81 protein-coding genes, 3 pseudogenes and 1 riboswitch (1 of these 85 running past the window's edge) are annotated in these 95,694 nt (G+C 71.5%); of the genes and pseudogenes, 49 read left to right on the forward strand and 35 right to left on the reverse strand.

The window, feature by feature from the left end; translation table 11 throughout:
* A protein-coding gene (gene thrS / locus ACWFR4_RS24685; RefSeq protein WP_453654538.1) for a threonine--tRNA ligase crosses the window boundary here: on the reverse strand, positions 1-109 show its start. The gene continues 1,217 nt to the left of window position 1, outside the view; only the first 109 of its 1,326 coding nucleotides appear in the window; it begins with the start codon at positions 107-109; the stop codon falls past the left edge of the window.
* Between the two features lie 196 nt (positions 110-305).
* Positions 306-1,829: an acyl-CoA synthetase gene (locus tag ACWFR4_RS24690; protein ID WP_453654540.1), complete on the reverse strand. Its 1,524-nt coding sequence runs from the start codon at positions 1,827-1,829 to the stop codon at positions 306-308.
* A 140-nt stretch (positions 1,830-1,969) separates the two neighbouring features.
* Between ACWFR4_RS24690 and ACWFR4_RS24695 the strand changes: the two genes are divergently transcribed.
* Complete coding sequence (locus ACWFR4_RS24695; protein WP_453654542.1) at positions 1,970-4,387, forward strand: penicillin acylase family protein; 2,418 nt, start codon at positions 1,970-1,972, stop codon at positions 4,385-4,387.
* Positions 4,388-4,446: 59 nt separating this feature from the next.
* Here ACWFR4_RS24695 and ACWFR4_RS24700 read toward each other — a convergent pair whose 3' ends face one another.
* Complete coding sequence (locus ACWFR4_RS24700; protein WP_453654544.1) at positions 4,447-6,018, reverse strand: acyl-CoA synthetase; 1,572 nt, start codon at positions 6,016-6,018, stop codon at positions 4,447-4,449.
* On the reverse strand, positions 6,015-7,142 hold the full coding sequence (locus ACWFR4_RS24705; protein ID WP_453466207.1) for an NAD(P)H-dependent flavin oxidoreductase: 1,128 nt from the start codon (positions 7,140-7,142) through the stop codon (positions 6,015-6,017). Before ACWFR4_RS24705 ends, ACWFR4_RS24700 begins: the two co-directional genes overlap by 4 nt.
* Before the next feature lie 160 nt (positions 7,143-7,302).
* Between ACWFR4_RS24705 and ACWFR4_RS24710 the strand changes: the two genes are divergently transcribed.
* Positions 7,303-9,123, forward strand: a complete 1,821-nt coding sequence (locus tag ACWFR4_RS24710; protein ID WP_453654546.1) for a serine hydrolase — start codon at positions 7,303-7,305, stop codon at positions 9,121-9,123.
* A 77-nt stretch (positions 9,124-9,200) separates the two neighbouring features.
* On the opposite strand, the gene ACWFR4_RS24715 is transcribed toward ACWFR4_RS24710, so the two are convergent.
* The 4 genes from ACWFR4_RS24715 to ACWFR4_RS24730 form a co-directional block, all read right to left on the reverse strand.
* The gene (locus ACWFR4_RS24715; RefSeq protein WP_453654548.1) at positions 9,201-10,751 is read right to left on the reverse strand and encodes a phytoene desaturase family protein; all 1,551 of its coding nucleotides are present in this window, start codon (positions 10,749-10,751) and stop codon (positions 9,201-9,203) included.
* Positions 10,752-10,874: 123 nt separating this feature from the next.
* A complete protein-coding gene (locus ACWFR4_RS24720; RefSeq protein WP_453654550.1) occupies positions 10,875-13,124 on the reverse strand; it encodes a tetratricopeptide repeat protein in 2,250 nt (749 codons plus the stop codon).
* Positions 13,097-14,074: an oxygenase MpaB family protein gene (locus tag ACWFR4_RS24725; protein ID WP_453654627.1), complete on the reverse strand. Its 978-nt coding sequence runs from the start codon at positions 14,072-14,074 to the stop codon at positions 13,097-13,099. Before ACWFR4_RS24725 ends, ACWFR4_RS24720 begins: the two co-directional genes overlap by 28 nt.
* Positions 14,075-14,157: 83 nt before the next feature.
* Entirely contained in the window at positions 14,158-15,642 is a 1,485-nt protein-coding gene (locus ACWFR4_RS24730) for an MFS transporter (protein WP_453654552.1), read from the reverse strand.
* A 232-nt stretch (positions 15,643-15,874) separates the two neighbouring features.
* Between ACWFR4_RS24730 and mptB the strand changes: the two genes are divergently transcribed.
* Positions 15,875-17,338: a polyprenol phosphomannose-dependent alpha 1,6 mannosyltransferase MptB gene (gene mptB, locus ACWFR4_RS24735; RefSeq protein ID WP_453654554.1), complete on the forward strand. Its 1,464-nt coding sequence runs from the start codon at positions 15,875-15,877 to the stop codon at positions 17,336-17,338.
* A 278-nt stretch (positions 17,339-17,616) separates the two neighbouring features.
* Positions 17,617-18,315 carry an SDR family oxidoreductase gene (locus ACWFR4_RS24740; RefSeq protein WP_453654556.1) on the forward strand — a complete coding sequence of 233 codons (699 nt, stop codon included), beginning with the start codon at positions 17,617-17,619 and terminating at the stop codon, positions 18,313-18,315.
* Between the two features lie 161 nt (positions 18,316-18,476).
* Here the strand turns inward: ACWFR4_RS24740 and ACWFR4_RS24745 are convergent, their stop codons facing one another.
* Positions 18,477-19,667, reverse strand: coding sequence for an acyl-CoA dehydrogenase family protein (locus tag ACWFR4_RS24745; protein WP_453466671.1), 1,191 nt, complete (start codon positions 19,665-19,667; stop codon positions 18,477-18,479).
* 211 nt (positions 19,668-19,878) lie between these two features.
* On the opposite strand from ACWFR4_RS24745, the gene ACWFR4_RS24750 reads away from it, so the two are divergent.
* Positions 19,879-20,769: an N-acetyltransferase family protein gene (locus ACWFR4_RS24750; RefSeq protein ID WP_453654558.1), complete on the forward strand. Its 891-nt coding sequence runs from the start codon at positions 19,879-19,881 to the stop codon at positions 20,767-20,769.
* Between the two features lie 203 nt (positions 20,770-20,972).
* Entirely contained in the window at positions 20,973-22,121 is a 1,149-nt protein-coding gene (locus tag ACWFR4_RS24755; protein WP_453654559.1) for a hypothetical protein, read from the forward strand.
* 87 nt (positions 22,122-22,208) lie between these two features.
* On the opposite strand, the gene ACWFR4_RS24760 is transcribed toward ACWFR4_RS24755, so the two are convergent.
* Complete coding sequence (locus ACWFR4_RS24760) at positions 22,209-22,841, reverse strand: HdeD family acid-resistance protein (protein WP_453466665.1); 633 nt, start codon at positions 22,839-22,841, stop codon at positions 22,209-22,211.
* 137 nt (positions 22,842-22,978) lie between these two features.
* Between ACWFR4_RS24760 and ACWFR4_RS24765 the strand changes: the two genes are divergently transcribed.
* From ACWFR4_RS24765 to ACWFR4_RS24780, 4 genes and pseudogenes are all read left to right on the forward strand, one after another.
* Positions 22,979-23,362 (forward strand): DUF488 domain-containing protein, encoded by a 384-nt coding sequence (locus ACWFR4_RS24765; RefSeq protein ID WP_453654561.1) that lies wholly within the window; start codon positions 22,979-22,981, stop codon positions 23,360-23,362.
* Between the two features lie 227 nt (positions 23,363-23,589).
* Positions 23,590-23,889: pseudogene (locus tag ACWFR4_RS24770) on the forward strand (amino acid:proton antiporter); the annotation flags it as partial.
* A 217-nt stretch (positions 23,890-24,106) separates the two neighbouring features.
* On the forward strand, positions 24,107-25,996 hold the full coding sequence (locus tag ACWFR4_RS24775) for an alkyl/aryl-sulfatase (protein WP_453654563.1): 1,890 nt from the start codon (positions 24,107-24,109) through the stop codon (positions 25,994-25,996).
* 62 nt (positions 25,997-26,058) lie between these two features.
* A complete protein-coding gene (locus tag ACWFR4_RS24780; RefSeq protein WP_453654565.1) occupies positions 26,059-27,381 on the forward strand; it encodes a hypothetical protein in 1,323 nt (440 codons plus the stop codon).
* A gap of 18 nt (positions 27,382-27,399) precedes the next feature.
* Here ACWFR4_RS24780 and ACWFR4_RS24785 read toward each other — a convergent pair whose 3' ends face one another.
* On the reverse strand, positions 27,400-28,011 hold the full coding sequence (locus ACWFR4_RS24785; RefSeq protein WP_453466656.1) for a TetR/AcrR family transcriptional regulator: 612 nt from the start codon (positions 28,009-28,011) through the stop codon (positions 27,400-27,402).
* A 228-nt stretch (positions 28,012-28,239) separates the two neighbouring features.
* Here ACWFR4_RS24785 and ACWFR4_RS24790 point away from each other — a divergent pair, with 228 nt between their 5' ends.
* The 6 genes from ACWFR4_RS24790 to ACWFR4_RS24815 all read left to right on the forward strand — a co-directional run bounded on the left by ACWFR4_RS24790 (position 28,240) and on the right by ACWFR4_RS24815 (position 33,669).
* Positions 28,240-29,166: an acyl-CoA thioesterase gene (locus tag ACWFR4_RS24790; RefSeq protein WP_453466654.1), complete on the forward strand. Its 927-nt coding sequence runs from the start codon at positions 28,240-28,242 to the stop codon at positions 29,164-29,166.
* 43 nt (positions 29,167-29,209) lie between these two features.
* Complete coding sequence (locus ACWFR4_RS24795) at positions 29,210-29,698, forward strand: PaaI family thioesterase (protein WP_453654567.1); 489 nt, start codon at positions 29,210-29,212, stop codon at positions 29,696-29,698.
* Between the two features lie 51 nt (positions 29,699-29,749).
* Positions 29,750-31,432 carry an AMP-binding protein gene (locus ACWFR4_RS24800; RefSeq protein ID WP_453654569.1) on the forward strand — a complete coding sequence of 561 codons (1,683 nt, stop codon included), beginning with the start codon at positions 29,750-29,752 and terminating at the stop codon, positions 31,430-31,432.
* Between the two features lie 290 nt (positions 31,433-31,722).
* Positions 31,723-32,391 carry an SRPBCC family protein gene (locus tag ACWFR4_RS24805; protein ID WP_453654571.1) on the forward strand — a complete coding sequence of 223 codons (669 nt, stop codon included), beginning with the start codon at positions 31,723-31,725 and terminating at the stop codon, positions 32,389-32,391.
* 69 nt (positions 32,392-32,460) lie between these two features.
* On the forward strand, positions 32,461-32,973 hold the full coding sequence (locus ACWFR4_RS24810) for a DinB family protein (protein ID WP_453466647.1): 513 nt from the start codon (positions 32,461-32,463) through the stop codon (positions 32,971-32,973).
* 66 nt (positions 32,974-33,039) lie between these two features.
* Complete coding sequence (locus tag ACWFR4_RS24815; RefSeq protein WP_453654573.1) at positions 33,040-33,669, forward strand: acyl-CoA-like ligand-binding transcription factor; 630 nt, start codon at positions 33,040-33,042, stop codon at positions 33,667-33,669.
* Positions 33,670-33,968: 299 nt separating this feature from the next.
* On the opposite strand, the gene ACWFR4_RS24820 is transcribed toward ACWFR4_RS24815, so the two are convergent.
* Together ACWFR4_RS24820 and ACWFR4_RS24825 are read right to left on the reverse strand one after the other, a co-directional pair.
* Positions 33,969-34,364, reverse strand: coding sequence for an AMP-binding protein (locus ACWFR4_RS24820; protein WP_453466642.1), 396 nt, complete (start codon positions 34,362-34,364; stop codon positions 33,969-33,971).
* Between the two features lie 56 nt (positions 34,365-34,420).
* Positions 34,421-37,654 carry a carboxyl transferase domain-containing protein gene (locus ACWFR4_RS24825; RefSeq protein ID WP_453654575.1) on the reverse strand — a complete coding sequence of 1,078 codons (3,234 nt, stop codon included), beginning with the start codon at positions 37,652-37,654 and terminating at the stop codon, positions 34,421-34,423.
* 180 nt (positions 37,655-37,834) lie between these two features.
* Here ACWFR4_RS24825 and ACWFR4_RS24830 point away from each other — a divergent pair, with 180 nt between their 5' ends.
* From ACWFR4_RS24830 to ACWFR4_RS24845, 4 genes are all read left to right on the forward strand, one after another.
* Positions 37,835-38,485, forward strand: a complete 651-nt coding sequence (locus tag ACWFR4_RS24830; protein WP_453457990.1) for a TetR/AcrR family transcriptional regulator — start codon at positions 37,835-37,837, stop codon at positions 38,483-38,485.
* Positions 38,486-38,591: 106 nt separating this feature from the next.
* Positions 38,592-39,149, forward strand: a complete 558-nt coding sequence (locus tag ACWFR4_RS24835; RefSeq protein WP_453654577.1) for a DUF6069 family protein — start codon at positions 38,592-38,594, stop codon at positions 39,147-39,149.
* Between the two features lie 58 nt (positions 39,150-39,207).
* Entirely contained in the window at positions 39,208-39,792 is a 585-nt protein-coding gene (locus tag ACWFR4_RS24840) for a nucleosidase (RefSeq protein WP_453654579.1), read from the forward strand.
* Positions 39,793-40,010: 218 nt separating this feature from the next.
* Entirely contained in the window at positions 40,011-40,883 is an 873-nt protein-coding gene (locus ACWFR4_RS24845; RefSeq protein WP_453654628.1) for a YihY/virulence factor BrkB family protein, read from the forward strand.
* Here the strand turns inward: ACWFR4_RS24845 and ACWFR4_RS24850 are convergent.
* The 6 genes and pseudogenes from ACWFR4_RS24850 to ACWFR4_RS24875 all read right to left on the reverse strand — a co-directional run.
* Positions 40,852-42,018, reverse strand: a complete 1,167-nt coding sequence (locus ACWFR4_RS24850; RefSeq protein ID WP_453457978.1) for an alpha-hydroxy-acid oxidizing protein — start codon at positions 42,016-42,018, stop codon at positions 40,852-40,854. The two genes, ACWFR4_RS24845 and ACWFR4_RS24850, sit on opposite strands and share 32 nt — an antisense overlap.
* 166 nt (positions 42,019-42,184) lie before the next feature.
* Complete coding sequence (locus ACWFR4_RS24855) at positions 42,185-42,727, reverse strand: TetR/AcrR family transcriptional regulator (RefSeq protein ID WP_453457976.1); 543 nt, start codon at positions 42,725-42,727, stop codon at positions 42,185-42,187.
* A gap of 11 nt (positions 42,728-42,738) precedes the next feature.
* On the reverse strand, positions 42,739-43,323 hold the full coding sequence (locus tag ACWFR4_RS24860) for a sugar O-acetyltransferase (protein WP_453457973.1): 585 nt from the start codon (positions 43,321-43,323) through the stop codon (positions 42,739-42,741).
* 79 nt (positions 43,324-43,402) lie between these two features.
* On the reverse strand, positions 43,403-44,356 hold the full coding sequence (locus tag ACWFR4_RS24865) for a hypothetical protein (RefSeq protein ID WP_453457970.1): 954 nt from the start codon (positions 44,354-44,356) through the stop codon (positions 43,403-43,405).
* Between the two features lie 110 nt (positions 44,357-44,466).
* Positions 44,467-45,075 (reverse strand): dihydrofolate reductase family protein, encoded by a 609-nt coding sequence (locus ACWFR4_RS24870; protein ID WP_453457968.1) that lies wholly within the window; start codon positions 45,073-45,075, stop codon positions 44,467-44,469.
* Positions 45,076-45,299: 224 nt separating this feature from the next.
* Positions 45,300-45,442 (reverse strand): annotated as a pseudogene (locus tag ACWFR4_RS24875) (chitinase); the annotation flags it as partial.
* A gap of 581 nt (positions 45,443-46,023) precedes the next feature.
* Here ACWFR4_RS24875 and ACWFR4_RS24880 point away from each other — a divergent pair.
* Positions 46,024-48,291: a SpoIIE family protein phosphatase gene (locus ACWFR4_RS24880; protein WP_453654581.1), complete on the forward strand. Its 2,268-nt coding sequence runs from the start codon at positions 46,024-46,026 to the stop codon at positions 48,289-48,291.
* A gap of 315 nt (positions 48,292-48,606) precedes the next feature.
* Positions 48,607-50,727: a SpoIIE family protein phosphatase gene (locus ACWFR4_RS24885; RefSeq protein ID WP_453457962.1), complete on the forward strand. Its 2,121-nt coding sequence runs from the start codon at positions 48,607-48,609 to the stop codon at positions 50,725-50,727.
* Positions 50,728-51,391: 664 nt separating this feature from the next.
* On the opposite strand, the gene ACWFR4_RS24890 is transcribed toward ACWFR4_RS24885, so the two are convergent.
* A complete protein-coding gene (locus ACWFR4_RS24890) occupies positions 51,392-51,574 on the reverse strand; it encodes a hypothetical protein (RefSeq protein WP_453457960.1) in 183 nt (60 codons plus the stop codon).
* A 379-nt stretch (positions 51,575-51,953) separates the two neighbouring features.
* Here ACWFR4_RS24890 and ACWFR4_RS24895 point away from each other — a divergent pair, with 379 nt between their 5' ends.
* The 5 genes from ACWFR4_RS24895 (at position 51,954) to dhaM (ending at position 60,043) form a co-directional block, all read left to right on the forward strand.
* Positions 51,954-52,853, forward strand: a complete 900-nt coding sequence (locus tag ACWFR4_RS24895; RefSeq protein ID WP_453654583.1) for an antibiotic ABC transporter ATP-binding protein — start codon at positions 51,954-51,956, stop codon at positions 52,851-52,853.
* On the forward strand, positions 52,850-57,010 hold the full coding sequence (locus ACWFR4_RS24900; protein WP_453654585.1) for a caspase family protein: 4,161 nt from the start codon (positions 52,850-52,852) through the stop codon (positions 57,008-57,010). Before ACWFR4_RS24895 ends, ACWFR4_RS24900 begins: the two co-directional genes overlap by 4 nt.
* 964 nt (positions 57,011-57,974) lie before the next feature.
* Complete coding sequence (gene dhaK, locus ACWFR4_RS24905) at positions 57,975-58,967, forward strand: dihydroxyacetone kinase subunit DhaK (protein ID WP_453654587.1); 993 nt, start codon at positions 57,975-57,977, stop codon at positions 58,965-58,967.
* 37 nt (positions 58,968-59,004) lie between these two features.
* Positions 59,005-59,607: a dihydroxyacetone kinase subunit DhaL gene (gene dhaL / locus ACWFR4_RS24910; RefSeq protein ID WP_453457951.1), complete on the forward strand. Its 603-nt coding sequence runs from the start codon at positions 59,005-59,007 to the stop codon at positions 59,605-59,607.
* Positions 59,600-60,043 (forward strand): dihydroxyacetone kinase phosphoryl donor subunit DhaM, encoded by a 444-nt coding sequence (gene dhaM, locus ACWFR4_RS24915; protein WP_453457948.1) that lies wholly within the window; start codon positions 59,600-59,602, stop codon positions 60,041-60,043. The genes dhaL and dhaM overlap by 8 nt, the downstream gene beginning before the upstream one ends.
* 76 nt (positions 60,044-60,119) lie before the next feature.
* Here dhaM and ACWFR4_RS24920 read toward each other — a convergent pair.
* Positions 60,120-60,356: pseudogene (locus ACWFR4_RS24920) on the reverse strand (glycoside hydrolase family 75 protein); the annotation flags it as partial.
* A gap of 176 nt (positions 60,357-60,532) precedes the next feature.
* Here ACWFR4_RS24920 and ACWFR4_RS24925 point away from each other — a divergent pair.
* Positions 60,533-61,519 (forward strand): fibronectin type III domain-containing protein, encoded by a 987-nt coding sequence (locus tag ACWFR4_RS24925; RefSeq protein ID WP_453654589.1) that lies wholly within the window; start codon positions 60,533-60,535, stop codon positions 61,517-61,519.
* A 149-nt stretch (positions 61,520-61,668) separates the two neighbouring features.
* Positions 61,669-62,772 carry a Gfo/Idh/MocA family protein gene (locus tag ACWFR4_RS24930; RefSeq protein WP_453654591.1) on the forward strand — a complete coding sequence of 368 codons (1,104 nt, stop codon included), beginning with the start codon at positions 61,669-61,671 and terminating at the stop codon, positions 62,770-62,772.
* A 229-nt stretch (positions 62,773-63,001) separates the two neighbouring features.
* On the opposite strand, the gene ACWFR4_RS24935 is transcribed toward ACWFR4_RS24930, so the two are convergent.
* From ACWFR4_RS24935 to ACWFR4_RS24945, 3 genes are all read right to left on the reverse strand, one after another.
* Entirely contained in the window at positions 63,002-63,541 is a 540-nt protein-coding gene (locus tag ACWFR4_RS24935) for a PadR family transcriptional regulator (RefSeq protein ID WP_453654593.1), read from the reverse strand.
* A 61-nt stretch (positions 63,542-63,602) separates the two neighbouring features.
* On the reverse strand, positions 63,603-65,624 hold the full coding sequence (locus ACWFR4_RS24940; RefSeq protein ID WP_453654595.1) for an oxidoreductase: 2,022 nt from the start codon (positions 65,622-65,624) through the stop codon (positions 63,603-63,605).
* Positions 65,625-65,783: 159 nt separating this feature from the next.
* On the reverse strand, positions 65,784-66,050 hold the full coding sequence (locus tag ACWFR4_RS24945) for a hypothetical protein (protein WP_453457934.1): 267 nt from the start codon (positions 66,048-66,050) through the stop codon (positions 65,784-65,786).
* A 67-nt stretch (positions 66,051-66,117) separates the two neighbouring features.
* Here ACWFR4_RS24945 and ACWFR4_RS24950 point away from each other — a divergent pair, with 67 nt between their 5' ends.
* Positions 66,118-66,582, forward strand: a complete 465-nt coding sequence (locus ACWFR4_RS24950; RefSeq protein ID WP_453457932.1) for a MarR family winged helix-turn-helix transcriptional regulator — start codon at positions 66,118-66,120, stop codon at positions 66,580-66,582.
* 22 nt (positions 66,583-66,604) lie between these two features.
* Here ACWFR4_RS24950 and ACWFR4_RS24955 read toward each other — a convergent pair whose 3' ends face one another.
* Positions 66,605-67,324 carry a GNAT family N-acetyltransferase gene (locus tag ACWFR4_RS24955; protein WP_453457929.1) on the reverse strand — a complete coding sequence of 240 codons (720 nt, stop codon included), beginning with the start codon at positions 67,322-67,324 and terminating at the stop codon, positions 66,605-66,607.
* A gap of 193 nt (positions 67,325-67,517) precedes the next feature.
* On the opposite strand from ACWFR4_RS24955, the gene ACWFR4_RS24960 reads away from it, so the two are divergent.
* Positions 67,518-68,150: a peptide deformylase gene (locus ACWFR4_RS24960; RefSeq protein ID WP_453457927.1), complete on the forward strand. Its 633-nt coding sequence runs from the start codon at positions 67,518-67,520 to the stop codon at positions 68,148-68,150.
* A 100-nt stretch (positions 68,151-68,250) separates the two neighbouring features.
* On the opposite strand, the gene ACWFR4_RS24965 is transcribed toward ACWFR4_RS24960, so the two are convergent.
* Entirely contained in the window at positions 68,251-69,042 is a 792-nt protein-coding gene (locus ACWFR4_RS24965; RefSeq protein WP_453654597.1) for a VOC family protein, read from the reverse strand.
* Between the two features lie 209 nt (positions 69,043-69,251).
* On the opposite strand from ACWFR4_RS24965, the gene ACWFR4_RS24970 reads away from it, so the two are divergent.
* Positions 69,252-70,277: an NAD-dependent epimerase/dehydratase family protein gene (locus ACWFR4_RS24970; protein ID WP_453654599.1), complete on the forward strand. Its 1,026-nt coding sequence runs from the start codon at positions 69,252-69,254 to the stop codon at positions 70,275-70,277.
* A gap of 33 nt (positions 70,278-70,310) precedes the next feature.
* Here ACWFR4_RS24970 and ACWFR4_RS24975 read toward each other — a convergent pair whose 3' ends face one another.
* Both ACWFR4_RS24975 and ACWFR4_RS24980 read right to left on the reverse strand, forming a co-directional pair.
* Positions 70,311-71,423: a sensor histidine kinase gene (locus ACWFR4_RS24975; RefSeq protein ID WP_453654601.1), complete on the reverse strand. Its 1,113-nt coding sequence runs from the start codon at positions 71,421-71,423 to the stop codon at positions 70,311-70,313.
* Complete coding sequence (locus ACWFR4_RS24980) at positions 71,416-72,261, reverse strand: response regulator (RefSeq protein ID WP_453654603.1); 846 nt, start codon at positions 72,259-72,261, stop codon at positions 71,416-71,418. Before ACWFR4_RS24980 ends, ACWFR4_RS24975 begins: the two co-directional genes overlap by 8 nt.
* A 123-nt stretch (positions 72,262-72,384) precedes the next feature.
* On the opposite strand from ACWFR4_RS24980, the gene ACWFR4_RS24985 reads away from it, so the two are divergent.
* From ACWFR4_RS24985 to ACWFR4_RS24995, 3 genes are read left to right on the forward strand one after another with little or no spacing between them, the layout of a single operon-like run.
* Positions 72,385-73,119: a glycosyltransferase family 2 protein gene (locus ACWFR4_RS24985; RefSeq protein ID WP_453457913.1), complete on the forward strand. Its 735-nt coding sequence runs from the start codon at positions 72,385-72,387 to the stop codon at positions 73,117-73,119.
* Complete coding sequence (locus ACWFR4_RS24990; protein ID WP_453457910.1) at positions 73,116-73,784, forward strand: TIGR04282 family arsenosugar biosynthesis glycosyltransferase; 669 nt, start codon at positions 73,116-73,118, stop codon at positions 73,782-73,784. The genes ACWFR4_RS24985 and ACWFR4_RS24990 overlap by 4 nt, the downstream gene beginning before the upstream one ends.
* Positions 73,781-74,434, forward strand: coding sequence for a class I SAM-dependent methyltransferase (locus tag ACWFR4_RS24995; RefSeq protein ID WP_453457907.1), 654 nt, complete (start codon positions 73,781-73,783; stop codon positions 74,432-74,434). Before ACWFR4_RS24990 ends, ACWFR4_RS24995 begins: the two co-directional genes overlap by 4 nt.
* Here ACWFR4_RS24995 and ACWFR4_RS25000 read toward each other — a convergent pair.
* Complete coding sequence (locus ACWFR4_RS25000) at positions 74,389-74,928, reverse strand: hypothetical protein (RefSeq protein WP_453654605.1); 540 nt, start codon at positions 74,926-74,928, stop codon at positions 74,389-74,391. The genes ACWFR4_RS24995 and ACWFR4_RS25000 overlap by 46 nt on opposite strands.
* Positions 74,928-76,160 carry a molybdopterin-dependent oxidoreductase gene (locus tag ACWFR4_RS25005; RefSeq protein WP_453457902.1) on the reverse strand — a complete coding sequence of 411 codons (1,233 nt, stop codon included), beginning with the start codon at positions 76,158-76,160 and terminating at the stop codon, positions 74,928-74,930. Before ACWFR4_RS25005 ends, ACWFR4_RS25000 begins: the two co-directional genes overlap by 1 nt.
* Between ACWFR4_RS25005 and ACWFR4_RS25010 the strand changes: the two genes are divergently transcribed.
* A complete protein-coding gene (locus tag ACWFR4_RS25010; RefSeq protein ID WP_453654607.1) occupies positions 76,159-77,673 on the forward strand; it encodes a hypothetical protein in 1,515 nt (504 codons plus the stop codon). The genes ACWFR4_RS25005 and ACWFR4_RS25010 overlap by 2 nt on opposite strands.
* Here ACWFR4_RS25010 and ACWFR4_RS25015 read toward each other — a convergent pair.
* Positions 77,660-79,405 (reverse strand): phosphatidylglycerol lysyltransferase domain-containing protein, encoded by a 1,746-nt coding sequence (locus tag ACWFR4_RS25015; RefSeq protein WP_453654609.1) that lies wholly within the window; start codon positions 79,403-79,405, stop codon positions 77,660-77,662. The two genes, ACWFR4_RS25010 and ACWFR4_RS25015, sit on opposite strands and share 14 nt — an antisense overlap.
* Before the next feature lie 157 nt (positions 79,406-79,562).
* Between ACWFR4_RS25015 and ACWFR4_RS25020 the strand changes: the two genes are divergently transcribed.
* Both ACWFR4_RS25020 and ACWFR4_RS25025 read left to right on the forward strand, forming a co-directional pair.
* On the forward strand, positions 79,563-80,780 hold the full coding sequence (locus ACWFR4_RS25020) for an alpha/beta hydrolase (protein WP_453457896.1): 1,218 nt from the start codon (positions 79,563-79,565) through the stop codon (positions 80,778-80,780).
* Between the two features lie 137 nt (positions 80,781-80,917).
* Positions 80,918-81,403: a DUF4440 domain-containing protein gene (locus ACWFR4_RS25025; RefSeq protein WP_382522015.1), complete on the forward strand. Its 486-nt coding sequence runs from the start codon at positions 80,918-80,920 to the stop codon at positions 81,401-81,403.
* Here the strand turns inward: ACWFR4_RS25025 and ACWFR4_RS25030 are convergent.
* Entirely contained in the window at positions 81,400-82,125 is a 726-nt protein-coding gene (locus ACWFR4_RS25030; RefSeq protein WP_453457894.1) for a class I SAM-dependent methyltransferase, read from the reverse strand. The genes ACWFR4_RS25025 and ACWFR4_RS25030 overlap by 4 nt on opposite strands.
* 413 nt (positions 82,126-82,538) lie before the next feature.
* Here ACWFR4_RS25030 and rho point away from each other — a divergent pair, with 413 nt between their 5' ends.
* The 3 genes from rho (at position 82,539) to ACWFR4_RS25045 (ending at position 84,836) form a co-directional block, all read left to right on the forward strand.
* A complete protein-coding gene (gene rho / locus ACWFR4_RS25035; RefSeq protein WP_453457892.1) occupies positions 82,539-83,699 on the forward strand; it encodes a transcription termination factor Rho in 1,161 nt (386 codons plus the stop codon).
* Positions 83,700-83,759: 60 nt separating this feature from the next.
* Entirely contained in the window at positions 83,760-84,248 is a 489-nt protein-coding gene (locus ACWFR4_RS25040) for a GNAT family N-acetyltransferase (protein ID WP_453457891.1), read from the forward strand.
* A 153-nt stretch (positions 84,249-84,401) separates the two neighbouring features.
* Positions 84,402-84,836 carry an inorganic diphosphatase gene (locus ACWFR4_RS25045; protein WP_453457996.1) on the forward strand — a complete coding sequence of 145 codons (435 nt, stop codon included), beginning with the start codon at positions 84,402-84,404 and terminating at the stop codon, positions 84,834-84,836.
* A gap of 25 nt (positions 84,837-84,861) precedes the next feature.
* On the opposite strand, the gene ACWFR4_RS25050 is transcribed toward ACWFR4_RS25045, so the two are convergent.
* On the reverse strand, positions 84,862-85,224 hold the full coding sequence (locus tag ACWFR4_RS25050) for an ArsR/SmtB family transcription factor (protein ID WP_376542193.1): 363 nt from the start codon (positions 85,222-85,224) through the stop codon (positions 84,862-84,864).
* Between the two features lie 89 nt (positions 85,225-85,313).
* Positions 85,314-85,537, forward strand: a riboswitch (cobalamin riboswitch).
* Positions 85,538-85,566: 29 nt separating this feature from the next.
* Between ACWFR4_RS25050 and ACWFR4_RS25055 the strand changes: the two genes are divergently transcribed.
* From ACWFR4_RS25055 to ACWFR4_RS25090, 8 genes are all read left to right on the forward strand, one after another.
* On the forward strand, positions 85,567-86,661 hold the full coding sequence (locus tag ACWFR4_RS25055) for a HoxN/HupN/NixA family nickel/cobalt transporter (RefSeq protein WP_453654611.1): 1,095 nt from the start codon (positions 85,567-85,569) through the stop codon (positions 86,659-86,661).
* 42 nt (positions 86,662-86,703) lie between these two features.
* Positions 86,704-87,417 carry a YoaK family protein gene (locus ACWFR4_RS25060; RefSeq protein WP_453457888.1) on the forward strand — a complete coding sequence of 238 codons (714 nt, stop codon included), beginning with the start codon at positions 86,704-86,706 and terminating at the stop codon, positions 87,415-87,417.
* A 91-nt stretch (positions 87,418-87,508) separates the two neighbouring features.
* Entirely contained in the window at positions 87,509-88,237 is a 729-nt protein-coding gene (locus ACWFR4_RS25065) for a hypothetical protein (RefSeq protein WP_453654613.1), read from the forward strand.
* A gap of 542 nt (positions 88,238-88,779) precedes the next feature.
* A complete protein-coding gene (locus ACWFR4_RS25070; protein WP_453654615.1) occupies positions 88,780-90,504 on the forward strand; it encodes a sensor histidine kinase in 1,725 nt (574 codons plus the stop codon).
* Between the two features lie 117 nt (positions 90,505-90,621).
* Positions 90,622-91,041: a roadblock/LC7 domain-containing protein gene (locus tag ACWFR4_RS25075; RefSeq protein ID WP_326714400.1), complete on the forward strand. Its 420-nt coding sequence runs from the start codon at positions 90,622-90,624 to the stop codon at positions 91,039-91,041.
* The gene (locus ACWFR4_RS25080) at positions 91,038-91,397 is read left to right on the forward strand and encodes a DUF742 domain-containing protein (RefSeq protein ID WP_376252563.1); all 360 of its coding nucleotides are present in this window, start codon (positions 91,038-91,040) and stop codon (positions 91,395-91,397) included. Before ACWFR4_RS25075 ends, ACWFR4_RS25080 begins: the two co-directional genes overlap by 4 nt.
* On the forward strand, positions 91,378-91,992 hold the full coding sequence (locus ACWFR4_RS25085; RefSeq protein WP_453654617.1) for a GTP-binding protein: 615 nt from the start codon (positions 91,378-91,380) through the stop codon (positions 91,990-91,992). Before ACWFR4_RS25080 ends, ACWFR4_RS25085 begins: the two co-directional genes overlap by 20 nt.
* Entirely contained in the window at positions 91,989-93,233 is a 1,245-nt protein-coding gene (locus tag ACWFR4_RS25090) for a cytochrome P450 (RefSeq protein WP_453654619.1), read from the forward strand. Before ACWFR4_RS25085 ends, ACWFR4_RS25090 begins: the two co-directional genes overlap by 4 nt.
* Positions 93,234-93,291: 58 nt before the next feature.
* On the opposite strand, the gene ACWFR4_RS25095 is transcribed toward ACWFR4_RS25090, so the two are convergent.
* Together ACWFR4_RS25095 and ACWFR4_RS25100 are read right to left on the reverse strand one after the other, a co-directional pair.
* Positions 93,292-94,515 carry a cytochrome P450 gene (locus tag ACWFR4_RS25095; protein WP_453654621.1) on the reverse strand — a complete coding sequence of 408 codons (1,224 nt, stop codon included), beginning with the start codon at positions 94,513-94,515 and terminating at the stop codon, positions 93,292-93,294.
* A gap of 112 nt (positions 94,516-94,627) precedes the next feature.
* Positions 94,628-95,509, reverse strand: coding sequence for an MBL fold metallo-hydrolase (locus ACWFR4_RS25100; RefSeq protein WP_453654623.1), 882 nt, complete (start codon positions 95,507-95,509; stop codon positions 94,628-94,630).
* Positions 95,510-95,694: the final 185 nt, after the last annotated feature.

Consider the following 95,694-nt stretch of genomic DNA (forward strand, 5'->3'; position numbering starts at 1 on the left):
CGTGCTTCGGCCGCTCGTGCTGCGGGTGTTCCTGGTTTTGCTCCTCGTGCTTCCGCTGGTCCTGCTTCCGCTGGTCCTGCTTCCGCTGGTCCTGCTTCTGCTGGTTCATTTCGGGATCCCTCGCGGTCGTCGGGCGAGTGGTCCCATGGCGAAGCCCCGGGGCACTCGCCCCGGGGCTTCGGACAAACACAGCTGTCAGCGCGCCGGGACACTCTCCGGCGTCGTCGTCTTGGCAGCAGCGCGTCGCTTCATGGCCGGACCGTAACAGGGCCCCGACCGCCTCCGCTCGTCATTTTCCGGCGGGCTCAGTGCGCCGTACCGAACCGGTCCCGCAGCTCCCGCTTGAGGATCTTGCCGCTGGCGTTGCGCGGGAGTTCGTCCACGAAGACGACACGCTTGGGCGCCTTGAAGTGGGCGAGCTTCTCGCGCGCGTGGGCGATGAGCTCCGCCTCGGTCACCTCGCCGCCGCCGCGGACCACGACGGCCGTGACGGCCTCGATCCAGCGCTCGTCGGGCAGGCCGATGACGGCGGTCTCGGCCACCTGCGGGTGGGTGTAGAGCGCGTCCTCGACCTGCCGTGAGGCGACGAGCACTCCCCCAGAGTTGATGACGTCCTTCACACGGTCCACAACGGTGAAGTAGCCCTCGCCGTCGCGCACCGCGAGGTCCCCCGAGCGGAACCAGCCGTCACGGAAGGCCGCCTCGGTCTCCTGCGGCTTGTCCCAGTAGCCGTCGCACAACTGCGGTGAGCGGTAGACCACTTCACCGGCGGTTCCGTCGGGCACCTCCTTGCCGTCCTCGTCGACGACCCGTGCCTCGACGAACAGGACGGGCCGCCCGCATGAGTCCATGCGGCCCTCGTGCTCGTCGGGCCCGAGGACGGTGGCGAGCGGTCCGATCTCGCTCTGGCCGAAGCAGTTGTAGAAGGCGAGTCCGGGCAGGTGCGCGCGGAGCCGTTCCAGGACCGGCACCGGCATGATCGACGCGCCGTAGAAGGCCTTGCGCAGGCCGCTCAGGTCCCGGGTCGCGAAATCCGGGTGCTGCGCGAGGCCGATCCAGACGGTGGGCGGCGCGAAGAGGCTGTCGGCGTCACCGGCTTCGACAAGGTCGAAGATCTTCGCGGCGTCCGGCGCGTCGAGGATCGTGTTCTGCGCGCCGACGGCGAGGTACGGCAGCAGGAACACGTGCATCTGCGCCGAGTGGTAGAGCGGCAGGGAGTGGACGGGCCGGTCCGTCTCCGTGAGGCCGAGGGCATGGATCGCGCTGACGTACTCGTGGACGAGCGCCCGGTGCGACATCATCGCACCCTTGGGCAGCGCGGTCGTGCCGGAGGTGTACAGGAGTTGCACCAGGCCGTCGGCGTCGGGCTGCGGTCCGTCGTACGGCTCGGCGGACGGGATCCGGGCGAGCAGGGAGTCGTCCGCGTCGCGCAGTGCCAGGGTGCGCGCACCCGCGGGGAGCCGGTCCGCCAGGTCGGGGTCGGTCAGTACGAGCGCGCAGCCCGACTGGCCGACGATGTAGGAGAGGTCGTCTCCGGTGAGGTTCTGGTTGACCGGCACGTGCACGAGCCCGGCGCGCGAACAGGCCAGGAAGCCGATCAGGTACGCGTCCGAGTTGTGCCCGTACGCGCCGACACGGTCCCCTCGTCCGAGTCCCAGGCCGCGCAGCACGCCGGCCGCCCGCGAGACGGCCGCGTCGAGTTCGGCGTACGTCCATGCGCGCGGGCCGTAGCGGACGGCGACGCGCTCGGGGGCGCGTCGCGCGCTGCGGCGCAGCGTCCCGTCGACCGTGCTGGCGCGTACGTCTCGTTCATCCCGGACACCCGTCATGGCGCGATCCTGTGCCCCGGCCGACGCGAAATCAAGGCCGGTGACGCGCGTCGGGGGAAGGCCACACCGGACGCCGCCCTTCCGGGCATACCGGTTGGTACGCTCAACCGCCCCTTCCCTCACTCCAGTTGGGAGGCACGATGCGCACCCGCCCAAGACGTCTCGCGGTCATCGGTTTCGCCCTGTTGACCGCGTTGAGCACCACGGCCTCACTCCCGTCGTCGGCCGCCGGCGGCCACGGCCGGCCCGAGCGCCACCCGCACGACGGCGGCCTGTCCGCCACGATCCGCTACACGGAGTACGGCATACCGCATATCGTCGCCAAGGACTACGCGGGCCTGGGCTTCGGCACCGGGTGGGCGCAGGCGGCCGACCAGGTGTGCGCGCTCGCCGACGGATTCGCCACCGTGCGCGGCGAGCGCTCCCGTTACTTCGGGCCCGACTCGGCCCCCGACGGCTCCCTGTCGTCCGCCACGAAGAACGTCTCCAGCGACCTCTACTTCCGGGGTGTCCGCGAGGCGGGCACCGTCGAGAAGCTGCTCGCCGAGCCGGCGCCCGCGGGCCCGAGCCGCGAGGTGAAGGAGACGATGCGAGGCTTCGCCGCCGGGTACAACGCGTGGCTGAAGCAGAACCGGATCACCGACCCCGCCTGCAAGGGCGCGGAATGGGTGCGCCCGGTGACGACCCTGGACGTCGCGGCGCACGGCTTCGCGCTCGCCGTGCTCGGCGGACAGGGCCGCGGCGTGGACGGCATCACAGCCGCACAGCCGCCCTCCGCGGGAGCCCCTGCCCGTACGCCGGACAAGGCCACAACAGCCGCGGCCGCCAAGGAGCTGTTCTCGAGCGAGGACGCCGACATGGGGTCCAACGCCGTCGCGTTCAGCGGCGCCACCACGGCGAACGGCCGCGGTCTGCTCCTCGGCAACCCGCACTACCCCTGGCAGGGCGGCCGCCGCTTCTGGCAGTCGCAGCAGACGATTCCCGGCGAACTGAACGTCTCCGGCGGCTCGCTCCTCGGCTCGACGACGATCTCGATCGGACACAACTCCCGTATCGCCTGGAGCCACACCGTCGCGACGGGCGTGACGCTCAATCTCCACCAGTTGACACTGGACCCGGCCGATCCGACCTCGTATCTCGTCGACGGCAACCCGGAGCGGATGACGAAGCGGACCGTGACCATCGCGGTGAAGGACGGCGCGCCGGTCACCCGCACCCAGTGGTGGACACGGTATGGGCCGATCGTGAACTCGCTGGGCGCGTCCCTGCCGCTGCCCTGGACGGCCACGACGGCGTATGCGCTCAACGACCCGAACGCCCTGAACCTGCGTGCCTCCGACACAGGGCTCGGGTTCAGCAAGGCACGCTCCACGGATGACGTGCTGCGTTCGCTGAAGCGCTCACAGGGACTTCCCTGGGTGAACACGATCGCCGCCGACTCGTCGGGGCACTCGCTGTTCGCTCAGGCGCAGGTCCTGCCCCGGATCACCGACGACCTGGCCGCACGCTGCTCGACGCCGCTCGGCAAGGTGACGTATCCGGCGTCCGGCGTCGCGGTCCTGGACGGGTCGCGCGGCGACTGCGCGATCGGCTCCGACAAGGACGCCGTGCAGCCGGGCATCTTCGGACCGTCCAGGATGCCGGTCCTCAAGGACGCGCCGTACGTGGAGAACTCGAACGACAGCGCCTGGCTGGCCAACGCCGACCGGCCGCTGACGGGGTACGAGCGGGTCTTCGGGACAGTCGGCACGCAGCGGTCGATGCGGACGCGCGGCGGCGTCGAGGACGTCTCGGCGATGGCGAGACGGGGCGGCCTGACCGTCCCCGACCTCCAGCGTCAGCAGTTCGCCGACCGGGTGCCCGCGGCGGATCTGGCGGCGGCGGACACGGCGCGCACATGTGCGGCGCTGCCCGGCGGCACGGCAACAGGCAGCGACGGAAAGGCTGTTGATGTCGGCCAGGCCTGTGATGTGCTCAAGAGGTGGGATCACACGATGCGCACATCGAGCCGTGGCGCGCTGCTCTTCGACCGGTTCTGGCGCAAGCTCACGGCGGCCGTGCCGAACGACAAGCTGTGGAAGGTGCCGTTCTCGGCCGCCGACCCGGTGCGCACGCCGAACACGCTGAACACGGATGTGCCGGGCTTCGCGACCGCGCTCGCCGACGCGGTAGGTGAGCTGCGGGCGGCCGGGATCGCCCTGGACGACCCGCTCGGCGCGCACCAGTTCGTCGTGCGCGGCGGCAAGCGCATCCCCGTCCACGGCGGCACGGAGTCCCTCGGTGTGTGGAACAAGGTCGAGACGGTGTGGGACGCGAAGGCGGGCGGCTACACGGAGGTCGTCCACGGGTCGAGCTACATCCAGGCCGTCGGCTGGAACGGCGGCGGCTGCCCGGTGGCCCGCACCCTGCTGACGTACTCCCAGTCCTCGAACCCCGACTCGCCCCACTTCGGCGACCAGACGCATCTGTTCTCGAACGGGCAGTGGGTGACCTCGCGCTTCTGCGAGAAGGACATCCTGAGGTCACCGGCGCTGAAGGTGGTGCGGGTGCACGACTGAACGACGGGGCGGCTCGGGGGAAGACCCCGGGCCGCTCCTGCGTCAGACCTCCGCGTGGGTCACATCGCGCGGGTGCGGCCCTCCCAATAGGGGTCGCGCAGACGGCGCTTGTAGAGCTTGCCGTTCGGGTCGCGCGGCATCGTCTCGATGAAGTCGACGGTCCTGGGCCTCTTGTAGCCCGCGAGTTGGCGCTCGCAGTGAGCGAGGATCTCGGCGGCGAGCGCGTCTCCGGCCACGTGCCCCTCCGTGGGTTCGACGACCGCCTTGACCTCCTCGCCCCAGTCGTCGTGCGGGATCCCGAAGGCCGCGGCGTCGGCCACGGCCGGGTGGGTGAGGAGTGCGGACTCGATCTCGGCGGGGTAGATGTTGACGCCGCCCGAGATGATCATGTCGATCTTGCGGTCGCGCAGGAAGAGATACCCGTCCTCGTCGAGAATGCCGAGGTCACCGACGGTGAAGAAGTCGCCGATGCGGTTCTTCTTCGTCTTGTTCTCGTCCTTGTGGTACGAGAAACCGCCGGTGCTCATCTTCATGTAGACGGTGCCGAGTTCGCCGGGCGGCAGCTGGTTGCCGTCGTCGTCGAACACGGCGAGTTCGCTGATGGGCCAGGCCTTGCCTACCGTGCCCGGCTTCTTCAGCCAGTCCTCGGCGGTCGCGAAGGCGCCGCCGCCCTCACTGGCCGCGTAGTACTCCTCGACGCTGTGGCCCCACCAGTCGATCATCGCGCGTTTGACGTGGTCGGGGCAGGGCGCGGCGCCGTGGATGGCGTGCCGCATCGCCGACACGTCGTACGCGCTCCTGACGCTGTCGGGCAGGGCGAGCAGGCGGTGGAACTGGGTCGGCACCATGTGCGTGTGCGTGCACTTGAAGGTGTCGATGAGGCGCAGCATGTCCTCGGGGGTCCACTTGTCCATCAGGACGAGGGTGTGTCCGATGTGCAGGGACGCGCCCGCGAACTGGAGCACTGCGGTGTGGTAGAGCGGCGAGCAGACGAGGTGGACGTTGTCGCCGAACGGCTTGATGCCGAAGATGCCGAGGAAGCCGCCGAGGTAGGTCTCCTCGGGGAGCTTGCCGGGCAGGGGGCGGCGGATGCCGCGGGGGCGGCCCGTAGTGCCCGAGGTGTAGTTCATGACCCAGCCGAGGGTGCGGTCGTCCGGCACCGACTCGGGCTGCCTGTCGAGGAGTTGGGCGTAGGGGCGGAAGCCGTCGACGGTTCCGACCGCGTACCGCTGCCCTGCGGGGAGTGCCGCCTCGTCGGCGGCGGCCACGGCCTGTTCGGCGAACCGCTCGTGCGCGATGAGGACCTTCGCTCCGGAGTCGGCGACGATCCAGGCGATCTCGGGGCCGACCAGATGGTGGTTGACCGGGACGAGGTAGAAGCCGGCCTGGGAGGCGGCGAGGAACGCGGTGAAGAACTCGACTCCGTTGGGCAGGACGACGGCGAACGCGTCACCTCGTTCGAGCCCGGCGGCACGCAGGCCGTGCACGAGCTTGTTGACGTCGGCGTGCAGCCGGCCGGCGGTCCACTCCTCCCCGTCGGGTGCGACGAGTACGGTGCGGCCGGGATCCGCGGTGGCCTGGGCCCAGAATCCGTTGGGGGGCGCGCTGTTGGTGTGGGGGCCGGTGCTCACGACTGGCCGCTCCTTCCTGCGATGCGGTTGATCCGGTCGACGGCGCGCTCGAAGCCGCGCGTGAGGTCGTCGAACACGTCCTGGACGGGGCGTTCGCTCGTCATCCGGCCGACGATCTGCCCGACGGGCGTGCCGAGCAGCGGATCGACCTCGTACTTCTGGATGCGGGAGACCGCCTCGGCGACGAGCAGCCCCTGGAGCGGCATGGGCAGCGTGCCGGGGCCGGCCGGGTCGTCCCATGCGTCGGTCCACTCCGTGCGGAGCTGGCGCGCTGGCTTGCCGGTCAGGGCGCGGGAGCGGACGGTGTCGCCGGACCCGGCCGCGAGGAGTTTGCCGGTGAGGGCTCGGGAGTGGAGGTCGGCCTCGGTGGTGGTGAGCCAGAGGGAGCCGAGCCAGACGCCCTGGGCGCCGAGCGCGAGGGCCGCCGCGATCTGCTCCCCGCTGCCGATGCCGCCGGCCGCGAGGACGGGCAGCGGCGACACGGCGTCGACCGCTTCGGGCGTGAGCACCATGGACGCGATCTCGCCGGTGTGTCCGCCCGCCTCGTAGCCCTGCGCGACGACGATGTCGATGCCCGCGTCCGCGTGTTTACGGGCGTGCCGGGCGCTGCCCGCGAGAGCGGCCACGAGCACGTTCTGGTCGTGGGCGCGCTGGATGACGTCGGCGGGCGGTGAACCGAGCGCGTTGGCAAGGAGTTTGATCGGGTAGTCGAAGGCGACGTCCAGCTGGTTGCGGGCGACCTGCTCCATCCAGCCGGTGATGCGCCAGCCCGACGCCTCGCCCTCGGCGAGCTCGGGCACGCCGTGCTTGGCGAGGGTGTCTCTGACGAACTGGCGGTGTCCTTCGGGGATCATCGCCTCGACGTCGGCCTCGGTCAGTTTCTGGTGGTTCGGGCCCTCGACCTTCTTCGCGGGCATCACGACATCGAGCCCGTAGGGCGCGCCGTCGACGTGTTCCTCCATCCAGTCGAGGTCGCGGGCCAGGTCGTCGGGTGCGGTGTAACGGACCGCGCCGAGCACACCCAGCCCCCCGGCCCTGCTGATGGCGGCGGCCACCGCCGGGAAGGGCGTGAAGCCGAAGATGGCGTGCTCGATCCCCAGTTTCTTGCTCAGCTCCGTCTGCATGGGCGCAGAATGCCGCACTCCTCCGTACGAGGGAAGACATTTCTGATGCTGCGTCAGATTTCTGTGACGCAATTCCGAGGCTTGACACGACCGGAACCTGACATGAAAGTTTCATCCGTCGAGCTAGATCCCGAAAGATACTTTCAGAAGGGGTTCGTTCATGACCGACGGCGCGGCGGACAGATTGCACGACACGGACGAGAGGCTCTCCCGTCGCCAACTGGGCGCGAGTGTGCTGGCGTTGAGCGGGGTACTGGCCCTCGCCCCGTTCCCGGCGGGGCCCGCCGCCGCGGCGGACACACACACGGACGGGCACGCCGACGGGCACGGAACCACGCTGCGCCGCGGGTCCCCGGAACGGGCCGGTCTGATCGCCGGGCATCTGCGCCAGCTCGTCGCCGACGCCGAGAAGTTCCTCGCCCCCTCCCCCAAACACCCCTGGTACGCGGGCGCCGTACTGCTCGCCGGCCGCGGCGGCACGGTCGCGCTCCACCAGCCGATCGGCAAGGCCGTGCGCTACTCGGCCTACGACGACAAGACCGACACGGGTGTGGAGTTCCCCGCCGACCAGCAGATCGCGGCGGCCGAGGACACGGTCTACGACCTGGCCTCCGTGTCGAAGCTGTTCACCTCGCTCATCGCCGTGCAGGAGATCGAGCGCGGCAAGCTGGAGCTGGAGGCCACGGTCGCCTCGTACATCCCGGACTTCGCGGGCGCCGGCAAGCAGGACATCACGATCCGTCAACTCCTCACGCACACCTCGGGGTTCCGCGCCTGGATCCCCCTCTACAAGGAGACGACGCGCGAGGGTCAGCTCCGCCTCATCTGGAACGAGGCGCCCCTCAACCCGCCCGGCACCGTGTACCTCTACTCCGACCTCAATCTGATCTCGCTCCAGCTGGTCCTGGAGAAGCTCACGGGCCAGACCCTGGACGTGCTCCTGCGCGAGCGGATCACCGGCCCCCTGGGCATGCGCCGCACCCGTTACAACCCGCCCGCGTCCTGGAAACCGAAGATCGCCGCGACGGAGGACGCGCGCCTGCCCTGGTCCGGCCTCGACCGCGGACTCGTCTGGGGCGAGGTGCACGACGAGAACGCGTTCGGGCTCGGCGGTGTGGCGGGCCACGCCGGTGTCTTCTCCTGCGCGTGGGACCTCGCGATCCTCGGCCGCACCCTCCTCAACGGGGGTTCGTACGGCAAGGCGCGCATCCTGTCCGAGGAGTCCGTGCGGCTGCTGTTCACCGACTTCAACCAGGCGTTCCCCGGCGACGAGCACGGCCTCGGCTTCGAGCTCTACCAGCACTGGTACATGGGTGCGATGGCGACGCCACGCACGGCCGGGCACACCGGCTTCACCGGCACGTCCATCGTTCTCGACCCGACGACCGACTCGTTCCTCATCGTGCTCGGCAACTCCGTACATCCCGTGCGCACTTGGCGATCCGGCTCCGCTCCCCGGGTCGCCGCGGCGAACAACCTCGCCCGCGCCGTGGCCGTACGCCCCGCGCACGGGCGCGCCGCCTGGTTCTCCGGCATGACGAGCGCCACGTCGGCGACGCTCACCCTGCCCGCTCTCGACGTCACCTCCGGCACGGCGAGCCTCGGCTGCGACCTGTGGTGGGACACGGAACCGCACTCCGACCTCCTGTATCTGGAGGTGTCGGCCGACGCCGGGGCGACCTGGCAGCCCCTGCCGTTCGCGACCACCCCTAAGGGAGAGGACGCCGAGGACCACCCCCAGGGCACGGCCGACGGCTGGTCGGGCCGCACCTGGCACCGCCTGACCGCCGCTCTCGGCGCCTTCGAGGGCGGCAACGTCCGCCTGCGCTGGCGCTACGCGACGGACCAGCTGTACGTGGGGCGCGGGGTGTACGTGGACGGGGTGCGCGTCACCGACGGCCGCCGCACGGTGTTCGACGAGGCACGCCCGTCCGACGCGGGGCGGATCGAGGCGGTGGGGTGGTCACCGTCGCAGGACTGAGCAGGGCGCGGTCCCCCTTCGGGGGCCTGGGGCGGGCCTGAGTCGGCGGCTTGAGCTGGGAGGCCGGGGTCGGCCGCTCACTTCCCGAGTACCGCCATCGCCGCGTTGTGCCCGGGGATCCCGCTGACCCCGCCGCCGCGCACGGCGCCCGCGCCGCACAGCAGGACGTTGGCGTGCGCTGTCTCGACGCCCCAACGGCCCGTCCCCTCCTGGGAGTACGGGAAGGACAGGTCGCGGTGGAAGATGTTGCCGCCGGGTAGGCGCAGGTCCCGCTCCAGGTCGAGCGGGGTCTTCGCCTCGATGCACGGCCGGCCGTCGGCGTCCACGGCGAGGCAGTCCTCGATCGGCTCGGCGAGCTGCGCGTCGAGCTGGGCGAGGGTGGCCTTCAGGAGCTCGGCGCGGGCGGCGTCGTTGTCGCCCGCGAAGAGCCGGGCGGGCGTGTGCAGGCCGAACAGAGTGAGGGTCTGATAGCCGCGCGCGACGAGGTCCGGGGCGAGGATGGTCGGGTCGGTCAGCGAGTGGCAGTAGATCTCCGACGGGGGCGCCACGGGCAGTGAACCGGCCGCCGCCTGTCCGTACGCGGCCGCCAACTGCTCGTAGCCCTCGGCGACATGGAACGTGCCGGCGAACGCCTCACGAGGGTCGACGGACGTGTCCCGCAGCTTCGGCAGCCGGGTCAGGAGCATGTTGACTTTGAGCTGCGCGCCCTCGGCCGGCGCCGGCGGCTCGTCGCCGACGAGTGCGGCGAGGGCCTGCGGCGACGCGTTGACGAGGACGTGCCCGGCGCCCACGCGGCCCGCGCCGCTGTCCGACGTGTACGTCACCTCGGCGCGGCGCCCGTCGGTCTCGACGCGGGTCACCTCGTGCCCGGTGATGAGCTCGGCGCCGGCCGCGCGGGCGGCTGTGGCGAGGGCGTCGGTGAGGGCGCCCATGCCGCCGACGGGCACGTCCCAGTCGCCGGTCCCGTTGCCGATCACGTGGTAGAGGAAGCAGCGGTTCTGCTGGAGGGACGCGTCGTGGGCGTCGGCGAACGTGCCGATCAGTGCGTCGGTGAGGACGACACCGCGTACCAGGTCGTCCGTGAAGCGCTCCTCGACAGCCGTGCCGATCGGCTCCTCGAAGAGCATCCGCCAGGCCGCGTCGTCGTCGACCCGCCGGCGCAGCGCGTCCCTGTCCGGGAGCGGCTCGGTGAGGGTGGGGAAGACCCGCTCGGCGACGCGGCGGGTCGTCTCGTAGAACTCGGTCCACGCGGCGTACTCGCGCCCGCCGCCGGTGAGCCGCTCGAAGGAGGCGCGGGTGCGCTCCTCACCACCGCCGACGAGCAACCCGGTCGCCCGCCCGTCGCGCTCGGTCGGGGTGTACGAGGACACGGTGCGGCCGCGCACGGCGAAGTCGAGCCCCAGATCGTCGACGATCTTGTGGGGCAGCAGGCTGACCAGGTACGAGTACCGCGACAGTCGCGCGTCGACCCCGGCGAAGGGCCGGGTCGAGACGGCGGCACCACCCGTGGTGCCGAGCCGCTCCAGAACCAGGACGGAACGTCCGGCCCGGGCGAGGTAGGCGGCGGCGACGAGGCCGTTGTGACCTCCGCCGACGATGACGACGTCGTAGCGCTCGTGTGCTGGCATCCCTCTTGGTAACACGATCCGATCATGCGGGCCAGACCCCGGCTCGGGGGATGGCGGGGGCGGATGGCGGGGGCGGGGAGGATCTCGGGCCACCCACGCGGGCAGCCGCCCCCGCGCGGCCCCTCAGTGTCCGCCGGACGCCCGCTGCCGGCGCAGGGCCGCCACCCGCCGGTACAGCTCGACCGCCTCCGTGCCGCGGCCGAGCTGGTCCAGGCAGTGCGCCTCGTCGTTGCGGCTGGCGAGGGTGTCCGGGTGGTCGGCGCCGAGTACCTGTTCGCGGGCCGTGGCGACCCGCCGGTACTCGGCGAGCGCGTCGGCCCACCGGCCGAGCCAGCCGAGACCCACGGCCACCTCGCGTCGGCTGACCAGCGTGTCGGGGTGATCGGCGCCGAGGACCCGGGCGCGGATCGCGCAGACGTCGCGGGCCTCGGCGAGCGCTTCCTCCCAGCGGCCCATCCGCCCCAGATTGACGCCGAGGCCGTGGCGGGCACGCAGGGTCTCGGGGTGTGCCGGGCCGCTGACGCGCGTCCGGTCGTCGATGAGGTCGCGGTAGAGGCCGAGGGCCTCGGCGCTGCGGCCGAGACGGCCGAGGCCGATGCCCACCTCGTAGCGCGCGGCGAGGGTGTCCGGATGGTCGGGGCCGAGCGCCTGTTCGCGGGCCTCCGCCACCTCGTGGTAGGTGCGCAGGGCCTCGGTCCACCGCCCCAACTGACCCAGCGCGTAAGCGACTTCGCACCGCGTGACGAGCGTGTCCGGATGGCTGGCGCCGAGTACGCGGGCGCGCGCCGACGCGACCTCGCACGCCATACGGTACGAGTCCTCGAGGCGCCCGAGCCGGCTGAGGTTGTACGCGAGGTTGTGGCGGCAGCGCAGGGTGTCCGGATGGTCGGGCCCCATGGACCGTTCACGCGTGGCGAGTACCGACGTGTACACCTGGTGCGCGTCGAAGTGCCGCCCCAACTGGCCCAGGACGTACGCCATTTCCTGCCGGGCGCCGAGCGTTTCGGGGTGCTCGGGGCCGAGGACGCGTACACAGCCCTCGGTGACGCGGCGGTACTCGCGCAGGGCGTCGGCGGGGCGGCCGGTGCGGCTGAGCGTGAAGGCGACCTCGTAGCGGCTGGCGAGTGTGTCGGGGTGGTCAGGGCCGAGCGCGTGCTCGCGCTCGGCCGCGACGGCGCGGTGAACCTCGCCGGCCTCCTCCCAGCGGCCGAGCCGGCCGAGGCTCAGGCCCGCGTTGTGCCGGGCGGCGAGATGGGCGACCAACTCCGGTGCGGGCGTGGGACGTTCCGTGCGCACGGGCTGCTCACTGCGCCGCGGCTCGGGGCGCGCGATCCACTCTCCGACCAGCCCGGCCCCCGCGTCGGGCGGCGTGCCGCGCAGGACGGGCGGGCCGGCCGCCTTGTGGCCGGTCGTCATGCCGCGCGTCCAGGACGGCAGCCGCGGCTCACGGGACAGCGGCTCAACCGCTGCCTGGCTTAGGGGGGTTGTCGTCACCGTCGGCACATATCCGGACGGGGAACGGCCGTCATCGATCCGGCGGGCCAGTTCGCGGGCGTCCCGGGGCCGCTCGTCCGGCTCCTTCGCGAGCAGGTCGAGGATGATCCGGTCCAGGAAGCCGGGGAGCTCGGCCCGGTGTGTGCGGGGTGGTTCGGGCACGGTGTCGCGGTGCCCGACGAGGACGGCCCAGGCGTCCTCCAGGTCGAACGGTGGCGCTCCGGTCGCGATCTCGTAGAGCACGCAGCCGAACGAGTACAGATCGCTGCGCTGGTCGACGTGGTCGCCGCCGATCTGCTCGGGCGACATGTAGTGCGGGGTGCCCATCGCGATACCGGTGCCGGTGAGACGTGCGGTGAAGCCGATGTCGTGGCCGAGGCGCGCGATGCCGAAGTCGCAGATCTTCACCGTGCCGTCGGTGAGCCGCATGATGTTCGCGGGCTTCAAGTCGCGATGGACGATGCCCTGTTCATGCGTGTAGGCGAGCGCGGCCGAGACCTGGCCGGCGATCTCGACGATGTCGGCGACGGGTAACGGGTGCTGCTTGTTGTCCTCCAGGAGCTGGCTGAGGTTCTTGCCCTCCAGGAGCTCCATCACGAGGTACAGCACGCCGTCGTGCTCACCGAAGTCGTGGACGACGGTCACCCCGCGGTGCTGAAGGGCGGCCGCCACGCGGGCCTCCCTGCGGAAGCGCTCCCGCAGGACACGGGTGAAGGACTGGTCGTGCTGCGGCCCCATCGGCTTGAGGCACTTGACCGCGACTCTACGCCCGAGCGACTCGTCCCTGGCGCGCCACACTTCGCCCATACCGCCCCGCCCGATGAGATCGAGCAGCCGGTACCGGCCCTGGATCAGCCTGGTCTCCCCCGACTCCGGCATCTCGCGCTGTCGCCCCCGTCGCCTCGCTGCGCCCTCCCCGGCCTGTCCAGTATGGCCGTCCGACTCCCGATTTTGTACGGTGCCGGGCGGCTGCCGGGGCCGAGTCGTGACATGGCGCGCAGGATGTGTTTCGGCGGGAGTTGCCAACGCACACGTGCGGGAACGCAGCGCAGGACGGTGCCGGTGAACCGCAGATCTCGGGTCACGGCGGCCGGTGTCGGGGCCGGCCTGCCGTACAACTCATGGGCGTACGGCGGCAGAGAGGCGTACGCCAGATGCGACACGCGCCTCCAGAGTGTCGCGCGCGCCGGGATCAGCAGCGGGTGGACGGGCGGCCTGCGCAGGAAGTCGTCGACGTCCTGGGCCTCCGGACCGGCGGCGAGCAGGGGCCTCATCTTCTCGAAGTACGCGGCGAGTTGAGTCCGGTCGCCGGGCACGTCGGCGGGGTCGAGGCCGACCAGCCGGGCGCTGGTGCGGTGTTCGGCGATGTACTGGTCGGCCTGCGCTTCCGTGAGCCGGAACCCGGAGCGGCGCGCGACGTGGAGGTAGGAGTCGATCTCGGCGCAGTGCACCCACAGGAGCAGCTCCGGCTCGTCGACCCCGTACCGGTCGCCGGTGTCGGGGTCGGTGACCTGGAGATGACGGTGGATCTTCCGCACGCGAGCACCGGCACGCTCGGCGGCCTCAGTGGTCCCGTACGTGGTCGTACCGACGAACCCGGCCGTCCGCATCAGCCTCCCCCAGGCGTCCTTCCGGAAGTCCGAGTTCTGCATGACGCCGCGCACGGCCCGCGGAAGAAGCGCCTGAAAGTAGAGCGCACGCACACCGGCAACCCACATCATGGGGTCCGCGTGCACCTGCCAGGTCACCGATCCGGGCCCGAAAAACCCGGGATCACCCCGCCCCTCTTCCGTCCCTGTGCCCACCACGTCGCCGCCTCTCCCTCGCATCAGCGGTCCCAGCGCGATCAAGGATCTCTGCTTGGCGCTCCAGCACAACGCTACCGGTGAGTCGACGCGGTCGCCCCAGGGGTTCAGGCCGTGGCTGCCGCCGTCCCGGACCGCGTCCGTTCCTCCGCGTCCGCGTCGAAGCCGATCGGCTCCCAGCGCTTCGACAGCAGAGCGATCAGACCGAGGACGGGTGCGGCGAGGATGACCCAGTAGACGTGGGTGCCGAGGCCGGTGCTGAGGATGGGGAAGAAGAACAGGGTCAGCGTCGAGCCGAGGCGCAGCACGGCCTGGTTGAAGCCGATACTGACGCCGCGCATCGACGTCGGGAAGCCCAGCGAGGCGTAACTCATGATGTGCGCGCCGGGGCCGAAGCCCTGGGCGAACATGAACGCGCCGAGCATCAGGATGCCCCCCGTCACGTAAGCCGTCCCGGACGGATCCCCGATGAGGCCGAGCACCGTGATGGCGACGAGCTGGATCGCGAAGCCCAGCGTCATCATCGGCCAGGCGCCCCGGGTGGACGCCCAGCGGATGCCGAGCAGCCCACCGGTCAGGGCGAAAACGAGGTTCAGGGCGAAGGAGGACGCGATCGTGGTCAGCGGGCCCTGCGTCATCAGCGTGGCGATGATGATCGGCAGCCCGAACGCGACCGCGTTGTAGCCGAAGGTCTCCGCCAGACCGACCGCGACCGACTGGATCGTGCGCGTGCGGTACGGCGGGGTGAAGAGCCGTGCGTACGCGCCGAGGCCGGTCCGGGGCGGACAGGCTGTCGTCCTGGGCGCGTCGTCGGCGACGCGCGCGTCCACCCCGTACGACTGGCGCAGGATCTTCGCCGCGCCTTCCAGGTCGCCCTGGTCGGCGGCCCAGGTCGGGGACTCGTTCATGTAGCGCCGGCGCAGCAGCAGTACCAGCAGCGCGGGCACCGCGCCGAAGCCGACGGTGAACCGCCACAGCCAGCCCAACTGGGCGTCCGGCAGGAGGAAGTACAGCAGCATGATCACGAGGTAGCAGCCGCTGGTCGCGGTGTACCAGGCGGGTGACCAGGCGGCCGTGCGGGAGCCCTTGCTGCCCTTGCCGTGCAGCCGGGAGAACTCGGCGAGGAACGCGATCGCGACGGGGATGTCCATGCCGACACCGATGCCCATCACGAAGCGTGCGGCGATCAGCGTCCACACGTCCTGCGCGATCGCGCACACCAGCGCGGTGGCGACGAAGAAGAGCATGTTGGCCATGAAGACCCGGTAGCGGCCGATACGGTCCACCAGCCAGCCGCCGACCAGAGCGCCGAGGAGCGAACCGACGCTGATCGAGGCGGTGACCGTGCCGGCCATCGTGGAGCTGAGGCCGAACTGCTTCGTGATGTCGGGCAACCCGTAGGCCAGGGAACTCAGGTCGTAGGCGTCGAGGAAGATACCGCCGAGCGCGATGATCACGATCATCTTGGCGTGGCGCCCGCGCGCCGTACCCGAGTTGACCAGATCGGAGACGTCGGCCGCGGAGCGGATCAGTACTGTGCCCGACGGCGTCACCGGAGATGTACTGGTGGACAGGGGGGAGGTGGAGCTCACGAGCGCCTTCCGATGTGGTGCGGGGACGTACCGTCGGATCGTATGCACCGGCCGGAATTCGCCCGTGCGCATGTCCACATCCTGGTCATTCTTGTGGACTCGGTCGCGACGCGTGATCCAAGCTGTGAACGTGGCCCCGACCCGGCCGCGGACGCAGGCGACATCCTGCGTTTGCCGTCCATTGGGGCGGAGCCGGATGCGGTGATCCGCAAAGCGTTCTACCTTCGACCGAATGAGAGCGGCGGAAATCGATACACGGGTCTGGGCACAACGCGGCATGTGGGGTTCTGTGCTGCTCTCAGCGGGCGCCTGGGGCGCCGGCGCCCTGCCGCGCGGCGTACCGGACGGGATCTGGGGAGCCCCGGGCCCCGCTCTCGCGCTGATCGGTGCAACGGCGGCGTATGCGGGACTCGGTCTGCTGCTGTGGTCCTGGTGGCAGTTGGGCACGCTGCTGCGGGCCGGTGCGGTGATGAGCAAACGGCGGCAGTGGCTCACGCTGGGCGGCTGGGCGCTGCCTCTGCTTCCGGCGCCGGCACTGTTCAGCACGGACATCTACAGCTACGTGGCTCAGGGCGCACTGGCCGGGCGCTCCTGGAACGTCTACGAGATCGGCCCCTCCGCACTCGGCGGGCCGCTCGCCGCGAACGTCCCGGAGGTGTGGCAGAACGCTCCGGCTCCGTACGGACCCCTGTCCGTTCTGGTGAGCCGGGCCGTGGTCTTCGTGACCGGCGAACACCATGTGGTCGCCGCCGTCGTGCTCCATCGGGTGGCCGCACTCGCCGGGCTCGCCCTGCTGGCCTGGTCGGTTCAGCGGCTCGCGACACGGTCGGGCGGCGACGGCTCAGGGGCCTGGTGGGCGGCATCGCTGAATCCGCTGGTGCTGGCTCACCTGGTGGGCGGGGCGCACAACGAGGCACTGATGCTCGGCTTGATGATGGCCGGTCTTGTGGCGTGCGGGTCCGGACGATGGGTTCTGGGCGTTGTCGTGCTGACGTGCGCCGCGCTGGTGAAGGCCCCGGCCGCGGTGGCCCTGGGGTGCGCCGCCCTGGTGGCGGTCGCAGGACAAGCGGGCTGGTGGCGACGTCTGGGCCGCGTGGCGGGGATCCTCCTCGCGGCCGTCGGGACGCTGGTGCTGACGGTGGCGCTCAGCGGGCTGGGCTGGGGTTGGCTCGATACGATCCGCACGCCGACCCACTCGTACACGCCGATGTCGGTGTCCACGGACGTCGGCCGGCTGCTGAGGTGGATCGGGGCCGAAGCCGGCTGGGTCACCACACCGGACCCGGTGACCGTGATGCGTACGCTCGGGACCTTGGCAGGGGTCTGCGGGGCCCTGTACTTCCTGGCACGCGCTCCTCGCCTCGGCGCCGAACGCTCCGCGGCCCTGGGGCTGTTGGCCCTGGTGGTGTGCGCTCCCGCCGTGCAGGGCTGGTACCTGCTGTGGGGGGCGGTGCCCCTGGCCACGGTCGCATGGCGCGCGCTGGCGGACACCCGGATCAAGGCAGCGGTCGTCGTTCTGGTTCTCATGGTGTTTCCGTCGGGCCGGGGGCCCACCGTCACAGATGTGGTCGGTGTTGTCCTGGGGGGCTCGGCGATCCTGCTGTGGGTGGCGTGGACGTCTCAGCGAGCCCGTGACGCAGGGCTGCAGCCTTCCCCTCGGCCCAGTTACGGAGAGGCGCCCTTGCGGTTTCCCTGACGCCCAGTCAGGGAGTCGGGGGAGGGTGAGCGCGACCCGGGCCCTGCGCGTCGCAGGGCCCAACACGCGGGCCGGCAGCGCCGGTTCGCCCACTTCATACAGCATCGTGGCCGGTCAGTGACGGTTCACCGGCTCAGCGGGAAGGTCTCTGGGTATAGTGCGGGCGTTCCGGGGAACCGGCGGCCCGGAGTCGGTCGACCTCACGCGCCACCTTGCGTCCATCGACGTCCGGGACCCTGGTGGACCCCCGATGACCGCATCGCCGAGGAGGCCGTCCCATGGAACCCGTCACGCTGATCACCGGTGGCTCGACCGGAATCGGCGCCGCCACCGCCCGCGCCCTGCTCAAGCAGGGCCACCGCGTGGCCGTCACCGGACGTGACGCGGAGAAGCTGGCCGCCTTCGCCGCCTCGGCCGGAGCGGGCGAGCGGCTGCTGACGATCACCGGCGACACCAGCGACGAGCACGACGTCGCGTCCGCCGTGCGCCACGCGGTGGACGCGTGGGGCCGGCTGGACAACGTCATCGCCAACGCCGGGTTCTCGCTGCCCGGCAACCTGGAGAGCCACGCCCCCGAGGACATGCGCGCCATGGTCCTCACCAACGTCCTGGGCCCGGCCCTGCTGGTGCGGGAGACCCTGCCGCACCTCAGGGACTCCAAGGGCCGGATCGTGATCATCGGTTCGGTCGCCGGGGTGCGCAACACGCCCGGCAACCTGTACTCGGTCACCAAGTGGGCCGCGCACGCACTGGCCGAGAACACCCGACTGCTGGTCGGCAAGGACGGGGTCGGCGTGACCGTCGTCACCCCCGGGGTGGTGGACACCCCGTTCTGGGACAAGCGCGGCGGCACCCCCGAGGCGGCGCCGGCGATGACCGCCGAGCACATCGCGGACACGATCGTCTTCGTCGTCAACCAGCCCGCGGGCGTGGACATCAACCACATCACCATGCGGCCGGCCGGACAGGTCGGCTGACGCCGCGCTCCCGACGCCCTTACGAAAGAGCGCCCTCGGCCCCCGCCGCGTAGCACGCGGTGCGGACCGAGGGCGCCTTCGGGCGTCCGGGTGGACGCGCGGCGTCAGGCGGGGCCGGCCCCGTATGTGTCGCAGCCGACACCGGTGTCGGTCGCGGAGCCTCAGCGGCGGACGCGGGGCATTCCCAGGCCTATCCAGGAGATGATCTCGCGCTGGATCTCGTTGTTGCCGCCGCCGAACGTGAAGATCACGGCTGATCGGTAGCCGCGTTCGAGTTCGCCGTGCAGGACGGCGCCTGCCGAGCCTTCCTTGAGCGCTCCCGCCGCGGCGACGACCTCCATGAGCCAGGCGTACGCCTCGCGCCGCACCTCGGATCCGTACACCTTCACGGCGGAGGCGTCCTGCGGGGTGAGGCTGCCTTCCTGGACGGCGTTCACCATCTGCCAGTTGAGGAGTTTCATCGCGTCGAGCCGGGTGTGGGTCTGGGCGAGGCGCTTGCGCACCCAGCCGAGGTCGATGACGCGGCGCCCGTCGGCGAGCTTGGTGTCCATGGCCCAGCGCTGCACGTCGCGCAGCGCGCGGATGGCCATGGTGCCGTGGGCGGCGAGAGTGACCCGCTCGTGGTTGAGCTGGTTCGTGATGAGCCGCCAGCCCTTGTTCTCCTCACCGACGCGACGGCTGACGGGAACGCGGATGTTCTCGTAGTAGCTGGCCGTGGTGTCGTGCGAGGCAAGGGTGTTGATGATCGTGCAGGAGTAGCCGGGGTCCGACGTCGGCACGAGGAGCATGGTGATGCCCTTGTGCGGCGGGGCGTCCGGGTCGGTGCGCACGGCGAGCCACACCCAGTCGGCCGTGTCGCCGTTGGTCGTCCAGATCTTCTGCCCGTTCACCGTGTAGTGGCCGGTGACCTCGTCCCCGTCGCGCACCGCCCGCGTCTTGAGCGCGGCGAGGTCGGTGCCCGCGTCGGGCTCGCTGTAGCCGATGGCGAAGTCGAGCTCCCCGGAGAGGATCCTCGGCAGGAAGTACGCCTTCTGCTCGTCGCTGCCGTACTGCATGATCGTGGGGCCGACGGTGTTGAGGGCCATGAGCGGCAGGGGCACGCCCGCCTGCGCGGCCTCGTCGAAGAAGATGAACTGTTCCATGGGCGTGAGGCCACGCCCGCCGTACTCCTTCGGCCACCCGACGCCGAGCCACCCGTCGGTGCCGAGCCGGCGCACCGTCTCGCGGTAGAACCGCTTCTGCGCCGCCGGGTCCTCGTAGCGGGCGTACGCGTTGTCGGGCACCAGCTCCGCGAAGTAGGCGCGCAGTTCCGTGCGCAACTGCTGTTGCTCGGGCGTGTATTCGAGGTGCACGGCCCCTCCTGGCGGTCGCTGGTACACCGGGTCCCGGTCCTGACGGCGCACACAGTAGAACTCGTTCCAGAAATAGGGAATGGGCGCGGGCGGACGGTTCCGGCACACGGCCCGTGCACGCTCGGCCCGTGCACGCTCAATTGCTTTGCGGGGGTCGCGCCGGCCCGGTTAGGTTCTGCCGCGTCCGCAACTCCCCGCACAAGGAGCCGTCTTGTCGCTGCACCTCACACCGCTGACCGATCCGGCCGGCGGTCCGGACGCCCGCCGCCTCGCATGGCTGGCGTCCGACGCCGACGGGAACCCGGTCGGCTCCGCGTTCCTGCGGCTCATCGACCGGGACGGGCAGCGGCATCTCGCCCAGCTGTCCCTCCAGGTCCATCCCGCGGAACGCCGTCGCGGCGCGGGTACCCGGCTCCTCGACGCGGCGGTGACAGCCGCGAAGGCCGACGGGCGGCGCTCGCTCACCGCCCCGGCCGACGACGGTTCACCCGCCGACCTGTTCCTGGCCGAACGAGGGTTCCGCCGGGTGCTGAACCTGACGTACGCGCGGCTCCCGCTCACCGACGCGGACATCCCGGCCCTCACACGGACGGCGCGCGCGGAGCACCCCGGATACCGGCTCGTCTCCTGGGAAGGCACGGTTCCGGACCACCTGGCCGCGACGTTCGCCGCGTCACGTCGCGCCATGGACGACATGCCCATGGACGACACCGACTACGGGACGGTCCCGTGGGATGTGGACCGGGTCCGAGCGGCGGCCAAGGCGGTCGAGCAGCGCGGCGAACACCTCGACACGGTCGCGGCGGTCGACGCCTCCGACGGCACGGTCGTGGGGTTCACCGAGCTCGTCGTCCCCGGTGACGGCACGGGCGACGGACAGCACTACGGCACGGGCGTGCTGCCCGAGCACCGCGGTCACGGTCTCGCGCGCTGGATGAAGGCCGAGGCCGTTCTCCGCGCCCGCGACCGCCACCCGAAGCTCGGGGGTCTGCTCACGGACACCGCCGACAGCAACACGCCCATGCGCGCGGTGAACGACGGACTGGGCTACGTGCCGACGCATCGGACGTACGAGTACCAGCTCGACCTCCAACAGGCCTGACGGCCCCGGCCTCCAGCAGGCCGAAAGGCACGTGCGATGGCCACCGCGGGTTCGCGGTGGCCATCGTCACACTCCCCCCCGGGCCCCATCGGGGCGAGATAGTTGTATAGTACAACGCGAGTGAAGGTTGTAAACACCAACCCATTGAGTTGTATACACCAACGCCCGCCTCTGCTCTCCGTCCATCACTGAAGGTCCTGCCCATGCCCGCCGACCACAAGGCACATCGCTCCGAGTCCTCGGGCGCCGTGCACGGCGTGCGGAATCCGGCCCTGCGCCATGTCCTGACGCACCTCATCACTCCGCTGCTGATGTGCGTGGGCATGGGGCTGGCGTACATGGGGGCCTTCGTGGCGCCCGAGCCGCACCATCTGCCGGTGGCGGTCGTCGGGGCCGGGCCCGAGACGAAGGTCTTCGCCCAGACGGTGAAGGACAAGGCCGGCGACGCGCTCGACGTCCGTACGCTCGACAGCCGCTCGGCCGCCGTCGAGCAGCTCCGGTCCCGTGACATCGACGGCGCGTACGTCCTGAGCGCGAAGTCCCCCGAGCTGATCGTCGCGACCGCCGGCTCCGACATGAGCGCGATCACCGCCGAGAAGATCTTCACGCCGGTCGCCACGCAGCAGGGCGTGCCGCTCAAGGTGACGGACGTGACCCCGACCGTCTCGGACGACCCGACGGGCCAGGGCCTGTTCTTCCTGCTGGTGGCGCTGAGCATCGGCTCGTACGCGTCGGTGGCCGTGGTCGGCGCGGCGGGTTCCGCCCTGTCGATGCGGACGCGGGCCGCGCTCGTGGTCAGTGTGTCCGGCGTGGTCAGCCTCGTCGGCGCGGCTCTCGCGGGACCGGTGTTCCACCTGGCTCACCACGGCCTGTGGGGCATCTGGTCGATGTCCTGGCTGTACTCGGCGGGCATCCTCTTCATCGGCGTGGGTCTGCACACGTTCCTGAAGCGGTGGACGACCCTGGCGCTCATGGTGCTGTTCGTGATGCTGAACTTCACCAGCTCCGGCGGCCTCTACCGGCCCGAGCTCCAGAACGGCTTCTTCGGCACCCTGCACTCCTTCTGGAACGGCGCAGGCTTCGTCGAGGGCTCGCGCAGCCTGCTGTACTTCGGCGGCCACGACCTGGCCAGGAACGTGTGGACGCTGGCCGTCTGGCTCGTCGTCGGCCTGGTAGTGATGGGTCTGGCCGCGCTCACGGAGCGACGGCGCGGTGCCGCAGCCGTCGAGCCCCGTGAGCAGGCCGCGCACAGCGTGGCGCAGGCCCCCGCACGCTCTGGCCGGAGCGAGGCCGAGGAGGCCCAGGAGTCGGAGGCGGCGGAGGAAGAGATGGAGGAGACGGTCGCGGTCTGACCGTCACCGAGAGGCGGAAGCAGTCGCGCCGGGCGTCCCTATGGGGACGTCCGGCGTTCGCGTGCCCGCCCGCCCCCGTCGTCACCGTCACACTCCGTGCGGAATCCGCTTCGCCTTGCTCCGCAGCTGGAACGCCGTGACGATCTCCACGACGCCGACCGCGACCAGCCAGCAGCCGCCGACCAGGGTGAGCACGGCGACGGACTGGAACGGCGAGACGATCAGGACCACACCGGCCAGCGCGCTCACGACGCCGAGGAAGATCTGCCAGCCGCGCGCCGGCATCGCCTCGTCGGAGATGGCCGCGACGGTCTGGGTGATGCCGCGGAACAACCAGCCGATGCCGATCCACAAGGCGAGCAGCAGGACCGACTGCGTCGCCCCGCGGAAACAGAACAGACCGAGCAGGATCGACACCGCGCCGCTGATGAAGGCCATCACGCGCAGCCCGGTGGTGACATGGGTGCCGAACGCGGCCACCAGCTGGAAAACGCCGGTGACCAGGAGGTACACGCCGAAGAGCACTCCGGCGGCGAACAGGGACGCCCCTGGCCAGACCAGGACCAGCACGCCCAGGATCAGGGCGGCTATGCCGGCCAGCAGCACTACTTGCCACGCGGATTGAGCCAGGCGTCCGAGCGGACCCTGGGGCGTGGTGGGGCGCTCTTCGTGGGTGTCTTCGGCCGTCGGGATTCGGGGTTCGTGCGGTGCGTGCGTCATGTCCGACTGTTCACACGGCGTCGGCGGGACCGCCACCCGGGTGAGGCGAACGACGTACGCCCCCGGCAGCCGGGGGCCGTCACCGCAGCGGCGGACGACCGCGGACGCGAGGCGGGGAAACACCGCACAATTGGGCCATGACGGAACGCTCCAAGAGCTCCGAACCGCACTTCCGCGTCCGCCGGGTCTACGATCCGCCGTCGTCGGACGACGGAATCCGGGTCCTGGTGGACCGCCTGTGGCCGCGCGGCGTCTCCAAGGAGCGGGCCGATGTCCAGGAGTGGATGAAGGACCTGACGCCGTCCTCCGCGCTGCGCTCCTGGTACCACGAGGACCGCGAATCCCGCTTCCCGGAGTTCGAGCGCCGCTACCACGACGAGCTCGCCGAGCCGGACCGCGTGGAGCTGGCGGACAAGCTGCGCGCGCTGGCCCGTACGAGCACGGTCACGCTGGTCACCTCGGTCAAGGACATCGAGCACAGCCATGTGCCGGTTCTGGTGCGGCATCTGACCGAGAGCTGACCGGCCCGGGGACGGTGCGGATCCCCTCCCGCCGCGCCCCACGGGCGTACGGGCCCGACCCGACAGCAGGTGCGAACCGGCACAAGATATGCCAATTTTGTGCAACGACGCACCACTTGGATGCATGGCGTCGTCCGCGCGTCGGCGGGCACCGGTGGCGCCGAGGCCCGCCGACGCGCCCCGGGAGGGCCCGTATGACCACCGTGGATGTCCCGTCCGACGAACCCATGGTCCTGTACCGGACCAGGGTCCGGGTCTCCTCGCGCGGCCCGAAGGCCGTGGCCGGGCTGTCGTCCCGGGGACTGGTCATCTGCACGCTGATCCCGCCGGGCACGATCCTCGTCGTCCTCGGCCTCGTCCTCCTCGGCCAGGGCAACGGATCGGCCGCCCCGACGGGGGCCGCGAACCTCTTCCCGCAGTGGACGGGGCTCGCCGGCCTGGTGCTGATCGTCAACGGCTTCCTGAGCTGCTCCGGCATGGAGATGATCGCGGTCCACGTCTCCTCGCTGAAGAACCCGGCCAAGGAATCCGCGTACGCCACGCTGGGCAGGGCCATGGCCGACGTGTACGGAAAACCGATGGAGTTCCTCGGCCAGGGCGGCTCCATCCCGCTGTGCAACGTCCTCGCCCAGGCGTATCCCCGCGCGGAGATCGTCCCTGTGGGGGTGGAGGAACCGCAGCGCCCGATCCATGCCCCGAACGAGAGCGTGGACCCCTCCGAGATCGAGCACATGGCGCAGGTGGATGCGCTGTTCCTGCGCGCGTACGGCACCGAAGAGCGGCGCTGACACACATCCCCGGGAGACCCACGTGACCACCTCCGACACCCCTGCCTCTGCGCCTGACTTCGCCGACCGGTCCGACTTCGAGGAGGCGGACCGGGGTCTCGTCTCCCCGCCGCTCTCCGCGACGGTCACGGCCGAGGACGGGCGCGTCGTGTGGAACTTCGACGACACGGCGTTCCTCGACGAGGACTGTCCCGACACCGCGCACCCGAACCTGTGGCGGCAGTCCCAACTCTGCGCGCGGGCAGGTCTGTTCGAGGTGACCGAGGGTGTCTTCCAGGTGCGCGGGTTCGACCTCTCCAACATGACGCTGATCGAGGGCGACCACGGTGTCGTGGTCGTCGACCCGCTCGCCTCCTCGGAGACGGCGGCCGCCGCCCTGGACCTGTACCGCTCGCAGCGCGGCGAACGGCCGGTCGCCGCCGTCGTGTTCACCCACTCCCACCTCGACCACTTCGGCGGTGTGCTCGGCGTCATCGGACCCGACGACGGCGTGCCCGTGGTCGCTCCGCAGGGCTTCATGGAGCACTCCGTCGCGGAGAACGTGTACGCGGGTACGGCGATGCTGCGCCGCGGCACCTACTACTCGGGCGCCAACCTGGAGCGGGGGCCCGAGGGTCTCGTCGGGATGGGCCTCGGCTTCACCGCGTCCACCGGCACCGCGGGGCTGGTCGCGCCCACCGTCGACGTCCGCCACACGGGACAGGAACTGACCCTCGACGGCGTCGTGTTCCGCTTCCAGATGACCCCGGGCGCCGAGGCGCCGGCGGAGATGAACTTCCTGCTGCCCCAGCGGCGCGCCCTGTGCATGGCCGAGAACGCCACGCACAACCTGCACAACATCCAGACCCTGCGCGGCGCCGTGGTCCGCGACGCCCGGATCTGGGCCCGCTACCTCAACGAGGCCATCGAACTCTTCGGCCACGACACGGACGTCCTGTTCGCCTCACACCACTGGCCGACCTGGGGCTCGGACCGGATCAGGTCGTTCCTCGCGGAACAGCGCGACCTGTATGCGTATCTGCACGACCAGACGCTGCGGCTGCTCAACCAGGGGTACACGGGGGCGGAGATCGCCGAGCTGATCGAGCTGCCGCCCCCGCTCTCCGCGGCCTGGCACGCGCGCGGTTACTACGGCTCCGTCAGCCACAACGTGAAGGCCGTCTACCAGCGTTACATGGGCTGGTACGACGGCAACCCCGCCTCCCTTTGGGAGCACCCGCCCACGGAGACCGCCGAGCGCTACGTCGACTGCATGGGCGGGCTCGAAACGGTGCTCGGCAAGGCGCGTACGTACCTGGAGGAGGGCGATCTGCGGTTCGCCGCCCAGCTCCTGAGGCACGCCGTGTTCGCCGCGCCGGACAGCGCCGACGCCAAGGAGCTGCTCGCGCAGGCCTTCGAGCGGCTGGCGCACGGCGCGGAGAACGCGACCTGGCGCAACTGCTACCTCACCGGCGTCCAGGAGCTGCGCGGCGACATCGGGAAGACCCGCATCGGAGGCGGCAGCATGACCGCCGCGCTGAACGTCGAGCAGCTCTTCGACTCGCTGGCGGTCCGCGTCGACGGGCCCCGGGCGTGGGAGCACTCGCTCACCCTGCACTGGCATCTGTCGGACCTGGGCGAGATGTACCGCATGACGCTGCACAACGGTGTCCTGGTCCACACCCGCACGGCCCGGCCCGCCTACGGCGCGGACCTGTCCCTCACGCTCACGAAGCCCCAACTCCTCACCCTGCTGGCCGGGAAGGGACTCAACGGCGTCTACCACTCGGGCGATCTGGAAGCCCTCGACACCCTGCTCTCGGTCCTCGACGAGAACGATCCGGACTTCGCGGTCGTCACCCCCTGACGGTGCCGACGGGGTGCGACGGCCGCCCGTACGCACTAACCCAGCGCGCCCTCCATCACCGCATGGCATCCCATGAATACATGACACCGGACCGTGAGGACCGTCCCCCGCCGGACGCGAGCGACGAGATCGCCGAGCTGCGCGCCCGGGTCGCCCAGTTGGAGTCCGCGGGCCCGGCGCGGCCCCAACCCCGGCACCATCTGCGCTCGTTCTTCGCGGGCCTCCTGATCGTCCTCGTGGCGATCCTGACGCCGCTCAGCGCCGTCAGCACATGGGCCAGCGACATCGTCGGCGACACCGATCGCTATGTGGCGACGATGGAGCCGCTCGCTTCCGACCCCGATGTCCAGGCGGCCGTCACGAACCGCGTCACGAACGTCGTCATGGAGAACATCGATCTCAAGACGCTCCTCAGCGACGTGGCACCCGCCGACCGGCCGAGGCTCGAAAAGGCGCTGGGGAGGCTGAGCGGCCCGCTCACCAGCGGACTCAGCGGCTTTGTGCACAACACCGTGCAGAAGTTCGTGTCGAGCGACGCGTTCGAGAAGCTCTGGACCGGCCTCAACCGGCGTGTGCACACGGCGGTCGACAAGGCGCTGACCGGGAGCGGCGGCGGCGCCGTCAAGCTCACGAACAACACGGTGACGATCGACCTGGCTCCCGTCATCGCGGAGGTGAAACAGCGGCTCGTCGACCGCGGCCTCGGGGTCGCCTCGAAGATCCCCGAGGTGCACACCGACTTCACGATCGTGACCTCCGACTCCATCGGAAAGATCAAGAAGGGCTTCCGACTGCTCCAGCTCATGGGGGTCTGGCTGCCGATCCTCACCCTGGTCCTCGCGGCCGTCGCCGTCCTCCTTGCCGTCCGCAAGCGGCGCGCCCTGGTGGCCGCGGGTATCGCCATCGCCGTGGGCGCCGCGCTTCTCGGCATCGGCCTGTGGGCCTTCCGCGCGATCTATCTCGACGGGCTGCCCTCCGAGGTGTCGCAGCCGGCCGCCGGCGCCGTCTACGACGCACTCGTGCGGTTCCTGCGGACGACGGTACGCATGGTGATCACCGTCGGCGTCCTGGTGGCGCTCGCCGCGTGGCTGACCGGCGAGGGCCGGGCGGCGACCCGGGTCATGGCCATGTGGCGCGGCGGCATCGGCGCGGTGCGCGACGCGGCGGGCCTCACGGGCGGCCCGGTGGGCGCGTGGGTGCACCGGGCGAAGACGTGGCTGAACTGGACGGTCGTCGCGGTGTCGGCCGTGATCATGCTGGTGTGGGACCGTCCGACGGGCGTCGTCATCGTGTGGATCGCCCTGTGCGCGCTCATCGCTTTTGCGGTGATCGAGTTCCTGGACGACGACGGATCGCCGCACATGACGGCCACCCCCGCCGGGTGACGCCGTTGCGGTTCGGTGTCAGGCGCGCGCGGGGCGCCGCACCGCACGGGGGCGGTACTCGACCACGGTCAGCGCCAGGGAGACGTACCGCTCCACCAGCTCGTCCACGGACACCGGGCCCTCCGCCTGGTACCACTCCGCGATGGCGTTGCACATCGCGATGACCGCGCGCCGGGCGTCGTCCGGATAGGGGGTGAGGAAGATGCCCTGCGCCACGCCCCGCTCGACGACCTCACGGAACTGCTGGGTGCCGCGCGCCTCGTTCTTCCGGTGGCGCGCCAGGTGCTCGGGCTCCAGGCTGCGTCCCTCGGTCAGCACGATGCTGCTCTTCACGGGGTGGTCGGTACGGAACCGGACGGTCGCCGCGACGAGCGCCTCCAGCTGCTCGGCGGGGTCGTCACCCGCCGCCTCCAACGCCTCGTCACATGTGCCGAAGTAGGCGTCGAGACCGTCGTCGAGGATGGCGACGAGCAGGTCCTGCTTGCCCTTGTAGTAGTAGTACAGGGCGGACAGGCTCACCCCGGCGCGCTGGGCGATGTCGCGGATCGAGGTCGCGCCGTAGCCCCGCTCGGAGAACTCCTGCCGGGCAGCCTCGACGATGGCCTTGTGGCCTGCGGGTCGCGTGGACACGGCTCTCCGATCTCCCGCTTCCGCCCCGGCGCCGTGCGCACTGAACGAACGGTCGAACAGTCGTCGCGGGACGTCGCCGAGTGTACTGGCACACGCCGCGAACCGGCCGGTCACAGGGTGAATGACCAGCACATACGCCTCGGACGTCCGATCCGGGGCGGCACGACTGCGGGCCGCGTGATCACCGTCACAGCCACGGAGGCCCCCGGGGCTGGCAGCATGCCGACCATGGGTGCTCAATACAACCAACTCGCCGTGGCGCAGCCGGATGCCACGTCCGACCGCGCGGACCTGCTTCCCCTCGGCGAGCTACTGGATCTCGAGGTGTCGGGCGACAGCGCCTTCACCGGCATGCCCCACATGGGCCGGCCGCCGCGGGCCTTCGGCGGGGTCACGCTCGCGCAGGCTCTGCTCGCGGCGGGGCGCACGGTCGACGGCGGGCGGCAACCGCACTCCCTGCACGCCTACTTCCTGCGTTCGGTCGCCCCGGAAGCCTCCGTCGCTTACGAGGTGGAGCGGCTGCGCGACGGGGCTTCCTACGCGGCCCGACAGGTGGCCGCGCGCCAGGACGGCATGACAGTGCTCAGCCTCTCCGCTTCGTTCAAGAAGCCCGAGAACGCGCTCGACCATCAGCCGGAGATGCCCGGCGCACCGGCGCCGGACGACTGTGAGGCCCCGTACGAGGTGATGGCACGGGAGCACCCGGAGCGCTACGCGGAATCCGTCATCTCCCGCGCAGTAGACCTGCGGCTCGTGGAGGCGGACGCCGCCGAGCTGGCGGCGCGGGCCGACGGCATGTCCCGGCGGCGCTGCTGGCTGCGGGCGGCGCGGCCGCTGCCCGACGAGCCGCTGCTGCACGCCGCCGCGCTCGCGTACCTCTCGGACCTGACGATCTCCCCCACGGCCGCGCTGCCCTGGGAGCCGCACGGTGCGCGGAGCGCCCGCCGGTCGAGGGTGATGCTGGCGTCGCTGGACCACGCCATGTGGTTCCACCGCCCCGCGCGCGCCGACGCCTGGCTGCTGTACGCCCAGCACACCACGAACCTGTCCGACGGCCGCGCGATGTCACGCGGTGAACTCTGGTCGCGGGACGGCCAGTTGGTCGCCTCGGTGCTCCAGGAGGCGCTGATCCGCCACAGGCCCGCAGCCGCCTGACCTGACCTGCCCCCGCAGCACAACCGGAAGGAATCCACTCCACATGCTCGACTTCGCCTGGGGCGCCGGCACCGGCCTGGACCGCATCCGCACGCTCGCCGAGGAGCTGTCACACTCGCCGCACGTCCCCTACACACAGTTCGGCCTGAGCATCACTCAGGTCGACAAGGGGCGGGTGGAGATGGCCTGGACTCCCGGGGAGTCCCTCCTCAACCGGGGCGGTGTCGTACACGGCGGCTTCATCGCGACCACGCTCGACGAGGCATGCGGCGCCACCGTGATGTCCGGGAGCGAACCGCTGACGCCGTTCCTGACAATGAGCCTGAACATCGAGTACCTGCGCCCGCTCCGGGCAGGCGCCACGTACAAGGTGGTCGGGACGGTGCTCAAGCCGGGCCGCCTCCGGACACTGGTGCGGGCAGCCGTCGAGGACGCTGCGGGCAGGCTGTGCGCCGAGGGCACCGCTTCGATGACGCCCAACCGGGCCCTGCTGCAGACGTCTGGACACGCGCCGACGGGGACCGTAGCTTAACGAATGTTCTGACTGCACGCCTGTCGCACCCGCCCACAAGGGAGTTGCCGCGTGATCCGTCGCCATCCGAAGGGCATGCCGGCCCGCCTCTCCTACCCGGAGGCGTCCGTCGGGGACATCCTCGCCGGCTCGGCCAGGAGATACCCCGACCGGGTCGCCCTGCGCGACGGCGACGACACGCTCACCTATGCGGAACTCCACGAGCAGGCGCTCCGTTTCGCGCGGGGGCTGCGCGAGCGCGGCATCACCGAGGGTGACGCGGTGGCGGTTCACCAGCCCAATTCCCTCTGGTTCCCGGTCACTTACTACGGGATCCTGCTGGCCGGGGCCATCGTGACGCCCATCAACCCCACCCTTCCCCCGGCGGCCCTGCGCGCACAGCTGGACGAGGCAGAGGCCCGGGCGGCCGTGACGCACCCGGCCACGGCTCAGGCGCTCCTCGCCGCCGGCACCGACGGACTCGAACTGGTCGCCGTCGTACCGCCGTCGGCCGTCGCACCCGGCGATCCGGCGCGCCTGGACGGCACGGTGCCGCTCGCCGAGCTGCTCGCGGGCGACCCGGAGCCCGTCCCGCGCGTCCCGTCCGACGCGGTCGCCCATCTGTCCTTCACGGGCGGCACGACGGGGCGCTCGAAAGCGGTCCAGGTGCTGCACCGCCATGTCGTGGCGAACTGCCTCCAGTTCACCTGCTGGCGCGCGGCCGCCGTGCCCGCGGTGGATCCCGACGGGGGCATCTTCCTCGACCCGGTGGCCGAGGCAGCCACCGAGTACACGAACCGGCCCGGACAGGGCGTCTCGATCGCCGTCGCGCCGTTCTTCCACGCGATGGGCCTGGTCGGCCAGTCGATCGGCGTACTCGCCGGACTGACGAGTGTCCTCGCCGGCCGATTCGACCCCGAGCGGTTCCTGGAGCTGGCCGAGAAGTTCGGAGCCACCCAGATCGCCGGGTCCCCCGCGCTCTTCCACGCCCTGCTCGCCGCCCCCGCCGCACAGGGCCGCGCACTCCCCGCGGTCCGCGTGGTCAACTCGGGCGCCGCGCCCATCGATACGACGACACTGCGGGCCCTGCGGACGCTGTTCCCCCGCGCGTGCGTCGTGGAGGGCTACGGACTGACCGAGGCCACCATGGGCGTCACCTCGGGGATCGTCGACCCCGACGACCCGGTCCCGATCGGGTCGGTCGGCGTGCCCGTCTTCGACACCGAGGTCGAGATCCGCGACCTCGTGCAGACCGGGAGTTGCGTGCCCGACGGCGAGACGGGCGAGCTGTGGGCCCGCGGCCCGCAGATCACCACGGGCTACCACGGCCACCCGGAGCTGACGGCCGAGCAGTTCGTCGACGGCTGGCTGCGCACCGGCGACCTGGCGCGGTGCGACGAGCGCGGCCACGTCTACATCGTGGGCCGCGCCAAGGACATGCTCATCTACAAGGGTTACAACGTCTATCCGGGCCAGCTGGAAGAGATCCTCAGCGGCCATCCCGCGGTCGCGCAGGTCTCGGTGATCGGGGTTCCCGCGGCCGACGCGGGCGAGATACCGGCGGCGTACGTCGTGGCGCGTCCGGATGCCTCGCCGGCCCCCGGCCCGGCTCTCGCGGAGGAGCTGATGGCGCATGTGTCCGCCCGCGTCGCGCCGTACCAGCGGGTGCGCGAGGTGCGGTTCCTGGAGGCGCTGCCCACCTCGGCGGCGGGGAAGGTCCTGAAGGCGGAGCTGCGGCGGGCGCACAAGGCATAGCTTTAACGAACGTTCAACACTTCCGGCGCCGGGTCCCACGATCGGTGGTGGCCCGGCCCCGTCCCCCTCACGCCTCCCCCGCACCTCCCTCACACCCCCGGCCACCCCGAGCCGCATGACAGGCGGCGTTCCGGGCAGGCGACCACCGTACGTGCATGCCCCGTCACCCGTTCGGGCTAACCCGAGATGTCGTGGAGCCGATCCGCACGCACGTTTGGAATGTAGAGCCCGTGGGGTGCGTACCCGTCGGCACCGCGCCGACGACCGGACGGGCGCCGGGGAGGTGCGTGATGCCAGAGATTTCCGTGGATGTCCACATAGGCCGATCCGTCACTGAGGTGTACGACTTCCTTTCCGACGCACGGAATCTCCCACTCTGGTTCTCGGGGGTCGACACCGTCGCCGAGAGCTCAGAGCCCGCAGGTCCCGGCGTGGCCCATGTGTACCGCTTTCCCGGGCGCCACCGGGACCAGCTGCTCCAGTGCGTGGCGTACGTCCCGGGCGAGCACCTCGTCTTCCGTGGCGACCGGATGTGGAACCCCCTCGGCGCCCAGACGCCGATGTACTCGTTCACGCTCTCCCCGCGCCCCCGCGGCACCCTCCTGCGCCTCACGGTGCAGTGCCGCCTGGCAGGCGCGCTGACGCTGCTTGCGCCCGTGGTCGCCATGGCCTGGCGACGCGACCTGCCGAGGGACGCGCGCCGGCTGGGCGAGCGCCTCGGCGCCCCGCACTGCCACGTCATATCCGCCCCGCGGCGGGTGCGAATACCCATGACGGCGTTCACCCCGGCCGCCGCGCCCACGGCCGTTCCACCGACCCTCGCGCCGCCGGCCCCGCCGCGGCCCCAGCTCCGTCCCGAGCCCCGCCCCGAGCCCCGCCCAGAGCCGCGCCCAGAGCCGCGCCCAGCCTCGGTCCCGGCCGCCAAGGCCAAGGAACGCGCACCGCGCTCCGCCGCGTAAGGCGGCCCCAAGCCACCCACAGGAAATTGCCGTGCGGCGGGGGCGACCCGGCCAGTAGCGTCCCCACCCATGACTCCTCCTCGCATACGCCCTCCCTACGACGCCGACGAGCGAACGCAGTTGGTCGCCTGGCTGGACATGCAGCGTGCCGTCGTCGAGTGGAAGTGCGAGGGCGTTTCCGAGAAGGACGCCCATCGCTCCGTACTCCCCGCGTCCCCCGCCATGACCGTGGCGGGGGTCGTGTCGCATCTGCGGTGGGTCGAGCACTGCTGGTTCGAGGTCATGCTGATGGGCGGCGCGGCCGAGGGCCCTCAGTTCGACGACGGGCCGGAGGACGCCGACATGCTCGTCGACGACGTCCCCCTCGACCAGCTGCTCGGCGAGTACGCGCGCCAGTACGCCCGGTCGAACGAGATCACCGCCGCTCACTCCCTCGACCAGGCGGGCCGGCACCCCGACTTCCGTGCCGGGTCCGCGAATCTGCGGTGGATCCTCCTGCACATGATCGAGGAGACCGCCCGGCACGCCGGTCACCTCGACGCGATCCGTGAGCTCCTCGACGGCGAGAAGGGCTACTTCTGACCCGGGGCGTTCGATGGCTTGCGGGGCCCTGTGCGGGCGCCTCCTGCGACCTGCGAGACTGTCGCCATGCCCCGTCCGGTCCGTACGTCCGCAGCAGGCGAGGGCCTTCGCGCGAGGCGCCGCCGCGAGACCGAACACGCGATCCACGCCGCCGCGGTACAGCTCGTCGAGGGGCACGGCCTGGCCGGGGTGACGGTCGACATGATCAGTGCCGCCGCCGGGATCTCGCAGCGCACGTTCTTCAACTACTTCCCGAGCAAGGAGTCGGCGCTCACCATCGGTCCGCCCCCGCTGCCGGACGAGCTCCACCGGCGCCTCGCGCACGGCGATCCGGCACCCCGGGCGACGCTCACCGAACTGCTCGACGTCCTGTCCGCGCACATCACCGACGATGTCGTGCCCGACCGCGAACTCGTCCAGGCCACCTTCCGGATCGCCGACCGGCATCCCGAACTGCGGGCGGCGCTCCACGCGCGGTTCGACGCCTTCGAGGAACAGGTGAGGGAGGCGGTGGCCGAGCGGATGGCCTCCCCTCCGGCCGACCCCCGGCCCCGCCTGCTCACCGGCATCGCGCTCGCCGTGACCCGCACCGCGCTGGAGCAGTGGTCACTGGGCACCGCCGGCGACCACGCCTCGCCCGAGCCGGATCTCCGCCAGTGCGTCGATCTGCTGCACACCCTCATGCCGAAGACCTGAGGCACCCGCCGACACGGCCTTCAGCGGTCGTCGGCGAGCTGCTGCGCGCGGGCCGTCAGGTCCACCTTCCGGATCTTCATGGTCGTCGTCATCGGCACCTCGTCGACTATCTCCACGAGGGGAACCTTGTAGGTCGCCATGCTCTCGCGCCTCGCCGAGCGGCACCGGTTCACCGGTGACGGGCGACACCACGATGTCCGTGCCGGGCATCGGCAGTCCGCAGAAGACGGGTTCGGCGTGCAGATCCTGGTCACCGCCCTGGAACTCATAGGGCGTCACGTCGATCGCGTGCATCTCGGTCATGCCGTACGCGGCCCCCCGCAGGACGGAATGGGCGCACGCGGCGGCCGCCCAGCGCCGCCGGACCCCGACGTCTGGCTTGCGGATGAACGAGGTGCAGAGCGGATCGACGAGGGAGAGTTGGGCAGGTGGACGGCGACCCGGTCGCCCGCGCCGACGCCCTCGGAGGCGAGACGTCCCGCCACGCGGCGGCTCAGCTCGTCCAGTTCGCGGTAGGAGACGGTGCGGCCCTCGAAGACGACCGCGGCCCGGTCGGGGCGCAGCCGCGCCCAGTGCGCGACATGGTCCGGCACGGAGATCTCGCCGAGCGGGTACACGACGTCGGACGGTGTGCCGTGCGGGCGGACCCGGGCCTGACGGACGCGCAGATCCTCCAGGTACTCCTCGATCTTCATGCGGCTCCTCGGTTGTTGTCCCGACCTGACCTATCTGGACCTTCACCGCACGGCCGTCACCACGTGTCGACGAAGCGTCGGCGGGTGTGCCCCTCGGGCGGCTGCGGGCGCGGATGCGTGGGGTGCTGGGCGAACGTCGTGCTGATCCAGCGGCGGGTGTCGGCCGGGTCGATCACGTCGTCGACCTCGAAGGTCGTACCCGCGTTGAGCGCCTTGCCCTGCTCGTACTGCTCCGCGAGCAGCGCCTCGTACGTGGCCTGGCGCTCCTGCGGGTCGGCGATGGCCTCGAGTTCGCGGCGGTAGCCGAGCCGGACGGCGCCTTCGAGGCCCATCGGGCCGATCTCGCCGGTGGGCCAGGAGACCATCGCCGTGGGGGCGCGGAAGCCGCCGCCGGTCATCGCCATCGCGCCGAGGCCGTAGCCCTTGCGCAGGACGGCGGAGAAGACCGGCACACCGAGGTGGGCACCCGCGACGAAGAGCCGGCTGAAGTGCCGTACGGTCGCGGTCTTCTCGGCGTCCGGGCCGACCATGAATCCGGGCGTGTCGCACAGGGTGATCACGGGCAGGCCGTGGGCGTCGCAGAGTTGCAGGAAGCGGGCCATCTTGTCGGCGGCGTCGCTGTCGATGGCGCCGCCGAGGTGCTGGGGGTTGTTGGCGACCAGGCCCATCGGCCGCCCCTCGACCCTTACGAGTGCGGTGATGACGCCGACGCCGAACTCGCGGCGCAGTTCCAGGACCGAGCCGGTGTCGGCGAGGAGGGTGACCGCCTCCCGGACGTCGTACGCGCGCAGCCGGTTCTCGGGGACGACGTGCCGCAGGAGGCGCTGGTCCGCGCAGTCCCAGTCGCTCAAGTCGCCCTGGAAGTACGAGAGGTACTGCTTGGCGACCGCCACGGCCTCGGCCTCGTCGTCGACCAGGATGTCCACGACGCCGTTCGGGACCTGGACCTGCATCGGTCCGACCTCCTCGGGCAGGAACTGCCCGAGGCCGCCCGCCTCGATCATCGCGGGGCCGCTCATGCCGACGGTGGCGTCGGCGGTCGCGATGACGACGTCGCAGCAGCCGAGGAGCGCGGCGTTGCCCGCGAAGCAGCGCCCGGCGACGATGCCGACCGTCGGCACCTGCCCGCTGAGGCGGGCGAGGGTGGCGAAGGTGGGGACGTCGAGTCCGGCGACCGCCATCATGTCGGTGTCGCCGGGGCGTCCGCCGCCGCCCTCGGCGAAGAGCACGACCGGTATCTGCTGCCGCTCGGCGAGTTCGAGCATGCGGTCGGTCTTCTTGTGGTTGAGCATCCCCTGCGTGCCGGCGAGGACCGTGTAGTCGTACGCGAGGACGGCGCACTGGCCGCGCCGGTCGCCGAACCGGGCGCCGTTGATCTGGGCGACGCCGGTGACGATGCCGTCGGCCGGTGTGCCGGCGATCAGGTCGTCGAGGGTCCTGCGGCGGCGCTGCGCGGCGATCGCCAGGGCGCCGTACTCGGTGAAGGTGCCCGGGTCGCAGAGGTCGGCGAGGTTCTCGCGTGCGGTGCGGTGGCCGGTGCGCCTGCGGCGTTCGACGGCCTGCGGCCTCGCCTCGTCGAGGGTGACGCGATGGCGCTCGACGACCTCGGCGAGGTCCGGCCTGATCACGTCGAGATCGACCTCGGCCACCGCCTCGTCGACGCTCTCCTCGCCCTCCGACGGTACGAAGACGACGAGTTCGGCGCCGGCCGGGACGACGTCCCCGACGCTCGCGCGGACCTCGCGCACCACTCCTCCGCGCGGCGCCGTCAGGACGTGTTCCATCTTCATCGCCTCGAGCACGACGAGTGGCGCGCCCGCCGTCACCTCGGCGCCCGGCTCCACGCAGACGTCGACGACACTGCCCGCGGAGAGCGCGGTGAGAGCCGAGCCGTGACTCTCCTGGGAAGGGACGGCTCCCGGTACGAGCTTGTCGTGGTGTTCGTTGACGAAGGCGGTCGTCACAGTGCCGTCCCGGAAGGTCTCGTGGCGCAGGACGGCGCGAAGGAGCGGCAGGTTCGACGGCACTCCGGAGAGCGTGAACTCGCCGAGCGCTCCGGCCGCCTTCCCGGCCGCGTCGGCGAAGTCGCCCCGGACCGTACGAGTGATCACCTTGGCGACGAGGGAGTCGTACGAGCCCTTGATCTCCAGGCCCGCGCGGCCGTGGGTGTCCACGCGCACGCCGGGGCCGCCGGGTGCCTCGAAGGCGGTCAGCGTGCCCTGCGAGGCGCGGGCCGTGCCGTCCGCGGACAGCTCTTCGAGATTGACGCGGGTCTGGATCGCGAAGCCGCGCGGCTGCGGGACGTCCTCCTGGAGGAGGCCGAGTTCGGCGAGGGACCTGCCCTGGGCGAGGCGCAGTTGGGTGGCCACCAGGTCCACGCCGGTGAGTTCCTCGGTGATGGTGTGCTCGACCTGGAGGCGCGGGTTGGTCTCGATGAAGTGGTAGGCGTCCGGGTCGTCCGCGTCGACGAGGAACTCGAAGGTCCCGAGGCCGAGATACCGGGTCGCCGAAGCCATCGTGACCGCGGCCTCGATCAGCAGGTCACGCGTGCGCGCGGGGAGCCACGGGCTGGGCGCGACCTCGATCAGCTTCTGGTTGCGGCGCTGGACCGAGCACTCCCGGTCCCACAGGTGGATCACCTGGCCGGTGCCGTCCCCGACGACCTGGATCTCGATGTGCTTGGCGCGGGGCAGCAGTTGCTCGACGTAGACGTCACCGTTGCCGAAGGCGCGCTCAGCCTCGGAGCGGCAGCGTTCGTAGGCCCAGGCGAGATCCGACGCGTCGTGCACGGCGCGCATGCCGCGGCCGCCTCCCCCGGCGACCGCCTTCACCATGACGCCGTCGCGCACGCCGGCGAGGAACTCCGTGGCCTGCGCGAGGGAGGTGGGGGCGTCGGTCGCCGCGAGGACGGGGACGCCGTGCCGTACGGCGAGCGCCCGTGAGCTCGCCTTGTCGCCGAAGAGGGCGAGGAGTTCCGGGGTGGGCCCCACGAAGGTCAGCCCCGCCTCGGCACACGCCTTCGCGAAGTCGGCGTTCTCGCTGAGGAACCCGTAGCCGGGATGGACCAGATCGCACCCCGCGCGTCCGGCGATCCCGACGATCTGGCGCACGTCGAGATAGGCGGCCACGCCGTCGCCCTTGAGCAGGTGGGCCTCGTCGGCGAGCCGCACATGGGCCGCCGAGCGGTCGTCCGCGGAGTGCACGGCCACGGTTCGCAGGCCGAGCGCCGACGCCGCGCGGTGGATCCGGACCGCGATCTCGCCCCGGTTGGCGATCAGCACACCTGTCATCGGACGTCTCCTCCACGGGCCCGTGACGCGGGCCTTCTGTACGTGACGGCTTCGGGCTGTGCATGACGGTTCCGGGCGTGCCGGACCTGCCGACGCGCCGTGGACGTTGACGCTCGTGTCAACGTCAATGGCGGGCCCAGTCTGCGTTGACGCCATCGTCAACGTCAATAAGCTGGGGCCATGCCGATCGCGAGAAACTCCTGGACCGTGCGCGACAAGCTGGACCGCCAGGACAGCGCCACACGCGCCCGGCTGCTCACCGCGGCCCGCACGGTCTTCGAGCAGCGGGGCTACGCGCGCACGACGATCGCCGACATCACGGCGGAGGCCGACGTCGGCCGCGCCACGTTCTACGTCTACTTCGCCTCCAAGCAGGACGTCTTCGCCGTGCTCGCCGCCGATCTGCGCGACCGGTTCCTCGCGGCGCAGGAAGCGGCGGACCCCGAGGCCGAGGACCCGTACCTGCTCGCCGAGCGGACCAACGCGGCGTTCCTGGACGCCTACGTGGACAACCTCGCGTTCATGACCGTGCTCGAACACCAGTCGCTCACGGATCCGGCGATGCGCGTGCTCCGCGACGAGATCAGCGACCGCCCCCGCGGGCGCACCGCGCGCTACATCGCCCGTCTGGTACGCCAGGGCCTGGCCGAGCCGGCCGGTTCGCCGGAGTCCGTGGCCACGGCCGCCGCCGGTATGGTCGCGGGCTTCGCCCGGGCCGTGGCCGCCGACCCGGCCTGCCGGGACCGGGCGGTCGCCGATCTGACGGCGATGTATCTGCGGCTGCTCGGCCTGACGCCCCGCTCAGGCGCCACGGCCCCCGGCCGCGACTGACCCAACCACTCCATTGGCCCGTCCATTCGGCCCATGCCCGCTCGCGCCACGCCGCCACCCCTGTGTTGGCTTGAGCCAAGCATCCGGACGGAGGGGGAAGTTCCTCATGGAGACACCGCAGACGCCCTATGGCCAGGACCCCGGCTACGGGCAGGATCCGCACCAGCTCTACGGGCCTGACCCGGCGCACCCCTCCTACCCTGCGTACGGGCCGTACGTCGACAGCGCACCGCCTCCGCCCCCGCAGTCGCGCGTCGACGCCCGCAAGATCTGGTCCGGCGGCCTGATGACCGCGATCGTCGCGGCGCTGACCGCGGTGGCCGGAGTGCTCCTCGTCCGCGGTGTCCTCGGCGTCGCCGTGTTCGCGCCGGAGCGCGACGGCGCGATGGGGGACGCGTCCACCGGACTGCTCGCGGGCGGCGCCGCCGTCGCGGCCCTCGTCGCGACGCTGCTTCTGCATCTCCTGTGCCTGGGCACACCACAGCCCGGACGGTTCTTCTCCTGGATCGTCACGCTGGCGACGCTCGTCATGGTGCTGCTGCCCTTCACCACGTCGGTGGCCCTCGTGACGAAGGTGGGCACGGCCGCCGTCTATCTCGCCGTCGGACTCACCATCGGGATGCTGCTGACCCCCGTGGCGCGCGGCGCGGTCCGCGGCCGCTGACCAGACGTTCCATGCCCCGGCTGCGGGTGGGCGACCGTCCCGCGGCTACCGTTGCGGCATGGAACTCATAGGTGAGATCACCGTCGGCCGCCCCCTGCTCGTGCTGGCCGTGAAGGAAGAGGCGCAGTTCCTCGACACGGATCTCCCCGTCCTGCTCACCGGCATGGGCAAGGTCAATGCGGCGACCGCGCTGGCCGCCGTCCTGGCCCGCGGCCCGCACCCCTCGGGCATCGTGAACCTGGGCACGGCGGGTGCGCTGCGCCCCGGCTGGACGGGCACCCACGTCATCGGCTCCGTGATCCAGCACGACCTGGACAACGCCGTGCTCGCCTCCCTGACGGGCGAGATCTACGGTGCGCCGATCGACCTGCCCGACCACGGCGGGCCCGTCCTCGCGACCGGCGACTCCTTCATCTCCGACGAGGCGGCCCGCGCCCGCCTGGCCGCGTCCGCCCCGCTCGTCGACATGGAGGGCTACGCTCTCGCGTCCGCCGCCCGGCAGGCCGGTGTTCCGCTGCGCATCGTCAAGCACGTCAGCGACGAGGCTGGCGACGGCGCGGCCAGGACATGGCGCGAGACGGTCGCTGACTGCGCACGCGTCCTCGCCGACTGGACCGCGCGGAACGTCCCCGTACGACCCTGATCCACGACTCCCCCGGCAGGCTGCGGGGCCGGCGATGAGATGATCGCGGGCCATGTCCCGCGCGCCGGCATTCCCGCCGAGGCCGTCGGGCACCCTCCGACCGAGACGAGCACGCCGTGGGAACCCGGCCGACGGCCCAGTTCACCCGAACCGTCCCCTCCCCCGCCACGTCCGACTCCGCCGACCACGGCAACAGACACGTGCCCGGCGACGAGTCGATGTCCTGGCCCCGGCTGTGGGCGGCGCTGCGCCGCACGCCGGTGTCGATGTGGAACGACGACGTGTCGGACTGGGCCGCGGCGCTGACGTACTACGCGATCCTCGCCCTGCTGCCCGCCATGCTCGTGACCGTCTCGCTCATCGGTCTGGTCAGCCCGGCGACGACGGACGCCCTGATCGCGCATGTGACGGCCTGGGCGCCCGCCGAGTCGGGCGCCGTCCTGCACGGGTCGCTGCGCCACATGGCACACGAGCGTTCCGCGGCGCTCACCGTGACGATCGCGGGCGCCGTCAGCGCCCTGTGGTCGGCGTCGAGTTACTCGGCCGTGTTCCGCCGGGCCCTGCACACGCTGCACGGCGTCCGCGACACGAGGCCCGTGTGGCGCAAGGCCCACCGCATCCTGCTGACCGCCTGCACCCTGCTCGCGCTCCTCGTGGCCAGCGCGCTCGTCCTCGTGCTCAGCGGATCCCTCGCTCAGTCCCTCGGGCACTGGCTCGGGCTCGGCGACACGGTCGCCGCGGCCTGGAACTTCCTCAAGTGGCCCGCCCTGCTGTGCCTGGTGGCGCTGCTCGTCCTGGTCCTGTTCCGCTCGGGGCCGCCCGCCGCCCGAGGGTGGCGGCACGGCCTGCCGGGTGGTCTGCTGGCCGCGCTGATCTGGCTCGTCGCGTCGGCCGGCTTCACGTTCTACGCCTCAGAGCTCGGCACCTACAGCAAGCTCTACGGGTCCCTGGCGGGGGGCGTCGTGTTCCTCGTCTGGCTGTGGGTGTCGAACCTGGCGCTGCTGGCCGGGGCCCAGTTCGGCGTCGAGCTGGACCGGGCCGGGCCCCACGCGCCCGAGGTCAGTGCCGCCGACGCAGCGCCTGCGGAGTGAGGTCGGCGAGCGTCGGGTAACCGTCGACGGCCATGATCAGGTCGGTCTCCGCGAGCAGGGACCGCAGCACGTGGACGATGCCGTCGACGCCGCCGAGGGCGAGGCCGTAGGCATAGGGACGGCCGATGCCTACCGCCGTCGCGCCGAGGGCGAGCGCCTTGACCACATCGGCTCCGGAGCGCACGCCCGAGTCGAACAGCACGGGCAGACCGTCGGCGGCCTCCACCACGTCGGGCAGGGCGTCGATGGCGGCGAGTCCTCCGTTGGCCTGGCGTCCGCCGTGGTTCGAGCAGTAGATCCCGTCGACGCCGCCGTCCTTGGCGCGTCGTACGTCCTCGGGGTGGCACAGGCCCTTGACGATCAGCGGCAGATTGGTGAGCGAGCGCAGCCAGGGGAGGTCGTCCCACGTCAGGGGGTTGCCGAAGACGCTCGCGAACTGCATGACGACGGCCTGCGTGTCATCGGCGCGGCCCTGCGGGAGCCGGGAGCGGAAGACCGGGTCCGAGGTGTAGTTGCTGAGGCAGTGGCCCCGCAGCTGGGGGAAGTTGCCGGTGGACAGGTCGCGGGGCCGCCAGCCGGTGACCCAGGTGTCCATGGTGACGACGATCCCCTTGAAGCCGGCCGCCTCGGCCCGCCTGACGAGGCTCTCGGCGAGGTCACGGTCGGTCGGCGTGTAGAGCTGGAAGAAGCCGGGGGTCTCGCCGAACTCCTTGGCCACGTCCTCCATGGGGTCCGCGGACAGGGTGGACGCCACCATCGGAACTCCCGTGCGCGCGGCGGCCCGTGCCGTCGCCAGGTCCCCGTGTCCGTCCTGCCCGCAGAGCCCGATCACACCGACGGGGCACATGAACAGCGGACTGTCGAGCTTCAGCCCGAAGAGGTCGACGCTCAGGTCCCGCTTGCTCGCCCCGACGAACATGCGCGGCACGAGCCCCCACTGCTCGAACGCCGTGACGTTCACGCGCTGGGTGAACTCGTCGCCCGCACCACCCGCGACGTACGACCACACGGACGGCGCGAGCGCCTCGCTGGCCCGCTGCTCCAGTTCCGCGAAGGCCATGGGCAGCTCGGGGACGACGCCCCCGAGCGCGTTGAAGTAGATCTCGTGCTGGTAGTCACCGAACTGCTGCGCCATCACGGCCACCCTCCTCGTCAAGCGCCACCGTGTCCTGGCGGTGGCGCTCAGACACTAGTGCGCAGGCCGGCGGATGGGAGCCCGTGGGGTGCGGGGTCAGGTCCGCACCCCACGGGCGGCTCGAGGCCCGCTACGTACCGGGGGTTGGCCGGAGGTCAGGCGGAGATCAGCCGGAGGTGATGCGCCGCACGGCCGCCCGAGTGAGTTCGCGGCTCTGCGGGACGGGGTCGAGGGAGCGGTGCAGGACCAACCCCTCGATCAGCGCGTCCAGTTGGCGGGCGGTGTCCGCGTCGAAGTGCCGCTCCAGAAGGTCGCGGCTGCGGGCCATCCAGGCGTGGGTGAGTGCGCGGTACTCGTCGCGGCGGGCGGCGAGGGCGTAGAGCTCGTGGGTGAGGACGAGATCGCGACGTGAACCTGCGGACAGCGCGAGGATGAGGTCGGTGACGGCTTCGCGGGCCCGCTCGGGGGTGCCGACGTCGGCGAGGTGCCGCTCGAACACGGCCACGATCTCGTCGGCGAACCGGGTGAAGGCCTCGCGCAACAGGTCGTCGATGCCGGCGAAGTGGTAGGTCATCGAGCCGAGCGGCACGTCGGCGCGTACGGCGATCTTGCGGTGGGAGACCCCGGCGACGCCCTCTTCGGCGATGTGGTCGAGGGTGGCGGCGAGGATGCGCTCGCGGCGCTTCGGGTCCGTGCGTCCGGTGGCCATGGGGACGCCGGTCAGAGGGTGCGGACGGGGCGGGCGGGGTTGCCGACGGCCACGACGTTCGCCGGGACGTCCTTGGTGACCACGGCTCCGGCGCCGATGACGGAGTTGTCCCCGATGGTCACTCCGGGGCACACGATGACCCCGCCGCCGAGCCAGACGTTGTCACCGATGGTGATGGGCAGCGCGGCTTCCAGCTTGTCGCGGCGGGGCTGCGGCTCCACCGGGTGCGTGGGGGTGAGGAGTTGGACGTTGGGGCCGATCTGGCAGTCCTCGCCGATGGTGATCCGGGCGACGTCGAGCGCGGTGAGGTGATAGTTGACGAAGGTGCGGGCGCCGATGGTGATGTTGCTGCCGTAGTCGACGTACAGCGGCGGCCGCACCTCGACGCCCTCCCCCACGGAGTCGAGCAGGTCGGCCAGGATCGGCCGGGCCTTGTCGGCGTCCTCGATGAAGGCGTCCTGGTAGCGGGCGGCCAGCCGCATCGCCCGCTGCTGACGCCGGGCGATCTCCGGATCGTCGGCGATGTAGAGGTCACCCGCGAGCATGCGCTCCAGGTTCGTCCGCGGGTCGTCGGCAAAGTAGTCCGTCGTCGGCATGCGTACGATCGTACACTCTGGAATGTACGAACGTACGCTCGCGATCGGCGAGTCACTGAGCGCAGGGTGCTCGGCCCGGCTAACCCGGCTGCCGCATCAGCATGTCCCGGACCCCGATGCCGTGGTGGGCGCGCAGCCGGTGCAGTTCCCACAGGCCGACGGCGGTCACCGAGGCGGGGGCCCCGAGCATGAGCAGCACCCGGAGCGGGCCCGGCACACCCGCGTAGGCGCCGGTGAACAGGTCGACGAGCGTCATCTCCCAGACCAGCGTCATCGCCAGCAGCGGCGGTACGGTCTCGTGGATGTCCGCGGTGCGGAAGACGTGTACGAGTGCCAGGCCGATGCCCCAGAACATGAAGGGCACCACCCACAGGAACGTCAGGATCGTCGTGCCGTAGGTGACGGCGGCCATCGCCGGGCTGGTGGCGAAGCGGCCGTCGACGAATCCGGAAAGCACGGCGGCCGGGAACACGGCGACCGCGGCCACTATGGCCACGATCGCGCCGAAACACCTGGCGGCCCGGCGCAGCAGTTCACGGCGGGCGGAGGGCGCGGCGAGGGCGAGCAGGACGCCCATGGCGACGGGGAAGGTCACCGACAGCATCAGGACGCTGTTCCAGGACTGGCTCAGCCGGTCGTCGGCGATGTCACCCACCGACTGGGCGACCTTGTACGCCACTGACATCCACACCACCGCGCCCAGACCGACCAGCGTGCGGATCTTCTGGACGCGGGCGACGAGGGCGTCGTCGACCCTGCCGGGACGGGACGGCTTGAACACCCTGCGGGCGGTGTGGATGGGGCCGATCCTCAGCCACAGCCGGCGGAAGGGGCCGGGCGGCACCGGCGGGCCGGGGTGCGGCGGGTACGGCTGGGGCCCGTAGGGGTGCGGGATCTGCGGCGGGTAACCGCCGTTGGGCGGCTGTGGCGGGTACGGGCCCTGGGGCGGCGGTGGCGGGTACGGGCCGGGCTGGGGCCGGTGTCCTGCCCGCGGGTCATAGGGCGGCTGCCCGCCCGGGTTCCAGGCATTCATGTGTTTCCCCCGAGGTGTGACTGATGGGACACGAGCGGCAACAGAATAGAGGCGCCGCGTCCCGGAGAACCCTTGCCGGGCGACATGGCGGCGGTATCGATGCCGGCGGTTCAACCGGCGGCGGCCGGGCGGTAGCGCACGTTCACCACGAGCGACGGATCGCTGCCGTTGACAAGGCCGAGCCGGACCGGCGAGCCGCCCGGGTTGTCGAACAGGCGGATCCCGTCGCCGAGCAGGACCGGCGCGATGTGCAGGTCGATCTCGTCGACGATCCCGCGCTCCAGGAGCTGACGGCCGATCGAGGGTGACAGGACCTCAAGGTTCTTGCCCCGGGCGGCGTCCAGAGCGATCCGGACCGCCTCGGCCACATCGCAGTTGAGGAACGTCACGCCGTCGGCGGGCTTCAGGTCCTCGGGACGGTGGGTGAGGACGAACACGGGCCCCTGCCACCGGCCGCCGTAGGTCGCGCTCGCGTCGGGGCAGGCGTCCCAGCCGTCCCGGCCTCCCAGCACGGCGCCGGTCGTCTGCGTGTACTCCTCGATCAGGCCGGGCCGCGACGCGACGCCTGTCATCCAGTCCATGGAATGGCCCGGCCCCGCCACGAAGCCGTCCAGCGACATCGTGAAGTGCCAGAGCACCTTGCCCGATGCGGTCTGCCGTTCGGTGTCCGTGATCGGCGGGGCGGCGTCGGGGTTCCGCGGGGTCTTGGCGGTGGGCATGATCGGTCCTCTCGTCGGCTGAGGCTGTCCCGTAGACCCGGTACGACCCGGGAACTCATCGCCGACACCGGCCCCTGCCTCTCACTGCGCCCGCACTATCGACCTGGCCATGACGTGTGACCGCCTTCCGACATCGTTGTCGAAAGCGCGGCCTGCACGGGTCGCTGCCCTATGGGATGCGGCAGGCCCCGAGGGAGCACCGCGCGCCGGGGCGTTCGGACGCCCTACGGCGTGTAGACGGCGTCACTGCCGTACAGCTCCCTGGTGAACGCGGAGACGTCGGCGCTGCGATCGGCGCCGTCGAGGTTGTACGTCAGATAGACGCCGTACCCCTCGCTGACGTGCGGCGGGCGAGGTCGGCGGCGGTGAGAGATCGACGGACCCTCGGGGATCCAGGGACAGCACACGCTTCTCGTTCTCCACCAGCCAGGCAGTGATGCGCGGCGGATTCAGCGGGGCGTTCTCGTCGACGACCCCGTCGGCGTCGCCGTATGCCCACACCCCGCCGGTGTGCGCATAGGAGCGGGGCCGCACGCCGTCCCGCGGTGCCTCCGCCGCTGCGCGGCAGACGTCCGCCGTGCCCTCGGCGGAATCCGCTCCCCGAGATGGATCACCGCGTCGGCCGGATGAAGTTGATTGAGGTCAGCATGGACAGGCTGCATCGCCCAGCTGTGCTCAGTCCGGCTTGCACACCCCACTCATCCCAGCGGCCCGAGCTCACGCAGGTACGCCACGTGCCGGCCCCGCCCGAGGGACTGCCTCGGCGTCAGCAGCCCGCCCGAACCTTGCGCATCTGCTCGGCGACTCTTCGTGACGCGCGCCATTCGACGGCACCTCTCCGTGCGGTGGCCGACCGAGGTGAGCAGCGCGCCTCCGCACATCACTATGGAAGTGGCGCGTATGTGCGTGCCGAAGCGGAGGTGTGCCATGCCGGCCAGTGCAGTCCTCATGCGTATCGCCGATGATGGGCGAATTCTCGAGTGGTCTGCCCAGGCCCGAGAACTGCTGGGCTGGTCCCGGGCGGATGCCGAGGGGCGCACTGTGGCCGGCCTGGTACGGCCGGGCTCCCCTGCGTCCGAGGTCGTGGGGGCACTGGCGGCTCTGGGGGAGGTGTCGGTACGACCCGCGCTCTCCGGTGGTTCGCTGACCTGGGAGGTAAGCGCAGCAGAAGGCTCTGGTTCAACCGAGCGGGACATCGCGGTCTTGCAGGCGTTGTTCGCTGACGCACCCATGGACTTGTACGTTCTGGACTGCGACCTGCGTATCGTCAGGTCCCGGGCCCGTACGCCCGAGGCACAGCCGGCCGTGAAGGAGACCCAGGCTGGCCCGGATTTTGCTTCGACCCTCGGGCTTGAGGATCCAGCGAACGAGCGTGCGGTGGCGCGGCTGGTTCTTGCGAGCGGTGAGCCGGCGCTGCAGCGTGTCGTGCGGTCCGCAGGAGCGGAGGGCACCAGTCGTCCCGTGGTCTACTCCCTGTCGTACGTCCGCGTCGAAGGACGTGACGGCCGGACTCAGGGCCTGGTCGCCTCGGCCATGGACGTGACGGACCGCGAGCGGACGTTGCGCCGGTTGAAGGTCTTGGAGCGGGTCCGCACAACTGTCGGGGACCGACTCGACGTCATGTCCGCGTGCCAGGAGTTGGTCGAGGCTGTCGTGCCGACGTTCTCAGGCATTGTGGTGGTCGAGGTCATCGAGGACGTGTTCCGGGGGCAGGAGCCGCCGTTGGCTCCGGTGGCCTACGACGTGCCCTTGCGGCGCGCTGCATTCAAAGGGCTGGTGTCGGCACACGCGGTGGGCGACGTTCGTCGGCTCCCGGACGGCACACCGTTCTCACGAGTCCTCAACGACCTGCGTCCGCGGCTCCTCAGTGTGGCCGAAGACAGCCCCTGGCTGTCGGCGGATCCGGCGCGGGCGAACTCCATCGTGCGGTCAGATGCGCACTCCCTGATCGTCGCTCCTCTTACCGTGCGCGGCGAAGCTCTGGGCGTGGTCAGCTTCTATCGGCACGGGGACGAGGAGCCCTTTGACGAGCACGACGTCACGCTGACGACGGATGTCTGCGCGCACGCGGCGCTGTGTATCGACAACGCACGGCGTTACACGCGGGAACGGACCATCGCAGCAACCGTGAAGCGTCAGCTCCTGCCACAGAAGTCGCCGGTTCCGTCCACGGTGGACGTGGCCACGATGCACATCCCCGGTCCGGGTGGCGGAGGCGCATGGTTCGACACGATCGAACTGGCGGGCGGCCGAGTCGCGTTGGTGCTCGGAGACGTGGCCGGACGAGGCGTGGCGACTGCTACCACCATGGGACAGCTCAGGACCGTCATCCACGCGCTGGCCGCACTCGACTTGGAGCCGCAGGAACTGATGGCACGGCTGAGCGACACCGCCGAGCGACTGGCCACGGAACGGGCAGCGCTGCCAGCGGGAGACCCCCTGAACAGTGAACCGCTCACGGCTGCGTGCCTGATCGCGATCTACGACTCGGTCGACCACACGTGCACGCTCGTTCGCGCGGGACTCTCGGAGCCGTATCTCGTCCTTCCTGACGGCGAGTCGGCGACTGTGACGACTCCGGGAGGTCCGGTGCTCGCCGGCACCGATCACGCCCCTTTTCCTGCCACTGAGATCACGATGCCGGCAGGCAGCACGCTTGCGGTCGGCAATGAGGACCTGTTGGAGACCTCGCCGACGCTGCGTGTACTGCTGCGGGAAGGAGCGACGCTGCCCCTGACCGAAGTCTGCGACACACTCTCCTACGCGCTGCGAGACCGCCACGACACGGAGAAGATGCTGCTGCTGGCGCGTGCTCGAGGTCTGCCCCCGGACAGAGTGCTGACGGTTGCACTGGCCGAGGATCTGGCGGCCGTCCCAGCAGCCCGAAAGGCCGCACGCAGACAACTCGCCGCTTGGAAGATCAGCGCAGAGTCAGCGTTCACCACCGAACTCATCGTCAGTGAACTGGTCGCCAACGCAGTCCGGTACGGCGCCCCGCCGTACCGCCTGCGGCTCATCCTCGACGACCGTCTGACCTGCGAGATCCGTGACGCGGGGACAAGCGTCCCGCACCTCAAGCATGCCCGCGCGATCGATGAAGGGGGCCGCGGCCTGTTCATCGTCGCCAGCATCGCCGACGCCTGGGGCGTCCGCTACCACGTCCAGGGCAAGACAGTGTGGGCGCAACAGGGCACGGTGGCTGCAGAGCCGGAGTAGCGGGAGAACTGCGAGGCAGCCCGTCCTCGCGCTCGCCGTCGCATTCGGGGCGATGCCCCTCTCCTGCACAGCGCCCTCAGCCACCGGTCAGCCCTACGGTCCCACGAAGATATCGGCGCCCGAGCGTGCCGCCTGTGCCAACGGTGGCCTGCCGGACACCACCCTTCCCGTACAGGCCCGCGCCACGCGAATGGGGTGTGTTCTCCGGTGGTCTGGGTGACCATGGAAGTCGAAGCCGCCAGCAGGCGCAGACAGGCCGCGCCCCAGTCCGAGGGGTGGCTCATGTGGCGTCGGCGGGCAGAAGGAGTGCCTGCAATGAGCGAAGCCGAGTGGCCTCCCCCGGACATCGGCGAGGTGTTCAGCGGCCGAGCGAGCGACGAACCATCACAGCCGAGTGGGTTGATGAACCTTCTGGGAGTGGCGGCCGTGCTGCTGGACGCCGAGGGACGGGTCGTCCTGTGGAGTCCGCAGGCCGAGGAGCTGTACGGCTACACCGCCGAGGAAGCGCTCGGGCAGCACGCCGCACAGCTACTCGTCCCCGAGGAGGACTGTGATTGGGTGCTCAAGAAGTTCGCCGAGGTCATGGAGTCGGGCCGGAGCTGGGGTGGCACGTTCCCCGCCCGTCGAAAGGACGGCGGCACACGGCTGGTGGAGCTGCGCAACATGCGGCTCCTGGACGACCGCGGCGACTTCTACGCCCTTGGACTGGGCACCGACGCGCCCACACTGCGCGAGGTGGAGCGGGACGTAGCCCTCTCCACCCGGCTGATCTCCCAGTCCCCCATCGGAATCGCCATCCTCGACTCCGACCTGCGGTACCTGGCAGTCAACCCCGCGCTGGAGCGGATGCACGGCGTCCCCGCGAAAGACCACCTCGGTCGCCACTACCGCGAGATCATGACGGCTGCGAAGTTCGAAACGCCCGAGGCCGCGATGCGGCAGGTCCTCGACACCGGGATGCCCCTGATCGACCAGTCCACCATCGTCGGCCACAGCCCGGCCGACGAGGCACCGCGCCTGCACGCCTGGGCGATCTCGGCCTACCGGCTGGAAGACACCCAGGGCCGCGTGCTCGGGGTGGCCGAACTCGTCACAGACGTCACCGAGCGTTACCAATCGGCCCAGGAGGCGACCGCGACGCGGCGGCGCCTGGCCGTGATCGCCGACGGCTCCGCCCGCATCGGCACCACCCTGGACATCGCACAGACCGCCCAGGAGCTGGCCGACGTCACCGTTCCCGAACTCGCCGACGTGGTCTCCGTCGACGTGCTCGACTCCGTCATCGACGAGCACCGGCCTCGCACCACCGCCGGTCCCGCATTCTTCCGTGCCCTCGCACTCAAGGCCTCCCACCCCACCGAGGCCCTCCAAGCCGCCGATCCGCCCGGCCACATCGCCGCGTACGAAGACAACCGCGTGGCCACCCGCTGTGTGCGCATCGGTCGACCCATCTTGATCCCCCACGCCGACGGAAACGACCTGACATCCATCGCCCGGGACGATCACGCCGCAACGCTGCTGGCCCGCGCCGGAGTGCACTCCTACATGGCCGTCCCCCTCATTGCCCGCGCCACCGTCCTTGGCTTCCTGGGGCTGACCCGCGCCCGCGACCCACGGCCCTTCGACGAGGACGACCTCGCCATCGCCGCCGAACTGGCCTCCCGCACCGCGGTGTGCATCGACAACGCCCGCGCCCACCAGAGCGTGCGCAACGCCGCCGAGACCCTGCAGCGCAGCCTGCTCCCCCACCATCCACCCCACCTGCCCGGCCTGCAGGTCGCCTCCCGGTACCAGCCCGCACAGGCGGCCTACGAAATCGGCGGCGACTGGTACGACGTCCTCCCCCTGGGCGGCGACCGGACGGCCCTCGTCGTGGGCGACGTCATGGGCAGCGGTATCGACGCCGCCGCGACCATGGGCCGTCTGCGCACCGCGACCGCCGCCTTCGCCGGCCTGGACCTCGACCCCACCCGCGTCCTCCAGCAGCTCGACACGATCACCTCCGGACTGGAGCCATACATCGCCACCTGCCTCTACGCCGCCTACGACCCCCACCGTGGGGAGTGCCACATCGCCAACGCCGGCCACCTGCCCCCCGTCCTCATCCGCGACGGCAAGCATCCCCAGCTGCTCGACCTGCCCACCGGTACCCCACTCGGCGTGGGTGGCGTCCCGTTCGAGACCACCACTCTCTGCCTCGACCCGGGTGACCAGCTGATCCTCTACACCGACGGACTGGTCGAAACCCGCCACCACCCCATCGACGAGCGCCTCGACACGCTCCTGCGCGTCCTGGAAGCACTCGACTGCCCGCTGGAAGAAACCTGCGACCGGCTCCTGCACGACCTCCGACTGCCCGACGACCACGACGACGTCGCCCTGCTGATCGCCCGCACCCTGTCGTTCGCGCCAGAGAATGAACAACGTCCCCGCTGATCCGATACAGCAGAAGGTGATAACCGCCAACAGGCCACCGTTGGCGGCGGCGTTCTGGTACCGAAACGACTGGTCCAGGAGCTGATCCAGGCTTGGTGCCGGCCCCTCTCCGCAAACGTGCCATCGGGCACTTCCGATGCGAGAGGAAATACGTGCCGCAGCAGCTGAACGAACGTCAACTGCATGTCCTGCGTCGGGTCGGGCAAGGCTGCCCGGAAGGCGTACGGGAAGGGACTCATCACAAACGCAGTCGGCAGGCATTTCAGAGGCCGTTGTCCTCACGGACGTGATCGTTGAGTTTCCGCTGCTCAGGCATGGTTTCGGTGTCGCTTCGGGGCGGGCGATCAGGTCGTTCTCGCGATGTGGAGATGACCGGTGACATCGGTAATGGGTCTGTTGGAGCGGCGCGAAGCGGCTGCCCGAGTGCGGGTGCATGAGCTTCGCGTGGAGGCGGAGCGGGTTCTTGCTGAACTCGGCGAGGCGGAGGCGGTGTTGGAGCGCGATGATCGTCCTCACGGAGCCGGCCGAGGCCCTGGCTGCTCCGGCCGAAGGCGGATGCGCTTGTCCCCGGCCCGCGCGAGGCGACGGTGGACGAGCTCCCGGTTGCGGGGGCGATCGTGCCGCAGCACGGCGAGGGGGTGACCGTGCAAGCAGTCGCACCCAACTATCGGCGGATCGTGGAGCTGGTGGAATCCGAGCCGGGCGGCGATGAGAGGGCGTCGGCGAAGGGGAGCGCGGCCTGGCTGGGACTGAAGCTGGTGCCGGCGAAGATCGAGAGCGTGCGGTCCAGGGCGAGGCGCCTGGCCGAGCGGGGATAGATGTCCATGTCGTCGTCGGGACAGTTCACGCCGCGGCAGCACCACCGAGACTGCGCTGGCCGCGGGCGGGGAGCAGGGCGGGCGAGACGGCGACTGGGAAGGCTTCCGGTGGGCCGTTGGTACTTGAGGACACAAGTCCAGTGGTTTCGCCCGTCTGCCGAGCCGTCTTTGCTGCACTGGGGCACGCCCGGGGAACTGTTGACGTTTCGTGCGGAGCCTCTGTCGCGAGTTTCATCCTGGACTCGGCAGCCTTCGGCGGGCCAATGCAGGGCAGGAGGCAGCGCTGCGTCCGATACCCGGCGGTGGGTGTCCTGTGTTCGCTGTGTGATTCGCGAACTGTCGGTGGAGGGTGCGGCAGTGCCCCTACTCTGAGCAGGCAGTTGGGCAGAGACTCGGGGGAGGGCGGTTGTGGCGCGGGTGGTGCTGGTGCACGGGGTTGCTCAGCAGTTTGAGGGGCCGGAGTTGTTGTCGTTGCGGCTGGGTGCAGCGGTCCGTGACGGGGTGAAGCTGGCCACGGGGATGACGCTCCTCCCGGAGGATGTGGCGTGCGCGTTCTACGGGCACTGCTTCGTCGAGCCAGGGACTCGGTCGGGCGGTCTCCCCGCGTGGAACGAGCACGATGTGGAGGACGGTCTGGAGGCCGAACTCCTCGACGTGTGGTGCCGCCGGGCGGAGGAGATCGACGACGGGGTGCCACCTTCCGACGACGAGGGGACGCGGGGGCCTGCGGGGTACGCCGCGTCCCGGGTGCTGCTCTCCCGGTGGGTGCGTGAGCGGTTGAACTCGCTGACGGAGGCCCGGTTCTTCCAGCCGGTGTCGGAGCGGATGCTGATCGGTGAGCTGAAGCAGGTGCGCCGGTATCTGGACGAGCCGCCAGTGTGGCAGGCCGCCCGCGCGGCGGTGGCCGCCGAGATCGGTGCCGACACACGGGTGGTGGTTGCGCATTCGCTGGGTTCGGTCGTCGCGTACGAGGCGTTGTGCGACAACCCTGACTGGCCGGTGACGGATCTGGTGACGGTGGGCTCTCCGCTGGGTCTGCCGGTGATCCACCGGCGGCTGAGCCCGCTGCCGGTGGAGGGCCGTGGGGCGTGGCCCGGTGGGGTGGTGCGGTGGACGAACGTCGCCGACCCGGGTGACATCGTCGCGTTGGTGGGCGCGCTGGCCCCGCGGTTCGTGTCCGGCCCCGGCGCAGGGGTGGCCGACAGGACGATCACCAACGGGGTGCGGATGCACGACTTCGAGCGCTACCTGACCGCTCCGAAGACCGCGACCGCCGTCGCCGCCGCTCTCCGGACGCCGCACGCATGACAACCTGCGAAGACGCCGAACACGCCGTGGCGGGGCGCCGGTTCCTGATCGCGGCCGGTGTCGGTGCCTTCCGGAATCCGGGCATCGACGGCCTGCCCGGTGTCGCGGCGGACGTGCGCAGGGTACGGGAACTGCTGGAGCCCATGGGCTACACGTCCGTCCTCACCGAGCTGGCCGACGATCCGCCCCGGGACGCGCTCGCCGAAGGCATCGAGGACTGGACCCTGGAGACTTCTCTGGGGCCGGAAGACGTGGTGGTGGTGTACTTCGCTGGACACGGTGTCTGCGAGGAGGACCGCCACTACCTGCTGTGTGCCGACAGCAGGCCCGGCCGGTGGACCCGGGCGCTGGCGGCCGAGGACCTGGCCAGGCCGCTGGTGAAGAGCGCGGTGGGGCATCTGCTGGTCGTACTCGACACCTGCTACGCGGGGGCCGGTACGGCGGACGTCAGCCGGCTCGCCGCCGATCTGGCGGACCTGCACCGCGGGCGGGCCAACCGCTGGCACCTGGCTGCCGCCCGCGCCCGGGACCGCGCGAAGGAGACCGTGTTCGTGGACGCCCTCGCCGACGTCTTCGCCCACCCTCGGCACGGCGCGACCCAGGAGTACGTGAGCGTGCGCGAGGTCACCGAGCGCGTCAACGACCATTTCAGGGCTCACCGCCCCAGCCAGCAGGCTCGGTTGACCACCACCGACACCGACGGCCAGGACCCCTTCTTCCCCAGCCCCGTCTTCCTGCCCGGCCTGCCCGCCGAAGGCATCGATCTGGCCGGCCTCGCCCTGCTGCGCCGCCGTTACGACCCGCACTACGGCCCCCGTAGCCGCGGGCTGGAACACGCCGGGGAACGTGGCGACTACTTCACCGGCCGTGCCCGCGCCCTGGACGAACTCACCGCGTTCCTCACCGCCCGCGACGCGGACCACGACCGCAAGGCCCGCGTCGTCACCGGCGACCCCGGCTCGGGCAAGTCGGCCCTGCTCGGACGCCTCCTCGCCCTCACCGACCCGGACACTCCGAGGACGCGTAGGGACGGGGACGCATCCGGCAGCGAACGGCTGCCGCCGGCTTACCCCTCCGTGATTGCCCTGCACGCGCGCCGGGCCTCCCTGGCCGACCTGTTGACCGACCTCGCCGCAGCCCTGCACCTGCCCGCCCCCGCCGACCGCGACACCGTGCTGACCGCGCTGTCCGCCCGCACCGCACCCGTCGCCGTCCTAGTGGACTCCCTGGACGAGGCCGGAACCGCGGGCGACACCCGAGAGAGCCAACGCATCGCCCGCGAACTCCTCCAGCCCCTCGCCACACTCCCCGCGGTACGGCTCGTCGTCGGCACCCGTCGCCCCCAGATCCCCTCCCTCGGCCATGCCGTACACGTCCTCGACCTCGACGCGCCCGAACACCTCACCCGCGCGGACATCACCGCGTACGCCCGCGCCGTCCTCGAAGACGCCCAGGACCCCGACAGCCGCTCCCCCTACCGCCACGACCCCGACCTGGCCGCCACGATCGCCGACGGCATCGCCGAACGAGCCCGCTTCTCCTACCTCGTCGCCCGCATGACGGCACGCGCCCTCGTCCACGGCCAGATCCCCATCGACACCGGTCGGCCCGACTGGCGCGAGCGCCTGCCCAGCGACGCGAAGGAAGCCTTCGCCGCCTACCTCGAACGCTTCGGCCCCGACGGCCCCAAGGCCGAACGGCTCCTGCGCCCCCTCGCCTACGCCCAGGGCGCCGGCCTTCCCTGGTCCACCCTTTGGGCCCCCCTCGCCGAGGCCCTGTCCGGCCTGCCGTGCTCCCAGGACGACCTCGACTGGCTCCACCGGCACGCAGGCGCGTACATCATCGAGACCCCCACCCCCGACGGATCGGCCTACCGCCTCTTCCACGAGACCATGGCCGAACACCTGCGCCGCACCGGCCACGAACGCGACGACCACGCCACCATCGCCCGCACCCTCACCGCCCTGGTCCACCAGGACCCGGCCACCGGCGTGAACGACTGGCCCGCCGCCCACCCCTACATCCGCCACCACGCAGCCACCCATGCCGCAGCGGGCACCATCCTTCCCGCGCTGCTGGCAGACCCCGAGTACCTGATCTACGCCGACCCCGCGCCGCTGCTCCGCGCCCTGGACACGGTCACCGACCCGGCTCACCGCACCATCGCGGACATCTATCGCGCGTCAGCTGCCGCCCACGTTCCTCTTCCCGCGGACGCCCGCCGCGACATCCTGGCCATCGACGCCGCCCGCTACCGGCAACCCGAGCTCGCCGCCCAGCTCGCGCGGACCCGGCCGTGGGCACCCCGCTGGGCTACAGGAAACCTTGTCCACCCTGCGCACCGGACCACCCTTACCGGCCACGCAGGCGGGGTGAATGCGGTGGCAGTGACCGTGCTCGACAACCGTCCCCACGCCGTCACCGCCGGCAGCGACGGGACGGTGCGGGTGTGGGATCTGGTCTCCGGCACCGAACGCGCCACGCTCACCGGCCACACCAGCAGCGTGAACGCAGTGGTGGTGACGGAGATCGACAACCGTCCTCACGCCCTCACCACCGACGGCGACAGGACGATGCGGGTGTGGGATCTGGTCTCCGGCACCGAACGCGCCACGCTCACCGGCCACACCGGTTGGATCACTGCGGTGACGGAGATCGACAACCGTCACCACGCTGTCACCACCGGCACCGACGGGACGGTGCGGGTGTGGGATCTGCTCTCCGGCACCGAACACGCCGTCCTGAGCAGCCACACCGGCAGAGTGACAGCAGCGGCGGTGGCGGAGATCGACAACCGTCCCCACGCTCTCACCGCTCATGCCGAGGGGACGGTACGGGTGTGGGATCTGATCTCGTGCACGGAATCCACCGCCCTCATCGATCCCATTCACGGGGTGAACGCGATGGCGGTGACGGAGATCGACGACCGTCCCCACGCCGTCACCGCCGGTGACCACGGGTCAGTACGGGTGTGGGACCTGGTCGCCGGCACCGAACGCGCCGACCTCATCGGCCACGTCGCCGCTGTGTACGCGGTGGAGGTGGTGGAGATCGACAACCGTCCCCACGCCGTCACCACCGGCGAAGACAGGACGGTACGGGTGTGGGACCTCGTTGCCGGCACCGAACGCGCCGCCCTCACCGGTCACACAGACCGCGTGAGCGCAGTGGCGGTGACCGTGCTCGACAACCGTCCCCACGCCGTCACCGCCGGCCATGACGAGACGGCGCGGGTGTGGGATCTGGCCTCCGGAGCCGAACACGACGCCCTCAGCAGCCACACCGGTTGGGTGAGTGCACTGGCCACGGCGAAGATCTACGACTGCCCCTACGTCCTCACCGGCGACGGCGGGACGGTGCGGGTGAGGGACCTGGCCACCGGCGCTGAACGGGCTGTCCTCCCCGGCCACACAGGTTGGGTGAGTGCGCTGGTCGTGGCGGAGGCCGACAGCCGTCCCCACGTCCTCATCGGCGGTGACGAGAAGGTGCGGGTGTGGGATCTAGTCACTGGCACCGAAAGGGCCGCCCTCACCAACCACACCGGTTTGATGACCGCGCTGGTGGTGACGGAGATCGACGACCGTCCCCACGCCGTCACCGCCAGCCAGCACGGGAAAGCGCAGGTGTGGGATCTGGCCTCCGGCACCGAACACGCCGCCCTCAGCAGCCACAGCGGTTGGGTGAGTGTGCTGGCGGTGACGGAGATCGACAACCGTCCCCACGCCCTCTTCGCCGACGGCGGGACGGTGCGGGTGTGGGATGTGGCCTCCGGCACGGAACGCACTGCCCTCACCGGCCACACAGGCAGGGTGACCGCGGTGTCGTTGACACAGCTCCACGACCACCCCCACGCCGTCACCACCAGCGAGGACAAGACGGTGCGAGTGTGGGATCCGGTCTCCGGCACGGAACGCACTGCCCTCACCGGCCACACAGACCGCGTGACGGCAGTGACAGTGGCGCAGATGGACAAACGTCCTCACGCCCTCACCACCAGTGACGACAGGACGGTGCGGGTGTGGGACCTGCTCTCAAGCCGTGTGGTGGCGGTGCACTCGCTGCCCATGCCGGCGCAAGCCGTCTCGACGTACGGCGACTTCATCATCTTGGGGATGGCCAATGAAGTCGTCGCACTCCAGCGCACCCGCAAGCCATAACGGCGTCGCACAGGGCCCGATCGAACCAGACTCCGGCCGGAGCCGCCCCCGCAACGGCATTGCGGCGCGTTCGATCTGCCACCTGCATGCCGCCACTCGATGTCCTGCACGGTCTGCGGCGATAGCCCCAACGCAGCCGTGAACTTCCCCCAAGGCACGGGCACCCCAACTGTGGGGCGTCCTGGCAAGCACTTCACGCCTTGGGCGACTCTGCTTCAGGGGCGGGGCTGCTCGATCCTCGGCTTGGCCCCGCCCAGACCTCCCGCTGTCGCCCCACCAGGCCAGCTTCCTGCCGCAAGGCATCGACCTTCCGCCCCGCTCAGACAGACGTCATCTCCAAGATCCGGACCAGGCACGGACCAACTCAACCTGCCAGCTCACCGTCTCGCCCGTTCGCGCTGGTCAGACGAAGATCGGCCTCAAAGACCGCCCTGGCGCTGCCATGTCGCGCTCATCCCAGGGCACGCACAAGTCCGCCTGACTGGAGTGAGAGCCGGCGCGCCTTCGCAATCGCCTGCATCAAGAACCCCCTGCGGCCGCACATGACGGCGCCAAAGAACATCGCGTACGGCTCCAGGCTGAAGGGGTGGGACAGGAAGCGCATTGCGGGGCGCGCCCCCGAGATGCTGGAGATCGTGGAGCACGAGTCCCGCCTGCTGCGATGGGACCGAATCCACAGCGGGTACCAGCGGAGCGGCCAGTCCCTGTCGCCCCGCACGACGCGCGCCATCGACTCCTACCGGCACGTCCGGTGTGGGACAAGGGCCGTCCGCCCATACTGGATGTTGCGCACGGTCCAACTGCACGCCCGCAACCTGACACCCCGTCAACAAAGTAAGCATCAGACCCACCCAACCCTCCATCAACCATCAACGAACGCCAAGACCCAAAAGGGTCTACACCCACTCTGACCAGGCAGTACACAGGTCAGGGCATCACCTATTAACGTCATCCGGAGGTACCCATGAAGATGCTCATCAACGTGGCCGAGACCGTGGTCGCCGACGCGTTGCGGGGAATGGCCGCGGCCCATCCGGAGCTGATCATCGATGTCGAGAACCGCGTGATCGCGCGCAGGGACGCCCCCGCCGAGGGGAAGGTCGCGATCGTCTCCGGCGGCGGGTCGGGGCACGAGCCGCTGCACGGGGGGTTCGTGGGGCACGGGATGCTGTCGGCCGCCTGTCCGGGTGAGGTGTTCACGTCGCCGGTGCCCGACCAGATGGTGCGGGCCGCGGCCGCCGTGGACAGCGGCGCCGGGGTGCTCTTCGTGGTGAAGAACTACACGGGTGACGTGCTCAACTTCGACATGGCCGCGGAACTCGCCGAGGACGAGGGGATCCAGGTCGCCAAGGTCCTCGTCAACGACGACGTGGCCGTCACCGACAGTCTGTACACCGCGGGCCGGCGCGGCACGGGCGCGACCCTGTTCGTCGAGAAGATCGCGGGCGCGGCGGCCGAGGAGGGGCAGCCACTGGAGCGCGTGGAGGCGATCGCCCGTCAGGTCAACGCGAACGCGCGGAGCTTCGGTGTGGCCCTGAGCGCGTGCACCACGCCCGCCAAGGGCAGCCCCACCTTCGATCTGCCCACCGGCGAGCTGGAGTTGGGTGTCGGTATCCACGGTGAGCCGGGCCGCGAACGGCGCGCCATGATGACCTCCGGCGAGATCGCCGACTTCTCCGTGGACGCCGTTCTCGAAGACCTGCAGCCTAGCGACCCGGTACTCGTCCTCGTCAACGGCATGGGCGCGACCCCGCTCCTCGAGCTTTACGGGTTCAACGCCGAGGTCCAGCGCGTGCTCACCGAACGCGGCGTGCCGGTGGCACGCACCCTCGTCGGGAACTACGTCACATCGCTCGACATGGCCGGTGCCTCCGTCACCCTGTGCCAGGTCGACGAGGAAATGCTGCGCCTGTGGGACACGCCCGTCAGCACGGCGGGCCTGCGCTGGGGCATGTGAGGCAGTCCAAACCATCACCACCACGCAAGGAGATGACGTGCTCGACGCCGATTTCTTCCGACGCTGGCTCACCGCGGCCACCGCGGCCGTCGACCGGGAGGCGGCCCGGCTCACCGAACTCGACTCGCCGATCGGCGACGCCGACCACGGCAGCAATCTGCAGCGCGGCTTCGTCGCCGTGAGCGCCGTCCTGGAGAAGGAGGCACCGGCCACCCCCGGCGGTGTCCTCACCCTCGCCGGACGCCAGCTGATCTCGACCGTGGGCGGCGCGTCGGGCCCGCTGTACGGGACGCTCCTGCGCCGTACGGGCAAGGCGCTCGGGGACGCCCCCGAGGTCAGCGAGGCGGAACTCGCCGCGGCGCTGCGGACCGGGGTGGACGCCGTCATGACGCTGGGCGGTGCCGCGCCGGGCGACAAGACCATGATCGACGCGCTGGTGCCCGCGGTCGACGCGCTCGACACCTCCTTCGACGCGGCCGCCACCGCCGCCGAGCAGGGCGCGCTCGCCACGACGCCGATGCAGGCGCGCAAGGGGCGGGCGAGCTATCTGGGCGAGCGCAGCATCGGGCATCAGGACCCGGGCGCCACGTCGTCGGCGCTGCTGATCGGGGCCCTGGTCGAGGCGGCCCGCGATGAGTGAGCCGGGGGGCGGGGGCAGCGGGGGCAGTGGTCAGGAGAAGGCCGTCGGGATCGTGCTCGTGTCGCACAGCCGCGCCGTCGCCGAGTCGGTGGCGGAACTTGCGAAGGGGCTCGCGGGCGGTGGCGCGGACGTCCCCGTGGCACCGGCGGGCGGCACCGAGGACGGCGGGCTCGGCACCAGCGCCGAGCTGATCTCCGGGGCCGCACGGTCAGTTGACCGGGGTGCGGGCATCGCGGTGCTCACCGATCTGGGCAGCGCGGTGCTCACCGTGAAGGCGCTGCTGGCCGAGGGCGATGAACTCCCGGACGGGGCACGCCTGGTGGACGCCCCCTTCGTCGAAGGGGCCGTGGCCGCGGTGGTCACGGCGTCGGCGGGGGCGGATCTGGACGCGGTCGAGGCGGCGGCCGTCGAGGCGTACACGTACCGGAAGGTGTGAGCTACCGGGGCGGCGGCTCACCCGTCGCCCCGACGCGCCGTGTGCGGCCGTCGCCCCAACCCGGAGTATTCCGGGCTCAGTTGACAGACAGGAACTTCTTCGCCTGCGGCTCGCCCAGCGCCACGGCGGCTCGGTGGCTCTCGATGGGCCGCACTGCGGTGTTCTTGAACAGGATGTACGTGACCTCGCCGGCGGCGCCGCCCCGTACGGGATGCGGGTTGATACCCAGGTTCACCGCGGCGGCGTACGAGGCCTCGCCGATGACGTTCTCCGGTCCCGTGTCGCCGACGACGGCGTACTGGACCTTGTCGTTCGTCGCTGCGGTAGCGGCCGCGTGAGGTCATGAAAACCCAATCCGGGCTCACCCGAGCGTGCGGTCCACCGCTCGGGGTCCGGACGGGAACGACGCGCACCACCCCGCCTCTTGATGTGGCCCCGTCACTCATGACATACAGGTCTGTACCAATGCTTCCGAGCGGAAGGCCTGCCGTGCGACGCATTCTCGGACGCACCCCATTGGCGTACACGACCTGCGCCGCCGCGCTCCTGTTCGCCACCTCGTGCGGCCCGCTCGACGACGACACCCGGCAGGGTCCCGCCCTCACGGCCCCCGCCGGAGTCACGGCGCAGGCGGGCAGCGCCACCTCCGTCCACGTCATGTGGAGCCGCCCCGAGGGAGCCGCCGAGGTCAAGGGCTACACGGTGTACCGGGGCGTCACCAAGGTGAAAGAGGTGCCGGGCGAACAGCACATGGTCGATGTCGTCGGGCTGCACCCGCGCTCCGCCTACACCTTTTCCGTCCGGGCCGAGGACACCGACGGCACACTCGGACCGCTCAGTGCGAAGGTGGCCGTCACCACCCCGGCCGCCGTGGCCGAGGACCGGTCGGCCCCGACCCGGCCGGGAGCGCTGCGCGGCCGGGCGGACGGCGGCCGGGCGGCTTCGCTGTCGTGGGGCGCGTCGAAGGACGACAAGGGCGTCGTCTCGTACGACATCTACCAGGGCGCAGCGAAGATCCACAGCGTCGGCGGGGGCGAGACCCGGGCGCTGATCACCGGGCTGCGGCCGGGCACCGCCTACTCGTTCACCGTGAAGGCGCGCGACGCCGCCGACAACACCTCCCCCGCGGGCCCGGCCCTCAGGCTCACCACCGCGAAGGGCTCCGACGAGGGCCCCGGCACCGCCCCCACCGACTTCCGCGCCACGTCCCGCCGGGCCGGCGGCGCGTACTACATCGACCTGTCGTGGACGCCGCCGCGCACGGGCGGCACCGTGCCCGCGTACCGCATCTACCTCGACGGCCGTCAGGCCACCACGCTCGTCTGGGGCGACGCCCCGCCCAAGGGCACGGCGCGGAACAGTTTCTACGTGGGCAAGGAGGACGGCGTCCGGCACCGGGTGCGGATCCGGGCCCAGCTGCCCGACGGGACGTGGGGCGCCTACTCCGCCGAACGGAGCGTCACCACCGGGTCCTGAGCAGGGCCTTCCGGGCCGGACCATGGAACCTGTCCTCTGCCCGGCTCCCGTCCGCATGCGCCCCTTGTCTGCTCCCCTCCGGGCGTCCTACCGTCTCCGGAGCCGCGCGGGAGCGGCCGCATCACCTACGCATCCGCCTTGGGGGCAGCGTGAGTTCGGGGCCGGTCGGTGTCGCCGTCGTCGGGGCGGGCGTCATCAGCAAGGAGTATCTGCGGACACTGTCCGCCTTTCCCGATCTGCGGGTGGTGGGTGTCGCCGACCTCGACGCGGGCCGCGCCACGGCCGTCGCGCGCGAGCACGGCGTACCGGTTGCCGGCGACGTGGCGACGGTGCTCGCCGTTCCCGAGGTCGAGCTCGTCGTGAACCTCACCGTGCCCGCCGCCCACGCGCAGGTCGCGACGCAGGCGCTGCGGGCCGGGAAGCACGTGTACGGCGAGAAGCCGATCGCCCTGGCCCCCGGCGAGGCCGAGAAGGTGCTCGCCCAGGCGGCGGAACGGGGGCTCCTTGTGGGGAACGCGCCGGACACGTTCCTCGGCGCGGGGCTCCAGTCCGCGCTGCGGGCCGTCGGGGCGGGGCACATCGGCGAGCCGGTGGCGGCGACGACGGCGGTGCAGGGCCTTGGGCCGGAGCGCTGGCACCCCGATCCGGCGTTCTTCTACCAGCCCGGCGCGGGACCGCTGTTCGACCTCGGGCCGTACTACCTGACGGCGTTGGTGGCACTGTTCGGCGGGGTGTCGCGCGTGGCGGCCTCGGCGGCACGCGCGCGCGAGGAGCGCGTCGTCGGGTCGGGGCCCAAAGCGGGGCAGGTGTTCCCGGTGGCGGTGCCGACACATGTGTCGGCGCTCGTCGAGTTCGCGTCGGGGGTGCGGGCGACGTCGGTCTTCAGCTTCGACTCGGCGCTGCCGCGTATCCAGTTCGAGGTCACCGGCACGGAGGGCGTCCTCGCGGTGCCGGACCCCAACACCTTCCGCGGGCCGCTGAAGGTGCGGGCCAACGGGGCGGACGACTGGCGCGACCTGCCGGTCACGGGGCGCACCGACGGGCGCGGGCTCGGCGTGCTCGACCTGGCGCGGGCGATCCGCCGGGGCGGTGCGCCACGTGCGTCGGGAGCACTGGCCCTGCACGTCCTGCAGACGATGACGGCGATCACGCACTCGGCCGAACACGCCGAGTTCACCCGGATCGCCACCTCCCCGACGCCACCACCGCCCGTGCCGGCGGACTGGGACCCGGGGGCGGCGACGCTCGGCTAGGGCCTTTCGTTCGGATCGGGCTGGATCAGGGAGCGGGGTCCGGTGCGTGCACCTGCAAGGCGGAGGATTGAGACGACGTGATGGGGGTCGCCCCTGCCCGAGTGCAGCCGAGAGCTCGGGGGAGTCGGCGAGTGACGACAATGCCGCTGGGGGTCCCCCCACGCTCTTGAGGCAGTGGGGGGAGTGCGTGCCAGACCCCGTGAGCCCAGCCTGATCCAAACGAAAGGCCCTAGGACGGGTCGAGGCCGAGTTCATCCAGGGTCTGTTCGAGCCAGCGCGCCCAGAACGTCTCCAGGTCGATGCCCGCGCGCAGCACGACGTGCTGCAGGCGGTCCTCGACGGAGTCGAGGCCCGGCGGGAAGTCCCGCTTCTCGATCTCCTCGTACTCCGCCAACTGCCGTCGGTGCAGGTCGAGATGGCGGCGTAGATCGGCCTCGATGCCGTCGGTGCCGACGACGGCGGCGGCGCGCAGGCGCAGGAGCAACGGGTCGCGCAGCGGTTTGGGGTCCTGGCTCGCGGCGGTCCAGCGGGCCAGTTCGGCGCGGCCCTCGGGCAGGACCTCGTACTCCTTCTTCTGACCGCGCGCGGGCGTCGGCGCGGGCAGGGCCCTGATGTACCCCTCGCGTTCCAGGCGGCCCAGCTCGCGGTAGATCTGCTGGTGCGTGGCCGACCAGAAGTAGCCGATCGACTTGTCGAAGCGGCGCGTCAGTTCGAGGCCCGACGACGTCTTCTCCAGGAGGGCCGTGAGGATCGCGTGCGGGAGTGACATGGCTGCACCTTATGCGGAGGCGGTCACGCGGCCGGCGGGCCCGGCCACGTGACCGCCGGTCTCACAGCGCCGCGGCCAGCTCGGTGCCCTGGCGGATGGCGCGCTTGGCGTCCAGCTCGGCGGCCACGTCGGCGCCGCCGATCAGGTGCGCCTCGCGGCCCGCGGCCAGCAGGTCGTCGTACAGACCGCGGGCCGGGTCCTGGCCGGTGCACAGCACGACGGTGTCGACGGGGATGACGGTGGAGTTGCCGTCGACGGTGACGTGCAGGCCCGCGTCGTCGATGCGGTCGTAGGTGGCGCCCGCGACCATGGTGACGCCGCGGTGGCGCAGTTCGGTGCGGTGGATCCAGCCGGTGGTCTTGCCGAGTCCGGCGCCGACCTTCGAGGTCTTGCGCTGGAGGAGGTGGACGGCGCGCGGCGGGGCGGGCCGGTCGGGCTTCGCGAGGCCGCCGCGGTCGCGGTAGTCCATGTCGACGCCCCACTGCCGGAAGTACGTGGCCGGGTCCTGGCTGGCCTTGTCGCCGCTGTCGGTGAGGTACTCGGCGACGTCGAAGCCGATGCCGCCCGCGCCGACGATCGCGACGCGCTCCCCGACGGGCGCGCCGTCGCGCAGGACGTCGAGGTAGCCGACGACGCTGGGGTGGTCGAGCCCCTCGATCTCGGGGGTGCGGGGGGTGACGCCGGTGGCGACGACCACCTCGTCGTACGCGTCCGGGGTGAGGTCGGCGGCGGTGACGGGGGTGTTCAACCGGACGTCCACGCCGTGCAGTTCGAGCTGCGCGCGGTAGTAGCGGAGGGTCTCGTCGAACTCCTCCTTGCCGGGGACCTTGCGGGCGACGTTGAGCTGGCCGCCGACCTCGGACGCGGCGTCGAAGAGGGTCACGGCGTGGCCGCGCTCGGCGGCGGAGACCGCGCAGGCGAGACCTGCGGGGCCCGCTCCGACGACGGCGACGCGCTTGCGCAGGCGGGTGGGCGCGAGGACGAGTTCGGTCTCGTGGCAGGCGCGCGGGTTGACGAGGCAGGAGGTGATCTTGCCGCTGAACGTGTGGTCCAGGCAGGCCTGGTTGCAGCCGATGCAGGTGTTGATGGTCTCCGAGCGCTCGGCCTGGGCCTTGGCCACGAAATCCGGGTCGGCGAGCAGGGGCCGCGCGAGGGACACCATGTCGGCGCAGCCGTCGGCGAGCAACTCCTCGGCGATCTCAGGGGTGTTGATGCGGTTCGTGGTGACGAGCGGGATGGAGACCTCGCCCATGACCTTCTTGGTGACGAAGGTGTACGCGCCGCGCGGCACCGACGTCGCGATGGTCGGGATGCGGGCCTCGTGCCAGCCGATGCCGGTGTTGATGATGGTGGCGCCGGCGGCCTCGATCGCCTTGGCGAGCTGCACGACCTCTTCGAGGGTGGAGCCGCCGGGCACGAGGTCGATCATCGAGAGCCGGTAGATGAGGATGAAGTCCGTGCCGACGCGCTCGCGGACCCGGCGGACGATCTCGACGGGGAAGCGGATGCGGTTCTCGTACGAACCGCCCCAGCGGTCGGTGCGCCGGTTCGTGGCGGCGACGATGAACTCGTTGATCAGGTAGCCCTCGGAGCCCATGATCTCCACGCCGTCGTAGCCCGCCCGCCTGGCGAGTTCGGCGGCGCGCGCGAAGTCCTCGACGGTCTGCTCGACCTCGGCGTCGGTGAGTTCATGCGGCGGGAAGGGGCTGATCGGCGCCTGGAGCGGGCTCGGGGCGACGAGGTCCTCGTGGTAGGCGTAGCGGCCGAAGTGGAGGATCTGCATCGCGATCTTCCCGCCCGCCGCGTGCACCGCGTCGGTGACCTGGCGGTGCTCGTCGGCCTCCGCCTCGGTGGTCAGCTTCGCGCCGCCGGCCCAGGGGCGTCCGGCCTCGTTGGGGGCGATGCCTCCGGTGACCATGAGGCCGACGCCGCCGCGGGCGCGGGTGGCGTAGAACTCCGCCATGCGCGCGAAGCCGTTCTCCGCCTCCTCGAGTCCCACGTGCATGGAGCCCATCAGGACCCGGTTGGGCAGCGTGGTGAATCCGAGGTCGAGCGGGGTGAGCAGGTGCGGGTATCGGCTCATGGTGGCCCTCCGTGCGCGGCGAACGTCGTCACAGTTGTAGACGACGACGCCTCGCTTTTGCAACAAGTTGCATAAGAGAGCTGCGCCACGCCGCGCAGCGCTGCCCCGCCCCGCCCCGCCCCGCCCGACACGGGGGGTACGGCGCGGCCGGGCGGCCGATCAGTCCGCGGCGACCTCGGCCACCCACCCGTACGGCAGCTCCTCGCCGTCGACCGTCACAGCTTCGACGGAGCGGGTGAGCGGGTCGATCTCCACCTGCACCCCGTCGCCCTCGAAGCGCGGATAGCCGGACTCCCCGGACGATCCCGTGGCCTCGACGGACACCACGCGCAGGGGGTTGCCGTGCACGGGGTGACCGTCCTTGTCGGCGAGTTGGGGCTTGACCAGGACCGTGTAACGGGCGGGCACATCACTGGGGTCGCTCATGCTCAGGAGGCTAGCCCCGGGCACGGGAACGCGCCTGCCCGCGGCACACTCCTCCCTCGGTTGTAGAATGCAACGAGCAGCGGGGAGAGGACAGCACGTGACAGACCGAGTAACGGCCGTCGAGACCATTCAGCGCGAGATGACGTCGTTCGCGCGGCGTGCCAGAGCGATGGCCGGACGGATGCACCCCGAGCTGTCGCTCGTGTCGTACACCCTGCTCAGCCACCTGGACGAGAAGGGCGGCTGCCGGGCGACGGACCTCGCCACGCACTACGCCCTCGACAAGTCGACGGTGAGCCGGCAGGTGTCCGCGCTGGAGCGGGCCGGGCTCGTGATGCGCCGGGTGGACCCGGACGACCACCGCGTCCAGGTCCTCCATCCGACCGAGGCCGGCGCCGACATCCTCGCCCAGGTCACCGTCAGCCGCCGCCAGGCGTTCCAGGAGCGGGTGGCGGACTGGCCCGAGGAGGATCTCGTGCGCTTCGCGGACTATCTGCTGCGCTACAACGCGCAGGTCCAGGAAGAGGCCTGAGCCGCCCCGGACATCCGGCGCGTCAGCGGGCGGCGGCGTGGTCGAACTCCGGGGCCCGGGCCGCCATGAACTTCGTGGTGCGCCGCAGCCGGAAGCCCAGGGACTCGTAGAGCCTGATGGCGTTCGTGTTGCGCGCCGCCGTGTGCAGGAACGGGGTCTCGCCGCGGTCCTTGATCCCCGCCGCCACGGCCAGGACGAGGCGGGCCGCGAGCCCCTGGCCGCGATGGCCCGGGTCGGTGCAGACGGCGCTGATCTCCGTCCAGCCCGGCGGGTGCAGCCGCTCCCCCGCCATCGCCACGAGCGCGCCCTGCCTGCGGATCCCGAGATAGGTGCCGAGTTCGACGGTGCGGGGCAGGAACGGCCCCGGCTGGGTGCGCGCGACGAGGTCCAGCATCTCGGGCACGTCGGCCGTGCCGAGCGGCACGGCCTCCGCGTCCGGCGCCGCGGCCACGCCGTCGTCGACGAGCTGCACCCCGTCCATGCTCATCGTGAGTTCCCAGCCCTCGGGCGGCGCCGTGCGCATCCCGGGCAGCGGGACGGTCTCGCCCGGCCCGGCGAGCGCCGCGAGATCCGCCCAGTCCACGGGTCCCGGCTCGTCCGGCAGCGCGAGCCACGGCGACACGTCGAGGGGGTACCGCACGACCCGGCCCCGCCGTTCGGCGAAGTGTGCGTGCGGGCCGGTGAGGGAGGCGTACGCGGGGTTGTCGAGCGGGTGGGCGGTGGCGGCGGCCGGGACGGACATACGGCGGGCTCCCAGGAGGCGGCGGTGGGCGTGCGGGCGGTGGAGCGGCCGTGCCGACCATGGCCGCCCTCCGATGAAAGCCCATGTCACCGCGGTCTCATTCCCTCACCGGGGGAATGTTCACGAGCCCGCAACGATGCGCGCGGCGCGCTGGACGTTGCCGACGCGTGATCCTTGTTGGCATGCTGGCGCGATGCCCTCCGTACCCCTGAGTGACCGCGTCGAGGAACTGCTCGCGGGCGAGCACCCGTTGCCGGTCGTGGAGGCGGGCGCCCCCGTGCTCCGGTCCCCCGCGCAGACCTACGACGGTCAGCTCGAACCCGCGCTCCTGGAGCGTCTGATCGCCGCGATGCGCACGTCGATGCACGCCGCTCCCGGTGTCGGTCTCGCCGCACCGCAGATCGGCGTCCCGCTGCGCATCGCCGTCGTCGAGGACGCGGCCGAGGTCCCCGAGGAGGTGCGGGCGGCGCGCGGCCGGGTGCCGCAGCCGTTCCGCGTCCTGATCAACCCGTCGTACGTGCCCGTGGGGGCGCACCGCGCCGCGTTCTTCGAGGGCTGCCTGAGCGTGCCCGGCCTGCAGGCCGTGGTCTCCCGGCACCAGCGGGTGCGGCTGCGCGGGCTCGACGAGCGGGGCCACGCCGTGGACGAGGAGTTCACGGGGTGGCCCGCCCGGATCGTGCAGCACGAGACGGACCATCTGCACGGAACGCTCTACCTCGACCGGGCGGAGCTGCGCTCGCTGTCCACCCGGAACGCGATGGCCGAGCGCTGGACACAGCCCACCGCGGAGCTGGCCGCGGGCGCGCTCGGCTTCTCGCTTCCCTGAGGGCCCGTGCCCCCTGACAGCCCGCGTTCCTGAGGACCCGTATCCCTGAGGACCCGTATCCCTGAGGATCCGCGTCCCTGAGGACCCGTGTGCCCTCCCGTCAGGTGAGGTCGGGCATCTCGCCCTCCGTCGTACTCAGATCGATCACCGAGAACGCGGCGCCCTGCGGGTCCGTCACCGCCGCGAAGCGGCCGAACGGGGTGTCCATCGGGCCGTAGTGGAGCTTTCCACCGAGCCTGGTCACCGTGGCGACCGCCGCGTCGCAGTTGTCGACCGCGAAGTAGACGTTCACGTACGACGGGACCTGCGGCGGGAAGTCCTCGGTCATCTTGAAGCGGCCGAGCTGGGGCTGTCCGTCGAGCTGCCAGATGTTGAAGTCGACGTTCTCGTCGGCCATCTTCCGGACCTCGTACGGGAACGCTGCCTCGAAGAACCCGTCCGTCTTCCCGGTGTCACGCGTGGTCACCTCCGCCCAGGCGTACGAACCGGGCTCGCCCACCTTCTCGAACCCGTCGTGCGTACCCGGCTGCCAGAGGCTGAAGAAGACGCCGGCCGGGTCCTGGACGCTGACCATCGAGCCGAAGTCGCCGACCTCCATGGGCTCCATCAACAGGGTGCCGCCGGCCTCCTTGACGCGGGCCGCCGTGGCCTTGACGTCGGGCGTGGCCAGGTACAGGTTCCAGGACGGCGGGGTGCCCTCCATGCCCGGCATCTGCGGCGAGAGCGCGCCGACCCGCTTTCCGTCCGACTTCGCCTGTGTGTAGTTGCCGAACTCCTCCTGGCCCTCCTCGAACGTCCAGCCGAGAAGCTCGCCGTAGAAGCGCTTGGCGGCTTCCAGGTCGGGGAACATGGCGTCGGCCCAGATGGGCGCGCCCTCCGGTCGTGCGGCCATGGCGCGAACCCTTCTTCCGAGTGGTGGTGGTTCCGGGGGTGGGACGGTCCGGGCGACGGCGGAGCGATTCATCCCGGTTTCACCGATTCACGCTAGCCGCGTACAGGCCGCCGCGCGATACCGAACTCTGTTCGCACAAGCCTTACGGAGCCATGACGTATCGGCGCGGAGAGCCTTCGCGGCGCCCCGCCCCGCATAGCGTGGGCGGCATGCGTGTACTGGTCACCGGCGGTGCCGGGTTCATCGGGTCCGCGGTCGTGGACACTCTCTCCGCACGAGGACATGAGGTCGTCGTGCTCGACGTCCGGCCGCCCGGCCCGGACGAACGCAGGCCCTGGATGGTCGCCGACGTACGCGACCCCGCCGCCGTGGAGTCGGCCCTTGCCGGCGTCGACGCGGTGTGTCATCAGGCGGCGAAGGTCGGCCTCGGCAAGGACTTCGCCGACGCGCCCGACTACGTCTCCCGCAACGACCTCGGCACGGCCGTGCTGCTCGCCGCGATGGCCTCGGCGGGGGTACGGGATCTGGTGCTCGCCGGGTCGATGGTCGTGTACGGGGAGGGGCGGTACGAGTGCGGGCGTCACGGAGTGGTGCGCCCGGGACCGCGCGCAGAGGCCGACCTGCTGGCGGGCCGCTTCGAGCCCGCGTGCCCGCAGTGCGGCGATGCGCTGAGCCCCGGCCTCGTCGGCGAGGACGCCCCCACGGACCCGCGCAACGTGTACGCGACGACGAAGCTCGCCCAGGAACATCTGGCGTCCGCCTGGGCGCGGGCCACCGGCGGCCGGGCGGTGTCGCTGCGCTACCACAACGTGTACGGGCCGGGGATGCCGCGCGACACCCCGTACGCGGGCGTCGCGTCGTTCTTCCGGTCGGCGCTGGCCCGGGGCCAGGCCCCGCGCGTCTTCGAGGACGGCCGCCAGCGGCGGGACTTCGTGCACGTTCACGACGTGGCCGCGGCGAACGCACTCGCCCTCGAGGCCATGGGCGACCGGCCCTCCGACTCGTGCGTCGCGTACAACACGGGCAGCGGGGACCCGCACACGGTTGGCGAGATGGCCCACGCACTCGCCGCCGCGTACGGCGGGCCGATGCCCGTCGTCACGGGCGAGTACCGGCTCGGCGACGTACGGCACATCACGGCGGACCCGGCCCGGCTCAGGGCGGAGCTCGGGTGGCGCGCCGAGGTGGGGTTCGAGGAGGGGATGACGGAGTTCGCCAAGGCGGAGCTGGGGTGAGGTGACTCTGCCGGCCGCCGGGGCGCGTGCCCGCTACACCCCCGCGGCCGGGAGCGTCACCTCGAAGCAGCAGCCGCCGGCCACATTGCGCACGGCGGCGCTGCCCCGGTGGGCCTCCACGATTCCCCTGACGATGGCGAGCCCGAGGCCCGCGCCCGACGGGGGTGTACGGGCGTGGCTGCCGCGCCATCCCGTGTCGAAGACGCGCGGCAGATCCTGCTCGGGGATGCCGCCGCAGCCGTCCGTGACCGTGAGGACCACACCGTCCGTGGAGCCGGCCGCCGCCACGGCGACCGTGCCGTCGGCCGGCGTGCGACGGATCGCGTTCACAAGGAGATTGCCGAGGACGCGGCTCATCTCCTTGCCGTCGACCTCGACGGGAATCTTGTCGATGCGGTCGCCGACGAGGCGTACGCCGTGTTCGCGGGCGAGCGGGTCGGCGCCCGCGAGCGCGTCACCCACCAGGTCGTGGAGGGAGATCCTGGACGGGCTCAGAACGAGGGTCCCCGCGTGGATGCGCGACAGTTCGAAGAGGTCGCCCACCATGTCGTTCATGCGCTCGACCTCGGTGCGGATCTGGCGCAGATAGCGGTCCGGGTCGGCCGCCATGCCGTCCTCCAGGGCCTCGGACATCGCGCGGAGCCCGGCGAGCGGGGTGCGCAGATCGTGCGAGATCCAGGCGACGAGCTCGCGACGCGAGGTCTCCAGGGCGCGCTCGCGGTCCCTGGAGGCGGTCAGCTTGGCACTGGTGGCCTCCAACTCCCTCGAGAGTGCGGCGAGTTCCGCCGTCGCGGGGACGAGGGGCGCCGCGAAGCTGCCGCCGTCGCCGAAGGAGCGGGCGGCGAGGGTGAGCGCGTTGCTGCGGGCCACGACCCAGCGGCCGAGGAGCAGCGCGGTGGCCAGTGACACGGTGGCGGCCATCGCGGCGACGGTCGTCACGACGGTCAGGTCGTGCGGGGACAGGAACATCGCCCAGGCCACGACGAGCGTTCCGGCGAGCATCGCCGTCACCGCGACGGCGGCGACGACCGTGAGCGACACCGTCAGGGAGCGACGGCGCAGGACGAACAGGGCGAGCGCGCCCAGCAGGCCCGCACCGACGGCGCCGAGGAACGCGAAGAGGGCGATGAGGAACATGTCATGCACGGGGTTCGGTCCAGTCTGCCGGTGCGCGGTCGGGCCGAGGGACTTCCGGCGCACGATCGGACCGAGAAACGTCCGGTGCGCGGCCTGGCCGAGGGACTTCCGGCGCACGGCCGGATCGAGTGGCGTCGCCGTGCGGGCCTGGGCCCGGGTCCAGGCGGTAGCCGACGCCCCAGACCGTCTGGATGAGGCACGGGGCCGCCGGGTCGTCCTCGATCTTGCCGCGCAGTCGGCGGACGTGGACCGTGACGGTCGACAGGTCGCCGAAGTCCCAGCCCCACACCTGCTGCATGAGCTCCTCGCGGGAGAAGGCGCGGCCCGGGTGGCGCAGGAAGAAGGAGAGGAGGTCGAACTCCCTTATCGTCAGGGCGACGTCGACCCCCGCCTTGGCGGCTCGACGTGACACGGGGTCGACGGTGAGGCCGGCCGCGCGCAGCGGTCCCGCCGGCCTGGGTGCCGTGGCCGCGCGGGCCCTGCGCAGCACCGACTCGACACGCAGGACCAGCTCGCGCGGGCTGAACGGCTTGGTCACGTAGTCGTCCGCGCCGACCTCGAGGCCGAGGATGCGCTCGTCCTCGTCGCCGCGCGCCGTCAGCATGATCACGGGGACGGGGCCGCGGGCCCGGAGTCTGCGGCACACCTCGAGGCCGTCCATGCCGGGCAGCATGAGGTCGAGGACGACCAGGTCGGGCCCGTGTGCGTCGGCGCGGTCGAGGGCGGCCGGGCCGTCGGCGGCGCGGTCGACGTCGTAGCCGGCGCGGTCCAGGTAGCCCGCGACGACCTCGGCGACGGTCGGGTCGTCGTCGACGACGAGGACACGGCCGAGCGGTGGTGTCTGCATTCCATCAGCGTCGCACCCGAAGGTGCCGGTCGGAGCCGCCGGAGGGGTCGCCCGCGCGCGACGTCCGCGTTTCGTAAGGAGCTGAGGGCCGAAATGTCCGGTTCGGATTCGTAGGGTGACACCGTGATCCCCCCAGACTGTTCCTCCCTCCCCGCCCCGGCCCCCTCGGTCGATGTCGTGCTGCCCTGCCTCGACGAGGCCGCCGCGCTGCCGTGGGTGCTGGCCCGCATCCCGGACGGCTGGCGGGCGCTCGTCGTGGACAACGGGTCCACCGACGGCTCCCCCCATGTCGCCCGTTCCCTGGGCGCGACGGTGGTGACGGAGCCCCGGCGCGGCTTCGGGGCCGCCTGCCACGCGGGCCTGCTGGCGTCCGACGCGGACGTCGTCTGCTTCTGCGACTGCGACGCGTCGCTCGACCCGGGTCTGCTGACGCCGTTCGTCCAGGACGTCGTCGCGGGCCGGGCCGATCTCGTGCTCGGGCGGCGCAGGCCGCAGAGCCGTGGCGCCTTCCCCGTGCACGCGCGCGCCGGGAATCTCGCGCTGGCGGGGATGCTGCGCCGGCGCACCGGGCTGCGGCTGCACGACCTGGGCCCGCTGCGCGCCGCGCGCCGCACCTCCCTCCTCGCCCTGGATCTCGCGGACCGCCGCAGCGGCTACCCCCTCCAGATGGTCGTCCGGGCCGCCGACGCGGGCTGGCGCATCGAGGAGCGCCCGGTGCCCTACCGGCCCCGTACGGGAAAGTCGAAGGTCACGGGCACCTGGCGGGGCACCTGGCAGGCGGTACGGGACATGCGCGCGGTCCTCGCGGAGAAGCCGCTGCCGGCGCTCCCGTCGCGCGGAGAGGCGGCACCCCGGTGAGCGCCGTGGGATCGCCCGCGGCGCGGCGGCACGGCACCACCCTCCTCGTCATCGCCAAGTCCCCGGTACCCGGGCGGGTCAAGACGCGGCTCACGCCGCCGTTCACGCCCGAGGAGGCCGCGCGCCTGGCCGAGGCCTCGCTCGTCGACACCCTGCACGCGGCGCTCGCCACGTCCGCGCGGCGTCGGGTGCTGGTGCTCGACGGGGTGCCAGGAGCGTGGCTGCCGGCCGGGATCGACGTGGTCGCGCAGTGCGCCGGCGGCCTGGACGAGCGGCTCGCGGCGGCGTTCGCCGGGTGCGACGGGCCCGCCGTCCTGATCGGGATGGACACACCTCAGGTGACGCCCGCGCTGCTCGCGCCCGCGCTCGGGCCCGACGCCTGGCGGGACTGCGACGCATGGCTCGGGCCCGCCGACGACGGCGGGTTCTGGGCGCTCGGGCTCGCCGAGCCCGACCCGGAGCTGCTGCGGGGTGTGCCGATGTCGACAGCGCACACGGGTGCGGCCCAGCGGACCCGGCTCACGGATGCGGGGCTGCGCGTACGGGACCTGCCGGTCCTGCGGGACGTCGACACGGCCCACGACGCCGCCGTGGTGGCGGCCGCCGCGCCGGACGGCCGGTTCGCCGCCGAGCACGCGCGGCTGACGCGGGTGGGCCGCTCATGACCACCATGCGCGAAGCGGCACCGGCCTGGTGTACGGACCCCTACGCCGACGCCGTGCGCAACGAGCGCGGCCCCCTCTTCCTGCGGCGCGCCGACGGATGGCTGCTGCCGCTCGAGGTGGAGCGCTGGTGCGCGGTCGCCGACGCCGCCGACCTGTCGGCGCTGCGCCGCTGCGAGGGTGCTGTCCTCGACATCGGCTGCGGCCCGGGCCGGCTGGTCGCCGCACTCGCCGCGGCCGGACAGCGTGCGCTCGGTATCGACGTGAGCGAGGCCGCGGTCGCGCGGACGGTGCGCCTCGGTGGCGCGGCGTTGCAGCGGTCCGTCTTCGACTCCCTGCCCGGCGAGGGCCGTTGGGGGACGGCACTCCTCCTCGACGGCAACATCGGGATCGGCGGCGACCCCGGGGCTCTGCTGTCCCGGGTCGCCGAACTCACCGCTCCCGGCGGACTGTTGATCACCGAGACGGCTCCGCTCGACATGGACGAGCGGGTGGAGGTGCGGGTGGACGACGGACAGGGCGCCACGGGCTCGCTCTTCCCATGGGCCCGGGTGGGCACGCGCGCCCTGCTGCGGTACGCGCGTGCGCTCGGCTGGCTGCCGGTCGCTCAGTGGTCCGAGGGCGGGCGCTCCTTCGTCTCCTTGCGCCGCTGACGCTCCCGCGCCCGCTCTTCCCGGCGCGCCCTGCGTGCCTGCCTCCAGGGCGACGCGGGAGCGAGGAACGCAACGGCCACGAACCACAGGGCCGACGCGGCGAACAGCGCGGCCGTCAGCAGCAGCCACCACGGCAGGAACGCGTCCCCCGAATGTCCCGTCACAAGGGCGTAGTGGTCCTCTCGCGCCCGCGTGATCAGCGGGAACCACACCAGGAGCAGCAGGCCCGACAGGAACGCGGGGACGCGTACGTACGTCATCGCCGTACGGCTCCGGTCGCCGAGTGCCTTCTGCGCCGCGACGTCCGCGAGCGAGTACACCGGCACGAGCAGCAGGTCGTGGACGAGGGCCGCGCCGACGAACCAGGCCGCCACGGCCCACGCGTCGTTCTCGAGCAGCCGCACGCCCGCGTATCCGGCGAGGGCGAACGAGGCGGCCAGGAGCAGGAGTTGGAGCGGGCTCTCGCCGTACCCACGACTCAGGAGTCGGTTCATCACAGCGCTCCGAACGTCATGCGGGCGACCCACTTGGTGTTCAGGACGCCCGGCGCCGCGGGGACGATGACACGGGCCGGGTAGCCGTGGTCGAGGGTGAGATCGGCTCCGTTGACGCGCAGAGCGAGCAGGGAGCGCGGATCGTGGACCTGGTTGCGGCGCAGGGCCGCCTTCCGGAACGCGCCGTGCTGTTGCAGCGATTCGACGAACACGTCGGTGTCGCCGTCGGTTCCGGCGAGGGCGGCGAGATCGCGCAGCCGTACGCCGCTCCAGTGCTGGTCGTCCGTGGACCAGCCTTCGACGCAGGCGATGGGCAACGAACTGGTGTGCTGCGGGAGTTGGAGAAGGTCGTCGCGGGTGAGCCGGTGGACGGTGCCTTTCGGCCCGGTGACGACGAGCCGCCACGGCTCGCCCGTGTCGGCGGTACGGATGCCGGCCACGGCAGCGGTCTTGTTGATCTGGAAGCGGCCGGGGCCCGTGCCCGGGTCCGCGCCGCCGTGCGGGGCGAGCAGAGCGGTGCGGCGCCATACCCCGCCGATGCTCTGGCCGGCCGTCGTGACGAGCAGCAGGAGCGAGCCCGCGCCGACCATGGCGAACGCCCCGCGCCGCGAGACCGTGGGCTCGGCCGGTTTCGCCGGCACCAGGTCGCCCGTCTCGGGCAGGCCCGCCTTCCGCTCACGCAGCACGCGCAGCGCCTGCGGTACGCGCAGCACCGCGTGGACGATGAACGCGCTGATGAACACCCAGGCGCCGTAGAAGTGCAGCGGATAGAAGGAGCCGGGGAACAGGTAGTCGAGTTGCACGTTGAGAATGCCGGTCACGAACTCGAAGAGCGCGCCGCCCACGAGCAGGAGCAGCGACAGCCGTTCCAGGGCATGGCCGACGGAGCGCGCGGGTGGCAGCGCGAACAGTTTGGGCACGACCGACCACAGTTTGGCGAGGAGCACGGGCACGAGCGCGACGCCCACGGTGACGTGCAGTCCCTGGGTGAGGCGGTACAGCCAGTGCGGGTCCGTCGGCCAGGAGAACAGATAGAAGCCGAGCAGGCCCTTGCCGGGCGTCTTGTCGTTGACCGCCGCGAGGTTCGGGTTGTAGGCGGCGTACGACAGGAGGCCGGTCACGAAGAGCAGGGTCATGCCGACGAGCAGGACGAGGCCGAGGACCGCTGTGAAGCGCGGGCCGCGCAGGGGGCTGCGCCACGGATCAGGGAGAGTGCGGGGGAGGACGCCCATGTGGTTCCTTCAGGCTGTGCGCGGCGGGGGCCCGCCGACCTGTTCCGACCGTATTGCGCACAGACCGCGGATCGGCGCAGGAAGATCTGACGGTTCGGTGACGCGACCCCGCGGTGCCACCGTATGGGCGGTGCGGGCGCCTAGCGTTCCGGGTGTGAAGCTCGAAGCTCCCCCCGAGGCCCCCCGCTCCGCGCCGCCCTCCACCGGGACGCGCCGTGACCTGCTCGCCGCCGCTGCTGCCGCCGCCCTGGTCGCGGCGGCCGCGCTCGTGGGCCGATACATCCAGGACCACTACGGCACCCTGCACGTCGACTGGGCACCCCTGTACGCCCATTGGGATCCCCACGTGGGCCCCGGCACGCCGGCGGCGATCGCCGTCGCCGTACTGGTCATCGCGTACGGGCCCGTGGTGGCGGCCCGGCTGCGGTGGCGGATGCTGCTGCCCGCCGTGTGGGCCGCGTCGGCGGCGTGGACCTTCTCGCTCGCGCTCATCGACGGCTGGCAGCGGGGCATCGCCGGGCGCCTCACCACGTCGTACGAGTATCTGCGGGTCATCGACCGGTTCGACGACGTCGGCGCGACGCTGCGGGACTTCACGCGGCACATCCTGCTGCACTCCCCCGACCACTGGCCGCCCCATGTCGCGGGCCATCCGCCCGCGGCGACCCTGACCTTCGTCGGCCTGGACCGGATCGGGCTCGGCGGGGGTGCGTGGGCCGGGGTGTGGTGCATCACGGTGGGGTGCACGGCGGCGGTCGCCGTCCTCGTCACGGTGCGGGCGCTCGCCGACGAGCGGACGGCGCGCAGCGCGGCGCCCTTCCTGGTGCTCGCGCCGGCGGCGGTCTGGACGGGCACGTCGGCGGACGGCTACTTCGCGGCGGTCGCCGCCTGGTCGGTGGCGCTGCTCGCGGTGGCGGCCACCGGCGGCAGCCGCTGGGCGGCCCTCGGCAGCGGACTGCTGTTCGGGCTCACCTGCTATCTGTCGTACGGACTGACGCTGATGGTCCTCGTCGCGGCTGCCGTGCTGCTCGCGGCGCGGACACCGCGGCCGCTTCCGCTGTTCGTCGTGGGGTCGGCCGTGGTGCCCGTCGCGTTCACCCTCGTCGGATTCAACTGGTGGGAGGCGTACCACCTGCTGACGGAGCGTTACTACCAGGGCGCGGGCGGGATCCGGCCGTACGGCTACTGGGTGTGGGCCAACCTCGCGTGCACCGTGCTGATCGTCGGACTTGCCACGGCGGCGGGGCTGCGCCGGGTTCCGGGACGTGTCCTGCGCGCGCGTGCGGAGCCGGAGGGACGGCTCGCGCTGGTCGTCCTCGGCGCGGCGCTCGCCCTCCTGGCCGCCGATCTGTCGGGCATGAGCAAGGCGGAGACGGAACGCATCTGGCTCCCGTTCGGCGTCTGGCTCATCGCGGCCACCGCTCTGCTGCCCGCGCGGTGGAGCCGCGGGTGGCTGACCGCGCAGGCGGTACTCGCCCTGCTGGTCAACCACCTGCTGATCACGGGGTGGTGACCTTCGCCGGCTGCGGCTTCTCCTCGCGGGCGGCGGGCCGGTTCCGCAGCAGCTGCCGCAGCCGCTCCGCCGGGTGCGGCAGGACGACGAACGCCTCGGCCTGGAGACAGGCCCAGCTGATCCTCGGCAGGTCACGCACCGTGGGGTAGACGACGAAGCGCGGCTCCCACTCGGGCCGGAACTTCGCGTTGAAGCGGTACAGGGACTCGATCTGGAACCAGCGCGACAGGAACACGAGCAGCCCCCGCCACACCCGCAGCACCGGGCCCGCGCCGAGGCGCTCGCCGCGCGCGAGAGCGGCCCGGAACACCGCGAAGTTGAGCGACATACGGCGCACTCCGAGCCCGGGGGCGCCGCGCAGGGCGGCCACGATGAGGAGTTCGTTCAGACCGGGCTCGGCCGTGCGGTCGCGACGCATCAGGTCGAGGGAGAGACCGTCCTCGCCCCAGGGCACGAAGTGGAGCAGGGCGCGCACGCGGTCGTTGCCCGCCTCGTCGTCCTGGTGCGCGGTGACGACGACGCAGTCCCCGTCGTCGGGGTCGCCGAACCGGCCGAGCGCCATGGAGAACCCGCGTTCGGTGGCGCTGCCCCGCCACGCGGCGGCGGCCTCGCGCAGCCGCTTCTTCTCCTCGTCGGGCAGATCGCGTACACGCCGCATGCGGCAGGTGTAGCCGGTGCGTTCGATGCGGTTGACCATCTGCCGGACGTTGCGCATGGTGCGCCCCGAGAGGCTGAAGGCCTGGCAGTCGACGATGGCCTCGTCGCCCAGCTCCAGGGCCTTGAGGCCGCCTTCGCGGGTCCAGACCTGTCCGCCGAGTTCGCTGCACCCCATGACGGCGGGGGTCCAGGCGTGCAGGGCGCACTGCCGCAGGAACTCCTTGATGGCGCCGGGCCATGCCTCGTAGTCGCCGATGGGGTCGCCGCCTGCCAGGGCGACGCCGGACACCACGCGGTAGGCGACGGCGGCCTTGCCGGAGGGCGAGAAGAGGACGCTCTTGTCGCCGCGCAGCGCGAAGTAGCCGAGCGAGTCGCGCCGCCCCTCGTCGGCCAGCAGGGCGCGCAGCCGTTCGTCGCTGTCGGCGCGGCGCAGGGTCACGGGCCGCAGGGCGAGATAGACGCTGGTGGCGGCGGTGACCACGCCGAGAGCCAGCAGCGAGAAGTACACGACGTCGCCGGCCCGGTCGCTCCTGTACGCGATGGGGCCAGACGCACCGAACAGGCCGTAGCCGACCTCCTGGAGCCGGTCGGCGAACGTGATGGCGTGGCCCGCCTCCTGGTTCGCGCGCACACCGACGACGAGCAGGCCGAGCCCGAAGCTGCTGCCGCCGAGGACGACGAGGTTCCACAGGGCGCGCGTTCTGCCGCGCGGGTCGCCCAGTGCGTAGAACTCCTCGCGGTAGGCGACGAGCGCGACGCACAGGACGACCGAGACGGTCGCGGGGATCAGGGCGTGATGGCGCACACCCTGGACGAGCGCGCTGACCGCGAGGAGCCCCACGGCCGCCTCCCAGGCGCGCCGTTTGCGGCGGCGCAGGCCTCTGGCGAGCATCACGAGCAGCAGTCCCGCGGCGAGCGCAGCGGCGCGGGCCACCTCCTCGGCGAGGCCCGGCACGTAGGGCGCGATGCGCTCTATGCGGGTCTCCTGCATGTGCGGGGAGATCGCCGACGCGATGTCCAGAATTCCGATGATCAGGCACGTGTGACCTGCCACGGCGGCGGGGCGTTGTTTCACAGTGACCGAGCGTAGGAGTGCTCCACCTCGCTGGAGTAAGAGCGACACAGGAGCACGGTAAGAACGTGGTGGCCGGCAAACCTTCCTCGGTCATCGCGCCTCTTTCCCGGTGAAAACTGCCGAACAGCGCAGATGACGGCTGAAAGTTGAGGAAGACATGGGCCTGACGAGCCGGGCACTCGAGTACGCGACGGTGCTGGCCGCCCTGGTGTGTGTGGGGCTTGCGGTCTGGGTGTGGCCACGGCTCGCCCGGCGCGGGCCCGTGGCCGTGCTCGGCCGCCTCGGCGTGATCGGCGCGACCCAGCTCACGATCCTCACCGCGTTCGCCGTCGCCGTGAACACGAACTTCGAGTTCTACGGCTCGTGGGACGAGCTGCTCGGCCATGTCGACAAGGCGCCCGCCGAGGTCACGGCGCTCGGCCGGTCCGGCGTCTACTCCACGGTCGGCGCGGTGCGCGGCGGTCTGGTGCAGCCCGCCGGGCCGCAGGGCCTCGATCGGGTGAAGGGCATTCCGCGCGGGCCCGCGGCGCAGGTCGGCCGGGTGGAGTCGGTCAAGATCGTCGGACGGCGCAGCAGGGCCGTGAACCCGGCGTTCGTGTATCTGCCGCCGCAGTACTTCCAGAAGCAGTTCCACCGCCAGCGCTTCCCCGTGATCGTCGCGATCAGCGGCTACCCGGGCGGCATCATGAACCTCGCCCAGTACCTCCAGGTCCCGCAGACCGCCGACCGGCTGCTGAGAGCGGACAAGATCCAGCCGACGGTGATCGTGATGGTGCGCCCGACGATCGCGCCGCCCCGTGACACGGAGTGCGTGAACGTGCCGGGCGGCCCGCAGGCCGAGACGTTCTTCACGAAGGATCTGCCGGAGGCGCTCAAGCGGTCGTACCGCGTGGGTCACGACCCCAGCGCGTGGGGCGCTCTCGGCTATTCGTCGGGCGGCACGTGCGCGCTCCAGCTCACCCTGCGCCACCCCGGCGTGTACACCTCGGCGGCGGCACTGTCGGCGGACTACAGGATCGGCGACGACCTGACCACCGGCAGCCTCTTCGGCTCGGGTCCCGGCGCCGAGCAGCGGCAGCGCGAGCACGACCTCATCTGGCGTCTGGAGCACCTGCCCGTGCCGCGCGTGTCCGTCCTGGCCGCCAGCAGCAGGTCGGGGGAGAAGGACTACGGCGACACGATGAAGTTCCTGCACGCGGTGAAGCCGCCCATGACGGCGGCCCAGATCATCCTGCCGCGTGGCAGCCACCACTTCACGACATGGCAGCGGGAGATCGCTCCGGCCATGCGGTGGATGAGCGGCCAGCTGACGTTCCCGCAGGACACCGTGCACCGCCGGCCCACGACACAGGCCGCGAACCGGCCACACCCGTAGCCGCGCCTGCGTCGGTGTCCCGCCTGCCCGGGCCTCGCTTCAGCCCGACGGATCGCCCGTCACCGACGACCCGTTACGGTGGCCTGGCATCGGCGCCGCCCCGGCGCGCCTCCCCCGTCCGACCAGGAGCAGCCCTCATGCCCGAGTCCGCCGTGTCCGCCCGCCCCGCACTGGCCAGGCCGGGCGCGGCGCCCGGCGACGTGGCCGCCGTCTGGTCCGTCGTGACCGGCATGTACGAGGCGTACGCCACCGGGGACCGCGCCCAGATCGACGCCCGGCTCGACCCGGAGGCGACGATCTGGGACCCGGCCGCCGAGCCGCTGCTGCTCGGCAAGCCGGACCTGGACCGGGTGCGGGACGAGCGGCCCGAGTCCGGAGACGGGCCCGTGGGGAGCGGGCTTCGCCCGTACGACCCGGTCGTCGACGTCTTCGGTGACACGGCGGTCCTGCGCTACTGGCTGCGCGTCGCGTACGCGCCCGGCCCGGACGGCACCCCGCTCCGTCCCGAGCTGCTGCGGAACACGGCGGTCCTGCGCAAGGACCCCACGGTCGGCCGCTGGTTGATCGTGCATCTCCACGAGGACGTACGGCAGGCGGGCGGGGCGCCCGAGACCGCCGTCTAGCGCGGCGGGCCGGCCTTCTTGGCCACCAGGAGGCGGCACCTGGGGCTGCCGTCGGAGCGCTCGCCGAGTTCGGGCAGCGCCCGCAGCTCCACGTCGAAACCGGCCCTGACCAGCTCGCTCCGTACGTCGCCGAGGCGGAAGCCGCGGTAGTACATGACGAATGACGGCCGCCACAGCGCGTTGCGGACCCGCATCACGCCGTCGAAGGCCAGCATCGACCAGTAGCCGCGGGAGCCGGGCCGCGCGGGAGCCGGCACCGGGAACGCGAAGCGTCCGCCCGGCCGCAGCACGGAGTGGACCTGGGCGAACAGGGCGGGCCGCTGCCGCGGCAGGAAGTGGCCGAACGCCCCGAAGCTGACGACCAGGTCGAAGGCCGGGCCGAAGGGCAGCGCGAGGGCGTCGCCGCGCACCAGGTCCGCGCCGCTCCCGTGGGCCGTGCGGCCCGCCGTGAGCATGCCCGCGCTGATGTCGACCCCGACGGGCCGCTCGCGACACACCTGCGCCAGCACGCCGAACCCCGCGCCGGTCCCGCAGCACAGGTCGAGTCCGCGCTCGAAGGGGCCCATGCCGCGCAGGGCACGGGTCACGGGTGCGAGGACCGACCGGGGCGTACGGAACGGCGTGCGGTCGAACTTGGGGGCGAGCAGGTCGTAGCCGTGCTCGACGGAGGACAGCGCCTGGACGGCGAGCTCCCGGACTGTGGGCCCTTCAGGTGCGAACATCGGGGCTCAGCATAGGCCGCGCCCGGCGTCACGGAGGCTTTGCTCAAGGGGGCGAGCAGGGGTGAAGGGGCGGCTGAGAACGGCGGCCCGTGACGTGAGCCCTTGCGGGACGGCGCCCCCATGGTGTTACAGTGCGATTGGCACGTGTGCTAGCCGCCTCTTCGGCGCCGGTGCCAGTCTCCCTCTCCGAAATCGCCGCGACAGCGGGATTCGTCGAATCGATGTCAGCGATGCGCCAGGCGGCGCCGACGCGCCGTACCCCGCATCGCTTCTCCCCGGCCACAGGCTTCTCAGGGCTCTTCACGGGCTTCTTCGCCCGCCCGCCTCGCGGGGCGTGCAGTCACCGCCCCGCTCCCGCCGGATCCCACCTCACTCATGCTCTCGTACGAACGTCCGCGAAAGGACCGATTCCGATGACCACCACACTCGAACCCCCCACCACCACAAAGGCGTTCACGACGCAGCCGAAGGAGGTCGCGGTCCAGGCCGCGGGCGTCCTCGACACCTCGGGCAACGGGCCCGGGTTCCTGCGCCTCGCCGACCTCCTGCCGACATCGCACGACGTGCAGGTGCCGGCCGCCCTGATCCGCCGACTCGGCCTGCGCAAGGGCGACTTGATCCAGGGGACGTGCGGCAGGCCGCGCGCCCTCGCCGAGGTCGAGCGCGTCAACGGGCGCCCCGTCCAGGAGCTGCGCGGGCGGCCCCGGTTCGGTGACCTCACTCCCCTGCACCCGCGGCAGCAGCTGCGTCTCGAAACCGCGAAGGGCGGCGTGACGCCCCGCGTCGTCGACCTGTTCACTCCCATCGGCAAGGGGCAGCGCGGGCTGATCGTGGCGCCGCCCAAGACCGGCAAGACGGTGCTGCTCCAGCAGCTCGCCGCGTCCGTCGCCACGAACCACCCCGAGGCCCATCTGATGGTGGTGCTCCTCGACGAACGGCCGGAGGAGGTCACCGACATGCGGCGCTCGGTGCGCGGCGAGGTCTTCGCCTCGACCTTCGACCAGCCCGCGAAGGCGCATATCGCGCTGGCCGAACTGGCCGTCGAGCGTGCCAAGCGGCTCGTCGAGGACGGCCGGGACGTCGTCATCCTCCTCGACTCCCTGACGCGCCTGTGCCGCGCCCACAACAACACGGCCTCGTCCGGCGGCCGTACGCTCAGCGGCGGTGTCGACGCCTCCGCGCTGATCGGGCCCAAGCGGTTCTTCGGAGCGGCGAGGCTCGCCGAGGAGGGCGGCTCGCTCACCATCCTCGCCACCGCGCTCGTCGACACCGGCTCCCGCGCCGACGACTACTTCTTCGAGGAGCTCAAGAGCACGGGCAACATGGAGATCCGCCTCGACCGCACCCTGGCCGAGCGCCGGATCCACCCCGCCGTCGACCTCACCCAGTCCGGCACGCGCCGCGAGGAACTCCTGCTGCCCGAGGCCGAGTTGGCGGTCGTACGCGGTCTGCGGCGCGCGCTTCAGTCGCGGGACGGGCACGCCGGGCTCGAGACGCTCGTCGAGCGGATCCGGCAGACACCGGACAACGCGACGTTCCTGCGGCAGGTGCAGTCCACCGTTCCCACCGCGTGAGACGGCCTCCGTACAAGGTCCCGGGTCGATCGGCGCGGCAGGATGCGTAATACTCTCACTATGACTTCGAGCATTACAGCCCCGGGAAGCACGGGGGGCGGCGGGACGGTCCGGGTGCGCAGGGCGACCGCCCGCGACGCCAAGCGGCTGACCAGGCTCGTCCGTACGTCCCGCGCCTACGAGGCCCCGTACGCGTCGATGGTGGCCGGCTACCGGGTGGGCCCCGACTACATCGAAGCTCATCGCGTCTTCGTCGCAGTCGGCGCCGACGACCTGGTGCTCGGGTTCTACGCGCTCACGCTCGTGCCGCCGGAGCTCGACCTGATGTTCGTCGCCGACGCGGCGCAGGGGCTCGGCATCGGGCGGCTGCTCGTCGCCCATATGAAGGACGAGGCGCGCGCCGCCGGACTGACCTCGGTCCGCGTGGTTTCGCACCCGCCCGCCGAGGGCTTCTACCACAGCACGGGAGCCGTCCGCACCGGCACCGCAGCCGCCGATCCACCCGCCGTGATGTGGGACAGGCCCGAATTGGAGTTCCCGATCGGCTGACGCGCTCGCACTCCCGGGCGCACACTCGGGGTGGACGAGGAGGCCGGCTTGGACAACGAGGTCCGACACACCGACGCAGCCCACGGCACCGACGCGGTCCACGCGTTCGACGTCACCGTGGAGATCCCCCAAGGCTCCCGCAACAAGTACGAGATGGACCATTCCGTCGGCCGGATAAGGCTCGACCGGATGCTGTTCACCTCCACCCAGTACCCGGCGGACTACGGATACATCGTCGGCACCCTCGGGCGCGACGGCGATCCGCTCGACGCGCTCGTCCTGGTGGGCGATCCGACGTTCCCCGGCTGCACCGTCGAATGCCGAGCGATCGGCATGTTCGTGATGCGGGACGAGAAGGGCATGGACGAGAAGGTCCTGTGTGTGCCCGCGCACGATCCGCGCCATGCGGCTTTGCGGGACATCGAGGACATCCCCGAGTTCGACCGTCTGGAGATCACGCACTTCTTCGAGGTCTACAAGGACCTGGAGCCCGGCAAGTCCGTCGAGGGCTCGCACTGGGAGGGCCGCGACCTCACATACGCGGAGATCGCCGCCGCGCGCCGCCGGGCCGCCGCCCGACGGGACTGAAACCGGCCACGACGGCGCGCACGTGTCAGTGCGCGCCGTCCGTCGCGCAGTGCTCGAGCAGGTCCGCGGTCGCCGCGTCGACGACGCGGTAGCGCACGATCCTGCCCTCCTTCTCCCCCTCGACCACACCGGCCGCGCGCAGCAGCCGCAGCGCCTGCGAGACCGCCGGGTCGTTCATGCCCGTGGCCACGGCGAGATCCGACACGGCCAGCGGCCCCGCCCGGTACAGCGCGAGCAGCAGCGCGAGGCGCCGGGGATCGGCGAGCAGGGAGAACCGGTCGGCCCAGGCGCGGACATGTCCTGGCTCACCGATGGCGGCGATGGCCTCGCAGACCCGGTGGCCGTCGATCGTGCGGCGGCCGGCGCGCTCGGCAGGGACGAGATGCATGGCCCCATCCTCGCAGCCGCCGATGTGATCTTGAATACCCGCGCACACCTACGCAGCTGTGCAGCCTTGCAGGCGTCGCCGACCGGCCTCTACTGTGGGCGGGCCGTGGTGCTCGGGAATTCGGTGACGGTCCCTCAAAGGACCCAGACCGAAGCGGCCCTCGCCACTGTGATCGGGCCCCGGGTCCCTCGGCAACGAGACGACTCGGGACGCCTCGCCCCACCACGCCACTGGCCGCCGCGCGCAGCTGGGAAGGCAGGGGCGGACGCGGACACCCGTCAGCCAGGAGACCGGCCACGGCATCTCACGAAGTGATTCCACGAGGTGTTGGAGCGTGACCGCATGACCCTGTCCGTGAAGTCCCCGGAAACCGGACGCGACGCGTTCCACTGGCGGCGCGAGGACACCGTCCGCACCGCCGGGCTCCTGGCGGTGATAGCCGCACTCCATGTCGTCGCGTTCGGCGTGCTGTTCCTGCTCGTCGTCCCGGCGCACTACGAGGTGGGGTCGAAGGCCTTCGGCATCGGCCTCGGCGTCACCGCGTACACCCTGGGCATGCGGCACGCGTTCGACGCGGACCACATCGCCGCGATCGACAACACGACCCGCAAGCTGATGGCCGACGGCAAGCGCCCGGTGTCGGTGGGGTTCTGGTTCGCGCTCGGCCACTCCAGCGTGGTGGTCGTGCTCGCCGCGCTGATCGCCGGGGGCACCCAGCTCGCCGGGCGGATCATGAACGAGGGCTCCGCCACCCATCAGACGCTCGGCGTCATGGGCACCACCATCTCCGGGTCCTTCCTCTACCTCATCGCGGCGCTCAACCTCGTCGCCCTGGTGGGGATCCTGCGGGTGTTCCGGGCTATGCGCGCGGGCTCGTACGACGAGGCGGAGCTCGAACAGCACCTGGATTCCCGGGGGTTCATGAACCGGATCCTCGGCCGGTTCACCAAGTCCATCACCCGGCCGGGCCAGATGTACCCGCTCGGCTTTCTCTTCGGCCTCGGCTTCGACACGGCGACCGAGGTCACGCTGATGGTGATGGCGGGCAGCGGCGCGGCGGCCGGACTGCCCTGGTACGCGATCCTGTGCCTGCCGCTTCTGTTCGCCGCCGGAATGAGCCTGTTCGACACCCTGGACGGGACGTTCATGAACTTCGCGTACCAGTGGGCGTTCTCGAACCCCGTGCGCAAGGTGTTCTACAACCTCGCCATCACCGGCCTCTCGATCGCTGTCGCGTTCCTGATCGGCACCATCGAGCTCGTGGGCGTCCTGCACGACAAGCTCGACCTGCGAGACTCGGTGACCGGCTGGATAGCGGGGCTCGACCTGGACAACGTCGGGTTCATCATCGTGGGCCTGTTCGTCGTCGTCTGGGCGGCTGCCATCGGGTACTGGCGGCTCGCGAAGGTCGAGGAACGGTGGGCCGTGCGGACCTGATCCGGCGGGCCGCCGGGACCGGGACTCCGTAAGGTCGTGCGGGTGAGTGAAGCCAGCGTTCCACCAGCGGCGCCCGCGCCCGTGCCACGCAGGTCCGCCCTTCCCGCGGCCCTCACGGTCCTCACGGTCGTGAGCGGCTTCGTCGACGCGGTCAGCTATCTGGGCCTCGGCCGCGTCTTCGCGGCGAACATGACCGGCAACGTCGTCATCATCGGCTTCGCCGCCGCGGGCGCTCCCGGGTTCTCCGTCCTCGGGTCACTCACCTCCCTCGGCGCGTTCCTCGCGGGGGCCGTGTGCGCCGGGCGGCTGACCGGAGTGTTCGCCGGGCGGGCACGGGAGACCTGGGTGCGGTCGGTGTTCGTCACCGAGGCGGTCCTGCTCGCCGTGGCGACGGCCGTCGCCTTCGCGTGGCCGGGCGAGGCGACGTACGCGCTCATCGCCGTCCTCGCATGGGCGATGGGGCTGCGCAACGCGACCGTGCGCAAACTCGCGGTCCCGGAGATGACCACGACGGTCCTCACCATGACGCTGACCGGGCTCGCCTCGGAGTCCTCGCTCGCGGGCGGGAGCGATCCGCGGGCGGGGCGGCGGATCGTCTCCGTGGTGGCGATGCTCGCGGGCGCCGCGCTCGGCGCGCTGCTCGTGCTGCACCACGGTCTGGGCTGGCCGCTCCTCGTCGGCACCCTGCTCGTGGCGGCCGCCGCGGCCGGATATCGCGAGCCGGCCGCCGACGCGGACGGCATCCGATCGGCCTAACCCTGCGGGCGCCGCACGCCCGGGCTCACTAGCGTCCTGACCAGGACCGCAGCTCCCTCTGCCGCTGCGGCACAGGGACCGGAGACGCCTCATGTTCTGCCCGATAGCCACCGTCATCACGACGACCGCCTGCCTCACCGCGCTCGCGCCCGGGACCGCAGCCGCACAGCACCCCGTCGCAGCGCCCGCCTCGATGACCGCACCCGACGAGGCCGGCCGGGTCGACTCGGTGGGCCGGACCAACCCCTTGAGCCCCTCCGACGACGGGCCTCTCGACCGGGGCTCGGACGACGGGACCCGCAACCGGGGCTCGTCGGACGGCGGGACCCTCGACCGGGGCTCGGCGGACGGAACCCGCGACCGGGGCTCGGCGAACGGCGACTCCTACGCGGAGGCACGCCTCTCGCCGTCCACGACGGTGGGGGCCTCATCCACCGCCGAGATCACGGTCTACTGCGCCGGCGGCGGGCGCGGCTCCATCACGGCCCGCTCCCAGGCCTTCGCCGCCGGCTCCGTCACACTCCCCATGTTCGGCGGCGGAATCGGGCAGGACGGGCGCACCCAGTACCGGGGGACGGCACGCCTGGCCGGTGCGGTCGGGAGCAGTTCGCAGGTGTCCGTGCAGGGAGCGTGTCCCGACGGCAGGCAGTGGAGCACCCCGATGAACGTGACACGCGACGGCTATCGCGGCGCGCGCGCCGGAGTCGGCAGCACCGCGGACGGCGGCCTGGACCTGGGCCGGATCGGCTTCGGCGCGGCCCTCGTGGGCGGGGCCGCCTACGTGCTGTGGCGCAGGACGCGCGCCCCGCACGAGGACTGACCGGTCCATCCGCCAACCGTCACACACGAGGCAAGTGCGCCGTACGTCCGTTCCGCCCCTGACCAACCGCGCTTTGCCGACAATCGCCTCCATTGCGGCCGGCCGAACGGCACCCCCGAGGCTCCACATCCATGACGCAGCACTGCGCATCCGGCCGGGGTTGGCTGAAAACAGCCCCCCGGCAGTAACGCGCGAGCCGCTCAGGGCAGCCGTTCACCGGCCAACGCACAGGTGAACGCGCCCTGGCCCGAGCCCACTCACACCCGACCGCACCCAACACCCGTACACCTGTCCCCATTTGACGCACCCCTGGCGGCGAAGGCCGTTACCACGGCCCCCCGACAGGCTGGCGACTTCGCGACGAACTTCGCCGCCGGGCGCTCTGCGTTCATTGTCCCGGTTCTCTCACCGCGCGCGGTGGCTAGCATGAGCGCCACATACGTGCCGGAAGATCACCATCCCGTTGGTGGGACCGGCCGTGCGGCCGACCCGAGCCGATCGGCCACGACCTTCCCGCACGCAAGCACCGATGGGACCGCGGAATGCCAGTGCCTGCCCGCCCGAGGCCGCGCCGAACACCCACGTCGCGGCGCTCCACGCTCGCCGTCCTCTTCGCCGTCCTCGTGGTGGCCGGAGCGGCCGTCGGCGCGGTGACCGCCGCGGCTCCGCAGGCCGCCCGCACCTGGGTGCTCGTCACGCTCCTGGTCAGCTGGCTCTGCATAGCCGCCTCCCTCGTCACGGTCGCCCTGCTCCAGCAGCGGGCCCGTGGTGCCGTGGACGCCGCGCAGGGCGAATCGCTCGCGCTCCAGCAGCAGTTGACGCAGCGCGGGGCCGAGGCAGCCCATCTCGTGAACGTCACGCTCCCCTCCGTGTCGAAGCGGCTGCGGGACGGCGCGGGCGCCGAGGAGGCACTGGCCGCCACCGCGCCGCCCGCGGACCACCAACTGCGCCAGGCACTTGAGGCGTTCACCGCCGAACTGGACGACTCCGTACGGCGCGAGGCGTCCGCAGTGGCCACCGCTCAGGACACGGCCCGCCGGATCGCCCGCACCGACCACGACCTGGACGAGCTGGCCACCGCGACCCTGCCGGCCGCCGTCGCGGCGCTGCGCGAGGGCTCCACCGCCGACGCGGTCCTCTCCGGCCTCGACCACCCCGACGACGCGCACCTGCGCACCCTGACGGAGTCCTTCGTACGGGAACTCGCCACCAGCGAGCGGCGGGCCGCGGCCGCTCAGGCCGCCAGCGCCAAGGCCCTCAGCCGGGTGCAGGCCAAGTCGGTCAGCATGCTCGCCGATCTGCGGGACATGCAGGAGCGGCACGGCGAGGAGGTCTTCGGTGATCTGCTCAGGCTCGACCACAACACGTCCCAACTCGGCCTGCTCACCGACCGGCTGGCCCTCCTCATGGGCGGCCGCGCCAGCCGCGCGTGGAACAAGCCGATCGTCATGGAGAGCATCCTGCGCGGCGCGGTCGGCCGGATCGCCGCCTACCAGCGGGTCAGGCTCCACTGCGCCACGAACGCCGCGATCGCCGGCTTCGCCGCCGAGGGCGTGATGCACCTCCTCGCCGAACTGATGGACAACGCCGCGAACTTCTCGCCGCCCATCGACGAGGTCCACGTCTACGTCGAGGAACGCAGCGCCGGGATCGTCGTGACGATCGAGGACAGCGGCCTGAAGATGGCCGACGCGGCCATGCGGCGGGCCGAGGCCGCGGTGTCGGGCCGCGAGACGGACCTGGCCTCGCTCCAGGGCACCCGGCTCGGCCTCGCCGTGGTGGGCCGCCTCGCCGCCAAGTACCGGATGAGCGTGAACTTCCGGCCGTCCTCCCGTGGCGGCACGGGTGTCGTGGTCCTCCTTCCGCCGCAGCTGCTCGCCCAGCAGCGCGACCCCGCCCCGCAGCAGCCCCCGGTCCGCCGTGCCGCCGCCCCTACCGCACCTGCCGCACCTGTGACGGCGCCGGACCCCGTGCCGCAGACGTCCGACGACACCACACCCGGGATTCCCGCCCAGGCGGACCCGCCGTCCGCGACGCCGGGCGGCCTGCCGGTCCGGGCGCCGGGGCGCACCATGGCCTCGGCCGAACGCGACCGCAAGGACCGTGCCCCCGCCGAAGGCGGCGCGCCCGCGGAGGAGTCCGTGCGTGCGCCGCGCGACCCCGGTGCGCAGTTCGGCGCCTTCCACCGCTCGCGGCGCGCCCGCGACGAAGCGCCCGGCACGTCGCCCGAGGTGCCCCACCAGGCCGACGAGTCGCCGGCCGAGTAGCCCGCCCCGCTTCCCGCACGCGCCCGGGCACCGGCGCCCCCATCCCCCGTACGAGAACGTTTGATTGGAGGCACGGGCTGGTGACCGGTTCGCCGGGCACAACCCGCCCCACACGCCATGCGGACCACTGACAACAGCCTGACCTGGCTCCTGGAGAGCCTGCTGGACCGCACGCCCGGCACGCGCCACGCCCTGGTGCTCTCCCGGGACGGTCTGAAGCTGTGCTGGAGCGAGCATCTGACCCTCGACCAGGCCGACCAGCTCGCGGCCATCTGCTCCGGCATCCAGGCGCTCGCCCAGGGCGCCTCGGTGGAGTTCGGTGACGGGACGGGCGGTGTACGGCACTCGATGACCGAGTTCCACGGCGGTCTGCTGTTCATCGTCGAGGCGGGCGAGGGCGCGCATCTCGCGGTGATCGCCGAGGACGGCGCCGACCCGGGCGTGGTCGGCCACCGGATGAGCGAGCTCGTCGAGCAGATCGGCGAGCACCTGCGGGCCGAGCCACGGACAGACGACGGAGAGAGCGCTTCCTCATGACGCGCCGGCCCGTCGACACCGGTGACCCGGACCGGCTGTACACGGTCACGGGTGGCCGCAGCCGGGCCGACGACGACACCTTCGATCTGGTCACCCTGGTCGTCGCCGAGTGCGAGCCCACGCCGGGGATGCAGTCGGAACAGGTCCGCATCCTCGACATGTGCCGGCATCCGGCGGCCGTGGTCGAGATCGCGGCCGAGATGAAGCTGCCGATCACGGTGGTGCGCATCCTGCTCGGCGATCTCCTCGCGACGGGCCGCATCACCGCCCGGCATCCACGCGCGGCGCGGTCCGTCGCCTCGCTCCCCGACTCCGCCCTTCTCAAGGAGGTGCTGCATGGACTCCGCAACCTCTGAGCTGCCCTCCCGTACGCCGCTTGCCGACGTCGCCGAAACCGGGCTCAAGATCGTCATCGTGGGCGGGTTCGGCGTCGGCAAGACGACCCTGGTCCGGTCCGTCAGCGAGATCCGGCCGCTGAACACCGAAGAGGTCATGACGCAGGCGGGCGTCGGCGTCGACGAGCCTGCCGCAATCTCCTCGAAGATCACGACGACGGTGGCGTTCGACTTCGGGCGCATCAGCCTCACCGAGCGGATGGTGCTCTATCTGTTCGGCGCCCCCGGGCAGGAGCGCTTCTGGTTCCTGTGGGACCGGTTGTTCTCGGGAACGCTCGGCGCGGTCGTGCTCGTCGACACACGGCGGATGAGCGACTCCTGGTACGCCATCGACCGCCTGGAGCACCACAGGACGCCGTTCGTGGTCGCCGTGAACCGGTTCGACGGCGACGGGACCCGGTTCTCCCTCGACGAGATCCGCCAGGCGCTCACGCTGCCCGAGCACGTGCCGCTGATCGACTGCGACGCGCGCGTCAGGTCGTCGGGCAAGCACGTCCTGATCACCCTCGTCGACCACCTCTACGAACTGGCCATGGCCCGGGAGAAGACACCATGACCGACGCGACCCCGCCGCCCGGCTGCCCCGCCCACTCCGGCGCGGTGGCCCTCAGCGGCCTGGAGTACCAGCAGACCCCCTCGGAGCTCTACCGGTCCCTGCGCAGGGAGCACGGCGCCATCGCGCCCGTCCTGCTCGACGCGGACATCCCGGCGTGGCTGGTCCTCGGCTATCCCGAGGTCACGTATGTCACGAGCCACGACGAACTGTTCGCCCGGGACTCGCGGCGCTGGAACCAGTGGGAGCACATCCCGGCCGACTGGCCGCTGATGCCGTTCGTCGGCTACCAGCCGTCGGTCCTGTTCACGGAGGGCGCCGAGCACCAGCGGCGCGCGGGCGTCATCACCGAGGCCCTCGAAGCGGTCGACCAGTTCGAACTCGCCCGCGACTGCGAGCGCATCGCCGACCAGCTCATCGACGCGTTCGCCGGCAGCGGCCGGGCCGAGCTGATGGCCGCCTTCGCGCACGCCCTGCCGATGCGGGCGGCGGTGCAGTTCTGCGGGATGCCCGCGGGCAGCACCGACACCGAGCAGCTGGTGGACGATCTGCGGATCTCCCTGGACGCGGCGGAGGGCGACGACCCGGTGGCCGCGTACGGCCGGGTGGGCGCGCGCATCCAGCAACTGGTCAAGGAGAAGCGGGAGTCGCCGGGTCCTGACGTCACGTCACGGATGCTGGCGCACCCGGCGGGCCTCACCGACGAAGAGGTCGTCCAGGACCTGATCTCCGTCATCGCGGCGGCGCAGCAGCCGACGGCCAACTGGATCTGCAACACGCTGCGTCTGCTGCTGACCGACGAGCGGTTCGCGCTGAACGTCTCCGGCGGGCGGCTCAGCGTCGGTCAGGCGCTGAACGAGGTGCTGTGGCTGGACACGCCCACGCAGAACTTCATCGGCCGGTGGGCGGTGCGCGACACGCAGCTGGGCGGGCGGCAGATCCGGGCGGGCGACTGTCTGGTGCTCGGCCTGGCGGCGGCCAACACCGATCCGCAGATCTGGCCCGAGTCGCAGGTGGGCGCGGAGAACTCGGCCCATCTGTCGTTCAGCAACGGCGAGCACCGCTGCCCGTATCCGGCCCCGCTCCTCGCGGACGTCATCGCCCGTACGGCGGTGGAGACGCTGCTCGAGCGGCTCCCCGACCTGGTGCTCGCCGTGGAGCCGCAGGAACTGACCTGGCGCCCGTCGATCTGGATGCGCGGACTGACCGCGCTGCCGGTGCAGTTCACTCCCGTGTCGCACTGAGACCCGCGGACACACCACGCGGCCGGGACCGGTCAACTGCCGGTCCCGGCCGCGTGGTTCACGCAGTGACGGGGGTGAACTGCACCGGCAGGGACTGCGGGCCGCGGGTGAACACCCCTTGTTCCACCGGGTCGAACCCGTCGGCGAGCCGCACGCCCGGCATCGCGTCGAGGAGCTGGCCGACGCCGATCTCGACCTCGGCCTTGGCGAGCAGCGCGCCGACGCAGAAGTGCCGGCCGAGCGCGAAGGACAGATGGTCGGCCGCCGCCGAGAACGCGTTCGTGGCGGTGAGGTCCTCGCGGAAGATGTCGAAGCGGTCGGGCTCCGTGTAGCGGTCCGCGTCGCGGTTGGCGGCGCCGATCAGACAGGTGACGGTCGCTCCCGCGGGGATCGTGCCGCCGCTCACCTCCACGTCGGTCGCCGACTGGCGCATGATCATGTGGACGGGCGGGGTGTAGCGCAGCGTCTCGGAGAAGGCGCGGGCGATCAGCGTGCGGTCCTTGCGGACGGCGTCGAGCTGCTCGGGGTGGGTGAGCAGGTTGGCGAAGATGCTGGCGATGGCCTTGTCGGTGGTCTCGCCGCCGGCCGCGAGGAGCAGGCTGCAGAACGCCTTGATGTCCTCGTCGCTCATGCGGACGCCGTCGACCTCGGCGGCGCAGAGAGAGGAGAGCAGGTCGTCGCCGAGGTTGTCCCGGCGCTGCCGGATGATCGGGATCATGTACTCGGCGAACTCGACACGGGTGCGCTCACCGGCCGCCGCGACGTCCTTGTCCCCGGACAGGTTGCCGAGGAAGGCGATGACGGTGGTGTACCAGCCGTGGAAGCGCGCGTGGTCCGCCTTGTCCAGGCCCAGCATGTCGGCGATCACGTTGACGGGGAAGCGGGTGGCGTACGCGTCCACGAGGTCGACGGAGCCGGTGGCGCGGAACGTGTCGATCAGTTCGCGGGAGTTGCGCTCGATGACCGGCAGGAACTTCTCCTGGAGGTCGCTCCCGCGGAACGCGGGTGCGACGAGGGCGCGGCGGACCGCGTGCTCACGCCCGCTGAGCTGGAGGATCGTCTTGCCGTGCACCGGCTCGATCTGCCAGTTGTAGTTGTCTGTCGTGAACTGCGACTCCTTGTCCTTGAAGACGCGCTCGACATCGGCGTACCGCGAGATGACGTAACTCTGCGTGGCCTCGTGCCAGATGAGCGGAGAGTGCTCACGCATGGCCGCGTAGGCCGGGTACGGATTCTCGGCGAACTCCGGCGACAGTATGTCGGGGACCTGTGCGGTGGACATGAAGCTCCCTCGGTCAGTAACAGGCAACGCCCACCAGGTTATTGATCATCCGTCGGCGGAGACAGACCCCTCATGGTTTCGGTGCGGCGGTCGGCGTGGTAGGCCGGAGCGCTCAGTCGTCGGCGCGGCAGATGATGAAGTCGGGGAAGACGTGGCGGCCGGTCCGTTCGCCGATCTCGTCGATCGCGCGGCGGATGTCCCGCAGCTGCTCCACCGTCATCTCCAGCGGTGGCTCGTCCGGCTGACAGGTGGTCAGGACCGGGTGGTCGACGCCCGGCTTGCCGGTCATCTCGATGTGGCAGCCCAGCACATGGGTGACCGTACGGGTGGCCGCGAACTCGACCATGCGGTCGATGGACTCGGTGAACGCCGCCCAGTCCTCGACGTACAGCCGCCCGGGATACACCGTGTCACCGGTGAGCAGGAACCCCGTGTGCGGGTCGTAGTACGTGACGGCCGCCGCGTGGTGGCCGGGTGTGGCCAGGCACTCCAGCACGCGGCCGCCCAGGTCGACCCGGGCCACTCGGCCTTGGTCGTCCGCGAACCCGAAGAACTCCCAAGCGCTGTCACGATCCGCCCCGACCACGCGCGTGTGGGGCCGGTCGGCGAACTGGGCATCCGCCGCCACATGGTCCCCGTGGGCGTGCGTGTGCAGGACGAGGAGTTCGTAGGTGTCCCGGGGGTGCTCCGCCAGCCAGTCCCCGATGAGCCCGTCGACGACCCGGCGCAGGGGGAAGTACTCGGCGGACGCGGTGGCTCCCGTGTCGATGAGTACGGCGCGTGCGTTGCCGAACAGCAGAAACAGGAAGGGCGCCTCGTAATGCACGGCCATGTTCTGGCGCAGGATGACCGTGTGCTCGTCATAGGGGTGCACCTGGATGTCCGGGTCGGTGTTGTGCTTCGCCGACTCCGATCCATGGATCCAGCGCACGTCCAGCGCGTGCGGCACGGGCCCCTCTGTCACGAAGTCGACCTGCCGCGCGGTTCCACCCATTCCGCCTCCTTAAGAGAGTCGCCCTTCGGGGGCGTCGTTCTGGCCTTTGGACCGGGCTGGACGCGTGACGTGGGTAACGCGGAGGGGGTAGGGCCTGTGAAGCACCCCATAGGAGCCAGATCACATACTAGCGGTGGTAGTAGCTGGTGGGGCCGTCCCGGGGTGCACAGAAGGGGCCTCATGCG

The sequence above is a fragment of the Streptomyces sp. NPDC055140 genome, assembly GCF_053607285.1.

Bases quoted from the DNA above. Each gene is read 5' to 3' on its own strand.
- ACWFR4_RS24810 (WP_453466647.1), top strand. From the start codon at position 32,461: ATGACTCCTCCTCGCATACGCCCTCCCTACGACGCCGACGAGCGAACG.
- ACWFR4_RS25065 (WP_453654613.1), top strand. From the start codon at position 87,509: ATGTTCTGCCCGATAGCCACCGTCATCACGACGACCGCCTGCCTCACC.
- ACWFR4_RS24885 (WP_453457962.1), top strand. From the start codon at position 48,607: ATGAGCGAAGCCGAGTGGCCTCCCCCGGACATCGGCGAGGTGTTCAGC.
- ACWFR4_RS24850 (WP_453457978.1), bottom strand. From the start codon at position 42,018: ATGGCGCAGCAGTTCGGTGACTACCAGCACGAGATCTACTTCAACGCG.
- ACWFR4_RS24880 (WP_453654581.1), top strand. From the start codon at position 46,024: ATGCGTATCGCCGATGATGGGCGAATTCTCGAGTGGTCTGCCCAGGCC.
- ACWFR4_RS25030 (WP_453457894.1), bottom strand. From the start codon at position 82,125: ATGTTCGCACCTGAAGGGCCCACAGTCCGGGAGCTCGCCGTCCAGGCG.
- ACWFR4_RS24815 (WP_453654573.1), top strand. From the start codon at position 33,040: ATGCCCCGTCCGGTCCGTACGTCCGCAGCAGGCGAGGGCCTTCGCGCG.
- ACWFR4_RS25100 (WP_453654623.1), bottom strand. From the start codon at position 95,509: ATGGGTGGAACCGCGCGGCAGGTCGACTTCGTGACAGAGGGGCCCGTG.
- ACWFR4_RS25045 (WP_453457996.1), top strand. From the start codon at position 84,402: ATGGACCATTCCGTCGGCCGGATAAGGCTCGACCGGATGCTGTTCACC.
- ACWFR4_RS24695 (WP_453654542.1), top strand. From the start codon at position 1,970: ATGCGCACCCGCCCAAGACGTCTCGCGGTCATCGGTTTCGCCCTGTTG.
- ACWFR4_RS24705 (WP_453466207.1), bottom strand. From the start codon at position 7,142: ATGCAGACGGAGCTGAGCAAGAAACTGGGGATCGAGCACGCCATCTTC.
- ACWFR4_RS24970 (WP_453654599.1), top strand. From the start codon at position 69,252: ATGCGTGTACTGGTCACCGGCGGTGCCGGGTTCATCGGGTCCGCGGTC.
- rho (WP_453457892.1), top strand. From the start codon at position 82,539: ATGACCACCACACTCGAACCCCCCACCACCACAAAGGCGTTCACGACG.
- ACWFR4_RS25040 (WP_453457891.1), top strand. From the start codon at position 83,760: ATGACTTCGAGCATTACAGCCCCGGGAAGCACGGGGGGCGGCGGGACG.
- ACWFR4_RS24720 (WP_453654550.1), bottom strand. From the start codon at position 13,124: ATGCCGGAGTCGGGGGAGACCAGGCTGATCCAGGGCCGGTACCGGCTG.
- ACWFR4_RS24900 (WP_453654585.1), top strand. From the start codon at position 52,850: ATGACAACCTGCGAAGACGCCGAACACGCCGTGGCGGGGCGCCGGTTC.
- ACWFR4_RS24820 (WP_453466642.1), bottom strand. From the start codon at position 34,364: ATGAAGATCGAGGAGTACCTGGAGGATCTGCGCGTCCGTCAGGCCCGG.
- mptB (WP_453654554.1), top strand. From the start codon at position 15,875: ATGAGAGCGGCGGAAATCGATACACGGGTCTGGGCACAACGCGGCATG.
- ACWFR4_RS24935 (WP_453654593.1), bottom strand. From the start codon at position 63,541: ATGTCACTCCCGCACGCGATCCTCACGGCCCTCCTGGAGAAGACGTCG.
- ACWFR4_RS24755 (WP_453654559.1), top strand. From the start codon at position 20,973: ATGCCCGCCGACCACAAGGCACATCGCTCCGAGTCCTCGGGCGCCGTG.
- ACWFR4_RS24865 (WP_453457970.1), bottom strand. From the start codon at position 44,356: ATGAATGCCTGGAACCCGGGCGGGCAGCCGCCCTATGACCCGCGGGCA.
- ACWFR4_RS25005 (WP_453457902.1), bottom strand. From the start codon at position 76,160: ATGGGCGTCCTCCCCCGCACTCTCCCTGATCCGTGGCGCAGCCCCCTG.
- ACWFR4_RS25000 (WP_453654605.1), bottom strand. From the start codon at position 74,928: ATGAACCGACTCCTGAGTCGTGGGTACGGCGAGAGCCCGCTCCAACTC.
- ACWFR4_RS24840 (WP_453654579.1), top strand. From the start codon at position 39,208: ATGGAACTCATAGGTGAGATCACCGTCGGCCGCCCCCTGCTCGTGCTG.
- ACWFR4_RS24955 (WP_453457929.1), bottom strand. From the start codon at position 67,324: ATGTCCGTCCCGGCCGCCGCCACCGCCCACCCGCTCGACAACCCCGCG.
- ACWFR4_RS24760 (WP_453466665.1), bottom strand. From the start codon at position 22,841: ATGACGCACGCACCGCACGAACCCCGAATCCCGACGGCCGAAGACACC.
- ACWFR4_RS24835 (WP_453654577.1), top strand. From the start codon at position 38,592: ATGGAGACACCGCAGACGCCCTATGGCCAGGACCCCGGCTACGGGCAG.
- ACWFR4_RS24980 (WP_453654603.1), bottom strand. From the start codon at position 72,261: ATGCAGACACCACCGCTCGGCCGTGTCCTCGTCGTCGACGACGACCCG.
- dhaM (WP_453457948.1), top strand. From the start codon at position 59,600: ATGAGTGAGCCGGGGGGCGGGGGCAGCGGGGGCAGTGGTCAGGAGAAG.
- ACWFR4_RS25080 (WP_376252563.1), top strand. From the start codon at position 91,038: ATGACGCGCCGGCCCGTCGACACCGGTGACCCGGACCGGCTGTACACG.
- ACWFR4_RS24855 (WP_453457976.1), bottom strand. From the start codon at position 42,727: ATGGCCACCGGACGCACGGACCCGAAGCGCCGCGAGCGCATCCTCGCC.
- ACWFR4_RS24870 (WP_453457968.1), bottom strand. From the start codon at position 45,075: ATGCCCACCGCCAAGACCCCGCGGAACCCCGACGCCGCCCCGCCGATC.
- ACWFR4_RS24715 (WP_453654548.1), bottom strand. From the start codon at position 10,751: ATGCCAGCACACGAGCGCTACGACGTCGTCATCGTCGGCGGAGGTCAC.
- ACWFR4_RS24805 (WP_453654571.1), top strand. From the start codon at position 31,723: ATGCCAGAGATTTCCGTGGATGTCCACATAGGCCGATCCGTCACTGAG.
- ACWFR4_RS24945 (WP_453457934.1), bottom strand. From the start codon at position 66,050: ATGAGCGACCCCAGTGATGTGCCCGCCCGTTACACGGTCCTGGTCAAG.
- ACWFR4_RS24690 (WP_453654540.1), bottom strand. From the start codon at position 1,829: ATGACGGGTGTCCGGGATGAACGAGACGTACGCGCCAGCACGGTCGAC.
- ACWFR4_RS25070 (WP_453654615.1), top strand. From the start codon at position 88,780: ATGCCAGTGCCTGCCCGCCCGAGGCCGCGCCGAACACCCACGTCGCGG.
- ACWFR4_RS25050 (WP_376542193.1), bottom strand. From the start codon at position 85,224: ATGCATCTCGTCCCTGCCGAGCGCGCCGGCCGCCGCACGATCGACGGC.
- ACWFR4_RS25055 (WP_453654611.1), top strand. From the start codon at position 85,567: ATGACCCTGTCCGTGAAGTCCCCGGAAACCGGACGCGACGCGTTCCAC.
- ACWFR4_RS24790 (WP_453466654.1), top strand. From the start codon at position 28,240: ATGGGTGCTCAATACAACCAACTCGCCGTGGCGCAGCCGGATGCCACG.
- ACWFR4_RS24825 (WP_453654575.1), bottom strand. From the start codon at position 37,654: ATGACAGGTGTGCTGATCGCCAACCGGGGCGAGATCGCGGTCCGGATC.
- ACWFR4_RS24845 (WP_453654628.1), top strand. From the start codon at position 40,011: ATGTCCTGGCCCCGGCTGTGGGCGGCGCTGCGCCGCACGCCGGTGTCG.
- ACWFR4_RS24765 (WP_453654561.1), top strand. From the start codon at position 22,979: ATGACGGAACGCTCCAAGAGCTCCGAACCGCACTTCCGCGTCCGCCGG.
- ACWFR4_RS24830 (WP_453457990.1), top strand. From the start codon at position 37,835: ATGCCGATCGCGAGAAACTCCTGGACCGTGCGCGACAAGCTGGACCGC.
- ACWFR4_RS24740 (WP_453654556.1), top strand. From the start codon at position 17,617: ATGGAACCCGTCACGCTGATCACCGGTGGCTCGACCGGAATCGGCGCC.
- ACWFR4_RS25085 (WP_453654617.1), top strand. From the start codon at position 91,378: ATGGACTCCGCAACCTCTGAGCTGCCCTCCCGTACGCCGCTTGCCGAC.
- ACWFR4_RS25095 (WP_453654621.1), bottom strand. From the start codon at position 94,515: ATGTCCACCGCACAGGTCCCCGACATACTGTCGCCGGAGTTCGCCGAG.
- ACWFR4_RS24965 (WP_453654597.1), bottom strand. From the start codon at position 69,042: ATGGCCGCACGACCGGAGGGCGCGCCCATCTGGGCCGACGCCATGTTC.
- ACWFR4_RS25090 (WP_453654619.1), top strand. From the start codon at position 91,989: ATGACCGACGCGACCCCGCCGCCCGGCTGCCCCGCCCACTCCGGCGCG.
- ACWFR4_RS25025 (WP_382522015.1), top strand. From the start codon at position 80,918: ATGCCCGAGTCCGCCGTGTCCGCCCGCCCCGCACTGGCCAGGCCGGGC.
- ACWFR4_RS24710 (WP_453654546.1), top strand. From the start codon at position 7,303: ATGACCGACGGCGCGGCGGACAGATTGCACGACACGGACGAGAGGCTC.
- ACWFR4_RS24775 (WP_453654563.1), top strand. From the start codon at position 24,107: ATGCGCTGTTCCTGCGCGCGTACGGCACCGAAGAGCGGCGCTGACACA.
- ACWFR4_RS24940 (WP_453654595.1), bottom strand. From the start codon at position 65,624: ATGAGCCGATACCCGCACCTGCTCACCCCGCTCGACCTCGGATTCACC.
- ACWFR4_RS24860 (WP_453457973.1), bottom strand. From the start codon at position 43,323: ATGCCGACGACGGACTACTTTGCCGACGACCCGCGGACGAACCTGGAG.
- ACWFR4_RS24950 (WP_453457932.1), top strand. From the start codon at position 66,118: ATGCAACGAGCAGCGGGGAGAGGACAGCACGTGACAGACCGAGTAACG.
- ACWFR4_RS24960 (WP_453457927.1), top strand. From the start codon at position 67,518: ATGCCCTCCGTACCCCTGAGTGACCGCGTCGAGGAACTGCTCGCGGGC.
- ACWFR4_RS24725 (WP_453654627.1), bottom strand. From the start codon at position 14,074: ATGCGAGGGAGAGGCGGCGACGTGGTGGGCACAGGGACGGAAGAGGGG.
- ACWFR4_RS24780 (WP_453654565.1), top strand. From the start codon at position 26,059: ATGGCATCCCATGAATACATGACACCGGACCGTGAGGACCGTCCCCCG.
- dhaK (WP_453654587.1), top strand. From the start codon at position 57,975: ATGAAGATGCTCATCAACGTGGCCGAGACCGTGGTCGCCGACGCGTTG.
- ACWFR4_RS24795 (WP_453654567.1), top strand. From the start codon at position 29,210: ATGCTCGACTTCGCCTGGGGCGCCGGCACCGGCCTGGACCGCATCCGC.
- ACWFR4_RS24995 (WP_453457907.1), top strand. From the start codon at position 73,781: ATGACCACCATGCGCGAAGCGGCACCGGCCTGGTGTACGGACCCCTAC.
- ACWFR4_RS25020 (WP_453457896.1), top strand. From the start codon at position 79,563: ATGGGCCTGACGAGCCGGGCACTCGAGTACGCGACGGTGCTGGCCGCC.
- ACWFR4_RS25075 (WP_326714400.1), top strand. From the start codon at position 90,622: ATGCGGACCACTGACAACAGCCTGACCTGGCTCCTGGAGAGCCTGCTG.
- ACWFR4_RS25010 (WP_453654607.1), top strand. From the start codon at position 76,159: ATGTGGTTCCTTCAGGCTGTGCGCGGCGGGGGCCCGCCGACCTGTTCC.